The sequence below is a fragment of the Marinagarivorans algicola genome (assembly GCF_001292705.1).
Taxonomy (GTDB): Bacteria; Pseudomonadota; Gammaproteobacteria; order Pseudomonadales; family Cellvibrionaceae; genus Marinagarivorans; species Marinagarivorans algicola.
In genome coordinates this window covers 1-115,343 of sequence record NZ_LGAK01000014.1, presented here as the reverse complement: position 1 = coordinate 115,343, position 115,343 = coordinate 1, and the positions used below count along the sequence as shown (strand labels likewise).

The window sequence follows — 115,343 nt, the reverse complement described above, 5'->3', positions numbered from 1 at the left end:
TGACAAATAAATTGAAATAAGACAGTTGCTGCGGCTTCGAGTTTTTGTGAATGTACGGCATCAATGTGCTGATAGGTTTTTGCGCTTTCGCTAAAAAACCATAACATGCGGGTGGTTAAAATGATGCCTTTATTGGCTTTGGGATTAGCGATACCGTCGTGTGATACTTCGCCAACAAAGGTGTATTTGTCGTCGGTTAAGGTGTGCTCTAACCACCACTGGCTCAGTGTTTTTAAGTGTGCTTCTATTTCTTGTGGGTTAATCAAGCTGTTGGTTGTGGGTGATGATGTTTGTAACATAAATTTTTGGCCCAAAAAAAATGGACTACCGCAAATATAAAGTAGCCCATTGATATTGTTATTAAGATAATATCTCAAAAGATCATTTATTTAAGAATAGGCTGATGCAGTCGCACGGCTTTTGGGGCGTTAACCCATGGCAGCTCATGTAGGCCGGTGGATTTTTTGTAATTAAATAACTGCTTTAGCGAGTCATTATCGTTCCAAAAAAAGTTATCAGGGTCACGCCAGCTCATAAACCACGCCCATTGAGGCTGCTGGTTAAGCATGTCGGTGGTGGGTAACTTGCCAATTTCACCTAAGCCAATAGGGCGGCCTTCGGCTAATGCCACCATTTGATCGTAATTGTTTTTATTGTATTGTCCGCTGTATACATCGGTGGCTAATACATCAACCACATCATGGCCCGGATAAAAAAGTTTGTAATCGGGAACGTTTTCTTTGACTTCGTTAGCATTCCAAACCCAAATAAGGTTATCTAATTGGTGAAAGTTGACCAAGCGATCAAACAGCATACGCCAAAGTTTGGCATAGCCTTCTGGGCCTTGTCGTTTACCCCACCAAAACCAAAAGCCATTCATTTCGTGGTATGGGCGCCATAGGACGGGGACTTTGGCATATTTTAACTGTTTAAGATGCCAAGCAATAACATCGACTTGTGATTTCCAGCGTTCATTCAAATGCGTACCTGGCGTGAGCAGTTCTTGCCATTGTTGATCGGTGAGTTTGGCTTGAACAGAATTTTCAAAGGTTTGTGGCTCATCGTGTATAGGGGCTACGGCATGCCACATTAAAGTAATAATAAAGCCTTGGTCGTGACGGCGGATGGCTTCATCTACAATATTTTGACGAAAGTTAATGCCATCCCAAGAGCCCGGTTCACTAAACCCAAAGTCTTGTCCAAAAATGGCTGGGTACTCGCCAACTTGCTTATGTAAACCCATTAAGCGGTTTGAACCATTCAGTGGCGCATTGTGTTGACCGGTGAGAATCTGTTTGCCAGATATTGTGTATAAGTAGCTTAATAGCGCCTTGGCTTCTTTAGAGGCATTGGGTGTGACGGTTGTAAAGTCACGGGCACTCGCAGACATGCTGAGCGATAGCGTGAAAATCAGCCCAAATAGTAGTTTCATTATTTTTATACTCCATTTTTTAAAAGCCAGCCGATCATAGGGTTGAGCGGCTTCAGCTTTACTGAATGTGTTTACTGATAGTGTATTTAAGTGACTAACAGCACGCTCAGGTTAGCGTATTTGGCTCTATAGGTCTATTTGACTTTTAGGGCTGGCGGGTCAGATAAAACTAAATTTAAAGCCAAGCTAACAAGATCAGTGAAAAGAGTTAGTGTAAAAAGAGGATTTAGCCGATTTGGGTTTAACAGACAGGGACTGAATTGTAGCGGTCAATAAAAGTTGAGGGCTAAGGCAAAAACACGAACGCTTAGCGCGCTCTGCCATGCATCGCCCCTTATTTGGCGGCATTTATGTATTAAGAGATTTTAACGTTTCGCGTAATAGGCGGAATAGTTTACGCGCGCTTGTGGGGGTCTTGTTTTTGGCGCGTTCGGCTTGAGCGTTTTTGCTTAGCTGCCTGATTTGCTGGCGGTCGGCATGTGGGTAGGCGTTAAAAAAGTCGGCGAGCGCCTCTTTATCGTTGCTGTCTAGTAAACGGTCACGCCAGCTCTCGACGATGTGTAATTGACGTGCATCGTTTTGCTGCTCATCGACGATGGCCTGATAAGCTTCACTAATCGCTTCGTGTTCGGCGGCGCGCATTAACTTACCGATAAACTGCATATGACGCTTCTTAGCGCCATTTTTGGTAATGCGACGCGTTTCTAGAATGGTCGATAGGAGTGGCTCTTCAAGAGGAATGCGCGCGAGCAAATCGTCTTTAAGCTCAGTGAGCGCTTCCCCCAGCTCTTGGAGTGCGAGGCATTCTTTTTTAACGGCCGTTTTGCTGATGATCTCTTCTTCGGGTTCGGTATAGCCATGAATAAAAGGCGTTTGTCGCTTATCGTCTTTGATGGGCTTATCTTTTTTAGGGGTTTTGTCGTGACTCATGGGTAAACCTGTTGTGGCCGTAGCCTAGTCTATTCAATATATATTAAAGCAAAAATGTTCTTGGTTTTTTGTCTTGGTGCTGAGTATGGCTAGGCATAAAAAAGAGTAGCCAAACCTAAAAAGGCAAAAAAACCAACAACATCGGTAATGGTTGTTAGGGTGACACCACCGGCGAGTGCGGGGTCTATGCGTAAATTTTTGAGCCCTATGGGTAAAAGGGCGCCGGCAAAGGCTGCGGTGATAAGGTTAATCACCATGGCGGTGGCAATAATAAACGAGATTCGCCAGTCGCTAAACCACAGTCCTGCAATAGCGGCCATAATGAGCGCCCATAGCACGCCATTAAGGAAGCCTACACGCACCTCGCGGCTGAGTAGCCAGCCTAGGTTACTGCGACTAATGTGCCCAAGAGCCATACCGCGAATAACCACAGTGAGTGTTTGTGAGCCTGCAACACCGCCCATGCTCGCAACAATAGGCATCAAGACAGCCAGTGCCACCACTTTATCAATGGTGCCTTGAAATAGGTTAATGACACTTGATGCCAGTAGTGCAGTTAATAGGTTAATACCCAGCCATAGTGCACGCCTTGGGGTGGTTTTGGCGGTGGTGGCAAAGGTGTCTTCCTCTTCATCGAGGCCTGCAGCGCCCATAAATGAGTGATCGGCGGTTTCGCGTATCACGTCAACGACATCATCAATAGTGATGCGGCCAATGAGTTTGCCTTGTTCATTCACCACCGGTGCTGAGACCCAATCGTTTTGCTCAAATAATTTAGCGACTTCGGTATCGGGCATATCCGCTGGAATAGGATCGGCTTCGGTCAGCATCACCTCGCGCACCGTGGTATCGCCCGCTTGCGTGAGTAGCGTTGATAAGGGTAATAAGCCTAAGTACATATCTTTTTTATTCACGACGATTAGGCTATCGGTCGACGGTGGTAATTCATCGTGGCGGCGCAAGTAGCGCAGTACAACATCGAGTGTAAATTTAGGCCTAACGGTAATAGTATCGGTATTGGTTAACCCTCCTGCGGTATTCTCAGGGTAGGCCAGTACTGTGGTGACACGCTCGCGGTCTTGGTCGCTCATGGCTTCTAAAACTTGCTGCGTAATCTGATCTGGCAGGTTTTGCAAAATATCGACGATATCATCTGTTTCAATGACTTCGGTCAATTCAACGAGGTCTGCCGTATTCATTTCGGCCAAGTAGTGAGCTTGGATATCTTCGGGGAGCTCTTCGAGTAGCTCGGCACGTGTTTTTTTGCCAATCAATTCCCACACAATTTTGCGCGTTGGTGGAGGGGATGACTCAATAACACGGGCTAGTTGAACAGGGCTAAGCACACGAATGGATTGCTTGACCTGCTTAAGGGCGCCAGTTTGCAGCAAGTTATGGATGTGCCCGACGTGTTTTTCGGCACTGTGTTGATGATTGGTGGGCATATTACAGCTCTGTAAGGCTATTGTTAGCCGCGATGGCAGTTCATCCTGCTGGGATGTACTCGGTAAATGCGCGGCCACTAAGAGTAAAGGCGAGAGATAGCTTTATTCACTTTCATCAAATCGATTATTAATTAAAGCAACGACAGCTTTTACCGCGTCTTCGGCATCGTTACCTTCTGCGCGAATACTAATGGGTGTGCCTTTGCAAGCGGCTAACAACATCAGTGACATAATACTTTTGGCATCAATACTTTTACCGTTACAACTGACCCACACTTTGCTGCCAAATTGGCTGGCGGTATTGGCAAGTTTACTGGCGGCACGGGCATGAAGGCCGAGCTTATTGCAAATGGTTGTCGTGAGTTCGCTCATACAGGGCCTTAACTGGGCTTGGGTGGATATCTTTGTGACTCGATACAATTCACTACATTGGTGGTGCTAGAGTGGGTGGCTGATACTGTGGGTGTTTCGTATTGTTTGGGTCATGTCATAGGGTTTTTGGGCCTAGGTTTTAAGTTCTAAGTTCTAAATGTTAGATTGTTGTAAATGTTAGATTGACGTATCGCTTTATATTGTGAAGCTGGGGATGGGTCAATCGGGTTTTGAGTCGAGTTAATGTATGGGCTCGGCTTGGCCGGCGAGTTGGCGATGGCGTACTTGTACATTGGAATAGTGGCTTTTGAACAGGCGTGTGAGTTGCTCTGCAATAAAAACCGAGCGGTGCATGCCGCCGGTGCATCCAATAGCTACGGTAAAGTAGCTACGGTTATTGGCCTGAAAAGCCGGTAGCCATTTACTAATAAAAGCAGCGATATCATCGATCATACTCATGACTTCGGGTTGCTCGGTTAAAAAAGCTTGCACTGGCGCTTCGAGCCCGGTGTGGCTGCGCAACTCGGGCTTCCAAAACGGATTGGGCAGGCAGCGAACATCAAAAACAAAATCAGCATCGACAGGCATGCCGTATTTAAACCCAAAGGACTCAAAACTGAGTGCCGCTGTTGTGCGGGTTTCGCCGACAATTTTTTTGCGGATAACGCTACGCAGCTCATGCAGTGTTAGTGTGCTGGTGTCGAGTGTGACGTCGGCGAGATTGGCAACGGGCTCTAAAATACTGCGCTCGTTGTCAATGGCTTGCTTTAGGCCGACGCTGTTGTCAGACAGCGGATGCTTGCGACGGGTTTCGCTAAAGCGTTTGAGCAATACGGTATTACTCGCATCCAAAAAAATGGTAGTAAATTGCGAAGACTCTAAATTGCAGGCTTTAATAATACTGGGGTATCGGCTTAGATCTCCACCGATATTGCGTGCGTCAATTCCAACGGCGAGTTTTAAGTCACCTTTATCGGCGGCTTTCATTTGCCCGATAAGTGCCGGTAATAGGCTCACGGGGAGGTTGTCTATGCAGGTATAGCCGCAGTCTTCTAATAGTTGAAGCGCCGTTGATTTCCCAGAGCCTGAGCGACCGCTGACAACAATAAATTGCACGTTAACCTCCTGATGAGCTTATTGCTCGTGATGATAGATACCTTCAAGTCTGTCTCGTTGATACGAGTGCGTTGTAACATGTTGTCACTTCAGCCAAGCATAGAGCATTTTAGGTGCTTAGTGTTTTGATCTGTAGCGGTTTAAATCCTAGCGTTTTAACGGCTAGTTTACAAAAGGTTTTGTGGCTGCATCAAATAAATCGTGTGATGTTTGTGCTTGCCGCAAGGTATTGGGGTATTGTTTAATTTGTAGAGCCTCGGCGAGTGCGGCTAAATTTTGTAAGTGGTCATTATCGGCATCTTCTGGAACGAGCATGGCAAAAATAACATCGACAGGCTGATTGTCGACGGCTTCGAAATCAATAGCTTGCTCTAGCGTCATGACAGCACAAATTGAGGCTCCGCCGGTAGCAAAGCGGCAATGCGGTATGGCAATGCCTGCACCAATACCGGTAGAGCCTAAGCGTTCACGGTTAATAAGCTGGCTGAATAAGTCTTCAGCGTTAAGGGTGGGCACGCTGCTGGCTATTAACTCAGCCAGTGCTTCTAGCGCCCGCTTTTTACTGGTGCATGGCATGTGGCAGGCAACACGATTAGCTGAGAGCATTTTATCTAAGGGCATAAACAACCTAATGGCAAACTTGCGAGCGTTTAATGTGCTCAAAGGCGGGCATTATACAAGTTGTTTGCGCTCATTTGAGGGGGGAATCTGTAAAGATTCACGATATTTTGCAATCGTACGGCGTGCGACTTTAATTCCTTGCTCTGCCAGCAAGTCTGTGATCTTTGAGTCACTCAGTGGTTTACGGGTATTCTCGGCAGCCACAAGCTTTTTGATAATAGCGCGAATGGCGGTAGATGAGCACTCACCACCAGATTCTGTAGCCACGTGGCTTGAAAAAAAATACTTTAATTCAAAAATGCCTTGCGGTGTATGCATAAATTTTTGTGTGGTCACACGGGATATTGTGGATTCATGCATTTCGACCATTTCAGCTACATCATGAAGTACCATCGGTTTCATAGCTTCGGGGCCGTGATCTAAAAAGCCTTGTTGGCGCTCTACAATACATGTAGCTACTTTTAAGAGTGTTTCGTTGCGGCTTTGCAAGCTTTTTAAAAACCATCGCGCCTCTTGCAGGTTGTCTTTGAGGTAGGTGTTATCGCTGCTGCTATCGGCACGTTTAACCATAGAGGCATAGCCGGAGTTGATTTGCAGTTTGGGGGCGATTTCGGGGTTGAGGCTCACTTGCCAGCGGCCATTACTTTTGCTGACGAAGACATCGGGTACAACGTATTGGGTATCGGAGGGGCTAATAAAATCGCCAGGCTTAGGATTGAGTGTTTGAATGAGTGCGATGGCTTCTTGGAGTTCGGGTTCTTTGACTCTGAGTTTGCGCATTAATTGCTTGAAATCACGGTTGCCCAATAGCGGTAAGTAATCTGCGATTAAAGCTCTAGCGGTTTTAAACCCTGGCGTTTCATGCGGTAATTGTCGCAATTGTAAGTCGAGGCATTCGCTAATATTGCGACACGCCACACCAGCGGGGTCAAATTGTTGTACCCGGTGAAGCACGGCAACTACTTCATCTTCTTCAAGTTCTGGGTAGCTGTTTAGCATGCCTTCGTAAATATCATCGAGGCTTTGGCTGAGCATACCGCTGGGCTCCACAGCATCAATAATGGCTGTTGCAATGTCGTTATCGATTGGGCTCATAGGGGTTAAATTCAGCTGCCACATTAAATGATCTTGGAGGGTTTCGGTGCTGGCATTGCGTGAGTCGTAGTCGAAGTCATCGTTTTCTGGCCGGGATAAGCCAGAGCCTGAACTAGTGGGGTAAATTTCATCCCAGCTGGTATCAACGGCTAAATCGCTGGGAATATTCTCGTTCCAGTCATCGCTTGCGGTTTGCTCGTTGGCATCATTGGTATTTTCGGGCGCGCTTTCGGCGCTATGGGTATTGGAGGCATCGGTATTAAGCGCCTCTTTGGTGGGCTCGGCTTGTGAGTTGGCTTGCTCTGGCGTGTCGAGATTCGCTAAGCTGCTATCTTCTGTGGCTTCGAGCATGGGGTTGTTTTCAAGGGCTTCTTGAATTTCATTTTGTAAGTCTAATGTGGAAAGTTGCAACAGGCGAATAGCTTGTTGCAACTGAGGTGTCATGGTGAGTTGCGTGCCGATTTTAAGTTGCAAAGAGTGCTTCATGAAATACCTGATTTGCCAAGGGTTGGCCCAATAGTGGTTGGCCCAATAGTGCACCGGATAAGCGTATCGCGAGCAATATTATTCAGCGCAATATTTTTTGGACATCTTAGTATGATTGTAGTCATCCTAGGCGTGCTCTGCAATGGTTGGCAAAAGCAAACTTTAGGCCATCTCTAAGAAATGGAGAGGTGACTCACGGAAATAGCATGTTATGGCCCTTGGGTAGACTATCAGTCAGTATGCAAAGCGCAAGGACGCGCAATTGTACGGGCATACGATGATCTATAGGGGCAAAAGTGTAATAGGGGCAGGCGCACATCCTTGTGTGCTTAAAGTGACATGGTTGTTTATCGTATTCAAGGTGCGCTAGTGTATTAGAGTTTAAAGTCTTGGCCTAAATAAACTTCTTTGACTTTTTGGTTTTGCAGCACCGTCTGTGGTGAGCCCGATGCAATAATGTGACCCTCACCCACGATATACGCTTGTTCACAAATATCGAGCGTTTCGCGCACATTATGATCGGTGATGAGTACGCCAATCCCACGATCGCGCAGGTGCGATACAATGTGTTTAATGTCGGAGACCGAGATGGGGTCAACACCAGCAAAAGGTTCATCCAGTAAAATAAATTCAGGGTTTGCCGCGAGTGCACGCGCGATTTCGACACGCCGGCGCTCGCCTCCTGATAACGCCATGCCTAAGCTGTCTTTGATATGAGGAATATGAAACTCCTCGATAAGCTTGTTAGTCTCGCTAATGCGATCTTTACGTTTGAGGTCTTTACGAGTTTCTAGTATGGCTAAGATATTTTCGGTGACGGTGAGTTTGCGAAATACGGAGGCCTCTTGTGGCAGGTAGCCTAGGCCCAAGCGCGCGCGCTCATGCATGGGCTTGCGAGTGACATCTTGCCCATTGATAAAGACCTGTCCTTTGTCGGCGCGCACAATACCCGCAATCATATAAAAACACGTTGTTTTGCCTGCGCCATTGGGGCCGAGCAAGCCGACAATTTGGTGGGTATCTACTTGCATAGATACATCATGCACAATACTGCGCGCGCCATAGCTTTTGGCGAGATTTTTAGCTTCGAGAGTAGCCATTACTGTTCAGACTCTTGGTTTGTGACGCTAAGGCCGGGCTGAGTGTTGGCCTCGGTAGGCTTCAGGCTGGGTTTCATATTAGATGGAATATTGGGCTTAGGTGCAGGAGCGGGTTGTGGCATATTAGGCCTAACTTGCGCACGATCAAGTGGGTCTTTTTCATTAGATTGTAATGCTTTAGGCGGAATCACCATGCGTACGCGTTGATTTTGTTTGGCATCACTACCGGCTTTAACCACCGATCGACGCACATCGTATTCTATGGTGTTGCCTGATAGGCTTGTACCCTCTTGTTGTAGCGAAGCGCCCTCTAATAAGCGCAGTGTTTCTTTGTCAATTTGATACTCTAATATATTGGCGCGAGCGACCACCTTGCCTTCGGTATCGTTAGGCTTTTGCTGATAGGCGGCAGGCTTGCCGCGGGCAATGATTTTTGTGACTTTGTCTTTGGTATTATAAATAACAATTTTATCAGCATTAATGCGCATCGAGCCTTGAGCCATTTCTACATTACCGGCATAAGTGGTGGTGCCTGCGAGCTCATCGCGCTCAGCGGTGTTGGCATCAATGGTAATCGGTTGGTTGCGGTCACTTTGTAAGCTCAGTGCTGGTATGCTGAAACTTAAAGCGCTAAAGCTTAGCGTTGTGGCTAAAAATATACGCGCTTTAGAGCTATTGAATAGGGTCATGTTTGCCTCTGACATTGGCGAGTAGTTTAATGCGTTGGGTTACCATATCGACTTCTAAACCGTCGGCGTCGACGGTGCCGTTGGGCCCCTCAATGTGAACATGAGCGGCGGTTGCAATGCGTTTTTGCATGGGGTATATGTCAATGGTTTGCGTGGTCAGTTCCATAGTGCCGTTGTTATCTATATCGGCTGATTGCCACACCTTGACATCATCCCAAAGTGTCAACTTCTCACCTTGAGCCATCACTTTGCCTTGTTTGGCGGTAAGATGCCAGGGGGTGGAGTCGCCATAAATAGTGAGTTTTGGCGCGGTGATAAGCATGTAGTCTTGCGCTGAAGAGCTTTGCATATCGGCCCTGAAGTGTTTAAGCGTTACCGCATCAAACTCGTAAGTGAGCAGGCCTTCTTCATTAAAGTGGCTGGTGCGGGCATCATGAAGCACCGCATAAGGAAAGCGTTCAAAGGGCGAGGCTTGTTGCTCGGGCAATAAAATGTTGGGGTTGCTTTCCCAGAGTAAAATCATGGCGCCTGTAATCGTGCAGATTAATGCAATATAAAGCCAGTTTTTCACGTGTTGCGACCTGTGCTTGGGCTGGTTGTTGTGCGCGCTGGAGTGTGCGCGGTGTTAGTTTGAGCGGGTACCGTGGCGGTGTAAAAGTCGATAATATCTTGGTATTTTTCTTGGGCGAGTAAAAGGGCATCACAAGCTTCGCGTACAGCACCTTGGCCGCCTTGACGGCTGCTTTGCCAGTGCGCGCGGTTGCGCACTTCGATATGACCATTGGGTACGCTTAAGGCTAGACCTACTTGTGTCATAATTAAAAGATCAGGTAGATCGTCTCCCATATGGGCAATATGCTCCATGGCCGGTGGTGTTGGCAAAGTGGCGAGTAGCTCTTGCAGGGCAGTGTATTTATCTTCGCGGCCTTGAGCCACTAAACTGATGCCCAAGTCGGCACAGCGTTTAGCAACAATAGTGCTTTTGCGACCCGTAATAACAGCAACATGAATACCGGCACGCAATAGCAAGCGAATACCCTGGCCGTCGAGGGTATGAAAACTCTTGAGTTCTTCGCCGCTTTCGCTAAAAGTAATACGGCCATCACTTAAAATACCATCGACATCAAGGACCAATAAGCGGATATTTTTGGCTTTTAATAGAGCAGCATTATTGAAGGTATTACTGGTCATGAAGTGACAACCTGTGAGCAAGTGAATGTGAAGGTGCGCAAGATACTAGTAATTAATGGTTAAGCAAGCAATGGATGAATCAAGCGGTGAATAAATATAAGGATTTACACCAGCCCTGCACGCAGCAAGTCATGTAGGTGTAGAACGCCTTCAATATGATTTTGCCGATCAGCGACAACCAAGGTGGTGATTTTACGGGCCTCCATATTCTCTAGTGCCTCAATGGCGAGGGTATCGGCACTAACTGTTTGTGGTTGATGGGTCATAAACTCCCCGATACAGGCATGGGTAATTGTGGCGCCTTTGTCTAGTACACGGCGCAAGTCTCCATCGGTAAAAACCCCCAGCAGTGTATGTTTGTCATCGATAACGGTGGTCATGCCGAGCCCTTTTTGGCTCATAAGTGCGAGCGTTTTACTTACTGATGTCTCGGGTGTAACCGCAGGTATGTCACCATTACTGCGCATAACATCGCTGACTTTTAAGAGCAAGCGCCTACCGAGTGTACCGCTGGGGTGGGTGCGTGCAAAATCATCGCGTGTAAATTGGCGTGCCTCTAGTAAGGCAATGGCTAAAGCATCACCTATCGCAAGGGCGGCGGTTGTGCTGGCGGTAGGCGATAAATTATGTGGGCACGCTTCTTGATTAACGGTCGCATTGAGTACGACATCGGCGCCTTGTGCGAGCGCCGATTGGGTATTGCCCACCAGTGCAATAATTTTAGTGCCTTGGCGTTTGAGTGCCGGCAGTAATGTAAGAATTTCGCTCGAGTTACCTGAATTAGATAATGTGAGTACAATGTCGTTGGCTGTAATCATGCCAAGATCACCGTGTCCCGCCTCAACGGGGTGCACGAAAAATGCTGGTGTGCCAGTACTGGCTAAAGTGGCGGCAATTTTTTTACCGATATGACCTGATTTTCCGACACCGAGCACAATCGTGTGACCTTTCACAGCCATCATCAAATGACAGGCAGCGGCAAACTGCGCATCGATTTGTTCATGCAGTTGAGTGAGGGCGTCGCGCTCTATGGCGACAGTGCGCTTACCGGCGGCAATCAATGACTGATCGGTCATATGTAATCCTGTTGTTGTGCAACCTTTTAGCAAGGCTTAGTCTGTTAAAAGGCTTAGTCTGTTAAAGCGATGGTCAGTAAAAGACTCTATACGATTTCAAGCGGCCGCAGGTATGTGACCGCTATTGAGGTGATGACTGGACTGTTTAGTGACTTACATGATGCACTTTCAGTGATGTGGGTGAATTACCGCCCCTGTTAGTACTAAGCAATAGCTTTATACAGTAAACCATAATAACCCACATAAAGGGTTAATAGCACAATCCCAAACGGCCATCCAATGCCGGCCTTGTCTTTGTTTTTGTTGAACCAGTAAGTGGCGACCATACCAAAGGCTAGTAGCGCTGTTAAACCTGCCATAGCGACATAGTCACGGGTAAATGCGGCGGGGTCAATGGTTGTGGTTGCAATGAGACCCGGTACCGCCATAACAGCTAAAAGGTTAAATATATTCGACCCAATCACATTGCCTAAAGCAATATCATAGTGTCCTTTAATGGCACTCATTACGGATGCTGCCAGTTCAGGTAGGCTCGTGCCAATAGCAATCACGGTGAGGCCGATAATTAAAGGGCTCACGCCAAAAGCCAAGGCGGTCGTTTCGGCACCGTAAACCAGCAATTCGGCACTCCCGATGAGTACGGCTAAGCCGACTAAAAACCATACTGCCGCTTGGCCCTTAGTCATGTCAGGAATATCCTCTTCTTCGGCGCTTACTTCAGCGGGGGTAATACTGCGTGTTTTCATGCGAATAATAAAAAGCATGACAGGCACCAATAAGCCGGCCAGTATAAATCCGTCTACCGCTGTAAGTTTAGCATCGTAAAGTACAAAGCCTGCCACGGCGGTTACTAGCAATAAAACGGGTAGTTCGCAGGTAAATAGATGTTTTTGGATAGGGAGACGAGCAATTAAAGCCGTCGCGCCTAATACCATACCCATATTGGCCAGATTAGAACCAAGTGCATTGCCCACTGCCAAGTCACCGGCACCTTTTAATGCAGCACTGATCGACACCATGATTTCGGGGGCCGAAGTACCCAGTGATACTATGGTTAAGCCAATCATTAATGGGGCTAGGCCGGCGAGTTTTGCAATAGCGGCGCTGGCTCCTACGAAGCGATCGGCACTCCACACAAGACCGATAAAACCGGCGATAATTGCAAGGGCGGCGGGTAGTAACTCTGGCACAAGGAAATCCTCTAGTCGGTAAATATAGCGCTACAAAAAAGTGGCTATAAAGAATAGGCGCACATGGTACTGATGCATGGCGAGCTTGTCAGTAAACAACTGGTATACGATATGTTCTTATTTTTGGCATTCAAGTCTTTGTGTGCGTTTATTTTGAGCCAATCCTTCTATCAGGCGTCATATGTCTATTTATTGTGCGCAAGATAAAACTTTTAGCGTCTATGGAGTCTATGTGGTATCTATTTGGTTTAAGTTCAGTTTAGTGAGCGTACACTGTACGCTTAATTTTTAATAATGATCAGTCTATTTTAGGAGAAGGGTATGTTAGCTATTTTGGTGCGCGCCGCGTTACTGGGTGGGTTAGTATTCGGAGGCCATGCGGTGAACGCTGCGGAGCAAACCATCGAAAAAACAGAACCCAAAAAAATCGAGGTTAAGCAAGCCGATACGCAAAAAGCGAAACCGGGCACTGCGCATGCCGCTGTAACGCAAGTGACTGAAGACATGATGGCGATTATTCGTCGTAGCACGCAGCTGATGGCCGATGATCCGCAAGCTTATTACACTCAAGTCTCTGATTTATTAGAGCCTGTAGTGGCTTTTTCTTATATTGCGAAGTCGGTAATGGCTCAGCATTACAAAACAGCCACTAAAGCACAGCGCGAAGCTTTTGCTAAAACCTTTCAGTCAACCATGGTAGAAACCTTTGCTAAGGGCTTGGCAAATTACTCTGACTTTAAAATTACCACAGTACCGCCCACCGGCGATGTGAGCGGCCAGCGCAAAGTACAAGTCACCCAAGAGGTTGCCGGTAAAGATGGTACTAACACCGTGGCCTATACTATGGGGCAATCAAAAACAGGTGATTGGTTGCTGATTAATGTTGTGCTTAACGGAATTAACCTAGGCAGTAACTTTCAGCAGCAGTTTGCACAAGCCATGCGCCAGCATAAGAATGATATTGATGCAGTCATTGCCACTTGGGGTGAGTCTTAACTTTAGACGCCCGCTAAGAGGTTGTATACTCGTATAATCTCGTTATTCCACTTTAGATAGATGCATAGCGCGCTAGTTTTGATTAAACTGCGCGCTTTTTTATGTATTGTATAAACTGGGTGGTTATTTAACGTGACTGCCCCGTAAGCCAATACAGACGCTAAAAGGTATAAAGTTATGCAGGTTGAAGACATAAAAGTATTGATTACTCAGGTTGTGTCTGAGTGTGAGTTAGAGGTTGTGATTGAGGGTAATCATGTCCACTTAGTGGTTGTGAGCGAAGCTTTTGAAGGCTTAAATGCCGTTAAGCGTCAGCAGCTAGTTTATGGCGCTTTGCAGTCGGCGATTGCTTCGGGTGACATTCACGCCGTACATATGAAAACCTTTACTCCCGCCGAGCGCCCAGCTCAATAAACTCAGCAAAATAGGGCTAAATAGCTCGGATACCTCATGGATAAACTTTTGATTTCTGGCTGCGGCCCCTTAGATGGCGATATTCGTATATCGGGCTCTAAAAATGCTGCATTGCCAATACTTGCAGCGGCTATTTTGGCCGAAACTCCCGTTAATTTGTCGAATTTGCCACACCTTAAAGATGTGACCACAATGCTTGCATTATTACGCAGCATGGGGGTTGGTATTACGATTGCTGAAAATATGCTGGTCGAAATCGACATCAGTTCGATGAATGAATTTGAAGCACCTTACGATCTAGTGCGCACAATGCGTGCGTCAATATTGGTGCTTGGTCCAATGCTTGCGCGCTTTGGCAAAGCCGATGTCTCTTTTCCTGGCGGTTGTGCCATCGGGAGTCGCCCAGTCGATATTCACCTTAAAGGCCTTGAGTCGATGGGGGCGCATATTGAAGTTGACGGAGGGTATATTCGCGCCACAGCGCCTAACGGCTTAAAAGGCGCACATATATTTATGGACGTCGTCACGGTAGGCGGCACCGAAAATTTGCTGATGGCAGCAACCCTAGCCAAAGGAAAAACCATTCTTGAAAATGCCGCCCGTGAGCCTGAAATTGTCGATTTAGCTAATTTTCTAGTGGCCATGGGCGCTAAAATTGAAGGCATAGGCACCGATCGGTTAACCATTGAGGGTGTTGCGCATTTAAAAGGTTGCCATTACCGTGTTATGCCTGATCGTATCGAAACGGGCACTTATCTTGTGGCAGCAGCGGCGAGCCGTGGTCGCATTACTGTACGTGATACTCATGCGGATATTTTAGAAGCGGTCATTATGAAGCTCGAAGAAGCCGGCGCTAAAATTACGTTAGGTGATGATTGGATAGCGCTGGATATGGAAGGTAAAAGGCCAAAAGCCGTTAACCTGAAAACAGCACCTTATCCAGCATTCCCCACCGATATGCAGTCACAGTTTACTGCCATGAATGCCGTTGCCGAAGGCACCGGAACGGTTGTTGAAACGATTTTTGAAAACCGTTTGATTCAGGTTCATGAGCTCAACCGTATGGGAGCTCAAATTAAACTTGAAGGCAATACATGTATTATTACTGGTGTTGAGCGCTTAAAGGCAGCGCCGGTGATGGCGAGCGATTTACGAGCATCGGCGAGTTTGGTCATTGCGGGGCTGGTAGCGGATGGCGATACGCTGGTTGATCGCATTTATCATATTGACCGCGGTTATGAATGTATTGAAGAGAAGTTTCAAGCGCTCGGGGCAACCATTCGCCGCGTTGCGCAGTAGCGTGCCGGTGTGCCCGCGATTTAGCCAATATCTAAACTATCGCGTAGCCAGTATTTGGCTCGCCAGAGGATTTTATGTCTCAGTTAACGATTGCCCTCACCAAAGGCCGTATTCTAAAAGAAACCTTGCCACTGTTTGCTGCTGCAGGTATCGAGCCCTTAGAAGACATTAGTAAAAGCCGTAAGCTCACCTTTGACACAACGTCGCCGGATGTGCGTTTTTTAATTTTACGTGGCGTTGATGTACCTACTTACGTTGAGTTTGGCGCGGCCGATGTTGGTGTTTCGGGTAAAGATATGCTGATGGAGCACGGTGACAACAGTTTTTATGAACCACTGGATTTAAATATTGCTCGATGCCGTTTAATGACAGCAGGAATGAAAGGCCGTACCTTACCTAAAGGTCGCATAAAGGTAGCGACAAAATTTGTCAACATTGCTAAACGCTATTATGCTGAGCAAGGTCGCCAAGTTGACGTTATCAAACTGTATGGTGGGATGGAGCTTGCGCCAGTATTGGGCTTAGCCGATGAAATCGTCGATATTGTTGATACGGGCAATACTTTAATTGCTAACGGCCTTGAACAGCGCGATTATATTGCAGATGTAAGCTCACGTTTAATTGTAAATAAAGCGAGCATGAAAATGAAGCATCACCAGATTGATGCGCTCATTGATGCAGTTTCTTCGGCGGTAGGCGAGCTAGCATAAGATCGACGGTGCTTTGATCGTATTTTGGTGCGTTTCAGTCGGCTACCTTTATATGTTGGGTGACTTTGACTTTGATGTGGGTGTAACCTTCTCGATTGTGTAGCCTTGCGCTTTGAGGAGGTTTTGCACGCTATCATTACCAGCTAGGTGTGCTGCGCCCACTAAAATAAATTCTTTGTCGGGGGTTTTGATTAGGCGGTCAATCTCTTTAATCCAGTTAAAATTACGCTTCACCAATAGGTTGTTATACATTTGCGGGAAGCGGTCTTTCATCATGGTGGTCATTTTTTCATTAATTGTCGACACGTCGCCTTCTTTCCAAGCGTTAATCAAGTGCTTGAATTCTTGCGCAAGGTTTTCAAAATCGTCGAGCGAGCCATTGATAAAGTCATCTTCGTAGCCTTCTCCCATGCTGGCCATTATCGCGATTTGCTCATCAGGGGTTTCGAGGCTGGACACTGATTTATTGTGCGTTTTGGCAAGGCCCGAAAAATAACTTTCGATACCATTGGTTGCCGTAATACCTAGTTTTTGCAACTCTAGCTGAGTGAGTGTTACCGCTACTAAAGCGGGTTTAAACGATTGCAGCATATCAATCGGGAGACCGCGTTCGGCGGCAAAAGTACTTAGACGTGTATAGGTTTTAGGGCTGAGTATATCCTGTAAGGTTTTACCCGGTGGTAGGCTCATTTGCATCATCATTTGCTGCTGAAAGCCCATATCCATGGCGGCATTTATATCGGTTTCAAACACGAGGGTATCACTATCTTTAAAGGCAATGTCGTATTCTGGCTTAAGTGGGTAATCGCTTGGGCGCAGCATATGAATAGTGCCGCCAAGGTAAAGCTCACCATGCTCATTAGATACTCTCCAAACCATGGCATCAGCCTGTGCTTGGTTGGTCAAAAAGGAGCCGCTAAATAAGGTGCCCGCTGCTAATAAAGAAAGTGCGCGTTTGAACATGGTAAGAGCCTCGTTGCTGGCTGTTGTTTGGGGCCAAGCGATAGAAATTTTAGGGTAAATGTTAATTTATCACTGTTTTTATGGATCACTCCGACCGACTGACAAGCAGAGGGTTCTAAAAACAGGTAAAATCGCGCCTCTTTTTTCACTATGAGTGTTGTAATTGTGATGGCTGACGCGAATTTGCGTATTACTGAAATTTTTTATTCGTTACAAGGGGAAGCCAAAACAATTGGTCTTCCTACGGTATTTGTGCGTTTAACTGGCTGCCCTTTACGTTGTAACTATTGCGATTCTGAATATGCTTTTCATGGTGGCGAGCGCTTGTCGTTATCTCATGTTTTGGCCGAAGTGGCGAAATTCAACCCTCGGTATATTTGCGTCACTGGTGGTGAGCCTTTAGCCCAGCCTAGTTGCTTGCCGTTGTTAAGTTTATTGTGTGATGAGGGTTATGCGGTATCGCTAGAAACGAGCGGCGCTATGGATGTTACCGCGGTAGATCAGCGGGTGAGTATTGTCATGGACCTAAAAACCCCCAGCTGCGGCGAAGTGGGCAAAAATTTGTATAGCAATATTGCGTGCCTTGGCGACAAAGACCAGATCAAATTTGTCTTGGCGACTCGCGATGATTATGAATGGGCTAAATTCAAATTGGATGAGTATCAATTATCGACACGGGTCGGTGAGGTGTTGTTTTCTCCTGTGCATGGGGTGTTGGCCGAGCGTGATTTGGCCGATTGGATTATCGATGACAACCTGCCCGTACGCTTCCAAATTCAGCTGCATAAGCTACTGTGGGGCGATAAACCTGGTGTTTAGTGCGCCTCCAGCTATGCAGTGCTCAATCGCACAATCTCGGTAAACGGTTCAATAGTACTCCGGGCGGTATTTTTGAAGAGTGACAAAATAATAGAGGTGAAAATGTCAAAAAAAGCAGTAGTGCTAGTCTCTGGCGGCCTAGACTCGACGACGGTGTTGGCCATTGCGCAAGCGCAAGGCTATGAGTGTTACACCATTAGCTTTGATTATGGTCAGCGTCACCGTGCTGAATTAGAGGCTGCCGAGCGCATTGCAAAGGCGATGGGTGTTGTACAGCATAAAGTGGTTAAGCTTGATTTACGAGCAATTGGTGGCTCGGCATTAACCGATGAAACCATTGACGTGCCTGAAGATGATCCCGGCGGTATTCCCGTGACTTATGTGCCCGCGCGCAATACTGTATTTTTGTCGATTGCTTTAGGTTGGGCTGAGGTTTTAGGCGCGGAAGCGATGTGTATTGGTGTTAATGCGGTGGATTATTCGGGCTACCCCGATTGCCGCGCCGAGTACATCAAAGCCTTTCAGGCGATGGCAAACTTGGCCACCAAATCGGGTGTAGAAGGGCGGCCGTTACAGATTCAAACGCCGCTCATTGATCTGACTAAAGCTCAAATTATTCATAAAGGCTTGGCGCTTGGGGTGGATTACGGATTAACTGTGTCGTGCTATCAGGCCAACAATGTCGGTGAAGCTTGCGGTCGTTGTGACTCATGCCGTTTACGCAAAAATGGTTTTAATGATGCTAATGTGCCAGATCCTACCATTTATGCTCATTAGCCATGCGTGTAGATGGCGATGATTGATTAAAATTGGTATTTGCGGTTTTTTGGTATTTGGGTAGAATAACCGAGTATTTTAGTCGGGTATAGCCTTTGCCCTTACCTACTAAGTTTTAGGCCAGCTGTTGCTTGGTATATATGAAGAGAGTTGTTATGTCGAATATTGAATCTGCCGCTACTGAAGCGACCAGTACCACTGAGATTACTCAGATTGTTCCCAATGTGAACATTACTGAGTCGGCACAAGAATATTTAGCAGGTTTACTCGAAAAGCAAAACTGCGAAGGCATTGCAATTCGCATGTTTGTATCATCACCGGGTACTCCGCAGGCTGAAACATGCATAGCGTATAGTCGCCCAGGTGAAGAAAAAGACGGCGATGTACGCGTTGAACTTAACGGCTTTGCGGCTTTGTTCGAGGGACGTAGCATTCCTTTTTTGGAGGATGCCAAAGTTGACTACTCGCCAGATCGGATGGGCGGACAACTGACCATACGTGCGCCAAACTCTAAAATGCCTAAAATCAATGATGATAGCCCAATGGAAGACATCATCAACTATGTGTTAATTAATGAGGTGAATCCTGGTTTAGCGGCGCACGGTGGTAATGTTACTTTGGAGCAGCTAACCGATGATCAGTTTGCGATACTGAAATTTGGCGGGGGTTGTCAAGGGTGTAGTGCTGTAGATATGACACTCAAAGATGGTGTAGAAAAAACTCTCATGGAAAAAGTGCCTGGTTTGAAGGGCGTGAAGGATATGACCGATCATACTGACACATCACAAGCCTATTATTCTTAATACAATATACACATCATACGCATGTAACCTTATGTGTTAAGTACCAAAAAACCCAGCGCTAAGCTGGGTTTTTTGGTTTTAATCGCTGCTGACTGATTACAGGCTCGATATGAGTCCACGAGGTTGTTGAATTACTGAAATTCTCTGGAAATTGTGCGTTTAACTAATAATGAACGGGTTAAAGTCCTCTTTTGGTTGGTTGGGCTTATAGGCTTTGCCGACTGCTTTATAAGCCCCCCAAAAGCTTGGCACAATAACATGTTGTGGATTAGGAATTGCGTTAGCGGCGAGCAGTAGCTTGTGTACGCGAGGCAGGCGATAGCAGGGAACGTGTGGATAAGCATGATGCTCTAAGTGGTAATTAGTACCAAAACTTAATGCTGTCATTAAAAGCGACGTGCGGCTATAGGCATTATTTAAATCATCCGCATCCAGCCCTGCATGATCAACATACGATTGGCACGAGGTAATAATGAGTGCAGCTATATGGGGTAGGCCAATAATAAAGAGCCCAGCCAGTGGATTTAAGTACACGACATAACTATAGGCACTAAACACACCGAAGGCTACAATCAGATTAAAGCGTGCAAAAGCTATTTGTGTTTTGAGCGAATAGCTCATGGAATAATCTATTTTAAAGGGTTTGCCAAGCGCCATGACAATGGTGTTCTTAAAATAAATTTTATTGTACAGCGGGCGAGAAAATAGCACTCGCTGCCACCATATTGTTAAATGCGCAGAAGGGTGAATATCGGGGTCATTCATACGATTAGTAAAGCGGTGGTGTGCCCAGTGCCGCATAGCAAAGCCCACCTCAAAATAAGTCAGTACCATCGATGACGCGCCAATGCCTAAAACAGCGCTGATAATTTTATTGGGAATCATGCTGCCATGCATCCCTTCATGCCCGGCTTGCGCTAGCATACTGAGACCAAAACCGGCTAGTAGGGTTGCTGTTAAAATGATGGGTATCTTAATAATAAGGGTTAGCGCACTCGTTGCGACGATAAAGCTCACAGTACCTAAACCTAAATACAGGCTTACAGCATATATTAGGTAGCTTAGGCCCCACGCATACGAAGGGGCGATTAAATCTTTTGCCAGTTTGGGTTTGGCGCGCTTTGCCGAACCCCCAGTTGGGCTGGCCTTAAAAGCAGCGTGATGAGGTGCGGCAATACTTGGAGTTGTTGAAAGGTAATTAGATGCCGATATTAGCGTGTCCATAAGCTCTCCGGTAGAGGTATTAATTGTTAAAATTTTGTTGCTGTGCTCCTGCGTACACCAATAGCGTTTATTTCAAAAATGAGCAAATTGTAAACTCACTCTGAGTGCAAAAAAGGGAGTATTGCTGCCAATAATTAATCCTTTTAAGATAGTGGTTGAAATTTGGCATGTATGTTTGTATTAAGTGGTAGGTCCATTGTCACTATTTAGACAAGCTCAAAGCACCTTTCCGTGCACTGATAATACTGCTTAGTTATTTAATACTGATTGCTGTATGACATCACGTCTTAGTATAAATATCTAAGGGGGCATGTATCGGCATAATTATTTACCATATTTATTATGTGTAAGCCCTCAAAAGGTTGATCAGTGGCCCCTTATTTATTGTAATGAGATTTAGCATTTTTATCGAGCCAATGCGTGTATTGCTAGATTATTTTTGGGGGGCGCAGCCTTCTTTGTCAAGGCTTAACACTTGCTATTTGCCCTTGAGTTTTGCTTTAATGCTGCACGTTTTCAGTGATGCATCTACGTATGCATGCATTATTTTGATGGCTCATATGAGCGACTAAACTTACTTTTTGATAGGCAAAATCATGATTTTTAGTAAAATTAGCCAAATAACGTGCTTATCGAGTGCTGTTTTTTTGAGCGCCTGCTCTGCGCAGGTGCCTCAGGTACTCGATAGCGCGACTACAACTCCAGCTCAGCTCACCAACACATTGATCAATATAGATCGCCAGCGCTTGGATATTTATACTGATTTTACTTTGTATAGTGATTTATCGCATTTGAGTGACAATCAAAAATTAATGATTGCTAAGCTTATTGATGCTTCAAAAATTATGGACGAATTATTTTGGAGGCAAGCCTTCGGTAAAAATAAAGAGGCTTTTTTAGCGGGTATTAGTGACAAGAAAGTACGTAAATTTGCAGACATTAATTATGGCCCTTGGGATCGCTTAAATGGTGACAGCCTCTTTTTAAGTGGTTACGCAGAAAAACCCCTTGGAGCACAGTTTTACCCCGCTAATATCACAAAAGAAGAGCTTTCTCGCGCTCATTTAAAAGATGAAAAGGGCCTTTATTCAATCATTAAGCGCGCCAAAGACGGCAGTCTTTATAGTGTGCCTTATTCGGTTGAGTACGCCCGCGAATTAGCTCAGGCCTCAGCATTACTTCGTGAGGCTAGTAAGTTGGCGGTTGATAAAGAATTTGCTCATTATTTAATGTTGCGTGCTGATGCGTTGCAAAAAGATGATTTTCAAGCGTCTGATTTTGCTTGGATGGACATGAAAAATAACCCAATCGATGTTGTGATTGGGCCGATAGAAACCTACGAAGATCAACTATTTGGTTATCGCTCAGGGTATGAGTCTTACGTATTAATTAAAGATTTAAAGTGGAGTGAGCGGTTGGCAAAATTTGCTGCCTTCTTACCAGAGTTGCAAAAAGGCCTACCCGTCGATAGTCAATATAAGCAAGAGGTACCAGGCTCTGATGCGGATTTAAATGCTTATGATGTTGTGTATTATGCTGGCCACTCTAATGCTGGTAGTAAAACAATTGCAATTAATTTGCCTAACGATGAAGAGGTGCAGCTTAAAAAAGGGACACGTCGATTACAGCTTAAAAACGCCATGCGTGCTAAATTTGACAAAATTTTAGTGCCTATTGCCGAGCAATTGATTGTACCCGAGCAGCGTAAGCACATTACCTTTGATGCCTTTTTTGCCAATACGATGTTCCATGAAGTGGCCCATGGTTTGGGTATTAAAAATACCATCACAGGTAAAGGCACTGTACGCCAGTCACTGCAAGAGCACGCGAGTGCTTTAGAAGAGGGTAAAGCAGACATTCTTGGTTTATATATGGTGGAGCAATTATTGGCAAAAGGTGAAATTACTGAAGGCACACTCGAAGATTACTACACCACTTTTATGGCGGGGATATTTCGCTCTGTGCGCTTTGGTGCCTCGAGTGCGCACGGTAAAGCCAATATGATCCGCTTTAACTTTTTCGCACAAGAAGGGGCGTTTTCTAAAAATAGTCAAGGCTTGTACCATGTGAATATGACCAAGATGAGTCAGGCTATGGCGAAACTGTCGCGTATTATTTTAACGTTACAAGGCGATGGTGATTACCAGAAGGTCGATGCATTAATTAAGCAGCACGGTGACATTAAAGCCGAGCTTGCCAAAGATCTTGAAAAGCTCAGTCGGGCGAATATTCCTGTTGATGTGACTTTTAAACAAGGCAAGCAGGTGCTAGGGCTTAACTAGCTTAATTTTCAATGTTATTGGGAAGTGTATCTGGTCTTGTATGTCAAACACTTCGGCGTAATAATATAGATTATCGATGCGCACACATCGAGATATACGCATCGATAATCGCAATACGCAGAATTTTGGAAGTATTATCGTATCCAAATCGTTTAGCTATTTTTACTGGCTAGCTGGTAGTGATTAAGGACTCAAGTTTATACTGTAAATAATGAATCCATTCACTCTCGCGCCCATAAAATTCTTCATGTTTTAAGGGCTTTACTTGCTTATCCTGAAAGCCTAGTCCCATCGCCGGAAGCCCTTGGCCACCTAAAGCTCGTAGCCGCATGCGTGCCTGCTGTATATGTCTATGTACTTGCTCTAAAGTGATTGCGTAATAAGCCTCACTAAATATAATTTTACTGAATCCCATTTTTTCAACTAGTGTAAATAATACTTGGGGCTCAGCAGCGCATTGACCTTGCTCAAAGTGCGCAATTTGCATAGCTAATAACAGTTCTAAATCATTATGTTTTAACTGCTTGATTGCCATCATTGCTTTAATGGGTACAACTGAGTCCAGTGCCATAGGCTCATTGTTGGCTATCTCCTTGTAATTCTGTTCTGCACTATCAGCCCTATAGGGTGCTATTTTGCGCTTACTTTCATCAACGAATAACCCACTGCCATATAGTTTGACAGTAATATCGAGATGTTTTTTTGCCGACTTTAATAAAGGGGCTGCTCCATAGCTCCAATCGCATAACGGGTCGATAACAGCATGAAGTACTGCTTGAGTTATGCTCTTTTCCGATAGTCTCGAAGGTTGATTGGTACGTTACAATTTGTTCAACAATATAATGTGTCACTCTTTAGGTGTGCCGACATTGTATTTAGATTTTGAAATTATATATTTATGAATCATCGACTAACCTGCTTAAATTGCCTGTGATTTTGTGCTTACGGCAGGCCTCGTTTTGCGTACTTATATAGATCACTTCACTCTTTTTTTGTAAGGCTTGGCTACACATGCGCTGCCGATATTTTGAACGGTGTAATCAGTGAGCTGTATGTGGGCGCCTACAGTAAGGGCTTATATACAGCTACCCATTCTACGTAAATAAGTGCTCATTGATCGAGGCGCGTTATGTGGGTACTTATCATTTACTGAGTGTTTTTTTTATAATATTCATTGCATATTTTTACTAGTTGGCTTTTATTGTGTGGCTACCGCATCCGACTAATTTTTGCTCGCCCCATTTTATATTGAGTATGCCGCCTTCATCTTCGCCAGCCATATTTAAACATTGTGTTTGTGTGTAGGTGATTAGAACTGCTTTGCCGTTATTATCTGATCCTTTTAATGTGATACGAGCGTTAGGTGCCGCAATGAATTCGTTGCTAATTATGATATTGCCAGTTGTCTTTTTTTGTCCCATTTCAGTGGTGAGTGTAAACGAAAAATCCCCCATATTTTTATGGTTAATAGCGATATTCCAAGGTGGTTCAAAATCACTACCTGTTATCTTATCAAGCTGTATCTTTTGTTTTTGAATTGTGGTTTTAGCTGGTGTCTTATTCTGCTGATCACTATCGCTAGCAGTAGTGCTGGATGTGTTGCAGGCGCTTAATGGCAATGAAATGATTAAACTTAGAATAATATTTCGTTTGGATATTTCTTTTGATTTTTTTTTATTTTTTAATAAATGCATAAGGATTACCGTAAATATAAAATTTTTATTTTCATGTTGAGGGCGTAATGGCCTAGGGTGTTGGTATCTTAATGCTTCGCCATCAAAAGGCCAAGCGCATATTGGATGATGCAGATTTTCTTTTGAATATGATGTATTTGTAGGGTATCTGTAGGCTTTATTGCCTGTAATACTTGTTGTTTGTAAAATTGACGTTGTTGTTTGTAAAATGTACTTTGTTGTTTGTAAAATTGACATGCTTATAATGCTGGTGTTTATATTAGTTTGAGTCTTTAGGGGCGATCTTTACCTGTCTATTGCTTACGCAACTAAAGGGCGTTATAGTTTTTAATGAATTCTACAACGAGTATCTATTGTGACTATTCATACCCAGCCAGCCAAAATCCAGCCAGCAGCCTCGCTTGTTAATCACTTTGAAGTATTGAAAAACTTGTTTTATCAATCGCCTTATTTGCCAATTTCTGAGCGCCTTGCGCTATTAAAACAATTGCGTGAGCGCATGGTGGCATTAGAGGGTGAGTTGATTGAGGCTGCCTCTAAAGATTTTGGTTATCGAACCGCTTTCGATACTCTGGTTGGCGATATCGTGCCAACAATGCAAGCATTGGCTCATGCAATAAAAAAATTGCCGCGCTGGTCAAAGCCAAGTCGTCGCTCGGTGGGCCTGAGTCTATGGCCATCTAAGGCGAGTGTTCACTATCAACCTAAAGGCGTTGTGGGTGTCATTGCTCCGTGGAACTATCCTATTCAACTAGCTATTGTGCCGGTTATTACAGCTATTGCCGCAGGTAACCGAGCGATGTTGAAGTTGAGCGAGTTTACCCCGCACACTAATGCCATACTCGAAAAACTCTTTGCAGGTGAACTTAGCCAGCATTGCCAAGTGATACAAGGGGATAGTACGGTTGCGGCTGAATTTTCGGCACTGCCTTTTGCTCATTTATTTTTTACTGGCTCGATTGGTGTGGGCAAGTTGGTGATGGCTGCGGCAAGTCATAATTTAACGCCTGTCACATTAGAGTTAGGTGGTAAGTCGCCAGTGATTATTACCGAGCACGCCGATATTAAAAAAGCAGCGCAAGCACTACTATTTGGCAAAATGTCTAATGCGGGGCAAATTTGCGTTGCGCCTGATTATGTCTTGGTGCCCAAATCACTTGAGCAACCGTTAATTCAACAACTTTGTGAACTTTACCAAACGCATTTTAAACAAGGTGTTGAGGGCGATAATTTAACCTCTATTATTAGCGATGCGCACTACAAGCGTCTTAATGGCTATTTACAGCAGGCGCAAGCTTTGGGTGCGCGCATTATTAAACCTCTTGAGCAGTATCAAGAAGATGCACAAAAGCATCGCATGGGGCTGCATCTTGTAGTGCAGGTCAATGATGACATGCAGCTTATGCAAGAAGAACTGTTTGGCCCAATACTGCCTATTATGAGTTATGACACGCTTGATGAGGCGCTAGATTATATTCGGCAGCATCATCACCCGCTGGCGCTTTATATTTTAGGGCAAGATAAACAAGCTCAGGATTATATTATGGCGCAAACACTCAGTGGAACCGTTGCAGTCAATGATACGCTCGTGCAAGTTACGGCAGATGACGTGCCTTTTGGTGGTGTGGGCTACTCGGGGATGGGGCATTATCATGGTAAAGAAGGTTTTTTAACGTTTAGCCATGCTAAAAATACTTTTGTATCAAGTGGGTTTAACCCACGGGTCGGTTTGCTGCTCAAACAAAATCACTTTTTAATGAAGGCGCTGAAGTGGTTGTATATTAAATAATAGGTCGCTTTTGGCCAGACTGACAAATCTCTTCCGATAGAGGCGGGGGATTGCTTTGAATGGATGATACAATTGTTGCGTGAATGCGTTACTATCGAGCAATAATTGTATAGCTGCGAGAAATAGATGAGCAATACCCCAAGTGTTGATGAACCCCTAGATGAACCCCTAGTAGCGCACGCCGACTTAGATGATGTATCGCATGCGCAGGTGCATCCTAGTCATGGCGCTGTCGATAAATTCCAAGTGCCACCGGAGACTGATGGCGCAAGTGAGTTATCGGTGCTGCGATCGCTTTGGCAATTTATACGCCCTTACAAAAAAACACTAGTCTTTGCAGGCATGATGCTGATAATTACCGCGGCCATCACTTTGTCAATTGGGCAGGGCGTTAGGTTGTTAATTGATGACGGGTTCGTGGCTCGCTCGAGTGCTGCTTTGGCTAATGCTGTAATCATGATTATGAGCTTGTCTTTATTGATGGCTCTCGGCACTTATGCACGCTTTTACTCGGTGTCTTGGTTGGGCGAGCGCGTAGTTGCAGATTTACGCAAAGCGGTCTTTAACCATATTATTACATTGCACCCAAATTATTTCGAGACTAATCGCAGCGGCGAAATTATGTCGCGCTTGACGACCGATACGACACTACTACAAAACATCATTGGCTCATCGTTCTCGATGGCACTGCGCAGCGCACTCATATTTATTGGCGCATTGGGGTTGCTGTTGCTAACGAATTTAAAGTTGAGTTTAATGGTGTTAATTGGCGTACCAATGGTTTTTTTGCCTATCGTACTTTATGGCCGTCGAGTGCAGAAACTTTCAAAGGCCAGTCAAGATTCCATCGCTGGTGTAGGCTCTTATGCTGGTGAAATTATTCAGCATATCAAAACGGTGCAAAGTTATACCCGTGAAGTGCATGAGAGCCAAGCCTTCGGTCGTGAAGTGGAAGGTGCTTTTATTGTGGCTAAGCAAAGAATTCGCCAGCGGGCACTGTTAATTGCCTGCGTTATTTTACTGATGTTTGGTGCGATTAGTGGTTTATTGTGGGTTGGTGGTAATGATATGTTGGCCGGGCGTATGACAGGAGGCGATTTGGCGGCGTTTGTTTTTTATGCGATTATGATGGCCACAGCCGTAGCGACGATTTCTGAGGTTTATGGCGAGCTGCAGCGCGCCAGTGGTGCGACTGAGCGGCTGGTTGATTTGCTCAACGTTAAAACCTTGATTCCCGTCAAGGCACCTGCATTGTTAGGTGCTCAAGCGCCAGCTGCTCACCCTATAAGTGCCCCGCTAGTATCTTTTGAGCACGTGAATTTTTATTACCCATCGCGACCCGATAAGCCCGCTTTATTAGATATTAATTTGAGTATTAAAGCAGGCCAGACTTTAGCGTTAGTGGGGCCTTCTGGTGCGGGTAAATCGACGCTATTTGAATTATTACAGCGCTTTTACGATCCCATAAAAGGTTGCATTACGCTAGCGGGTACGGATATTCGCACTTTAGATACAGCCACTTTGCGTCAGCAAATAGCCGTTGTGCCGCAAGAGCCTGCTTTATTTACTGAAGATGTTTGGTATAACATTCGCTACGGTAAACCTGAAGCCTGCGACGAGGAAGTTATTGCTGCGGCCAAAGCCGCTTATGCCCATGAATTTATTGTGCAATTACAAGATGGTTACAATAGTCATTTGGGGGAGCAAGGCACGCGCTTATCGGGCGGCCAAAAACAGCGCCTAGCCATTGCACGAGCAATCTTAAAAGACCCCAAAATCTTGTTGCTAGATGAGGCAACTAGTGCACTCGATGCCGAAAGTGAGCACCGAGTGCAGCAAGCGCTTGATCGATTAATGCAAAATAGGACCACAATTATTATCGCCCACCGGCTAGCAACGATATTGCATGCCGATTCGATAGCGGTTTTAGATCGGGGGGAACTGGTGGCTCAAGGAACGCACGAGGCATTATTAGAGAGCTCCGAGTTATACAAACACTTGGCTGACTTGCAATTTAAAAATATGCCGTGATGCATAGCAGCTACAAGGTGCTCAGCTGACATATTCGCTATTGATGAATAGTCAGCTTGCTTGCCTTGTGATTGATGAATTATGGGTTAAGTAATCCTTTTTTTAGACTTTTTTGAATGGGTTGGTCGGATAACCAAATGCCAAAAAAAGCCTGTTTAAATGCGAGCCCTTTGAGTGTGGTTTTGAGTGCGCCATTTTTGACAACATGCATACCTGCTCCTGGTTCATAAATAAAATCAAAAACGTCATTTTTTTTAATATCTTCTTTAAAGGTATCAATCAGCGCATCTATAGTATTTTGGATGGGAGCGGTGTTACCTTTTGTGGATTTCTCAAAACCTTCGCGTGTTGCTTTTTTCATTTTATCTGAATTTAATAATCCCGATATAATATGCAGTTTCAACGCCATAACACCATCTTTTTGAATAATCATATGATTGTTACTGGAAGGCGCGGGTAAATATAAAGCAGCAGCATAAATGTCGATAAAAAGTTTTTTTCTAATGCCGGCCCCATTTAAGACTAATGTGCTTTGCTGATGCGTGAGTTGGTCGGGTAGCTCGACGCCTGCTATATCTTTTGCTTGAGCGGCGACACTAAAAAATGTGATGGCAAATAATGTTAATAATTTTTTCATGGTATTTCTCTTGTTATGGATTATGAATTATCGACGGGTTGTTGGGTATGCATGATAAGAACGAATAAAGCGAACAGCACGATGTTGACCGATGTGCGAAGGGCATTTTAAGAATCTTCCTGTGAAGTTCTTTGGGCTGAATATTTTGTGTAGTCAGGGATTTCACGTACACTTTCTAGTGTGAACAACGGGCTAGAAATCATAAGGTCAGCAGTACTGCTGTTGCATGCAACGGGAATATTCCATACCGAGGCTAAACGCAACAAGGCTTTGACATCTGGATCGTGAGGCATAGGCTCAAACGGGTCCCAAAAAAAGATTAAGCAATGAATACCTCCTTCGGCAATTTGGCCGCCAATTTGCTGATCGCCTCCCAGAGGGCCACTTAAAAACTGCCTGACAGGTATATTAATCGCCTGCTCAATTCGCTGGCCTGTTGTCCCTGTTGCGCATAACGCGTGCAAGCTTAAGAGTTGCTTATGTTTGGAAGCCCATTCTATTAGTGCTTTTTTTCGATTATCGTGTGCGACTAATGCAATGGTTTTGTGCTGAGGTAGTGTAGCAAGGGTAAAGTCCATTGTGTCATTCTCTTCAACATGGCATGGTTTTTAGTGGCTAGCATAGCCGGTAATCATAGGATATAACGAATGATCGAAGAAAAACACTTGCTGGCTCTGGCTAATCAAAAAATGCCGTTTGGCAAATATGCGGGGACCATTTTAATGGATATACCCGAAGAGTATTTATTATGGTTGGCGAGTAAAGGCTTGCCAGAGGGGGGCTTAGGGCAGTTATTAGCGCTACTTTTAGATATTAAAACGCATGGGCAAGAGCGGGTACTTGAGCCATTGAGAGGCATGAAAGGTTAGCTTTTGTTTGTTGCTGCCGCATTGTGTGAATCAGTGATGGATAACCGGGTGCTGTATAGGGCAGCAAAAACGGCACTGTATTGGCCGCATGATGTTTAGATACAGCCGCCATGCAGCGACTTTCATTAATAAGCATTACCTACTTTAGAGATAAGTCGCATAGGAGTAGCGATAAGAATTTGAATGTCGAGCAGAGGCGACCAATTAGCAATGTAGGCAAGATCGTATTCAACGCGTCTTGCCATGTCTTTGATGTCTTCGGTTTCGCCTCGACAGCCGTTAATTTGTGCGAGCCCAGTAATACCAGGTTTAATGCGGTGGCGAGCGAGGTAGGCGTTGACCTTATCGGAGTAATATTGATTGTGAGACTCGGCATGCGGGCGCGGGCCTACGAGAGACATACTACCATTGAGTACATTAAAAAGTTGAGGTAGCTCATCGATACTGCTGCGACGCAAAAAACGGCCTACAGGGGTAATGCGGCTATCACTGCGCTTGGCTTGCTCAATAATGCCTTTGGCTTGGTGTTGATACATACTACGAAACTTAAAAACGTAAAACTTCTTACCGTCCCAGCCATCGCGTACTTGCTTGAAAATAATGGGCCCTTTAGAGCTGAGCTTAACGGCCAGTGCAGCAGCAATCAAGAGGGGAGATAAAGCAATAATGGCGCATAAGGCAATGGTTTTATCCATGCAGTCTTTGATAAACGCGGGGCCGCCAGCGCGTAGCGGTGTTTCATTGAGGTTGATCAGTGGTACCCCACCAGCTTCGCGTACACTGTGATTGAGTAAGTGTAACGAAAAAATATCGGGTGCCCAAATAAGGTCAATATTGTATTCGAAGAGGGTGTTTTGAATATCTTGAATACGGTTGCTATCAGCTAGCGGTAGCGCCATGTATACCCGTTTTATGGCGTACTGGTCAATGAGTGCACATATGTCGCTCTCAGTGCCGAGTAGCGGTATATCACTATCGTTCCAGTGCTCTTGTGCTTGCTGGTCACCAATAACTCCAACAATTTTGTCGTTAAGCCAAGTGTTATTGCTGATTGATTGAGCAAGGTGTTTTGCCATGCTACCGGTACCAATAATAATAGCCGGCATACGCGCGCGGTACCGTGTACGGTATACTGCATGTATTGTATGGGTTAAATAAAGGACTGCCACTTGCAGTATATAAGCAATGAAGACCCAATAAACAATCACTTGGCGAGAGTAAGCTTCGGAGGTTTTCGTTAAAAAAGCGAGCCAAGCTAGGATAATAATCACTGTACCCCAAGCGCGTGCCAAATGCTGCATGCCGCCAAAAAGGTTTTCAAATCGTCTAAATACACCAAACCAGTTGTAAATGATTGTCATAATCAACAAAGAAAACCCCAGCATGACGCGGTAGTGGTCGCCCATAGTGCCATCTCGCCACAGCGCTAAGATAATGAGCGTTACGCCCACGACCACAAGATTTAGGCTGTGTTGAATCCATTGAGCAAGGGTGTCGTGATTTTGCAACAGGCGTTTAGAGCGAGTCAAACTGGGCTTTTGTGGGGTCGAATACATGACTTATCATTGCCTATATTGTGTTGCGCCAGTATAGCAGTTGCTGTAAGAGTTGCGCCTTTATCGCTTCGTATGTTGGATCTATATACTTGCTCGGGTTGCCCATCGGCTGATCCATCAAAGCCTGAAAATCCAATCAACTCAGCTATTGATTGACGCTAGTATCGACTAGCCAAAAAAAAGCGCCATAGTGGGCGCCGCTTGAAGTTGCTGTGCATAATCAGTGCTACATTTTGAAGGTCGCTAAAATCAGAATGTTTACCTAAGCGGCTGCCTGAACACTACTTGTCGAGGGTGCCTATTTAAACAATTGTGCTGCTGTTGATAGCTTGTATTGTGATAGCTCGTACTGTGATAGCTTGCTACCGTCATGTCTATGCGTTGGTGTGACCGGCTTACGCTATATCTCTTGGTGCTATATCACCTGGTGCTGTATTAGTTGATGCTATATTGGCCTATGCTATATCGAGGGCTTGTTTTTCATGCCTAGAATCAACAGGCCTAGACCGCAGATACTGAGATACAGCGGTTCGTTAAGGCCGCTACTACCAATAATAGGCAGTACAGTATCGGCAGCGGAGGTTTGTGCAAATACTGCAATAACGAGTGCAGCTTTGCTTAAAAATTTAATATTACCTTTCATAAAGCTCTCCTTTGTCAACCTTAATCGGCTGGAGCGTGTAGTTGTTCAAGCAACTCGCTATGTAGCCAGTTTGCTATTGATATTACCGCACAAGCAGAGAGCGTGCCATGTTTTTTTGTTACCAAAAGTTACGGCATTATTTTTTTTAAACTATTGATTTATATTGTTTTATTGTTTATTTTCAAAATGACTTTTAGGTGTGTTACCAGGCGTTTAGGTTGATGGTTACACTTATGTATAGTTTATCGACACTTGCGGTCTTTAGGCGTTAATCTAAGCATCAATTAGCATTGATATTATATTTTTTCATTAAGTCATAGAGGGTTGGGCGGGTGACGCCGAGCAGTTTTGCCGTTGCAGAAATATTACTCTCGGTCATACCTAAAGCGCGAACAATCGCTGTTTTTTCGGCTTGATAGCGCACTTGTCGCAAGTTTAAGAAGGTATTTTCGTTATTATGCATACCTAAATCATCTGTCGTAATGAGCTTGCCGTCGCACATCACCAGTGCACGCTTAATGCGGTTTTCCATTTCGCGAATATTGCCAGGCCATGAATAGCTGTCAATTGTGTCGACAGCATCAGGTGAAAAGCCTGAAATATGGGTGCCATTTTGTGCGTTATACATGTTTAAAAAATGGCGAGCGAGCAATAATTTGTCGCCATGACGTTCGCGCAAAGGGGGGATGTGAATTTCCATTTCACAAATGCGATAATACAAATCTTCGCGGAAGCTGCCATCTTTGGTCATTTCTAGGAGGTTTTTGTTTGTTGCGCACACTACGCGCACATCAATGGGGATCTCTTCGCGCCCGCCCACGCGTTCAATGACGCGCTCTTGTAAAAAACGCAACAACTTAGCTTGTAACACCAGCGGCATATCACCTATTTCATCTAAGAATAGTGTGCCCTCATGAGCCATTTCAACTTTACCTTGTGTGCGCTTGGCCGCGCCAGTAAAGGCGCCTTTTTCGTAGCCAAAAAGCTCGGCTTCCATTAGGTTTTCAGGTACAGCAGCGCAGTTGATGGCAACTAGGCGCTTTTTGTGACGTGGGCTGAGTTTGTGCAAGGCTTTGGTGAGTACTTCTTTACCTGTACCACTTTCGCCTGTGAGGGTGCATGTTACGTTAGAGGGAGCGAGCTTTTCTATCATGCGACAAACTTTGAGCATAGCTGGATCGCCTGCTATGACATCTTGAAGTGGCGCTTGACGAGCGTCTTCTTCTCTGCGGTGACGCTCTTCGAGTTGATATATATGAAAAGCACGCTGCAAAATCAGGTCAAGCGTTTCGGCGTTTACTGGTTTTTGATAAAAATCATACGCACCCATGGCTACAGCGCGTACGGCGTTTTCGTAATCGGCATTACCGGTCATAACGATAATTTTGGCGTCGGGATGTAGGCTGCTTATCTCGCGAATACAGTGAAACCCTTCTTCAACGCCTTCTTCATCGGGTGGAAGGCCTAAATCTTGAAGAATGACCGCGGGCTCATTCAGTCGAACGGCGGCAATGGCCTCTTCGCGATGACTTGCGACGCTTACATCGTATTGGTCAAAATGCCAGCGCAACTGGCTCTGTAGGCCTTTATCATCTTCAATAATTAGTAGTTTAGGTTTGTCGTTTGTCATTACATGGCCTTATTTGAGCGGGCGTTCTGAGTTGATTAAAATAGTACGTTATTAGGGTGTGGTGAGCAGGGGAAGTGTAATGGTAAAGGTTGTGCCTTCGTTGATTTTACTCTCTACAGTGATGCTGCCGCCTAAATGTTCAAGGTAGTCTTTGGCTTGGTAAACACCGATACCCATGCCTTTGCCGGTTTTGGTTGTTTCAAAGGGTTTAAAGAGCGAGTGCTTGATAAAGTATTCATCCATGCCTTTGCCATTATCATCAATGGCGATAATGACGCTGTTCTCGGTGCGCTTGATATGTATGTCGACAAAGCCACAAGCTTGAGTGGCTTCTTGGGCGTTTTGAATAAGGTGCACAAACACCATGCATAGGGTATCGGGAGCGGCGAGCAATTTGAGGTGATCGGCTTCTAGGCGTAGACTAGGTGTGGGGCGTACGCGACTGCAGCGACTCAGCGCTTCAATGAGCACGGGTTTTAGGTCAATCCGGCGCGCGGCTTCGGGCTCGCTACGCTGTAGTTTTTGCAGCAAAACATTCAGCCGATCAACAGAGCTGCCAATCGTGCTAAAAGCGTCCTCAATAAATGCGGGGTTGCCTTTGTGTTTGGCGGCATTCTCGACCAATAAAGATTGCTGTGCAATCAGATTTTTAAGGTCATGCATGATAAATGCAGAGAGTTTATTAAAGGTTTCAAATTGCTTGGCTTCGCTGAGCGCTTCAGATTTGCGGTGCCCCTCTATATAACTGGCTATTTGACGGCCAGTAATTTTGAGTAGGTCTAAATCTTCCCAGTTTAAACTGGTATATAGCTTAGGCTCGCTCAAAATAATAAAGCCCGTTAGTTTGGTTTCGTAAATTAACGGCATCACTAACCAGACATCATCAATTAAGCGAATCCAATCAGGGAGTGTTTCGTTAAAGCGGTCAAGCTGTGTTTGAGTTGGTGCCAGTCGCGGAAAAAAAACCCATTCAAACTCACGTAATACGCGTGAAAAAGACGAATTTTGAGGCTCTGTGTGTTTATGGGAGTCACTAATGTTGGTGCCCAAAGCGAGGTGAAATTGATCGCCTTTAGGAAGGTATAAAGCGCCACCGGAGCTCTTGAATATTGCCATTACTGCGTTAATTGCAATGCTTAGGGCTTCTGGACCGTTGGCTGGCTTTGATAAGCCGTCGATGAGTTTGAGCCACTCACTACGATAATCGTACTTATGACTAAATAAATGTTTATTTATTAACACGTTAAGAAGGCTGCGAAAGCCAGTAGAGGTAAGTAGCATAACAACTGCGACAATAGATGCGGCTACTACAAATAAATACATGACTTCGCCAATGCCGCCGCCAAAGCGACGAATATACAGGCTAGCCAAAGCAAAAACCGTAATAATAGCAGCACTCAAACTTAGCAAGCAAAGATATAAAATCACCGGACGCGATAGTGACAAACTGGCATGGTGCTCGGTGTTTTCTTTGGGGAGTGTGAGTGCGCCAAAGAGCAGTGCTAGATTGGAGATCAGTGTAATTGTTGCGCGAGTGCTGCTAAGAGCAGGCGCATCATTAAAGCCGCTGAGTTGAATAATGCTGTGATAGCAGGTGTAGCATAAGGTTACCCCAAGGGCGAGACAAATAAGCTTTAGTAACCGTGCGTTACTCGCACTGCAATACAGCCGATGTATAAACAATAAGCCAATCAGGTTAATGATAGCGCTTGGCATAGAAAAGATGATATTCAGGGGAACTTCGCTGGTGCGACTAAGCAGCAGCTGCGCGCTAAAAATAGCCACACTAAGAGGAATAAACCCCCTGCTAATACTGATCGGTAGTGCTTTTTGACAGTATTTTTGCATGGCTTGTATGAGTGCCCAGAGCCAGAAAAATTGCTGTGCTGTATCTAATAGATGTGTGTAATGGAGCCACTCAGCATTAGGGTTGGCTAGGGTATAGCTTGCGCTGAGCAGCCAAGTAGATTGCGCTGCTGCCGCTAGTGCAAATGCCGGGCGCAGCGCGATTGTACGTAATTGAGAGGCGAAAGCAAAAATCAAAATAATCGAGAAAACACTCGCGCCTAAATAGGCAATAAAAGTGGCGCTGTTGTAAGTCATTGCTAATAAATGGGCCTCATAGCGGCGAGTGTAGTGTAGTTGTGGTCATTATGTTGATTATAATGATGAGTGTAATGACGGCGGTTCTGGTTGTACCACCGCCGCACCTGCTTTTAATGTATAGCATGAAAATCAGTGCTATTGAGGTGTTAGGTTAGCAGGTGTTGATGTTAAAAACGGTGCGCTAGTTTCGGTGCGATCAATTTTTGCTGTTTTGGGTATTGTTATTTTGCTATCTGTGAAATCCTGGTTGTTTTTTGCATATTTTTAAGGGTGGGTGTGGCGATGACAGTTGCCTGCCTTGCCTCTCAGGTGTTTTTATGCGAGCCGCGGGTGCTAAAAGATAATCGCGGAATAAATTTTTCGATGACCCTTAATGGTGCGCACGTGGTAATAAGAGGCTTTAATGTGAAGGTGTTGTTTTTTTGCGGTATTTATTTAAACCCAAGAGAGCATAGCTTTATCAAGCATACAATAAATATACCAAGTTATTGAGTGTTATTTTTAGTTAAGTCTTTTTCCGCTATTTTTTTGTTTTTTTGTGATGAGTTCATGAATTTTAGAGGGCGACTTATGTCTTCTTGTTGTATTTAAGCCGTATTAATGGATTGAAGCCGAAGGTTGAAAAGCGCTTATAGTTATGGTGGTTATAAGCGTTTAATAATTCGACACGTGCGAGACGCTTATTTTTGATCGGTTGAAAAAACTGGCTACAAGGGAGGCTGCGGAGTGAGCGGGTCAGTCATGCGGGTGTGTTAGGTGTTGTGGCGGCGCAATAATATAGCGGTGTAATCATAATCGCTGAAGTATACGATAAGAGCCCGCATGGGCGTATTGTTTTGCGGTCGCATTACCTTTTAGTCGTATTTTACCTGCATGCGTACTATGTGCCTGGCAACTGAGCTGGCGCAGCTTTAGTGGCTTTTTTAGGGTTCACTGTTTCATAAACGGTAATTTCGTCTCGGGCCTTTTGGCATAGCGTTAAGCCAAAATGTTGTATTTCGCACTGCTCGGTAATGGCTTTAGCGCCATCAAGGTTGTGCAGCTCAAGCTCTGCGATGATCCAGTTTTGATAGGCGCCGGCTAAATTGTTATGGGTATCTTTAAGGTTGGCGGGTAAATAGGGTTGGGCAAGGTAGTCTTCGAGTGTTGCGGTGGCATCACCCCATAGTTTTTGGTCCCACAATGCTTTTGCCCATTGATTGTAAAACCAATTGAGGCTCTTTACGAAATGAGGGTGTTCACTACTATAAGATTCAAGTGCATTGATGGCATAGAGCCCGCTGTTAAAATCTTGCTCGGCAACAAAGTGCTTCAGTAATGTGTTTAACGCGCTTAAGCTTTTATTTTGTGCGCGCTCTAAGCGTTCACTATTAAAAGCGAGATTCATACTTTGTTGAATATAACTGAGCGTTGGTGCCAGCTGCTGTGTTTGGGCGTAAGCATCAATGGCCAATAGATTGAGCCAAAAAAAGCTATTTTGTAGTGGTTCGTTGTGGTTAAAGCGTTCAGTATCTATTGTGAGGTTTTCCATAACGTGACTAAAAAAGCGGGCGAGTGACGGCCACTGTTGGTGTTTGGCCATGTTTGAGGCTTCGGTGGTGTAATAATGCATGCGGTTGATTTGAGCCGCTTCATAGCTTGGGTCGAGAAAGGCGCTGATTTCGGCCAGGCGACCACGATTGACATCATTCATGCGTCCAGGGTGTGTGTGTTGGTGCAGCATGTTGCGCGTACCGAGTTGCCAAAAAGAAATCAGCTCGCGATCGAGGTAATCGTTGTAGCTTGAAGGGGCTAAGCCGCGTGGATTAAACCAACTATCGGCTGCGCGCTGATAAAACTCTGCATCGTGATGTTGGTCGTAACCGAGTGGGCTGGTAGTTTCGACTTCGGCGGTTTTACCATTTTCGAAATTTAACTGAATAAACGCATGGGATGGCAGCATAACACCCAAGCCCTCTAGGCCTAGGTGGCGGGCCAATACGGCATAAAGCAGGCTAGAGCTGATGCAGTTAAAAAGGTTGTTTTGGAATATACCGGTCAGTTGCGATTGATCGAGGTTGTAGTTGCTTGGTGGTTTGCTTTGGCTGTCTTCATCATCTTTGGGTTCGGGGCTTCTAAAAAAGCTGTGATGCATGGTGCGGTTTAAGATTTCCCCTTGTTGCCAGGGGTCAAGTACACCGTCGGTATGGTCTTTAAGGGTTTTTACATAGTGGTCAATCTGTTGCTTAATGCGCTTATAGTCATCGAGAGAATGGCGACCAGAAGCCATAATATATAGTGCTAGAAGGGCATCAGGGTCACCAGTTTCTGCGGCGTGCCGCTCGCCAATGGTTTGCCGCTCAAAAAAAGAGAGAGGGCTCCAAATGGGGTAGGCATTGCGACCAAAGTCAGCTCGGCTGCTGTGAGTGCTGCTTAGAGCCGGCGCTGCTGAAGCGCTTACCACCCAGAGCACTAACGATAAAGTGAGTGCTAGGGCAGGTCGTTTTAGATTTAGGTGCAGTAAGTCGGTCATGTGGAGCGCTCTGACTTAATATAAGGGTGTCCGGCTGGATTGGACATTAATTTGACCAATAAGTTTGGTGAGCTTTAAGGCCTGCTAGGTGGTTTCCTCGGGTAAACCTCGTTCTTATATCTGTTATTTCGGCGCTGTACCCGCTACAATGCCGCCGTTTTCACCTTTTGTCACAATTTTCTACCTTTGGAGCCCCTATGTCGTCGGTAAATAAAGTTGTTCTGGCTTATTCGGGTGGTCTTGATACCTCCGTGATTGTCCGTTGGTTACAAGAAACCTATAGCTGTGAAGTCGTTACCTTCACCGCTGATATTGGTCAGGGCGAAGAAGTTGAGCCCGCCCGCGCGAAAGCAGAGGCTCTAGGCGTTAAAGAAATTTATATTGATGATTTGCGTGAAGAATTTGCACGTGATTATGTTTATCCTATGTTTCGTGCGAATGCTATTTACGAAGGTGAATACTTACTCGGCACCTCGATTGCTCGCCCGCTTATTGCTAAGCGATTGATTGAAATCGCCAATGAAACCGGCGCAGATGCAATTTCGCATGGTGCAACGGGCAAGGGTAATGATCAAGTCCGCTTTGAATTAGGTGCTTATGCCCTGAAGCCTGGTGTACAAGTGATTGCACCTTGGCGTGAGTGGGATTTAAGTAGTCGCGAGAGTTTAATGGCTTACTGCGAAAAGCATGACATCCCCGTTGATTTTAATAAAAAGAAAAAGTCTCCGTATTCGATGGATGCCAATTTATTGCATATTTCATATGAAGGCGACATTTTAGAAGATCCTTGGGCAGAAGCTGAAGACGATATGTGGCGTTGGAGCGTATCACCCGAGCAAGCGCCCGATAAGCCAGAGTATCTTGAGGTGTCGTTTGAATCAGGCGATATCGTTGCTATCAATGGCGAAACTATGAGCCCTGCAACGGTTATGGAAACGTTAAATACCTTGGGCGGCAAACACGGTATTGGTCGTCTAGATATTGTTGAAAATCGCTATGTTGGTATGAAGTCTCGTGGTTGCTACGAAACCCCAGCAGGCACCATTATGCTAAAAGCGCATCGCGCTATTGAATCTATTACTCTAGATCGTGAAGTGGCTCACCTTAAAGATTCCTTGATGCCCAAGTATGCTGAGCTGGTTTACAACGGCTATTGGTGGAGCCCAGAGCGTATTATGTTGCAAAAAGCGATCGATGAATCGCAAACGCCTGTGAATGGCGATGTGCGTCTGAAGCTCTATAAAGGTAGCGTGAGTGCTGTAGGTCGCCGCTCTGAAAATAGTTTGTTTGACGAGAAGATCGCTACTTTTGAAGATGATGATGGCGCGTATAACCAAAAAGATGCGGAAGGCTTTATTAAGCTTAATTCTTTGCGTATGCGTATTGCAGCGCAAAAAGGTCGCACATTATTTTAATACCGTTATTTCAATATTAGGAGATACCATGAAAAAGTTACTCAGTGCGCTTATGGCCAGTTCTTTGTTGGTAGCTGGTAGTCAAGTGGTTGTTGCACAAACCTATGAAAAGAAGCCCGCTAAAAAAGTGCGCCCAACCTATACTTATGCTGGTGTTAAGTACACCACCCAAAGCCTTGATGATTATGAAGGCAACGGCAGTAATAAAGAGTGTACCCAAGACGGCCTCAATATTAATGGCTCGTACGATTTTGGTAACCAATTTTTTGCTCGTGGCAGCTTTACCGACGTATCGGGCGATGAGGCATGCGGTTCTTCATCTTTGAACGTGAGCGGTGGTTATAAGGTGGCTTGGGGAGCCACTTCACATGTGTATGGTTTATTAGGTTTTCAAAATGTATCGCCAGATAATGGCTCCGGTGATTCAGGTTTAGTGCTCGGTGGTGGTATTCGCGGTTACGTAGTACAGGGTATTGAGGCGTATTTTGAAGTTGAGCACTCAACCGTTTTTGATGGTGAGACCAGTGCCAATTTTGGTGGCGCTTACTGGTTTAATAAAAACTTTTCAGTAACGGGTGATATCGGCATTGGTGCCGAACAGCGTTCACTGGCTATTGGCGGACGCATGAGCTTTTAAACGTTATCGCACAGTCTTTTGATATTTATCAAGAGCTTTAGCGATAAGTCCAGTACCCTTCTTATTGTGAGTAATAGGTACTCTATTATGGGGTATGCCTTCATCACCGTAGGTAATCACTGTGAGTTGGCTAAGACAATATATCTGCTGTGCGTATAAATCAAAAAGTGCTATTAGCCTGTGTATGCAAGGCGTGTACTAGCCCAAGTGACTCAGGTTAACCAAACCCTGATGAGAGCTTGGGCTTTAGCCTTTTTATCGTATTAGCTGTTAGCACGAAAACCTGCAAAAGTTAAAAATTACACTATCTTAAGTGATAGGTTTTGCAGGCTTTATGGTTGTTCTATTTTTGTTCTATTTTGCTTTTAATTTAAAACTTGGGAAAAACATATGAGTAGTCACTCGGCGCAAACATCCGAAGCGCCTACTTACAACTACGATGTAGTACGGTCATTTGCACTAGCGACCATTCTATGGGGTATTGTAGGTATGGGTATGGGTGTTCTAATTGCTGCACAGTTAGTGTGGCCAGAACTAAACGACTTTTTTCAACCCTACAGTCATTTTGGCCGTTTACGTCCTCTGCATACTAACATTGTTATTTTTGCATTTGGTGGTTGTGCCCTGTTTGCGACTTCTTACTTTATTGTGCAGCGGACGTGTCAATCGGCACTGTTTGGTGGACCTTTAATTTCCTTTACTTTTTGGGGATGGCAGTTGGTGATTGTGGCTGCAGCCATTACTTTGCCACAAGGCTATACCTCAACTAAAGAGTATGCCGAGCTCGAGTGGCCTATCGATATTTTGATTACCTTGGTGTGGGTAGCTTATGGCATAGTGTTCTTCGGCACTATTGTTAAGCGTAAAACATCGCATATTTATGTGGCTAACTGGTTCTTTGGTGCCTTTATTATCACTGTCGCTTTGTTGCACGTGGTCAATAGCATGGCAGTACCGGTCTCGTTTATGAAATCATACTCAGCGTACAGCGGCGCCATGGATGCCATGATTCAGTGGTGGTATGGCCATAACGCTGTAGGCTTCTTTTTGACCGCAGGCTTTTTGGGCATGATGTATTACTTTGTACCCAAGCGTGCAGGTCGCCCTGTGTATTCTTATCAGCTCTCTATCGTTCACTTTTGGGCGTTGATTTCGTTATACGTTTGGGCTGGTTCGCATCACTTACACTACTCCGCTTTACCCGATTGGACCCAAAGCTTAGGCATGGTGATGTCTTTAATTTTGTTAGCACCTTCATGGGGCGGCATGATTAACGGCATGATGACACTCTCAGGCGCGTGGCATAAATTAAAAACCGATCCTGTGTTGCGCTTTTTAGTGGTGTCTTTGTCGTTCTATGGCATGAGCACTTTCGAAGGCCCGATGATGGCGATTAAAACAGTTAACGCGCTCTCACATAATACCGACTGGACTATTGGTCATGTACATTCGGGTGCTTTAGGTTGGGTTGCGATGATTACGATTGGTGCTATCTATCATTTATTGCCTATTTTGGCAGGCCGCAAAGAGATGCACAGCGTAAAACTTATTAATGTACATTTTTGGTTAGCGACTGTTGGTACCGTGTTGTATGTAGCAGCTATGTGGGTCAATGGTATTGGTCAAGGCCAGATGTGGCGTCAATTTAATGCTGATGGCACCCTAACCTATAGTTTCATTCAAGCCGTAGAGTTTAGCCGTCCAGGTTACTTTGTACGCTTTTTAGGGGGGGCGCTATTTTTAAGTGGTATGTTTATTATGGCTTACAATGCTATTCGCACGATGAAATTTGAAGTGCAGCCCGAAGAATCTAAAGCTACGCCTCAAGCGGCATAAGGAGTGCGAGTATGAAAAATCATGATATCGTCGAAAAAAACATTGGTTTGATGAGTGTATTAGTGGTTGTCGCCATTAGCTTTGGTGCCTTGGTAGAAATCGTACCACAATTCTTTTTACCTGAAACCACCGAGCCGATTGCCGGCCTAAAGCCTTTACCAGCTTTAGAGTTGGAAGGTCGCGATATTTATATTCGCGAGGGTTGTCATGTCTGCCATACCCAAATGATTCGCCCGTTGCGTGCAGAAGTTGAACGCTACGGTCATTACTCTGTCGCTGGAGAAAGTGTGTATGAGCATCCATTTTTATGGGGCTCTAAGCGTACCGGTCCAGATTTGGCACGTGTTGGTTTACGCTATAGCGATGAGTGGCACAAAGCGCACTTGTACAACCCTCGTAGTGTCGTGCCTTTATCCAATATGCCAGCATTCCCTTGGTTGTTTGAAAATAAGCTATCGGGTGAATACACAGCCAAAAAAATGAAAGCCTTGCGCTCTGTTGGTGTGCCTTATACCGATGAAGATATTGCAGGCGCTAAACAAGCAGTAGAAGGTAAGGCTGAAATCGATGCGCTTGTCGTTTATTTGCAGCAGCTGGGCACTTTGCTCACGCATAAGCGGTAACCAGTATGGATATCAATACTTTACGTAGTGCCGCTACCGTATTGGTAGCGATTGCATTCATTGCGGTGTGTTGGTGGGCTTTTTCCCCTTCACGTCGTAAACAGTTTGAAGAGGCGGCTCAGCTTCCCTTTGCGGATGAGCCAAACGAAGCGTCTGCAACAACAGACTCTGCCGACGAAACAAAGAATTAGGGCTAACGACAATGAGTACATTTTGGAGTTTGTGGGTTATCGTTTTAACCCTCACCTGCATTGGTTTATGCACTTGGATACTTTTTGCTAATCGCAAAGTGGCTAAGCGCGATGATGAAGATCCAGCCAATCAAACAACCGGCCATGTTTATGATGGCATTGAAGAATACGATAACCCGTTACCTAAATGGTGGTTTCAATTATTTATAGGTACGATTATTTTTACAGCTATTTATCTAGTGCTTTATCCTGGTTTAGGAACTTTTAAAGGCGTTTTAGGCTGGACATCGGTTAACCAATTAGAGTCACGTCAAGAAAAGGCACAAGAGCAATACAAAGATAGCTATGAAAAATATAACCAAATGAGCGTTGAAGAGCTGAGTCAGAATGCCGAAGCCATGAAAATGGGTGTGCGTTTGTTTGCCAATAACTGTGCAGTATGCCACGGTGCTGACGGTGGCGGTAACTACGGATTCCCTAACCTAACCGATAACGACTGGCTACACGGCGGTAGCGTTGACAAAATTCGCGAAAGTATCGTTAAAGGTCGCAATGCCAACATGCCAGCTTGGGGCCCTACCATTGGTGAAGAGGGCGTAGCGGCGGTGACTGAATATGTGCTGAGCTTATCTGATTTAGATCACGACGCTACGCAACTGGCCAAAGGGAAAGAGGTTTTTGGGGCTGTGTGTAGTGCTTGTCACGGGGCTGACGCAAAAGGCCAAATTGTGATGGGTGCGCCTAATTTAACCGATGATATTTGGTTGTATGATAGTGAGCGCGACACAATCGCTAATACGGTACGCAATGGCCGTGTTAATCGCATGCCCGCACAAGAAGATTTACTACGTGAGGATAAGATTCATTTGCTGACCGCTTATGTTTACAGCCTATCGCATTAAATCGTCGGGTGTTGCTAAAAAAAGCGCGCATTGCGCGCTTTTTTTAGTTTATTTACATTAAATCGTAACGATTCAGAGGTGCCGAAATTGGATACTGATGAATCATTGTCTGGGCCGCTCAAGCCATTTATGGGCGCCATATAAGCGCTCCCAGCATTTAAATGTCCAGAACATAATCCGTCACACCCTATCAGGTGATTTTTTCAGCTTGGCTGAATAGTGACATTAAATATGCCCCTCTCGCGCCTTTTATTCGGTGCCTCTCGTATCTAGGTGTTTTTATGAGCGAATCCCAGTCTTCTGAGCAATCTCACAGTGAGGGTGAAGAGCCCATTCGCTACATTAACTTATATGAATCTGATAGTAAGGTGTATACCCGAAAAGTAAAAGGGTATTTTCAGCGCCTTAGGCGTTACACAGGCATTCCTTTATTGCTGGGTTTTTTATTGCTACCTTGGCTGGTGATTGATGATCGACCGGCGGTACTCTTTGATTTAACTGAGCATAAATTTCATGTGCTATTTGTGACCTTTTGGCCGCAAGACTTTATATTGCTGGCTTGGACATTAATTATTGCCGCTTTTTTACTGTTTGCTGTGACCGTGACGGTGGGGCGTGTGTGGTGTGGGTTTACTTGCCCGCAAACCGTGTGGACCTTAATGTATATTTGGGTTGAAGATATATGCGAGGGTGACAGAAATAAGCGTATAAAACTCGATAAACAGCCCTGGAACCTCGAAAAGCTAATGCGCAAAGGTGCCAAGCATGCCTTGTGGTTATTGATTGCTTTTATTACTGGCGCTACGTTTATCGGCTATTTTATGCCTATTCGCGATTTGCTCGGGGGCTTCTTCCCATCAATCAGCGCAAGTGGTATTGAATGGCATACACCTGCGGTGGCGATATTTTGGACATTCTTATTTACCGCTTTTACTTATTTAAATGCAGGCTGGCTACGTGAGCAAGTGTGTAAATACATGTGCCCTTATGCACGCTTTCAAGCGGTAATGTACGATAAAGACACACTGTATGTACAGTATGATGAGGCGCGTGGCGAGACGCGTGGGCCGCGTAAAGCCAGTGAAGATTACAAGGCGAAAGGCTTAGGTGATTGTGTGGATTGCTCGTGGTGTGTGCAAGTATGCCCGGTCGATATTGATATTCGCGATGGCGCTCAATACGAGTGTATTAACTGTGGTTTGTGTGTTGATGCATGCGATTCCATTATGGAAAAAATGGAATATCCCAAAGGGTTAATTCGCTTTACCTCAGAAGATCAGCTAGAAAACGGTCATACTCAATTTATTCGCCCAAGGCTTGTGGGTTATTTTTCCCTTGTTATTGTAATGATCGGTTTACTCGCTTACACCATTTATAACCGCAGCCCTTTGGGCGTTGACGTATTGCGCGATCGCAGTGCGAGTATGTATCGCGTGCAAGGCAAAGAGGTGCAAAATGTGTATACCATTAAAATTAATAATATGGATAGAAAAACACATATTTACCGTATAGAACTTCATGGCGAGCTACCGTTTGAATTAAAAAACTATAAGCCGGTACCTATTGCCGAAGGAGAGGTGTTTACTCTGCCTATTCGCGTTGCGGTGCCTAAAAAATTCATTACTTCGGAGTCTCATGCCTTAACGATTCATATTATTGCACAAGATAATACCGAAATAGCGGCCAAAGAAAAGACCGTTTTTATGGCCCCTAAGCCGCGTAAATAATAGCGCTTATACACTTTTTTGAGATAAATGAGGTGCACCATGCACACCGAAGAGATTGCAAAGCCTTGGTACCGAGAAGTATGGTTTTGGCTGTTAGTTTCGCCGATGCTAACTTTGATTGTGACGGTGCCTATTATGATTACCACGGCCTTTAACGGCGCCGACGACCGTGTCTTAGATAATTACTACAAAGAAGGCCGTATGATTAATCACCGCTTTGAAGAGCAAGCCTTAGCCGTGAAGTTAAAAATCGGTGGCGTTATTACGTTTGACTGGCAGACGGGTGAACTGTGGTTTAATGCAAATCAAGCCATTTCAAGAACACAGCTAGTGGTTGCTTTTTCGCATCCGGCGGATGCTGCATTAGATTTTAGCTTGCCATTAAAGCAAGTGGATACACAGCGCTTTAGAGCTGATTTAACATCAATGCAAAAGGGTCGATGGTATTTTGCATTGCAAGGCACGTTAGAAGAAGCGCTCGCGCCACAGCCACTAAAAGCGATACCAGCGCCGGCGGGCATTCATAAGGCCTATGAGCAAAAAGCCTCGTTAAATATATGGCGTATTCCTGGCGAGGTGAATTTGGCTGATGCCACCGACGGTGTCTCACGTGTTGAATTAAAGGCTGTTGCTCATTAATGCCAATAACCGCATCAAAAAAAGTGTTAAACAACGTATCGGCGTCATCTGTTATTAGCGCTCAGCCGTCAATCGCTCAAGGGTCGCAAAGACACCCATCAGTGACATTCACTGAGCGCTCTTCGGCAAGCACACCGCCGTGCTTTCACTGTGCTCTACCGAGTGTAGCGGGTTTTTCGGCGCTTATTGATGGGCAAGAGCAGCCTTTTTGTTGCGCCGGCTGCCAAGCAATTGCGATGGCGATTGTTGATGGTGGATTGCAAAATTATTATCAATATCGTGAGCAGCAAGGTGTAAAGCCCGAGGCCACTCAAGTGCAGCGTGCAGCCTTTGAAGCTTACGACTTGCTAGAAGTCCAAGAAGATTTTGTGGTAACCGACTTACAGCAACCAGCTTTATTGCAGGCGGCTATTACGGTCGAGGGGATCACCTGCACTGCCTGTGTATGGCTGATTGAACAGCATATAAAAAAGCTCACTGGGGTAGCTTCTGTCAGTGTCAACTCAGGTAGTCATCAAGGGGTGATTCGCTTTGACCCAAAGCATATTAAACTGAGTAAAATTTTTGCCGAATTTGCGCGTATTGGTTTTCAGCTTAACCCCAATACAGCCCGCAACTATCAAAATGATTGGCAGCAGCGCCAGCGCAAAGCTATTTTGCGTTTGGGTGTTGCTGGCTTAGGTATGATGCAAGCAGGCATGGTGGCCATTGCCTTGCATGCAGGTACTATTCAGGGTATTGAAGCTCATTTACAAAGCTTGTTGCGTTGGGCGAGCTTAATTATGGCAACGCCGGTGTTGCTGTATAGTGGCTATCCCTTTTTTATAGCCGCTTGGCGCGCCTTAAAAATGCGTCATCTTATTATGGATGTCCCTGTCGCATTAGCGCTTATACTCGCTTATGTTGCCAGTGCTATTGCCACGGTCAATCAAACCGGCGATGTGTATTTTGACTCGATTGCAATGTTTACCTTTTTTTTGTTGCTGGGGCGCTTTTTAGAGCAGCGGGTGCGGTTTAATAATTTTTTACGCACCGGTAATTTACAGCAATTAGTACCTTTAACCGCACTTAAAAAAGACAGTGGTTATGCGCAAAACGATACCTGCGAGCCGCAAAGAGTGCCGGTTAAAAGTTTAAAAGAAGGCGATCATATTTGGATCGGCTCGGGCGAAACCTTTCCTTGCGATGGCCGTGTTGAGCAAGGCCATAGCAGCGCTGATGAAGCCCTATTAACGGGTGAGGCCGAGCCACAGCATAAAGTTGTAGGTAGCTATGTGGTTGCCGGCAGTCAAAATATTGAGTCAGGGTTGTGGGTAAGTGTTGAGGCTATTGGTCGGCAGACGCGGTTAGCGCATATTGAGCGCTTAGTCGACCAAGCGGCTGCCGAGCGGCCAAAGCAAGTGGCTATTGCTGATTATATTGCGGGTTATTTTGTTGCAGCGGTATTAATCGTATCGATATGTGTGGCGGGTTTTTGGTTTACCCAAGAGCCGGCCAAAGCGCTCTGGATTACGCTGTCGGTATTAGTAGTAACGTGCCCTTGCGCACTATCGCTTGCGACACCGACTGCACTGACTAGCGCGTTAAGCGCGGTCCGTAAAAAAGGGGTGTTAATGACATCGGGTGTTGCGATGGAGCAATTTGGCCATATTACGGATGTTATTTTTGATAAAACCGGGACGTTAACATGTGGGCAATTACACATTGCCGAAGTTAAGCTACTCGATGATGCCGGCCCTAGCGGCGCTTTAATGCAAGCCGATGTGCTCGCAATTGCAGCGGCCTTACAGCAAGTTAGTAGTCATCCTATCGCCAAGGCCTTTCGTCATATCGCCACCCCGTACACAGTAATCTGCGCAAAAAACATCACTGCCCAAGGTGTGCAAGGTGTGATTGATGGCAATACTTATCGTTTAGGTCGATTGAGTTTTGTTTGTGAGCATACTACACAGACATACCCAGGGCCTGGCCAATGGCTTGCTTTGGCTAAAAACACGCAGTTAATCGCTTGGATTTGTTTGAAAGATCAGGTGCGCGATACGAGTGCAAGTGCCGTACAGCAGTTGCTAAACAGAGGTCTACAGGTGCATCTGTTAAGTGGTGATAGGGCGCCCAATGTCACGCAGCTACAACACAGCCTCGGCATTAAAATAGCATTAAGTGAGCAAACGCCGGCGAATAAGTTGGCGTATGTACAGTCGTTACAAGCGGCTGGCAGAAAAGTGTTTATGGTAGGCGATGGGATTAATGATGTTCCGGTATTAGCCGCGGCCGATGTCTCGTGTGCTATGGGCGAGGCAAGTGAGTTAGCGCGTTTACAGGCTGACTCTATTTTACTCAATAATGACTTAAACCAATTAGTCAGTTTAATACCCCATTCTCAGCGCGTTACACGCATCATTAAACAGAATTTAGCGTGGGCGTTAGGCTACAATTTAGTGGCGTTACCGTTGGCGGCAGCAGGTTTTGTGCCGCCTTGGATGGCCGCTATTGGTATGTCGGCGAGTTCTTTAATTGTGGTGTTGAATGCGCTGCGTTTAGCACGCGATTAGCTGTACCCATACACACGGATTTTAGCGGCGTTTTTGAGCTAGGTTTTACAGCCTAGTTCATGCATTGAAGCGTTAGCGCTATGTGCACAGTGATGACTGAAAGTTATAGCGCGTTCCTAGTTATTACTTCGTTAACACTACCTCGTTAATCATTGCCGTAACACCCTTGGCGTCGACTAAGCTGCGCGTAACTTTAATAACATTGCCGCTTTTATCAAGCAGAACTAAATCAGCTGCACGCACCGTGTATTTTTCCATAAAAGTTTTCGCATCAGGTCGGCCTATTTTGGCCATTAAAAAGTGCATGCTATTTTTTGTTTTTGCATCTAGGGCATCGCGTACTTGGTTAATAATAGCGGCTTGCTGCGAGCTGACTCCTAAATTGGCATCATAAATAAAAACAAGCGCAGGCTTGCCCTGGCCCACTTGTTTCAAGTCTAAGTCAAAACCCTTAGGGGCAAAAGCAAACAGGGCGGCAACCACAAGGCCTATACCTGCCAAAATCAGCAACAGCTTTAGGGCTTTTTGGGCAGGGGTTTTGGTGTGTGTCTCAGTCATAGTTAAGCCTACTTTTAGGGGGTATTGATTGTGAGTATTGTTTGGCAAAATATAGTGCCACTCATGACGATTGGGGATGATCTAAATGTTTATGCGGGTACCAGTGGCTTAAAAATAACCCGCTTAATGCAAAAATAAAAACGATGGCGTAGTACTTGATCTTGCTGTTCTCAACCGGGATTAGCCATAGGGTAGTCATGACCTCAATGGTGACTAGTATAATCACAAAAACAAACAATAACCTTTGTGATATATATTTACACACGAGTGCCCCGATGGGAGCGCCAATAATAACGACCGGTACGGCGGCATACCACAGTTGGGCGGTGAGTGCTGGGGCGTTATCGAGCCACCAAAATTGTACGGCAACGCCTACCAGCGAATTGGCTGTCATCATGAGTACGCTTACCTGGGTCGCAATGCGAATCGATAATCTAAAATAAATAGCCAGCGCGCAAAAGGCGAGTAAGTCGGCCCCCGAGCCCATCAGTCCAGAGCTTAAACCACCCACTAGGCCAAAGGTAATAATGACACTCTGGCTTTTGTAAGTGTGAGTATTAATATGACTGCGCACAAATACCGCGTGCCTATTGGCTAAAATAAATACAATCAAAAAGCCTAAGCAAAATAGAGTAAAAATAATACGGATATCATTGGCGGCTATTTGCTGGTCTAGCCACAGTAATGCAACCAACAAACCTGCGAGGCTCCCTTTTAAGTACAATGCCATAAAGCGCCAGGGCAACTGTTTGACGGCGGTTAAAATAAATAGCGATGCTGAAGTCATGCCTGCTGATTGTATCGCTAGTGAAAACGATTTAGCAGTAAAAGGGTCGATGCCCATCATTTTGGTTAATGCTGGGAAGGCGACGGCACCGCCGCCGAGGCATGTGGCTCCGGCCACAAAAGAGCCCAACCCCATCACGGCGGCAACAATGTTGGTTTTTTGCTGCAAGGCTTGCCAAATACTGTCCCACGCAAATACGGCCATCAGTGCCCATACAATAATGGCATACAGTAGTATTAGGTAAAAGTCGCGTGCAAGGGTATGACGTGATGGCATGGGCTACTTAGCGCTTAAACAAAGGCATGGGATGAGCAAGGGGGCAAGCGCATAATGGTGATGCGTTATGCCTGCTGTCAGGCAATCACGCGGAACGACAGATCAACCGCTTTAACATGCTTAGTCAGCGCCCCTACCGATACGCGATAAGGCTGACAGCTTGCCATGGGGGTAAAGTTATTAAGCTCAACGTTTCCTGATACCTCAAAGACACTATCAGGTGCTGGTGTATTTAAGATGACTTGCGTGTCCTCGCGGCTAAAGTTATCGAGCATAATAATATCGGCTTTGGCGGCTAAGGCTTCGCTGAGCTCTTGCTGGGTTTCTACTTCTACCTGTACAGGCTTGCCAGGTTTTAGTGTGCGAGCTTGAGCGATAGCACGGCTAATGCCTCCGCAAGCGGCAATATGGTTTTCTTTAATTAAAAAGGCATCCCACAGGCCGAGGCGATGGTTATGGCAGCCGCCCACAGCCACTGCATACTTTTGTGCAATGCGCAGGCCCGGTAGGGTTTTGCGGGTATCGAGTAAGGTAATGGCATGGCCTTGGGTAAGCTGGGCGTAACGCTTGGCGGTGTGTGCTGTAGCACACAGCGTTTGCAGTAAATTCAATGCTGCGCGCTCGCCGGTTAGTAGTGTTCGGGCATGACCGGTAATATCAAACAGTGCACTGCCAGCTGCGGCGCTATCGCCGTCATTGAGGTGCCACGTGATTTTGGCTTGGCTTTGGTTTTGCGCGGCCAATAAAGCATAGACCTTATCGACCCATGCGCTGCCACACAGTGTGGTTTGTTCGCGGGTAATCACGCGCGCTGTAATCCGTGTGTCTTGTGGGATGAGCTCGGCGGTGATATCACCGCTTTGAATATCCTCATCTAGCGCGGCTTGGGCGTTAAGATTTATGGCGGTTTGCAATTGTTCGGGCGAAACCGTAAGGCCTACAAAGTGCTGACTCACGGTTAAGACTCGCGGTTGTGTGCACGCATGGCACGTTGCTTTTGTTGGCTCCAGTCACGCTCTTTCTCGGTATTGCGCTTGTCGTGCAGTTGCTTACCCTTGGCCAGCGCAATGCCACACTTTACCATGTGCTGCTTCCAGTACAGGTTGGTGGCCACTACGGTGTAACCTTTTTGGTTAACTGCTTCTTGCAGGCGGTCAATTTCGCGGCGATTAAGCAATAGCTTGCGGTAGCGCACAGGATCTGTCACATAATGAGTGCAGGCTGTACCCAGTGGCTGAATTTGAACACCCATTAACCACGCTTCGTTATTTTGAAAATACACGTAGCTATCGGTGAGCTGCGCTTTGCCTTCGCGTAAGCTTTTGACTTCCCAGCCAACAAGTGACAAACCGGCTTCAATGCGGTCTTCTAAGAAGTAGTCGTGCCTTGCGCGGCGGTTGGTGGCAATGGTGTTATTGGTTGGCTGTTTTTTCTTTTTGGCGCCCATGGTCTTCGGTATCGCAGTTTTTAGGATTGGCTAGCCTAAAGCATGTGTTTAAGTGTGTAAATACAGTGTGCGTCCTAATACGTCCCTAAGCGCTATTAAGCTTTTTTAATTTGAGCGTAATTTGAGTTATGCCTAAAATTTACGCGTCATTGCAGGTTAAGCGGCCGCTTTAGTATTTTGTTGGTGCGCCACTGATTGGTCTATGCGCACGTTATCGGTGGCCTATGCGCACATTATTTATCTATGCGTCACTGTGATACGTTGGCATATTCAGATAAAGATTGGCGCATAATGATATAAAATTGCTTAATCTTGATTTTTCCTTATACGCTTTAGCAATCTTGTGCGGCATTTTTTCGTATGTTGGAATTTACTTGCTAAAAGGGAGGGGGTCGTGCTTGAACTTTAGGGGCGCAGCTGTAAAAATGCTGTATTCGCCGATGGTAGGTAAAAGCTGGCCAACCTCAGTATGTTTTACCCCAGAGCGCTCACGGTGCGTTCTAACCATTTAAAGTGCGGGAACCTGCCACCCCCTAGGTTCCGCTGGGTAAGTGTGGGCTATAAGCCTATGCTGACTTTGTATTGGCGCGACTTCTTCCATGACTGCGCAAACGAAGCGTCTATTATTGAATAGACTGTAGAGATGTAGTGATGAATATTATTTGATGATTAACCGTATTACCAGCGCGCTGCTAATTTGGACGGCGATGCTGACAACAGAGGAATATCAAGGTGGAACAACTATCTGGTGGCGATATGCTATTGCGCGCTTTGGCCGATGAAGGCGTTGAGTGCATTTTTGGTTACCCAGGCGGCGCAGCGCTACACATTTACGATGCGATTTTTAGGCAAGATCGCGTGCACCATGTTTTAGTGCGTCATGAACAAGCAGCAACGCACGCAGCGGACGCTTACTCGCGCTCTACCGGCCGCACAGGCACTTGCTTAGTGACCTCGGGTCCAGGCGCAACTAATGCCATTACAGGCATTGCAACGGCCTACCTAGACTCCATTCCTATGGTGGTAATTTCCGGTCAGGTGGTAAGCGATCGTATTGGGGAGGATGCTTTTCAAGAAACTGATATGGTCGGTATCTCGCGCCCGATTGTTAAACATAGCTATTTAGTCAAAGATCCCGCACAAATCCCAGCGATTATTAAAAAGGCCTACTATTTGGCGGCCAGTGGTCGCCCGGGACCTGTGGTGGTTGATATCCCTAAAGATATGACCGCTCCTGATGTGCTGTTTGATTATCATTACCCTGAAACAGTGCGGCTGCGCTCATACAATCCCGCGATTCGTGGCCATGCAGGGCAAATCAAAAAAGCCATGCAGCTTATGCTAGCAGCCAAACGTCCCATTATTTATGCTGGTGGCGGTGTGATACAAGGCAATGCGAGTGCGCCATTGACCGCATTAGCGAAAAAGCTCAATGTCCCAGTGACTAATACACTAATGGGATTGGGTGCTTACCCAGGTGATGACAAGCAGTTTTTAGGTATGCTAGGTATGCATGGCATGGTGGAGGCCAATTTTGCCATGCATAATGCCGATGTTATTTTTGCCATAGGCGCACGCTTTGATGATCGAGTGACTAACGCGACCGATAAATTTTGCCCAGATGCTAAAATCGTTCATGTCGATATAGACCCCGCTTCGATTTCTAAAACTGTCCGTGCTGATGTACCCATTGTGGGGCCCGTCGACAGCGTACTTAATGATATGCTGCAAATATTCGACGAGCTTAAGCAAACCATGGATACCGAAGCGCTCAGTCAGTGGTGGGCACAAATTAACGAATGGCGCGCTAAGCACGGCATCCTTGTTAAGCCGCGTTACGAAACCACCAGTGAAGCGCTTAAACCTCAAGAGGTTATTAGTACCCTCTATGAAGTTACCAAAGGTGAAGCCTACATTACCAGTGATGTAGGCCAGCATCAGATGTTTGCGGCGCAGTACTACCCGTTTAAATACCCGCGGCGCTGGATCAACTCGGGTGGGCTCGGCACGATGGGCTTTGGCTTACCTGCAGCCATGGGCGTACAGTATGCACACCGCGACGCTGTGGTCGCTTGCGTCACCGGCGAGGGCAGTATCCAAATGTGTATTCAAGAGCTGAGCACCTGCACGCAATATCATTTGCCCGTCAAAATCATTTGTTTAAATAATCAAGCCCTAGGCATGGTAAAGCAATGGCAAGATATGAACTACGGTGGTCGTCATTCCGAAAGCCTTTATGAGGAGTCACTGCCAGATTTTATAAAATTGGCAGAGTCTTACGGCCATGTGGGCGTGCGTATTAGCAAACGCGAAGAGCTCAAAGAAAAATTAACCGAAGTGTTCGCTATGAAAGATCGTGTTGTTTTTGTGGATATCCAAGTCGACCCTCAAGAGCATGTTTACCCTATGTTGATTCCGCCCAATGACCCTTCAGGGGCCAATGGTTCTATGCGTGATATGTTCTTAAGTAAAACGGAGCGTACCTAATGAAGCATATTATTTCTGTCTTAGTCGAGAATGAGCCTGGTGCTTTATCACGTGTTGTGGGTTTGTTTTCGCAGCGCGGTTACAACATTGAAACACTAACCGTCGCTCCTACCGAAGATGCAACACTGTCGCGCCTGACAATTACGACTGCTGGTAGTGATCATGTTATTGAGCAAATTACCAAACATCTTAATAAAATTGTTGATGTTGTAAAATTGGTTGACCTAACCGAAGGTGCCCATATTGAGCGTGAATTAATGCTCATTAAAGTACGTGCGACTGGCTCGCAACGCGCCGAGGTTAAGCGTTGTGTTGATATTTTTCGCGGCCAAATAGTGGATGTTACAGCGTCTGTGTATACTATTCAGCTGGTTGGCCATAGTGATAAACTCGATGCTTTTTTTCAGGCAGTTGGCGAAGCCTCTATTTTAGAAGTGGTGCGCTCGGGTGTCACCGGCATTGCTCGTGGCGAAAAAGTCTTGAGTTTGTAGCGTGTCATATCACTTAACAGTAATAGTCAAAGGCCTGCTTTTAAGCAGGCCTTTTTTATATTATTTAGGGAAAAAATAAATCACAATATCAATCATAATCAGCACAATAATAATCCACTCCAAAAACGATGAATGCTTATGGTGTTGCTCGCTAGCGAGCATATCGAGCAACGCGTGAATCGTGGCTAATTTATGGTTGAGTATCTCGATGCGCGGAGTTAAATCTAAATATTTAGCTAGCTGTTGATAGTCGGACTCGAGCTCTGGGTAGTCCCAAAAAAATTCGGGTGTGTCCAATAAATTAAAGTGTAGTGAAATATCACTACTGGTATCAAAAAGCACGCCACGCAATTTAGCCAATTTATTGCGGCTGAGCGGGATTTTACCAGTTGCGGCTAGTTTTTTAGAAATGTAGCTATTTTGTTGAATAACCTGTTGTGCGGTATCTTCAAAAAAGCTTAGTTTAGCTGACTGCGCAAAGGCATGACTTAAAGCAAGGCGACATAAAGGATTGTTGTTAGGTAGCGACAAAAAATCATTATGAATAGTGAGGGTGTTGGTGCTTTTTATGGGCGTATTATCGCTTTGACTGTGTTCATTATTTTGCGTGATGTGATAATGAAATTGCTCAGTCTCGTAGCCGTCTAAATGCTCAGTCATTAGGGTTGATAGTTCACGGCATAAGATTTTGCGCGCTGTTTCTTCAATATTCCAGCATACAACAACGCCATAGTTAAATACCCAAGCTTCACCTTGCGCTAAGTTAATCTGATAGGCATCGCGGTAGCGTACAGCGCCTTTTTGTTTAACAAGTAGATCGTTGGCTTCCTCGAGTTTAAATTGTCGCCCCATTAATACAGTATGAATACGGTGCGGGCCAGTACTTTTAGGTAAAATAGTTGTTGGCATAAAAGCTTTACTCAATAACAAAAAATATTAAATAATAGGGCTTAGGTTTAGGCAAATGATTAGGGCTGCTTTTTAATCGCAATCGCTGTACGTAATTTTCCGCTGCCAAAAGCCGACATTTTTTCAAAATCTAAACGTGCAATGGGCAAGTGCTGGCAATCTATAGCCAATTGGTGGGCTTCATCTAAATCGGGATCGTGAACATAAAGGCAGCGCTCGTCAATATTGGTTAAAGTCACCCAGTGCGGTATTTTTTTACCATCTAGCCTATAAGTGCTAATTAAAATAATGACAGCGTAGCCCTCATCTAGCCAAGTTTGCAGTTGGTCTTGTGTTAGCTCGTTATAGTCTAGAGTCACCGCGTTGTACTGCGCCTGCGCGACAAACTGGTTGTGTACGACAGTCATAATATTTTTTTTATCGTCGTTGCGTACCCCATCAATAAATAAAGGCTGCTGAGTATTTAAACTAACAACCGCATCAAAACCCCGTTTTTTAGCAGCTAAGGCCAATCCTATAGGGTGACAACCTCCATGCCCCGAGGTCATAAAAATAGTGGTTGCCTCACGCCACAGGTCAAGTTCGTGATATTGTTCAAGGGCAATGTTGGAGTCTTGACTGGCCATAGCCATTAATAACGACGCAGGACCACAGCTAAAATCGGTGGTTTGTTGATACCAGGGTATTGCATTTAACGGCTCACAGCCTTGCACCGCTTTAATGCTTTTTTGCATACGTAGCGCGTCGGTATGATCTTCGTAATAATCACAGTACTCGCCAAAAATGCGATAGCCCAATTTTTGATACAAAGCGATAGCAGCGGCATTATTTTTAGCCACTTCCAAGCGCAAATGTAAATAGTCTAAGCTAAAGCAAACTTGCTCTAGCTGGTGCATAAGCTGCTGGGCAATACCTTGCCCAGCAGCGCTGGGTAATACCGCCAGCGAGTAAATACTAGCAAGGCGTGTGCCTTTATGGCACCACGCTAAAGCATAACCAACCAGCGACTGGTGCTCGTTTGCCAATACAGCGTCTGGGCTTTGAAGGCTTTGGGCAACCCATAAAATACCATGTGCCGCTTTAAGCCAATGTTTAAAGCTGCGCTCACTTAAGCGACTGTTATTAAAACAGGTGTATTCAATATGCAATAAAGCTTTAAGGTCACTCACAGTGGCCAAGCGGTAGCTTATATTATTGACTACCGTGTTATTAATAACGATGCTGTTAATGGCGTTGTTGTTAATGGCGTTGTTGTTAGTCGTATTGTTGTCAGTGTTGTTGTTAATGATGTGGCTATTGATTATGGCGTTAGTCATAAGGTGTTGCTCATAGTATTAGCGTCCACGCGCTTCTAAGCGGCGTTGAAACTCGGCCATTATTTGCATATAAAGTTCATCGCCTAAGTAGACGTCTTCTATTTTGTGATCGATGTTGGGGTTGTCGTTTACCTCTAGCACATAGGCTTTGTCGCCCACTTGTTTTACATCTACGCCATACAGGCTGTTGCCAATAGTTTTGGCAGCCTTTAAGGCGGCATCGAGCACTACTTTGGGAACTTCAAAGGTAGGCAGTGTTTCAAAACCGCCCGCGCTAAAGCGCTTAGAGCTATGATTGTAAATTTGCCAGTGGTTGCGCGCCATTAAATAGCGACTAGCATACAGCGCCCGCCCGCCTAAAATACCAATGCGCCAATCATAATCGGTATATAAATATTCCTGTGCCAGTACCAGCGCACTATCGGCGAGTAATTGCGCTAGCTTTTCTTTGAGTTCTTGCTGGGTTTTGACTTTAAATACGCCGCGCGAAAAAGAGCCTTCTGGCATTTTTAAAATCATCGGGTAGTCAAATTTTGACTCTAAAAATAGCAGTGTTTTATCACTGTTATCACTAATAATCTCAGTTTTTAAACTGGGTACTTTTTGATAACTAAAAGCATCGTGCAAAAATACTTTATTGCAGCAGCGCAAAATCGATACCGGGTCATCGAGTACTACTAAGCCCTCTTTTTCAGCATTACAGGCTAAGCGATAGGTGTGGTGATCTATCGCAGTTGTTTCGCGAATAAACAGTGCATCATAGCGATTAATATTGTCGAGCTGCTCGGCGGTGACTGTTTGTGCGGTAATACCGTGTTTGGCGGCTGCTTTAATAAAGCGCTTAATTGCGCCGCTATCGCTTGGTGGGTTTTCTTCTTGCGGGTTAACCAAAATGGCTAAGTCCCAGCGATTTTGTTTTTTGCCTTGATAGGTACGCCAAACAGTTTGCGTAAAACGATCAACCTGCTCAAGTGCCCGTGTTTGATCTTCTGGGTTGAGTTCGGTAAAGGCTTCTTGTGTGATTTTTAATTGTATTTCATTATCTTGTTTAAAAAATGTAATGCCTAAAATCGGGGCGCTAAATTGCTTAAAGGCTTTTTGGCATAAAGCCTGAAAGCGCACATCGCGGCATTGACCAAAAAAAGCCAATACGGTTTGCGGGGTATGAGTGACCACTACATTTTTAGGGAAATAAGGAATCAGTGAAAAAGCTTGATTGTCTTTTTCATCGCGTAAGCGGTTAATGGTTTTAACGCTAGGTAGTGCAACATGCTTGCGGGCTTCGGCTAACAAAGAGCAATAATACCCTTTGCTGAGATACTGTTGTGTATTGCATAGGTTAATAATTCGCGTTTTAGGCTCATTGAGTTTGGGGTAGTCGCTCAGGTATTGCTCAAAGCTAATAAAGGCGGCATTGAGCTGTGCGTAGTGGCTATTATCGTCTACGACAATCAGTGTTTTAAACATAAAAATCCTACTAAATGGGTGGCTAACCAAGGGTTATCGATACTGACTATAGGGAGCGTTAAGTCTGACTCATGCGTTGAATAACGGCTAAAAAAGCATTTACAGCTGCAATGGGGGCGGTTTCGCTCATAGTGTGATAACCCGAGGTGGGAATTTGTAGTGTTGTTCCATCAACCAAACCATGAGAGGCCGAAATAATACGCCCAAGTTCTGTCGACCCCAATGATGTAGGCTGTTCACCTTTCGCGATTAAGGTTTTGTTGTGCGCTTCTACATAGGCATCTTTGTATTGCACTTGAAAGTTTAAGTCTGCACAGGTGCGGGCTAATTTTTGTGTTAGTGCAGTATTAAAGTGGGCATTGGCATCTTTGTTGCGCAACACCAAATGCTGATCGTTAGCGGCTTCAAAGGTAGGATAGGGGCTGGTATCTACAACAATAAGTTGGTTAGTTGAGCCACCAAAGCGCCTAAACCACTCTAATAAATAGCGCCAGCTTTTGCCGGCTTCTTCTTGCGCGGTAAAAAACGCGGTGCCTTCAAAGCCTTGCTCAAACCTATACACCAAAGCGGCTGCGGTGAGCACATTGTCGAGTTGGCCCGCCAGTGTATGCTCGGTCATTTTAAGGGTGTCTGTAAATGCTACAGGCGTGCCTGCGACTAAATGCTCTAACCCTTCTAATTCAAAAATTAAATTATTACGGTATTCACAAATAGAGGCATTAGTAACCTTGCCCTTGCCCCGGTAAGCACCCGACCAAGGCTCATAAGCAAAGACGTGCTCTTGGCCAAAACGATGAACAATTTTTTGCATTAATTGCTCATCGACTGAATTGCCTAATAGATCGGAGCGTGCGCCGGCCACAAAAGCGGCATATTGGAACTCGTTAGGTCCAGTACACACCAAACCATGGCGATCAATATGCGCCGAAAAAAACACGCTATTGGGCCTTTTACCTTGGGCGACCAATAGGCCTTCGTACCAAGTAACATTGGCACCGCGCTCTTCTAGCTCACGCTGAAGTACTCTAAAAAAAGAATGCTCAGCGCCAACCACGCTAGGGCTGCGTACCAGTGAGGTTAAAATATTGATAAATGCTTGCGGTAAGGCTGAGGCGCTACTTGGGGGAGGTTGTAGGGTTGTTGTCATTAAAGGTGTCGTCTAAATCGCTACTAAGCGAAGTAAAAATAAAGCGTTAGTGTGGGCGCTGCTTGCTTCATCAAAAGACGGTGCATTGGGTGCTGAGCTAACGTAAGTTAGGTAAAGCAAAGATGATGTTTGTAAGTATGCTATTTATACCTATTTTTTTGTTTTGGCAATTTATTTCTTCATTTTTTGATACTTTTTTATCGGCAGTCAGTGATAAAAGCTGGTGTGACTTAGAGGTCGTGGCGACAGTCAAGACGTTCATGTAAGAACTCTGGGGATCGTGCGACTGAAAAGCTGAATATTGTACTTAGGCAATAACGAGTGCGGCGAATGAACTTTTTAGTAAGTCAGTGGTTTAAAGAGCGCTAAGCTCATAGGCTGTTAAGCGGTGACTTATGTTTTCGCTTATTGCGCGGGCTCAATAGTGATAAAAATGTGAACTATTTGGTGAGGCTTATGTTGTAGCATTGGGTTTTCAGTAGTGTAGTGCGACAGCAGTCGTACTACAGTGTCGTAATATTTTATAATAATGCAATCAAGTGTTGCATGTGGAGCTAGGTAAATGAAAGTAGTTGAGTGTTATCGTGGTGTACAAAGCAGTGCTTATCAAGCCGTGCGTAAAGTTATGGGGTTAAAAGTGGTGGCGGCGATGAGCTGCGCGCTATTGCTAGGAGCTGCAAGTGTAGTGAGTGCTGACGGCTATAAAGCCGGTGCACCGGCTCAAAATGCTGATGAAATCCGCCCGATTCTTATCGGCCAAGAGATGCCCAAAATCACTTTAACAACGCCCGAGGGCAAGCCTTTTGACTTAAATAAAGCAATGGCGCAAAAGCCTACGCTATTGGTTTTTTACCGTGGGGGTTGGTGCCCTTACTGTAATTTACACTTAGCCGCTTTACGCAAAGTAGAAAAGCCTTTAAAAGAGCTAGGCTTTCAAATAATTGCGGTTAGCCCCGATAAGCCCGAAGAGCTTACAAAAACCGATGAAAAGCATTCACTCGGCTATACTTTGCTGTCTGATAGTCATGCTACCGCGATTAAAGCGTTAGGCTTAGCCTTTGAAGTCGATGCTGTGACACGCGTAAAATATAAAACCTATGGAATTGACTTAGAGAAGAGCTCTGGCCAAGATCATCATTTATTACCAGCACCTGCGGCGCTGCTAGTTAACAAAGATGGACTGGTGACCTTTAGCTTTATCTCGCCTAATTATAAAGTGCGTGTTGATAACGAGCTAATTATGGCAGCAGCCAAAGCACTAAAATAGACCTGATAGGATGCTGATTTATTAGCGCCCAATTTTAGTGCCGCTGAATAATGACAGTAAGGTAAAAAACAGAGGACCGAGATAGGCCTCTGTTTTTTTCGCTTAAAGCTTGCGTTGCTGTCAATGTTCAGCGACTGATGATGGGTTGTCATGTTTAGCATTCGTGAACCGTCGATAAATCAGCGGCGCAGCAATCAGTAAGCCTACTCCAGCAATCGTTGCATTAAATACGTTATAAAAAACAGACTGTAAGGCATCGGGGTGCAAGACAAAAAACACGAACGGAATAAATATTAAGACCGCCGCACAGGCTGTGCGCAATAGCGTAGGTACATAAGCTTGATGTTGCTGCCAAATACATAGTCCGGTCACCCATGCCCAGCTCATAAAAAAGCATGCCAACACCGGCAGCATGAATAAACTCCCCAACGCCGATAAAGCCAAGCTCAGAGGCAAGCCCCATACTGCGGCTACCCACAAGGGGTTTATAATATCGTGCTTTTTGCGCCTAGCCAGCCAAATATTAATACCTGTAGCAGTCACCAACGTAGAGGCCAACCCTAGTAATACGTAGCCAATGAGCACCCAGTTCCCCCCGTACTGACCAAAATGTAAACGATATGTTGAGTACAAAATTTGGCGTGGTAGGGGACCATTCGTTAACCCCTGTGCATTGAGGTAATCGCCCTGAGTATTAAATCTGAATATCTCGGAATAACTTAGTCGGCCTTGCATAGTAGCGGCTATTTCAATAAATTGCTGTGGTGTTTTAGGTTGCTGAATAACGATATATAAAGGCGTAGCCTGTGGGTATTTTTGGCGAATGTAGGTGAGCGCTTTATTGATATTAGCCTCTTGAACTGGGGCGTTGATTGTAGGGTCTGCACCGTAAATTTCGGCGGTAAGCTCAGCTGGAGTACCATCATAGAGTGTAGATGTGGCTACCAATACCAATATACTCACCAAACCAAAGAAAGCCCCAGTCACTGAAATCATTACATGAAACGGTAGTGCCCATACCGATAGGCGGTTGTGTAAATCGGCTTGGGCTAGCCGTTGGTGGGCGTTCCAGCGCAAACGAAAAGCATCAACAAAAATACGTGGGTGTGCAACGATACCCGATACACACAACCCCAGCATCAGCGCACCGAGTAGGCCTACTATGATGCCCCCTACCGTATGAGGTAGTAATAAATAGTAGTGCATATCGCGCACAGTGCTTATCCAGCCTTCTTTAACGGCTTCATCGAGCGTACCATCTTCTTTGACAAAAAATTCGTGCTGGCCACCGGCTACATGAATTCTAGGCAGGGACTCAGTGGGTAACACGACATAGAGTGATTCAGGTGTACTTTGGGTTTGTGTATAAAAAGCGTCAATAGCCGTATTAACGGTTGCGTAAGAATAGTTAGAATACTCGGCTACAGCAGGTTGTTGCCAACGCTCAAAATAATGGGCCGCCACTAGAATAGTACCGGTAAGGCAAATAATATAAAGTAGAATGCCAGTCGTTACGCCAATCAGGGAATGCGACGATAGTGATGCTTTAACAGTGCTTGATGAAAAGGCCATATATTACTCAAATTAATAACATTATAAATAAAGATAAGCGCCGGTCATAACCGAGAGCGCCAGCAAAATCATTGCATGCTTAAAGGGTTGGGCTTGAGCGCATAAGAAGTAGACTGTGAGGGCATAAAGACAGGGAAACAAAAAAGCTGCACTGGCCATTTGGGTGTCAAGTTGTGCAGGCATCAAACTCACCATTAATAGCGTTACCAAGCAAGTAGCCAATAAGGCTAATGGCCCTGTTATTATCAATAATGCGGCGCGATGCTTTAAAATAAGGGGCGTTAACGCGCTGTTATGGCTAGTAGCCTTATGAGTCGCGGTACGCTTTGCGGGTTTATGTGTGCTTTGATAATCACCATTAATAAGTACAAGGGCAAACCCTGCAATACTCACAGCCATGAAACCAAAGGCCATCCCAAACTCTGGGCCTACAGTAGTTGACAATAAAACTAACGCTCCAATCACCAACGTCCAAATGCACACTTTAGTGATGAGAAAAGCGCGGCCTTTTTTTCGCCATGTTAAGCGTAATAGCGTCATGCTTAGCGCAATAAGCAAAAGTGAAGTTATTGTCATGCCGGTACCTCATATAAATATAGTGAAAGGGAGGTTAAAAAATGTATTGCTCTTCAAATATTCGGTAATCTTGTGAGGCGCGAATACTTGTCGGTGCTCAAAAAATATTCATGTTACGCTAAGATCGGTGTCAATGTGACTCGTTACTCAGTGATTAAAAGATATTAAGCCGTTTTACCTATATAGGGTTGATGGATTATTTTCTGGACACTTAAGTGTTGGGCTTTGCAGGGAAAGCAAGGGTCGACAGTGTTGAAGCACAACATCGAGTGGCGCAAAGTCACAGGTGACTTGAGCGCCCAATTTCGGTATCGCTTTATAATCATAAATGCATAATTATGATTTAAAAAGTATAACCAATACGACCAACGGCCATACGTTCTTTACCGGTAAAGCAATCTCCTCGTGCTAAACATGTAGAGTAATATTGCTTATTACTGGCGTTTTTGATGTTAAGGCTAAAATCCCATTGTGAGTAGCTGTAGCCCAGCATTAAATCGGTGAGAGTATAAGCGGGTGTGCGATGATTGTCTGCGCCATCAAAGCTTTGGCCTACATAACGCACGCCTACACCTGCTTTAAAGCCAGCTGCTTGGCGATAGCCTAACCATGTAGAGGCCTGTTTGTGCGCAACACTCGCAAACGTATTGCCATTAGTATCGACGGTATTTAGCTTTGTGAGGTTGAGCTCCCAATTAAAATCGCCAAAAAGCATTAAGCTTTCTAGCTCGATACCATCGATTTTAGCCATGCCACTTTGTTGCTGGATTGCACCGGCGAGCGCTTGTGGATCGTTAAGATTGCTTTGTTCAATATCAAAGTAAGCTAGTGTGACATAGGCTTGCCGCCCCGACGGTTGGTATTTAACGCCAATTTCTGTTTGCTCGCCTTCTTGTGGGTTTAAAGGCGCTGGGTTTTGAGTATTGCCGTTGCCGCCAATAACCGGCTCAAACGATTCGGCCCAGTTAATGTAAGGCCGCAATCCAATGGCTGTCTCGTAAAGCACGCCCACACTGGTGCTCACGGCATGATCATCTTGCGTGCTAGTACCTTCATTGGCGCTAATGCTGTCATAGCGTACCCCTGCATTAAGATTCCACGGCCCCCAAGTGATGTGATCGCTAATATACAGGCCGGCATCTTTATATTGATGCTCCGGTGCATCAACCCAATAAGTTTGCAGTGTGGCTTCGTTAGGAATATTGCCATACACCGGCGCAAACGGGTTAAGCCAATAGGTGCGGTCCGAAAGTGTGGGGTTGGCGCTATTAAAGCCAAGCGCCCAGGCGTAAGCTGAGTCATCTTCGGTGCGGACATTTTGGTATTGCCCGCCGATGAGTAAGCTGTGCTCAATGCTCCCCGTTGTTAATTGGCCACTTAGGCGAAGGTCGCCGGCGAATTGTTTTGAAGAGGCTTCGCTGCGATAAAAAGAGCGTGGTATAAGGTCATCGGGAAATTGTGCATAGTTATAACGCTCTCCACCTAAAAAGGCGTGCCAAGCTTGCTGGTAGTCTACCGATGCATCAGTCGCGCGTGCTGTAAAACTCAAGCCCCACGTCTCGTTAATTGAGTGCTCGGCAATAAGGGTGAGTGAGTGGGTATTAGTATCGTATTGATTAAAGTCAGGCTCGCCTAAATACACATCGCTGGCAATGCTTTGGCCATTCGAGGTGGGCAATAAGGTGCCGTAAAGCGGCAAAAATTGCGCAGCGGTATCGCTGCGTGTTTTGGTATAGTTGGCCAATAGGCTAATGCGGGTTTCGTCATTAGGTTGCCACGTTAGCGATGGTGCAATGACGACGGTATTGTCATCAACAAAGTCAACTTGGGTGTCGCTATCGCGGTAAACACCTACAGCACGATACAGTAATGTGCCTGTTTTGTTGATAGCGCCGGTCGAGTCAACGGCTACTTGTTTATGGTTAAAGCTGCCGGCTTCGGCAATCATTTCGTGTTGCGTTTCGGTTTGTGGCCGCTTGCTTACAATGTTGACAATTCCACCCGGCGAGCCTTTACCATAAAGTACAGAGGCAGGCCCTTTGAGTATTTCGACCTGCTCTAAGGTGTATACTTCGGCGCGGGCATTATTGTAGTTACCAAATAACGACTGCAAGCTATCTTGGTATTGCGGTACATTTAGCCCTCTAACGCGTACCCAATCGCCGCGCGTTGCCAATCCAAATGTCTCACCCAATACCCCCGCCGAATAGGTGTAGGCTTCATCCAATCGCATCACGCCTTTGTCGCGCAGTTGTTCACGGGTTTCAATAGAGATAGAGCGTGAGGTTTCCATAATAGGAGTGTTTGATTTAGTCGCCGAATAAAGCCCCAACTCACCCACAACTAACACTTCCTCTATTGTTTGAGCATTTATTGTTTGAGCATTGGCTTTAATGGTTGCTTGTGCCTCTGCAGCTGTAGTGTGAGCTGAACCAATAAGCGCGCTAATAACAAGGCCGAGGAAATATGAATTCTTCACGGGATACTCCTAAAAATAAATCTAAATAATAATAATTCGTATTTGCATTATTGCATTGAATGTAGTGGCGCGCAAGTGATCAATATATGGCGTTTTTATTTGTGTTTATGAGGGTGTGAGCGGTATGCGGAGGCGCCACCTGTGCTACCCATTCAGGGGGCGCGCAAGTATTTGCCTGTAGCGCTAGTGGGTACCTTGCCTTCTAACTAAGACCCCGAATGAATGGCCCAGATATTTTTTGGGTTTTCTGAATTTAAGAGCTAGCAGATAGCTCGCGAATCAATTACTCAAGTCCTGCAGTCACCTACTTAGGCAGGCACCTTTAAAAAAAGATGAGATTAAAATTTATCGACTTTTGTGTCGGCACGCCAAAGTAATTTATATTAGCTGGTTAATTAAATGGGCTTGGTGCCATAGTTGTTGCGCTAGAGTGAGGTCTTATACGGGGAGGTAGATCTTTTTGAGCCATGGTGATTATGGTTACACAAAAGATCTTTATTATTGAGTGTCTAATAATTTATCGAGGCGGTGATAATGTCATATGATAATCTCGCTAATACCATTGCTTTTGTTTTTTTGTTTGTTTCTTGATCGTTTTGAGTGCGCCTTATTGGATTTACGGCAATAAATACCATGTTATTTAGTATCATGACTTTAGAGATTGCCACCTTTTGGGGCGGGGTATTACATTTTTATTAAAGTTTTATTGAGTGATTTATGTCGGTGTCCGTCTACTAATGATCAGCAACCTACTAACTTTCGATGATTTATTGTCTTTTTGAAAGTTTTGGCAAATGATTTTTTTGCTATCGCTATATTCTATGAAGGAGAATTTTTATTAATGCTCCTGTGATGGGTATGTTAAAAAGCGGGCAGGACGATGCAGTTTACTCAATGAATCACATCGGATGTGCTTTTTTGATAAGTCAGGTTAAAGCCGGCTCTGTATAGCGGTTGTAACCCATGTGATATCAATTAATGCAATGTAAGAGGTAAATAAACCCATGACGCGTATCAATAAAACTATACTGCCGCTAGTTAGCGCATGCTTGGTGGGCTTCAGCGCTCATTCAGATGCTCAGCGTTATTCCGATTTATTCGTCGATGAACAAGCCTATCGCGATAGCGATCCGCTATTTTTTATGCAGTGGCATTTACAAAATACAGGTCAAGCCGCTGAAGCGAAAAATACTGGTGATGTAGGCAATGATATTAATACAACGCAAGCGCATGTTAAACGCCGTATCCTGGGTGAATCGGTGAATGTTGCAGTTGTTGACTCGGGCCTTGCCATTGTACATGAAGATCTCATTGATAATGTGTTACCTGGTCGCTCGCGCAATTATATCGTGGGTGCCGCAGATCCTACAGACCCTACACCACCTCGCACTGAAAGTGGCGGTGACCACGGAACTTCAGTGGCAGGCTTGATCGCTGCGCGTGGGTTTAATGGCCTTGGTGGCCGTGGTGTTGCGCCTTTAGCAAGATTAATGGGCTTTAACTGGCTCGAAAACCAAAGTTATGAGTCTTGGTTAGAAACGCACGGTGGTGTTGGTGTAACCGATGATGCCCGTATTATTAATCAAAGCTATGGCTTTTCTCCTATCTGGCCGGTCCCTTTCGATAGTGCCGATAATCTTCAAGAAGAGGCGCACCTTGCTAATGTCACTCGTCGTAACAATAACGGTCGAGGTATTGTTTTTGTAAAGTCAGCAGGTAATTCATTTTCTCGCCTTAGTAACCCTGCCAGTGCGTTTACTTTTGTGAGAGAAGGTACTGCGACAGGCCCTCTACCGTGGTGGTGTGATTTTATACCTAACGATCCACGATGTCAGGGTTCAACCACCTACACGCCCGATATTATTTTTTCTGCTGATGCCCGTGATGCAACGAAAACACAGGCGCAAAGTTTACCTGCACAGGTAGCTGCGAGTGAGCCTTCAAATGCTAGCTTTTACCACACGACTATTTCTGCACTAAGCGCAGGAGAAAATAGCGTTGAAGGTCAAGGTGATGGGGATTTACTCTCGTCTTACTCAACCGTGGGTGCTTCTGTGTGGGTATCAGCGCACGGTGGCGAGTACGGTGAAGACAACCCTGCTATGGTCACGACTGATATTGAAGGCTGTAATGCCGGTTATGCAAAAACTGCAGCAACAGCTGCTTTTAATGACGGCACTCATCCGCTAAATACTGACTGTAATTATACGTCGACCTTTAATGGTACATCGTCTGCTGCGCCTGTAGCTTCTGGTGTGTTTGCTTTAGTATTTGATGCCAACCCTAATTTAAGCTGGCGTGATGCAAAAGACATTCTCGCTAAAACTGCGACTAAAATTGGCAGTAACTTTAAGCCAATTATTGTTGATACTGGGCTTGGTGATTTTGTCGCAGAGCCCGGCTGGCTTCGCAACGCCGCGGGTTATAATTTCCATAACTGGTATGGCTTTGGTCGTATCGATGCAAGTGCTGCAGTGGCAATGGCGTTATCTCCTAATTACCGCCCATTACCCGCAGTACAGGTTACTGACTTTATCCCCGCCCAAGCCGGTGCCGCAAGTCAAATTCCTGAGGGTCCTAATGGTGTAGCCCAAGCAATAGTTGTGCGCGATGCACTAACTGTTGAAGCCGTACAGGTGAAACTAAGTATTCGTCACGGCCGTGACGCTGACTTGGCTGTAGAGCTTGTTTCCCCCTCTGGTACAACCAGTATGGTGCTCACACCACGTAGTATGTATATTCTTGATCAGGGTGAGCCGGTAGAGCGTGAGCTCCAAGAAGCGCTAGGCACGCAAACTGACTTTAACGATACAGTATTTTTGAGTAATGCCTTTTACGGTGAAAACTCACGTGGTACGTGGACCTTAAGAGTTACCGATACCAACTCGGGTGAATTTACATTCTTTGGGTTTGAGCGTGAAACTCGCGAATTTACAGAGATTACGACCAGCAATAATAGTCGTTTAGGTTCAATCACTGCGGCATCATTACGTATTTACGGCCACTAAAAACACGAGGTACAAAAATGAAAAATATTATTTGTTTAATGAGTGTCATAGTTTCTTTGTCGGCGTTTGCGGATACTCAGGCTGAGCGAGATGAGAAACTTATTCGTGATTTGGAGCTACAAGGTGAGCTTACCGTTGAACCGGCTAAAACTAAAAAACTTACCATCAATCATTCATCGGCTAATCGTATTGATGCGGTTGTAACCGATGAAGTGGTAACAGACGAAGTCACTGAAAAAAGCGCTACAGATAAATTTACGCCAACGCGTATTGTTAAAGTCGTGCTTGAGAAGCAGCAATCGGCCGAATCTATTGCGAATGAGCTAGGCCTAGAGTTGGTGTCAGGTCATGATGGTCAAGTTGCCGCATTTAAAGTAAGTGAAAATCAAAATATACTCGATGCTGTTGCGACTTTAAAGGCGCATGCTGGCGTTATTGCTGTTAAACGTGAGCAGGTCATGCGTTTAAATCGCCCGCAATAAATGAAACGAGTATGATGTTAGTATTATTCAAGGCGGCTTTTTAAGCCGCCTTTTTTATATCTATCGACCTTGTTGTATGGTTGAGTATTGTCGATTGATTTTAGTCGGTAATTTTAAATGAATCATTTCTATAAAGTAGTCAGTGCATAATAAGCTGTATGATTACCATACTACCTTACTGTTTGATCGGTTAACTTTTAATTTGTTCAGCTTTTATTCATAAGGCGATCGCTACCCTTTCGCCACCTACGAATTATTCGTATTAATATCATTAAAAGGATGCCTTATGAAAAAAATACTATTAACTGCGTTGATTTCGACTGTTACTTGCTCAGCGGCTTTGGCCGATAATTATCAAATAGAATTAGAAGGAGGATATAGCAATCAAGAAGATAGCCTTGATATAGGTGATCGAGAGATTACTTCGGACCGAAAGGGACCCAGTTTAAGAGGGCGCTATTATTTTTCACCTATCGACACCCGTAATGCACCACTGACCGAAGCGGCCTTCCTAAATAAAGCATCATATATTGATGCTGGATATGCAGATCTTGAAACTACTTATAATTTTAATGGTTTTGGCTTGCCTGAAGAAGGTACGCATAGTCTCTTAAAATTATCGGGTCAGGCCGTTTTTAATGACTCATGGCTTGTTAAGCTAGGTGCCCACCGCCTTGAACAAGATAGTGAATCAGAAACCTTTAAAACTATCGGTTTTGGAGGGTATATTAATGACAATACAACTGTTGTTTTTAGTTATACTGATCTCGATGGGGGCAATGCATATGATCTTGCAATGCACAAAGTGATGAACCTTAATAATGATACCTATTTGAGTTTTGATGCAGGCCTAGGGCGCATAGAAGGTGATAATGATAGCAGCGAATCAGGATTTTTTATTGGTGCAAAGTACCATCCACTCGCGCGTCTTTCATTAGGTTTAGAATATCAGCATAGAAAATTCAATGAAGATTTATTTTTTGGGAAAGGGCTTAAAGCTAACGCGACTTATTTTGTGACGAGTAAATTCTCATTGTCGGCAGAGTACTTTACAGGCGAATACGTGTTCGGCTCAGATGTTTCTCGTTTTGATGTTAAGGCCGCTGTTAGGTTTTAAAAGTAGCTACCTTAATTCTGATGTCAGATAAATATTAATGTAACTCAAACCTGCATGCTATTCATATAGATGTGCAGGTTTGTGTGCATTTTTGTTCTCGTTGCCAATTTTAATGATATCTATGCTAGATCTGTTTTTAGTATGCAATCTATCCCATTAATACACGCCAGTCGTAAGCAAGATAACCTCCAAAGTGAATATTATAAGGCTCGAGCAGGCTTGCATTACGAGAGGGGCTTTTATATTGTGATAACCAACCCCGTTCGAGTTTATTGCTGCTTTAATGTGTATGCGAGCCCCATGAGTCGTTAATCTTAATGCTTTAGTATTAAATTGGGCCGCTATTTTCCAAAAAATTACTCTTTGTATGGCGTTGCCAATACTTATTTACCCTTAAAATGCCAATACATGGCCATTTTAAGCGCCCACCGGCTACCCATCAAAACTTACGTTCAGCGCTAAAGTCTAAGCGAGTGTATTGTTAGTCTTCTCTTTGAAGCCTTAGGGTTAACACTAGCGACAAATTCATATACGATTTAGAATGTAGCTCTGTCATTTGCCGGATAAGGCGAATATGGCGATTTACAGTGGTTGAAGCTGAGTCAGCTATCACCTGTAAAGTGCGTGTTTATGGAGTGGGTTTTATTGCGAATCTAACCGTAGTCATCAACAGGTTTTAGTGAGTATATTTATACAGCTAGTGGTGCTCGGGTAATCGATTGCCCCTTATTTACCCCTAAGGCTTGCGGAGTACCGATAAACCTGTACTGTCTTTCAATCAAATTTTGGTAAGTAAACAAAATTCTTCGGCTCGCAAAACCTATTGCAGCTTAATATTTTTATGGAGTTATTATGCGTAAAACACTAATTGCCACCGCAATTGCTAGCGCCCTAGCACTGTCTGCCTGCTCATCACATGAGACGCAAAACATGGTAAAAAAAGGCGCTACACACGTACAAAATCTTAATACTAAAAATGTATTGTTTAAGCCAAGCCCGTTAGAATATATGGCGCCTGAGTTTGATAAATTTGGTACTCAAGATTATGAAGCTGTATTTGATGCGGGTATTGCTCAGAATAAGGCCGAAATACAAGCGATTGCTAACAACCCAGCACCAGCGACTTTTGAAAACACGCTGGTTAAAATGGAGCTGTCGGGTGAGTTATTAAACCGTGTGGCCACCGCTTTTTATAACTTGTCTGGTTTGATCTCAGATGATGAATATCAGCGTATTGATGAAAAGATGGCACCGATATTTTCGGCTCACTCAGACGATATCTATTTAAATAGTGCATTATTTAAGCGCGTACAAACTATTTATGATAATCAAGACACATTAAACGCCGAAGATCAGCGTCTTGTAGATTTTTACTATAAGCAGTTTGTGGCTGCCGGTGCAAAATTAAGCGATAGCGAAAAAGCTAAAATGCGTAAAATAAACGCAGAGTTGGCCAAATTATCCACGGCATTTTCGCAAAATATTTTAAAGTCATTTAAAGAAGATGTGATTGTTGTTACCGATAAAAAACAATTGGCTGGTCTTTCTGAGGGTGAAATTGCAGGCCTAGCTGCTGCAGCAAAAAAAGCCGGCAAAACGGGTTATATGATTACGTTGGTTAATACAACACAACAGCCTATTTTAAGTAGTCTCGAAAATCGTGAGTTGCGTAAACAAATTTTTAATGCATCAGCAAATCGTGCCGCTAAAACAAATGGCCCAATTATTATTAAAGTTACTAACTTGCGGGCGCAAAAGGCTGAGCTATTAGGCTACAAAGATTGGGCATCTTATGTGATGACTTCTCGCATGGCGCAAAATACAGACAACGTTTACGGCATTTTAGATGACCTTGCCCCAAAAGCTGTTGAAAAAGCCAAAATAGAAGCCGCAGCGATTCAACAAGTGATTAATGAATCAGGCGAAACATTCGAGCTTAAGCCATGGGATTGGGCCTTTTATGCCGAAAAAGTCCGTGCAGCAAAGTACAATTTAGATCCAGCTTTGGTTAAGCCTTATTTTGAAATGAAATCGGTTATTCACGATGGTTTATTTTTTGCGATGAATAAGCTATATGGCATTACCTTTAAAGAGCGTAAAGATCTTCCGGTTTACCATGAAGATGTTACTGTTTATGAGGTATTTAATGCCGATAGTAGTGCTATTGGTCTATTTTACATGGATCCTTACGCACGTGAAGGTAAGCGCGGTGGTGCATGGATGAGTGCTTATGTGGGTCAAAGTGGTTTACAGGGTACTAAGCCTGTTATTTATAACGCGCAAAATATACCAAAGCCTGCCGCTGGTGAGCCTACATTAATGACATTTGATGAAGTATCTACCATGTTCCACGAATTTGGTCATGCAGCTCATGGTTTATTTTCGGATGTAAAATACCCAAGCCTAGCAGGTACGGCAACGGCACGCGATTTTGTCGAGTTTCCTTCGCAAGCACATGAAGATTGGATGATTGAGCCTAGCGTACTTGCTAACTATGCTAAGCACTACAAAACGGGCGAGCCTATCCCCAAGGCATTGCTTGATAAAGTGCTCGAGTCGCAAAAATTTAACCAAGGCTTTGGAACCACAGAATATCTTGCTGCAGCGTTGCTCGATATGGAGTGGCATTCGTTTGGCTCAGATAAAAAAATTGCCGACGTGCAACAGTTTGAAAACGAAGCACTCAAAAACCACGGCATTGCTTACTACCCTGTGCCACCGCGTTATAAGTCAAACTTTTTTAGCCACACCTTTGCCGGTGGTTACTCGGCGGGCTATTACGCGTACCTTTGGACCGAAGTATTTGCTGCTGACGCGTTTGCGCACATGGAAAACAACGGTGGTTTAACGCGTGAAAACGGTGATAAATTCCGTAAAGAGATTCTATCTAAGGGGAATAGCCGCGATTTAATGCAAAGCTATATTGAATTTAGAGGTCAAAAACCTACTACCGATGCATTACTTAAGCGTCGTGGTTTAGTCGAGTAATATCTTTATTTAGCGTACTCATTGCTATAGTGTAAAAGCCCGCTTGCGGGCTTTTTTTATATGCGGCTGTTGGTGTAATGTCATGTCTATCATTAATTTAGTGCATTAGGTGCTAATAAATGGATTCTGACTGACATGTAGCGAGCGGGTCAATCTTTATTTTAGCTTTAACTACGCGCATAGTGAGCTTAAGCTCAATAAACTCGTGGCAACATGCTCGGTGAATAATATTGGCTCATATAAATTACTCGAAAAAATAGGATTTAATCGCGAGGGCTGTTTACGGCAGAATTCCATCATCAGTAATCAATATATTGATGATTATGTTTACGGGCTATGCTTGGGGGATGTGCCTACGGGTCTTGTAAGCTGAGCAGCTTTCGAGGCGCTATTAATCTAGTCTGAATAATATGGACTGCAATATCAGCGATAAAACGAATAAATCAACGGTGCCCTAAACGCTTTTATTTTTAATATTTATATCGGTTTTTCCAAAGCGTACGCTGTTTTTTAGATTACCCTAAAAATAGCTGTTTTTATCGTAACTATTTAGCCAAGCTGAAGATTTTCACCTGATAGTGTCTAATGGATTATTTTCTGGGCACTTAAGCGCTGAGAGCGCTTATATAGCGCCTAATTTTGGTACCTCTGCATGGTTAGTTTTTATCAAGAGTTATTTAGTTGTGGATGTCGTCAAGATCGACTGTCTATATAGTGCCTAATATTGTATTTTGAGTCATTATTCATTAAATGCTTGCTCGTTACGTTTGTAACAAATATTTAAAAGTTACGCCTTAACAAATTCTTGCTGGTAATTAAACCATCGGCCCACTAGCGCCTTTACAACATCGGGTTGGCTTATAAGTAATGTTTTTGCCACTGAATGAATACGTTCAATCATAGCGCTATCGCGCTGTAAATTGGCCAGCCTAAAATGCATGTCGCCTGTTTGTTGGGTGCCGAGGAGCTCGCCTGGGCCACGTAGCTCTAAGTCTTTTTCGGCAATTACAAACCCATCGTTAGAGTGGCGTAATACTTCTAAGCGTGAGCGGCCCTGTTTAGACAGTGGATGGCCATACAATAATACGCAGTGACTCGCACGGCTACCACGGCCAACACGGCCGCGAATTTGATGCAGTTGGGCTAAGCCTAAACGCTCGGGATTTTCGATAATCATTAAGCTGGAATTAGGCACGTCAACGCCAACTTCTATTACGGTGGTGGCGACTAATAAATGTAAGTCGCCGGCTTTAAATTGCTGCATAACGGCTTCTTTTTCGCGGCTTTTTAGGCGGCCGTGAACGAGACCTATTTTTAGTTCAGGAGCTTCGGCTTGCAGCAGTTCCCAGGTTTTTTCGGCGGCAACTGCTGCCAAGCTTTCTGAATCTTCTACGAGTGTACACACCCAATAAGCCTGTTGGCCGCCGGCACAAGCGGCGCGCACGCGTTCAATAATTTGTGAGCGTTTGTTTTGGTTGATCATAACCGTGTTAATGGGTGTGCGCCCAGGCGGTAGTTCGTCGATGACTGACAGCTCTAAGTCGGCATAGGCTGTCATCGCTAAAGTGCGGGGTATCGGTGTGGCTGTCATGACTAATTGGTGAGGGCAGTGTGCACCGCCTTTTTTGCGCAGTGCTAAACGTTGTTGCACACCAAAGCGATGTTGCTCATCAATAATCACAAGCCCTAGATTTTTAAAAATCACATTGTCTTCAAATAAAGCATGTGTGCCCACGGCCATATTTGCTTCGCCACTTTGTAGTTGCTCGAGTGCTTTACGCTTTTGACTAGCGGTCACTTTGCCGGCTAACCAGGCTACTTTAAATCCTAATGCGCCTAACCATGTGCCAAAATTATTACGGTGCTGTTCGGCGAGAATTTCGGTTGGGGCGACGATGGCAGCTTGGTAGTTGTTGCCTAACGCGCACAGTGCGCTGAGCGCTGCGACTAATGTTTTACCTGAGCCTACATCGCCCTGCACTAAGCGATGCATAGGGACGTGCGTATTGAGATCTTGTTCTATTTCGTGAAGTACACGGGTTTGTGCCCCAGTTAACTTAAAAGGGAGTGTTTTAAGCAGTGCTTGCTTGAGTGTGTCATCGGCTGGCAGTGCTGGTGCTGGGTCTTGATGCTCGGTAAGGCGAGTTTGTTGCACCGCTAAATTGTGAGCTAATAACTCTTCAAAAGCGAGCCGCTGCAGGCATAAATGGGTGCCCATCATGAGGCTGTTAATGTCGGCGTCGGCCGGTGGATTATGGGCAAGGTGCAGTGCTTGGCTTAAAGTGCAGTGATTAAAGTGTGCGCTGATTTCAGCGGGGAGTAGCTCGGTGGGTGGGCTGCTATCTAGGCAATTAAGCGCTTGGTGCATTAATAAGCTAATGCGCTTTTGGGTTAAGCCCTCGGTGAGTGGGTATACAGGCGTTAATGTATCTTGCAGACCGTGAATATCGTCAAGCGATGTGACGCTCTGATATTCTGGGTGGTACATTTCTAGCCCTAGTGCGCCAGGGCGAGGTTCGCCGTAACAGCGCAAACAATTACCTACGGCCAATTGCTTTTGCTGGGCGGCTGTAAAAAAATAAAAGCGCAAAACCACTTGGCCAGTGTTGTCGGCAAGATTCACCACCAAGCTACGTTTTTTACCAAGCACTATTTGGCTACGGGTAATAGCGCCTTGTATCACTGCCGGTTGTAGTGCTTGCAGCTCACTCATGTCGGCAATACGCGTGCGATCGGCATAGCGCGCAGGCAGATGGAAGAGCAAGTCTTGTACGGTATTTAAATGTAGTTTGGCTAAAGTGGCGCCAAGTTTTGCACCTACGCCCTTGAGCGCGCTGACGGGGATGTTGTGTAGGGCAATATTGTTGGCGCTAGGTTGGGTAGGTTCACCGCTCACGTGATGGCCTCTTTGGCTATTGAGTTGAATTATCTGGGGTTGCTAGATTATGGGGCTACTGGATTATGGGTTCATAAGGTTGTTGGCTTATAGCATTGTGAGTGATTCGGTTACTTGTAGCTGTCAACAATGGCTTGCCTTAAAACATCGATCGCTTTATGCCTTGGAAAGCTAGCGCGCCATGCCATGCCTACGGCGCGTGTTGGTGTTATATCGGCAAAGGGCCGCGTGGTGAGTAATGGATTGTTTTTATCCGTGGCCGATTGCGGCAAAATCGTAATACCATAGCCCGACGCTACCATGTGCTTAAGGGTTTCGAGTGAGCTGCCTTCGGCGGCGGTGCGAATGAGGCCATGAGGGTCTGCGGCTTGTTCGCGTAAATCGGGTAAAGCCTCTAAAACTTGATCTCTAAAACAGTGGCCCTCGCCGAGTAATAAGACATTTTGGTCGTTAAGTTGTGCCGATGTAATGCTAGTGCTTTGGGCCAGCGGGTGATCGCACGCTAAAAGTACTACAAAGGGTTCTTCGTAGAGTTGCTGGGTCAGCACATCGGGCTCGGTAAAAGGCAGTGCGACAATAATGGCGTCTAGCTCACCTTGGCGAATGCGTTTGCGCAAAGTGGCGGTATAGGTTTCATCTACGTATAGCGGCATTTTGGGGGCGGCTTTGCGAATGGCTGGAATAATTCGTGGAATTAAATAAGGCCCAATGGTAAAAATAGCCCCAAGACGTAGTGGCTCACTTAAGTGGTCTTGGCTACTGCTAGCAATATCTTTTATGGTATTAACTTGTTCTAATACCCTTTGTGCCTGTCGTACAATTTGCTCACCCACTGGCGTTGGGTATACGCTTGATTTGGAGCGCTCAAAAATGGCGGTATGCAACTCTTCTTCTAAGCGCTTAACAGCAACGCTGAGCGTGGGTTGGGCAACGTGACAGCGCTCGGCGGCACGGCCAAAATGTTGCTCTTGTGCAAGAGTTACAATATAGCGCAGTTCGGTGAGTGTCATAAATATGTCCCGGCTGAATGAGTAATTTTAATATTGCTGTTGCTATTAATTATTGCATCTTAATAGGTTTTGATGGGTTTTTGAAATGACAAATTTAAGCACTACTTCACAAAATACGGCTTCACAGCCTACGGTGTCAAAAAGTACCACCGCAAAAAATACGACTCGGCACAGCTGCGATGTGCCCGTGGTTGTGTTTGCCGGTGCAGGCGATTTAGCTCAGCGCGCGATTGCCGACTTGCAAACGCTCTCGCAAGCTGCCGCCATCACAGCTATTGCTCGTAGTGCCAAGGTGATTGCTGGTGCTCAGTTTATACAAGGCGATTTGTTGGCCGCGCGTACACAAGAGGCAATTGCAGCGCTACAACCGAGTGTTATTGTGGTGACATTAGTGCCTAATGGCGGCGGCGAGTCTGGTTATCAGCAGGGCTATATCGCGCCGCTGCAAGCATTATTGGCGCGTTTAACGCACGGTGCGCAAGGCGCTAGTAGCGGGCCATCTAGCCCCTTTATTATATTTGCCTCTAGCACAGGGGTTTACCATCAAACCGACGGCAGCTGGGTGGATGAGCATAGTGCCACAAGCCCTGCTCACTTTAGTGGGCAGTGTATGCTGCAAGCCGAGCAACTCTTAGAGCAAAGCGGTTTACCGTATTGCAGTGTACGTTTTGGTGGGATTTATGGCCCTGGCCGTGATTTTTTAATTAAACAGGTGCAAGCCGGTCATGGCGGCGGGCCAGAATTTACTAACCGTATTCATCAACACGATGCAGGCCGCTGTTTAAGTTTTTTGGTGCAACAGGTATTGCAAGGCCGTGTTATCCCTAAAGTGTTGCTTGGCTGCGATAGCGCACCGGTTAGCTCACAAACGGTGAGGCAATTTATTGCCCAGCAATTAGGGTTGGCTAGCCATGCGTTAACGCCCTCGGCAAGCGGGCGTGGTGGTAATAAGCGCTGTAGTAATAAAGCGCTATTAGCATTAGGCTTTGAATTGCATTACCCCAGTTTTGAGCAGGGGTATTTGATGGAGTAGGTTTGGATGAACTCACGGTTAGGTCAGTTGAAATTTGAATAGGCTCAGTATTTTACCCGACACTGCGGTGGTTATTACTGAGCTTGCGGCTTTATGTATAGTCCTTTTATGCAGGTGATTAGGCTATTACTGTAATGAAATAGCGAGTGCCTCAAAGACCTCGGCGTTAGGAAATCCATCGGCGACTAAGTTATTTTTAAGTTGATATTGCTGCATAGCTTTGCGTGTTTTAGGCCCCCAAATACCGTCGGGCTTACCTATTTTATAGTCTTGCTCTAAGAGCTTTTGTTGCAGGGCTTTAAGGTGTTTATTGGTGAAAGGGTGCGGCTTGGCATTGTAATGATCTAGCCCATGGTTAATACCTGCGAGCTGGTCGGCGAGCAAGCCTACGGCGAGTGCGTAATTTTGTGAGTAATTCCATTTTAAAATGATCGAAAAGTTAGCGTACACCAAAAAAGCAGGGCCTAAATGCCCAGAGGGTAAAATGAGCTTAGCTTGCGTATCATAATTAGACAGTGGACGCTTGTAGGTTTTAGTGATGCCGAGTTTTTTAAAATGGCTGAGTGGGTACTTATCGCCTACAACCACTTGAGCAAAATCAAAGTTTTTAGGTAGCTCAACGGTGCGGCCCCAAATTTCTTCTTTATTCCAGCCAATTTTGTTTAAATAGTTAGCCGCGGATGTGAGTGCATCGGGTAGGCTACCCCACACGTTGAGCTTGCCATCGCCATCGCCATCAACACCGTAAGTGATCAGTGTGGTTGGCATAAATTGCATGTGCCCCATGGCTCCCGCCCAAGAACCCAGTAACTGATCGGGCTGAATGCGACCGTCATCTAATAGGGTAAAGATATTAAAAAGCTCTTGGGTGAAGTATTGACTGCGGCGCGGATCACAGGCGAGGGTGGCGAGTGCATTTAAGGTTTTTATCTTGCCTTTATAGCCGCCGTAGTTGGTTTCTAGCCCCCAAAAAGCCACAATGTAACGTGCAGGTACGCCGTATTGGCGTGCGAGTTTATCTAATAAAACTGCATGCTCAGCCAGCATGCGCTTGCCTGTTTTAATGCGGTATTCACTCATACGTTTGGTCGCATAGCCAATAAAACTTTCGGTAAACTCTGGCTGGCTGCGGTCGAGCTTTATCACGCGCTCAAGGGGCTCTAATGTGTTAATAATGTCATTAGTAATTAATGTAGAAAACCCTTTGCTAACTGCCTTTTTTCGCAGAGTCGATCGGCACTGCTCGAAGGCTTCATCCACTGTGGGGGGCTCCTGAGATAAAACCTTTGGGCTTGTGACAAGTAGCGCAGCGCTAAGGATGCTCAGTGAAAATGAAAGTCGTAGAGGCGAAAATATCATGGCTAGGCACAAAAAGTGGAATTGAAAAATGATAGTAGCGTAATCTGGCTGTCGGTAGAAGTCTTCGCTGTAGGTTTGGCCTAAAACATTGATTAACCGCCACAGCCAGCCGAAATTAAGATCACTATCCAAATATTACACGGGAATGACTACAGACTTGGACGAGTAGATCACAAGCCTAATCGCTTAGCTTGCGATTAATTAATGACAGACAATAACTTAGGGTTGATGACTAAGTTACGTACACCATGAGCATGATCTTCATTAAACACGTTGTCATTACACCACTGCCCGACTGAATTGATATCTACCACAGCGACTTTAGGTCTTACACTCCAGCTGACTTGCAATGGAGAGGCTTTTTCGTTGTATGAAGGCCCAGTTGTCGAGCCTAAATATTCAACGGGTACACCCATGTTGTTGGGTATATTTGGCGCTTGATGATAACCATTTACTCTATTGACTTTTGTTAATTTTTTAAAGTCAAGTGCGTTGTTATCATTAGCTAGTACCATTACTTGTCCTTCTACTCTAAGGTCTGGGTTCATGGTGCTATCAGCCAAGCAAGCGCCTAGGGTTGGCCCTGGAGTAATCTGAGCAGAGGAATACACGTAGTGTACTTCTATCGTATCGCCTGGTTGTAATGGGTGGCCCTTAGCTGCGCAGATTTTGTTTTGCACAGGTTTCATTTGAGCATCGGTCAATTTGCCATCGTAGACAAAGCCAGTATTTGAGCCTTTACCATCACCATTGCCAGCGTAAGTGGTGAACTCTCCCCCTGCGTGCTCTGCGTTTTTGTGGAAGTGGATATTACATAAATTAAGCTGGCTACGGTTTGGTGCCATTGAAAAACTGCGTAAGTTTAAGCCATAACCCTGATCAATATCACGAGGGGATTGTGGTCCAAACCCTTTGCCATCAGTACTGGCTTCTAGGGTGGCTCTTTGTTTGGCCACAACACTATCGCTGACTGTTTTAGCGCTTGCCGACGCGCTAAATATAAATGCACTTGATACGGCTAAAGCCAGTAAGTTATTTTTGCTCAACAGTTTTATTGTGTTCATTCTTATACCTTGTTAAATAAAAGATCTGGTATTGTCAATGTTACCTTCGAATACCGGTGCCAGCCATTAAAATTGTAACTATTCAGAGGTATTGAAATTGGACGCTCATTAATCATTGACTGAGCTACTCAAGCCATTCATGGTCGCTATACAAGCGCTATCGACAGTTTCCTGTACTGTCTAACCCTTCTTTCCCTGCAAGGCTCGACGCTTAAATGCCCAGAAAATAATCCATCAGCACCCTATCAGGTGATGTTTGTCAGTTGAGCTGAATAGTTACGAATAGCAATTCTAAAGAGGTAAAAGGGTGGATGGCGGTGAGGTTTTTTTGGGGGGAAAGTACTTAAATAGTGACTGAAAAATAAGTGAGATATTGGTGGTTTATCACAATAAGAGGCAAGAAAAATAAACGTAATAGCAGGAGCTAAAGAAGTCTCGCTAGCTTAAAATTTTATCACAGCTTAGGGGCGCATGCCGGGGCATGTAACGCTTTGAGCAACGCAGCAGAGGAAGCAGAAAACAAGTATTATTGGATAATGTATTTTTTCCTCGTCCCTTATATCAAGATAGGCGTCATTGCAGTGCTTTACCAAAAGCGCTGTACGATTTAGAGCTGTATTTCAAAAATTAGAATCTTGCCTTTACTCCGAAATCAATACTTTGCAATACTTTGGGGCACCCTAAAGCGACATGATTTGGGGCTTGAATTGCCCCTGTATCGTACAGTATGAAGATGTGAGCGTAGCGTTACGCCTAGTTGATGGGCTAAAAATGCACCGGCAGTATGCGCCTTGTAAGCTGTTTGCTGTCGTCATTTGCGCGGTAATTTTTTGGTGATAAGTGTAAAGTCATGGCATTTATAAAAATATATCACGTTGAAGTACTGATGTATTAGCGCATGCGTTGCTCGATGAGTGGTCAAAGGTAATTAAAAAAAGTGTGATTGAGTCTTATTTTTTGAAAATTAAAATAGCCCTTGTGATTTAGGTTGGCGCTCGCGAGTGCGGAATGAGTTAGTATCTGTATGACTATAATAAGTGTCAATATAACTATAATAAGTATCAATATAACTATAAGTATCAATATAACTATAAGTATCAATATAACTATAAGTATCAATATAACTATAATAAGCCCAGATGCCTCAGTGCGACACTTTTAAACGACACTGCGTTAATAAAGCTGCATGCAAAAAGCGACATCAACGCTGCGTTAACCCACTGAGTCTAACTTGTCGATATATGTGCATATAACGGGCTGACAGATCTTACTCAGGTGGAATGAATGAAGCAATCTTTTGGCCTTGCGCCACAAAAACTCTTATCGGTAATGCTTTTTGGTAGTACTTTAGCGGCCTGCGGCGGTGGTAGTACCACCCCTACGCCACCTACAGCCTCTAGCCAAGTTTCAGTATCTTCGGCGGCACCTACTAGCTCATCGGTGCCACCTGCGGTCTCCTCTGTTATTTCAAGCAGCTCTGTTGTTTCAAGTATCTCTGTTGTTTCAAGTACCTCTGTTGCTTCAAGCACTCCTGTTGTGTCAAGCAGTGTTGCTCCGAGTTCGTCTAGTCAGCCGCCGGTTGTTGTGAGTAGTATTGCCTCTAGCTCGTCGGTTTCTAGCGTGTCAAATTCAAGCATGGCAGCTTCTAGCGCAGGCAGTGCGGGTGTTGGGACTTTACTCGATAGTGATGGTACGTTTGCCAATGGGCAAGCGCTGTTTACTGGGAATATCGATGCTTCACTTAATGCTTCCTTTACATGGGATGGCGAAGTCAATGTCACTATCCCGACTACCTCTACAGAGACTTGGCATGCACAGTTGATCCATGCCATAGGGCTAACACAAGATGAGCAATACACTATTTGCTTTCGTATAAAAGCGAGTGCTGAGCGCACTATGGGCTTTAATATTGACCAAGGTGGTAGCCCTGGTTACGCCTCTTTACTCAGTACTGATGCTCAAGAGCTTGACCTTACAACTAGCTATCAAAATGTTAAGCACACCTTTACAGCGGTAATGACGGACACTTCAGCGCGTTTAACCATGAGTTTTGGTGTATTAGCGGGTAATGCTGTTGCCAACGTTCAAGTCGATGATATTGGTGTATACGCCGGTGCTGTATGTGGCGACCCAAGCCAAACCCCTGCCGTCGCCGTGGGTAGTGGTAGCGATAACATTGTGGGTGTACCCGCGATCACAACCGAAGGAAACCAAGTATTATTTGGTGGTCAAACGGGCAGTATTGCAGGCATGAGCTTGTTTTGGTCAAGCCATGGTGATGGCAGTAAGTTTTATAACCAAAATGTGGTTGAAAAATTATCTGGCGATTGGAATGCAAGACTTATTCGTGCGGCTATGGGTATTAATGAAGGTGATGGTTACTTAAATAACCCCGGTGCCAATAAAGCTCGCGTTGAAGATATTGTGCAGCAGGCTATTGCTAACGATATGTACGTGATTATTGATTGGCATACTCATGATGCCGAAGAGCATCCTGCTAACTTGGCTCCCGAGTTTTTTGCCGAAATGGCAACGACTTACGGCGCTAATAATCACGTGATTTACGAAATATACAACGAGCCTGATTGCTCTAACGGTCTTTCTGGTGCCAATTGCGGCTGGGATGAAAAAACGACGTGGGCAGAAATTAAAGCGTATGCGTTACCGGTGATCAGGGCTATTCGCGCTATTGACCCCGACAACTTAATTATTGTGGGTACGCCTTATTATTCACAATTTGTTGATGAGGCATCAGAAGATCCTATTGTAGCTGCCGACTTCCCTGATAATGCTGCGTATGCTGATAATATCGCTTATACCTTGCATTTTTATGCGGGCTCACATAAACAGCAAGAGCGTAACCGCGCGATTACTGCACTCAAAAATGGTATTCCATTATTTGTAACCGAGTGGGGTTCTGTCGGTGCCAGTGGTGATGGTGCGTTTGATAAAGCCGAGTCTGATACTTGGATGGAATTTCTTTACGACAATAATATCAGTCATGCTAACTGGTCTATTAGTGATAAAGCCGAAGGAGCCTCAATCTTAAAGCCTGGCTCTAATGGTGCTAATGGTTGGAATGAAAGTGACTTGACTGAAACAGGGCTATACGTAAAGGATAAAATTAAAAATTGGTAAGCTATTCATTATGATTAACTCAAAAGGGTCGCTAAGCAATTAGCGGCCTTTTTTGTTGTGATTAATTCTACTACAGCGCTACGTAAGAGAGTATTAAGCAAGCGAATATCAGGGTTGCTCAAAGTTAGCTTTAAAGTCATTAAGCGGTGTTGAGCCTGTCATATAGTGATGTTATTTTTATGCTATTGGGCGCATTGCCTGTGTAATAAAAGCTGTTTTTTCTTTAGCGCTTTAATACTTGCCTGCTAAAAAAAAGGAGCCTTAAGGCTCCTTTTTACATGACTTAAACTTACGCATTGTAAGTCGAAGAAGAAGTGTCGCCGCCACGGCCTGTCCAATTGGTGTGAAAGAACTCGCCGCGCGGTTTGTCGATGCGCTCATACGTGTGAGCGCCGAAATAGTCGCGTTGCGCTTGCAGTAAATTAGCGGGTAAGCGTGCGGTGCGGTAACCATCAAAGTAGTTGAGCGCCGCCATTAAACACGGTGTTGGCACGCCGTTGGTAATGGTGGCTACCGCTACGTTACGCCAGCCTTGCTGTGCTTTGGTGATAATGTCGTTAAAGTAATCATCGAGTAGTAAATTGCTAAGTTCAGGGTTTTTATCAAAAGCGTTTTTGATGTCGCCCAAGAAAGCTGAGCGAATGATGCAGCCGCCGCGCCACATCATTGCAATACCACCGTAATTTAAGTTCCAGCCAAACTCTTTAGCCGCTTCGCGCATTAAGGTGTAACCCTGTGCGTAAGAAACAATTTTAGAGGCTAAGACAGCTTGACGAAGGTCTTCGATAAATGCTGTTTTGTCGCCTGTAAAAGATTTTGTTGGGCCGGTCAATACTTTGGAGGCTGCAACGCGCTCGTCTTTTAATGCCGAAATACAGCGCGCAAATACCGATTCAGCAATTAAAGTTAAAGGTACACCCAAATCAAGGGCGATAACGCCAGTCCATTTACCCGTCCCTTTTTGGCCGGCAGTATCTAAAATCTTTTCAACTAATGGCTCGTCGTTTTCATCTTTATACGCCATGATATTGCGAGTAATTTCAACCAAGTAAGAATCAAGCTCAGTCTTATTCCAGTCGGCAAATACACCGTGAATTTCATCGGCACTCATACCAACGACTTCTTTCATGACTTGGTAAGCTTCACACAATAACTGCATGTCTCCATACTCAATGCCGTTATGAACCATTTTGACAAAATGACCAGCACCGTTTTCACCAACATAGTCACAGCAGGGAGAGCCGTCTTCGACCTTAGCTGAAATATTTTGGAAAATAGGCTTGATAGCTTCCCACGCTTCTAATGAGCCACCAGGCATAATTGATGGGCCTGTTAATGCACCTTCTTCACCACCAGAAACCCCTGCACCTACAAAATGAATACCTTTTTCGCTTAAGTATTTTTCGCGACGGATAGTGTCAGGATAATGCGTGTTGCCGCCATCAATAATGATGTCGCCTTCGTCTAGTAATGGAATTAACGACTCAATCGTTGCGTCAACAGGGGCGCCTGCTTTTACCATAATCATAATTTTGCGTGGTTTGGCCAAAGATTGAACCAACTCTTCGATAGAATAAGCCCCGCGAATGCTTTGACCGGCTGCACGGCCTTCGACAAAGTTCTTCACTTTTTCGGTAGAGCGGTTGTAAGCCGTAACGGTGAAGCCCTTGCTGGCCATGTTCAACACGAGGTTTTCGCCCATAACGGCAAGGCCGATGAGGCCGATATCTGATAATTCTTTCATAATGGTCCGAAGGTGCCTTTGAGGAGGGTGGATTGTTGTGGTGCAAATGAGTGCACGCGCTGTGTTACTAGGAGTAAACGCGAGTAGCGACTACCCAAGAAGCCGGTGCTCACGGCCTACCCGACGGGCAAAGAAGATACCACTTTTTGACACACGAGGGAATTCCAGCACTCTGTAAAAGGGGGTTTTTCACTGTATTTTAGGCTTTAGTCTGCACTTTTTAATGAACATGGTGCTGTTAAGTTTGTATCGGTGGTCCTATCTTGTCGCTTTGCGTGACTTCTCGTTATCATCAAAATACGCCTCGACATCATCAAACTACACCTCGACAAAATATGCCCTGATAAAATGTGTAGTTATTTAATGAACGATAGATCTAAAGTAGCGAGGCGATGTTTGGATCGCTGCCTTGTTATTTCATCATTTAATGATCACAGGCTAAGGCGAGTGGCGCGTGTAAATGTTAAGCTGCTCGCTTTTTAAGGTAGGTAATAGCAGCCGTTCACATTGCTATATCGCCGTCTCCATTATGAGTACATTATGAATTTACAACAGGCCCTACAAGATTTAACCAACCGTCTCGATAAAGCGCGTCGCAAGCATGCTGCCGCCACGTTGCGCGAAGATATCCCTATGATTCGGCAATTTGAGCGCGATATTAAAAAATATGAATCAGAATTGGCAGCTCACAAGGCGCTAAAGGCACGCGAAACCGGCTCAAAAGCACAAAGTATTAAGGCAATGCCTTTTAACCGTGCACTCACCAAACAAGAGCAAGCCGACATGGGCAAGCTCAAAAAGCAAGTGCGAGGCATTGTGGTGGTGCATCCACTCACAGCGGTAGGCCGAGAGGTGGGCGTGAGTGTTGTAACTGGCTTTGCGCCTAAAGCCTTTTAATGAGTGAATGTATCAGCTATTGGCGTTGACTCTCATTAAAGCCGACTCGGTATGAGTCGGCGAGAGTATTGCTTGGCCGGACCCTTAGTTTTTAGTCAAGCTGAAAAATTTCACCTGATAGCGTGCTGAAGGATTCTTTTCTGGGCATTTAAGCGCTGGGAGTACTCATGTAGCGCTTCTGTAGTGCCTATGGGTGGCTTGAGCGGCCCAGGCAATGATTCAGAGCGCCCAATCTGTGCGTCTCTATATAGTTACGGTTGAATAGCTACGATTTTTTTGAGAGAAATTTGCCTGATAATTGCGCCATTCGTCGCCTAATAGTCAAATTGCACTTAAGTTTTTTGCTCTAAGCACGATTAGGCCATTGCCGCGCATATTCGCATCCTTTAAAGTAGCGTCGTTATTCATGGGTGTGTCAGGTTTGCGCCTATATTCATCGCCAGCCTCGCATCAAACACGCTAAGCTGTGTTTGTTCTTGGTGGCTTGCCTTAGGGCTTTCTTCTTTCTTAATTTATACTTTGAGTATAAAGCTACGGAGCTATTTATGAAGTTTGGTCATTTTGATGACGCTGCTCGCGAGTATGTGATCACTAACCCACGTACACCTTATCCTTGGATTAACTACTTGGGTAACGAAGATTATTTCTCCTTGGTATCGAATACCGGCGGTGGTTATACTTTTTATAAAGATGCTAAATTCCGTCGCTTAACCCGCTACCGTTACAATAACGTACCGGTTGATAATGGCGGTAAGTACTTTTACATTAATGACGGCGGCGATGTTTGGAACCCCGGTTGGAAGCCCACCAAAACTGAGTTAGATAACTACAGCTGCCGCCACGGCATGAGTTATACTAAAATCGCTGGTGAGCGCAATGGTATTGCCGCAGAAGTCACTCAGTTTATTCCGTTAAAAAGCTGGTGCGAAGTTCAACGTGTTAAGCTTAAAAACACTACCACTGAGACGAAAAAATTCAAATTCTTCTCATTTATTGAGTGGTGCTTATGGAACGCAGAAGATGACATGCAAAATTTGCAGCGTAATCTCTCAACCGGTGAAGTCGAAGTAAAAGGCTCCACCATTTACCACAAAACCGAATTTAAAGAGCGCCGTAACCATTACGCTTTTTACAACGTTAATGCCCCCATTGATGGCTTTGATACAGACCGCGACATTTGGAAAGGCACTTACAACGATTTCGATCGCCCTGATGCTGTATTTGAAGGTAAGCCACGTAACTCTGTAGCACACGGCTGGTCACCTTGTGGTTCACATTATATCGAAGTTGAGCTAGCCCCAGGCGAAGAAAAAAGCTTTGTCTTTACTTTAGGTTACATCGAAGTCGAGCCAGAAGATAAGTGGGAAAGCAAAAATATCATCAACAAAGCTCCAGCCGAAGCCTTAATGGCGCGCTTTGATACCGATGAAAAAGTGGATGCTGAGTTACAAAAATTAGCACAATACTGGGAGGGTTTGTTGAGTACTATTCAAGTGGATACTGGCGATGATCGCATTGATCGCTCGGTTAACATCTGGAATCAGTACCAGTGCATGGTAACCTTTAACATGAGCCGTTCTGCTTCGTTCTTCGAAACAGGCATTGGCCGTGGCATGGGCTTCCGTGACTCTAACCAAGATTTGATTGGCTTTGTGCATCAAGCACCTGAACGTGCGCGTGAGCGCATTATCGATATTGCTTCTACTCAATTTGAAGATGGCTCGGCTTATCACCAGTATCAGCCACTCACCAAGCGTGGTAATGCTAACGTAGGTGGCGACTTTAACGATGATCCGTTGTGGTTAATTCTTTCAACCACTGATTACATTAAAGAGTCTGGCGATTACAGTATCCTTGATGAAATGGTACCCTACGATAACGACGACACTAAAGCGACCACGCACTTCGAGCATTTGAAGCGTTCGTTTATGCATACTGTTAACAATTTGGGCCCGCACAACTTGCCGTTAATTGGCCGTGCCGATTGGAACGACTGTTTAAACCTTAACTGTTTTAGTGAAAATCCTAACGATTCATTCCAAACCACCGGTAACAAAAAAGGCTTTACTGCAGAGTCGCTAATGATTGCTGGTCAATTTGTACTTTACGGTAAAGAGTTTATTAAGCTCTGCCAAGATATTGGTAAAACAGACGAAGCCGCCGCTGCACAAGTGCATGTGGACAACATGATTGCAGCTGTTAAGAAAGACGGTTGGGATGGCCAGTGGTACTTGCGTGCCTATGATTACTACGGCAAAAAAATCGGTAGTGAAGAAAACGAAGAAGGTAAAATCTTCATCGAGTCACAAGGTTTTTGTGGTATGGCCGGTATTGGTCTTGAAGATGGCATGGTTCATAAGTCTATGGATGCGGTGAAAGAGCACTTGGATACTGATTACGGTATCGTATTGCAGCAACCTGCGTTCACTAAGTACTACATTGAATACGGTGAAATCTCGACCTATCCACCAGGTTACAAAGAAAACGCCGGTATTTTTTGTCACAATAACCCATGGATTATGATTGCAGAAACCTTAATTGGCAACGGCGATCGCGCATTTGATTACTGGGCCAAAATCACGCCGGCCTTTTTAGAAGATATCAGTGATTTACATAAAGTAGAGCCTTACGTTTACGCACAAATGATCGCCGGTAAAGATGCCTTTACACCGGGCGAAGCCAAAAACTCTTGGTTAACCGGTACAGCAGCATGGAACTTTGCGGCCATCACTCAGTACATTCTAGGCGTTAAACCCGATTATACCGGTCTTGGTGTAAACCCTTGTGTGCCTAAAGAATGGGATGGCTTTAGCTTTACTCGTAAGTTCCGTGGTGCAACGTACAACATTGTTGTCACCAACCCCGATCACGTGAGTAAAGGCGTCAAGTCTTTAATCGTCAACGGTACCGCGGTAGAAGGCTGTGTAGTGCCTACTCAGCCCGAAGGCACTACGGTTGATGTGCAGGTTGTCATGGGTTGATTATTTAACGCATTTTAGAGAGTATTTAAAACCCGCTTCGGCGGGTTTTTTTATGGGTGGTATTTTAATATTATTTTATCATGATGATCATTTAGTCATAATTAATTTGTAAATAATTAGTTATGCGCATTTTGCATACGTATTCATCTGGCTTTGATTTAAATAAATATGCTCTGCTGTGCAATATCCGTAATTAAAAATAAAGTGAATAGTTTTAATTATTTGATACGTTATTTTTACATTTCGGTAGAGTTAATAGCCGCTTATATTGTGGTTGCTAAGCTTTTTACTGAATATTGTACGGCCGAGTATCATGAACTTGTCATATTGCAGTTGTAGTTTTTAAATGCCGATAAGCTGAAGTTCTGAAGCGAAATTTATTTTAAAGAGAAGACTATGAAAATCATTAATAGAGCTAAAAAAATAGCCTTTTTAGCTATTGTAACGAGCATAGCGGGTTGCTCTGATGATACTAAAACAGAATATGTAGAAGTGATTAAAGAAGTTGAGGTCGAGGCCGATACAGTCGCAGGTGAATCTATTGTCAGTAGTATTGATTTGGGCCCATTTAAATGCTCTGCGCAAGAGTTGTCCGAGAATTCGGAAAAGGATTGCCGGCTATACATTAAAGGTTCAATGAATAGCTGGTCATCACGGCCAGAAGCGCAATTGCATTATCAAGGTGACGGTAAGTATATTGCTTTATTTAGTATGCAGCCTGGATCTTATGCTTTTAAAATTGCCGACTCGGATTGGAGTCCCGAGCGCGATTTGGCCATTGGTAAAGAGGTATCAAGCGAGGTGCAATTTGATACGGCCATGGAGCTACAGCGAAAATATGATGACTTTGAAAATCAGAATATGGATATCACAGTGACAGGTGATGAAGATCAAGTTTACCGTTTTACCTTGGATGCCTCGCAGGGCATTAATACGCCGAGTTTATTGATCGAAAATATTAGTGCTACCGATGCCGATAACCTGTCTCAACCCTTGTATTTAGTAGGCACTTTTAACAACTGGAGTCACTCTAAAGACACTGAATTTGTCTATAAGGGTGCGGGCACGTATGAGGCTGTCGTTAATTTTTTAGAGGCTAGGACTATTGCGTTTAATGTGCATCAAGGTGATGAGACGCCTCTGGTTTATGGTTCGCTAGATAATAAACACATTAATTTACAGGAATCGATATCGGCTTTGACGGCGTTTCCTGGGGGAAAAATGTCGGCTAAGGTAACAGCGGGTAGCTATGTGTTTAGTGTGTCGGTGTTGGGTGAGCGGCAGCAAGCCATACCGCTATCGATGAAGAAAATAAGAGCGGTAGCTGGCCATGACACTATTACTGGGGTCAATGTGGCGACAAGCCTCACGGCTGATGGTAGTTATGCTGCTGAGACTTATCATTGGGTTGCCCAAGGTGATATGAATGTGACACTGACTAATGATGCCACTCAAGCGCCTGCCACTAAGCGCCAACTGGCGAGTGCTGAGGGCGTGGGCCGTTACAGCGTAACGCTGACGACCAATCAAGAGACTCCGTTAGCGGCAAGTGCGGGACACGATGTAGATGTTATTGCGCTTGAAAAAGCGAATAATATTATTTTGATGATTGGCGACGGTATGGGGTACCCACAAATAGCGGTAACCAGTGCGTATAAGGGTGAGGCGTTATTTTTAGAGTCTGGCAAGCACCGCGGTGATATTAAAACCGCTAGCGCAGATACTTTAGGCCATGAAGATTTACCTGAGATCGGTGCGCATTATTATACCGATTCTGCAGCAGCGGCATCGGCCATGGCCACGGGCCGTAAAACTAATTCGGGGACTATTGCGCAAGCGCAGCCAGGCGACGGATCTAATTTAGAGACAATTTTAGAGTATGCTCAAAGCCTAGGTAAATCGGTGGGGATTGTTGCCACATCGCACTGCGTGCATGCTACGCCAGCAAGCTTTGCCGCTCACGGCCCTAGCCGAAATGATTTTGCGGCTTTATCGGCCAGTATGTATGGTGAGGTTAAGCCGAACGTGACCCTATGCGGCAGTAAATTAGTTGATCAGGTTGATGTAATTAGTACCGAAGCAGAAAAAGCAAATTATACCCTTGTTAAAAACAAAACAGACTTGGCAACGGCTTTAACGGCGCTGCCTGCAACAGACCCAAAAGCTGAAATATTGTTCGCAGGCATATTTGGCGAAAATGAAATACCCTATGTTCTGGCCAATGAAAATCAAAAAAGCTATGAAGCGCAAGATATTCCGCAACTGAATGAAATGGCCGCCGCAGCGATTAATATTCTATCCAAAAACCCTAATGGTTTTGTATTGATGATCGAGGGCTCGCAAATTGATTTTGCTGGTCATATTAATGATACGCAGCGTGTTATTTATGAAACGCTAGCGTTTGATAAAGCAGTTAAAGAAGTCGTTACTTGGGCTGAGCAACGTACCGACACGATGGTATTAGTGACAGCAGATCATGAAACTGGTGGCTTACAACTGAGTAAAAGTAATGGGGCTGGTAAAGTACCTGAGGTGACTTGGCTATGGGGCAGTCATACCAATGTTGATGTGCCTATTGCCTCGTGGGGTCATATTAATACGCATGCTTTTGTTGGGCGCACGGTAGAAAACACGGCTATTTATAACGTGATGCGTGGCGCCTTAGATGCGCAATAAATAAAGGACAATTTATATCGCTTGGGCTTAGTGCTACAAAGCATTAAGCCCTTTTTGTTCTACTTTATGAATTTTGATTTTACGATAATAATATAGCTCTTCAGTATTCTTATGTATAAAAAATATCAGCATGTAATCACCATACATTTAATTATTAAATATATGGTGATTTGCTAAGCATACTTATTGCGGTAGTAGATCAAAAATTTTATACGCTACACAATATACCTAATACTATTTTTTAAAAATTAATGATCGTAGAGGTGATTTCTTGCGTTTCGGTTTGTAGTGATAGCTTAATTGTGCCGTTAGTCCAGTCAATATCAATTTGCCCGTAATTACTCCCTGATTTATTAATAATATGACGATCTGCTGTAGATACACGGCTTAAATTATTTGGTACCTTACCCACTTGTCCTGTTGGGGTAATTGCCCCCTCGGGGGCGCAATTACCCCACGCGCCTGCAACGCCTTCACCACGGTTATTGACTTGGGTATAGCACCAAGGTGTATTTTGACCTTGAGTAATACAGCTATCATAGGTTCTACCTGAAGCTTTAAAAGGTAGCTTACAGGTTTTACGATAATCACCGTCACCTTTATCATCAGCCCAAATACGTAAGCGGTTAGGGTTGGGAATATCATAGGGCCAGTTTTGACCAAAGCCCGATGCTGTGATTTCGTATACTGTGGCTTGGGGGCCATAAGTGGTGCTGGCAGGAATTGATTTTTCTAATAACTCTCCCCAATGTTGATCACCACTGACAAAAATAATGTGTTTTGCCTTACCACTATTAATCGCCTTTTGAGCTAGTCGTAATAGCTTTTCTCGTTGTTGTGGTATTTCTGCCCATGATTCATAGCGTGTACCCGAATCATTGCTTTCATTTAAGCTATTAATAGCGGCATTAAATCTTTGACCATTACCATAAGCGCAATAACTATTTAAATTGCGCTTGCGATGTAGCGGCGGTAATACCTGAATGCCTGAAGCGATTATTTTTATTTGTGAGGGTTTTTCTAATTCCTGCTCTAACCATGCCCATTGCGCATCACCCAGTACAGTAGAGTTGTCGCCTTGGCAGGTGCCATAATTTCTAAAAGTAGGTGATCGAAAATAGCGTGCGTCAAGCATAATGGAATGTACCTGTTTGCCGCTAGGTCCTTGCATTACAGCGCTATAAATACCTTCTTGCTGGCTATAGCGAATATCAGAGGTGGGAATATCAAAATGGCGCAAAAATTGTTGCTGGCTTTCTTTGCGCTTGCTGTAGTTATTGCCGGCATTGTTAGCACCAAAATCATGATCATCCCATGTGGCTAATACTGGAATCTTAGCGTTTAAAAATTTCTGATAATCGCGGTTTTTCTTTTTGTTGTCATATTTATCTTGCATTACATTCATATTGGTGGTGTCTGCATAGATGTTATCACCTAACCACATAAATAAATCGGGCTTAGATGCTATGATGCGGCTCATGGCTTGACTCATGGTGCCTTGGGTTTTAAAGCATGACCCTACAGCAACTCGTTGTATTAATTCGCTTTCTTGCGGTTGAATATGCGATAAAAAATCTGTGATTTGATCATCCATTCGACAGTTTTCTCGATTGCTGCCATTACTGTCGGTGTAGCACCAAAAATCACCGTAAGCTTGGGTGCTGCACCCGTGAAAAACTTCGGAACCGTATTGGCTTGTCGCCGAGCATTGATTGCCCGATATGGTTATTTGCCGAGGAATGGTTTCTTCGCGTACATTACCCCAGTTGCTACCATTGACAGGGCTTTTTAAGTAACACCATTGTGTGTTGCCGTTATCTTTATTGGTTGTCCCCTTATATTGATTGCCTCTATAGCTAAAAGTTTGTTTACACTGTTCGTAATGAACTTCGGGTGCGGCTAAAGTTGGTAGGCTAAATAGGGTTGCTATAAAAACGAATAAATGTGTGAGTGACTTTATGGGTTTGATGTTTTGACGCGAAAAATATCTTAATGTCATGAAGGTGCCCTTTTTTAGTTAATAAAAATGAATGCACACGATAGCGATCATATATGACTAATTTCTTAAAGTTATAAAATTTAATCATAAAATTAATTAATAATAATCTCTATGTAATATATTTTTTGAGTAGTGCTAGGGCGCTGCTAAAAAATAATGGATTGCATCAAGCAGGGGTGTAGAGCTTGGGGTGGCAGTTAGAATTTTATGAGCTGTAGCGCTCTAAAATTTTATCTTTCATTCGATGGCTAAATAATTTTTTATTAAAAACTAACGGTTGCAAAAGGCAATGATTTTTTATGATAAAGAAAATGTAACTATTCAGCAGTGCTGGAATTGAGTACTAATGAATCATTGTCTGGGCCGCTCAAGCCATCTACGACTTTATGATCCTGCACTGCCTAACCCTTGCTTTCCTGCAAGGCTCGGCGCTTAAATACCCAGAGAATAAACCATCAGTAACCTATCAGATTAATTTTTCAGCTTGGTTGAATAGCCACAAGAAAATTAGTTAAATAAATTGCTATAGGCAGTAAAAATAACAATGGTAAAAAACTGGGCGGTATCTTCTTTCTGAGCTGCAAAGCATGCTTGTGGAGTGTGACGAAAAAAAATGGATAACCTAGTGTTCAATTTTATCAAGCGCAGTGATGAAGTATGAGTTTGATTTTGATAAAAATATAGTTGGCACTGAAGGTTATGAGGGTTTTATTGAGGGCTTATCGAAACAGCTCTCGCCGGAGGCTTTTCAGTAATTATTTCAGTTTTAAATGTTTAGGCTATATCGCAGTTGATTGAGTTGAAATATGTCAAAGTGGATGGTTGCGCTCACGCGGTATTACCTATTTTTTACCTGACACTCTTAGAAGACTCTTTGTGTTAGTGGGTGAGAGTATTTTACGTTTTAACACACCGGCAAAGTCTTGGGTTTTATTTGGCCTTACCGCATGTGCGAGGCATGCCTCGCCTCAATAGGCCTTTTAGGTGGTACCTTCATCATGCACTGCTGGGCAGCAATGCTTCGGACTTGAATCCGCCGGAAATAAAAAGTGGCTATTATTGTAGCGATTAACGCCATTCACCAACGCGCACTACAATTTTATTACTCAGTTAGCCTTAAATATGGTTTAATTCGCAGTACTCTAAAATTATAAAGATGTGTAGGTGTATGGCACAAGTGCGTGATGGGTTTCAAAGCCGACTTGGTTTTGTGTTAGCCGCTGCTGGCGCAGCAGTGGGTTTGGGTAATATTTGGGGGTTCCCTACGCAAGCGGCCAATCATGGCGGCGGCGCATTTTTGCTCGTTTATTTTATTGTCATCTTTTTATTGGCGCTACCTGCGCTATATACCGAGCTTTATTTAGGTCACAAGGCGCAAGCTAACCCTGTAACAGCACTCGGCGATGCATGGCAAAGCACAAACCGCAAAGTCGGCGCAGCCGCAGGTTATATTGGCCTGGCGGGTGCTGTGGTTATGCTGAGCTTTTATTCAATCGTCGCAGGTTGGATGCTTTCATATACTATCGAACCTGTCGCTATGTTTATGGGACTTCAAGGTGTTAGCGAATTTTTACATAGTGATTCGGTTATGCGTAATTTTGTGTTTACACCGCTTATGCTTATTTTAACTGCCAGTATTATTTTGAAAGGGGTTAAGTCCGGCATTGAGAAGTGGTCACGTCGGTTAATGCCGCTATTACTGATATTGCTAATGAGTTTGATTGCGTACATTGCTACCCTTGAAGGGGCTAGCGAAGGCTTTGCGGCTTATTTAGTGCCTGATTTTAGTCAAATACTTGATCCTCATTTAATTATTGCGGCAATGGGGCAGGCGTTTTTTTCGCTCTCATTAGGTGTAGGTTGCATGATGATTTATGGCTCTTACTTACAGCCTAATGCTAATTTACCCAAACTGACAGCAAGCGTAGCCTTGCTGGATACTAGTGTGGCTTTTTTGGCGGGTTTATTAATTATTCCGGCAATTTACGTGGCACAGCACAACGGTGTTGAGGTATTTAGTCATGGTAAGTTAATCGGTGAGGGGCAGCTTATTTTTGCTATTTTACCTGCACTATTTAATACTATGGGCGATATTGGCTTAGTGGTTGGTTTATTTTTTTTTGTATTAATGTCGATAGCATCGGTGACTTCAACGATTTCGACCACCGAAATTCCCGTTGCCTTTTTAGTTGAGAGCCATAAAGTAAACCGTACAGCAGCGACATGGACGGTTAGCTTAGTGGTGCTAATATGCGCAAGTACCATTATATTGAATTTTGATTGGTTATTTGGCTTGGTGATTATGTTGTTTACTCAATACCAATTACCGCTTATGGGGTTGTTTTACTTTATTACTGTGGGTTGGATGTGGCAGCGCGGTAACAAATTACATCAAGCTAGCGCGGGTGCGCATTATTGGTTTGCCCAGTATATTCGCTTTGTATGCCCAGTATTAATGACTTTAGTGTTTGCCAGCGTGGCATTTGGCTAATTGATGTAATACCTAAGCCCTAATAATGCCTAAGCCCTAATAATACCTAAGCCCTAATAATACTTAAGACATAAAATAGGCGACTATTAGATACTGGTGGCGGCGCACTATATAAGCGCTCTTGACTGCTAGTCTTTTGTTGCCTAGCCCTTTTGCGCTTAAATACCCCAACAATAATGCCACTTCTCATCTGCTAAGTCTGTACACATATTTCATGATAGAGACAAGCTATGTTCACACCAAAAATGTCTAGGCTGTTCAGTCACAGGGTCAATAAATTTGAGGCTTTTTGCGAGTAATTGCAAAGGAGTTGCATAATTATCGGCCGATTGCGGCTGCAGTTTTGGGTAGTATTTATCATTGAGTATGGGCCAGCCTAGTGTTTGCATGTGCAGGCGTAATTGATGTGTTTTGCCGGTGATAGGGCTAAGCTCAAATAATGCCTTTTGCGTTTTAGTGCATTGCTGTAGGCATCGAATGATTGAGTGGCTATTGGCAGGCCCCTCGGTAATGCCCATGCGAAATTTGGGTGAGGCCTGCGCGATATGGTTTTTAATCTCCCATTGTTGGCCTGTTAACCCCTCGGTAGTCCTTACGTTTGCTATTGCCTGATAAGTTTTGTGAATGTTACGTGCCTCAAATAAATGGTGATATAGGTGGCGTGTGGCAGGGTTAACCGAAAACATCACTAACCCAGCGGTCACTCGGTCTAAGCGATGCAAAGCTTGTAAGTCGGCAATACCTGTGCTGCATCGCAACCGGTTTTGCAGGCATTCATTTATATAAGCACCGCCTGGCGTTACGGCTAAAAAATGGGGCTTATAGGCAACTAAAAGATGTTGATCTTGAAATATAACCGCCTCTTTAAAAGGAATAATCGGTTCGTTCTCGACCTCTCTGTAATAGTAAATTCGCTGTTGCGCCTTAAACGGAGATTGCGCTGTTATGGCTGTGCCATCGTGGTAATGCACCTTGCCCTCGGCAATACGCTGCTGCCAAATACTCGCATCAATATAAGGAAATTTAAGAATCAAATATTCCAATACCGTCGCCACACCGGGGTTGGTTTGCGGTAAACTCAGCTTTGAAGATTGCGCGGAAATGGCCATTTAACGGTCCAAATTTTAGCACTATAGCATGCGCTTAAAGGCGGTAGGTTTCATCTCAAAAAGTGCGTCAGTAAAACCTAGCATTAATATGAAAGCAGTAGCGTAATATAAAAGTAGTAGGGGAGAAATGAAAACAGAGCGTATTACGGTGAGCCTTGCTCAAATTACTGTATTTAAAGGCGATGTGCAAAAAAACTTAACGATGCATCTTGAGTTGATTGCTCAGTCTGCACGGCATAATGCAGATGTTATTGTTTTCCCTGAATTGTCGCTTATAGGGTATGAGTTAGAGCTTATGAAAACTCGGGTGCTGCAACCTAATAGTGCCGTTATCAGTGAATTATCAAACGCGGCAGTGATGCACAATATGGTTGTTATTGTTGGATGTCCGCTACCTAATAAGCGCCCTAATGATCGGCTATCTGAGCATAGTGATAAACCTAGTATTGGCGCTATTATTGTATTTCCCTCAGGTGATGTGGAGTTTTATAACAAACAATATTTACATGAGGGTGAAGAGGTTTTTTGCTCTGCTGGTAGTCAAAATTATTCATTGAGTATCAAGGGTTTTAAATTGGGTTTGGCTATATGCGCTGATTTTGTCAACCCACAGCATGCCGCTGATATGGCTAAACTGAATGTTGATGTTTACCTAGTAAGTGCACTTATATCGACTTCGGGGTTTGATATAGATGCAGGTGTTTTATCGAATATCGCCGCGCAGTATAAAACCCCCGTACTACTGGCTAACTATGCGAGTGAAACCGGTGGTTATCTTGCCTGTGGTAAAAGTAGCGCGTGGGATACGAACGGGCAGTTAATCACTCTGGCAACAAGTACTGAAGTGGGTATTTTTGTGTGTCATGTTAGCCAGTGCGGCAAAGTGGCTAGCATGGCAATACCTGAGTGATTGACGGTGTGCCCTTAATGATCGGCTAACCCTGCAATGGCATTATCAAACACGCTGTTATCTTGAGAGGCGATACTGATCATCATGGCGCCTTCTAACAATGAAATAGTTTGAATAGCTGATTGCTTGGCTTGCCGCTTATTGGTGGGTTCGCGGTATAAATAGGCTTGCTCTAACCAGTCAAGGTTTTTAGTAAAAAAGCGCTTTATTTCAGTGCGCACCGGCTGGGGTAGAATATCGGCCTCAGCACCTAATAGACCACAGAGGCACATTTTTTTATCGTGATGTAAGGCATGTTTAAACTGAGTGATAAAAACTGCAATAGGGTTATGGCCAGCATTATGTAGGGTTTTAACATCACCGAGTGCGAGTATAAAATTGTTGGTGTATTGCTTAGCAAGCTCGGCACCTAAATCGGCTTTGGTGGGAAAGTGATAATGTACGCTGGCACTTTTTATGCCCACCTCTTTGGCTAGCTCTCTAAAGCTAAAATTATTGTAACCGCCTTCGCGTACTTTATTTTGTGCTGCTTGTAGTAGCTCTTCTTTTTTTGTCATAACGTCCTCGCTAATGATGTACATCATTATTGGTATGAATAATGGTTGACAAGGGCCATTATACACGCCAATACTGCCTATCAGTAGATAGTTTAATGACTGATTCAGGAGACTCATGCAAACGTCAAATATCATCATCGGGGGCGGCCTTGCCGGCCTATTAACTGCCTGGCATTTAGAAAAAAAAGGCTTACCTTATTTATTGTTAGAGGCAAAGCGGCAACTAGGGGGGAGAGTTTTAGGAGCTAAAAGCGACACCTCGGCACACTATCATGACCTAGGGCCGACCTGGGTTTTCCCGCATCAGCAGGGTATTCAGCGCTTACTCGATGAGCTGGGCCTGCCATATGATGAGCAGTACACCCAAGGTGATGCTTTGTTTCAAAAGCCGGGCACTCAAGGGACTACACGCACAGCGGGTGCTGGCGTGATGAGTATGTACCGTGTGCGTGGCGGTATGACGCGTCTTATTGATGCGCTTTATAGTCGGCTTAATCGTCAGAATATCAAAACCAGTCACCCCGTTATTCATACCACTCGAGGTGATGGCTGTTGGGTTGTGACGGCCCAAAATGATGATGAAAGGCTAACTTTTGAGGCTCACCACCTTATTTTAGCGTTGCCGCCGCGCATGATTACCCAGCACTTAACACCTAAGCATTGGGCATCATCAGGACTCATCAATGATTTAGATCAAGTGCCGACCTGGATGGCCGCTCAAGCTAAGTTTGTGAGCACTTATGCATCGCCTTTTTGGCGTGAAAATGGCTTGTCGGGGCAGGCGTTTAGTCAGCAAGGGCCCATGCAAGAAATGCATGATGCTTGCGGGTTTGGCGTTTGTACTGTTACTGATAATGTTGATGTTGATGTAGCCACCAGTGCATTATTTGGCTTTGTTGGTGTGCCTGCGAGTTATCGCGCGCAATTTACTGAGGCACACATTAAACAAGCCTGCTTGGCGCAAATTGAGCAGTTATACGGTGTGCAGGCGGCTCCGGCTACAGCGGTGTTTTATAAAGATTGGGCCGCCGATAAATACGTGGCTGCTAAGCGCGATATTAGCGAGTCGCCAGCGCACCCGTATTTTGCCTTAAGTCGCCATCAACAAGAGCTAGCGCAAAAAAACCTTTATTTAGTTGGTAGTGAATTTGCCGATACCGATGCTGGTTATTTGGAGGGCGCAGTATGCGCTGTTAACGCATTTATCGATAGCGTGTAAAGAGCCTTTGTAGGTGCTGGTACAAGGTGCTAGTACATAAAACAGGTTGACAGGATACGTATACTCTCTTAATCTACCTATCAGTAGGTATATATTCCATTGAATACTTTAAATCACTCAGAGAAATAATCATGAAAATTTATGATGTTGAAAACTTCCCTAACCCGCTACGTGTTCGTATTGCTCTAGCTGAAAAAAACGCGACTGAGCAAGCGACTTTTATTCCTGTTGATTTAATGAATGGTCAGCATCGTACATCTGAGTTTTTAGCCAAAAACCCTGCAGGTGGCGTTCCTATTTTAGAGTTGGATGACGGCACGTTTATTTCTGAGTGTTCAGCGATTATTGAATACATTGATCATGCGTTTGCTGGCCCATCATTAACCGGCGATACACCTAAAAGCCGTGCTGTGATTAGCATGATGCAGCGCCGCGCTGAGTCAATGGTATTAGATGCGGTGGCAACTTACTTTCACCATGCCACCGATGGTTTAGGCCCAGAGCTGGAGCTTTATCAAAATAACGAATGGGGTCAAAAGCAAAAAGAGAAAGCCTTGGCGGGTTTAGCTTATTTTGATTCTATTTTGGCCAATAGTACGTATATCGCCGGCCCAGAGTTTACCGTAGCCGATATTACACTGCACGCCGGTTTGGTCTTTGCCGGTTTTGCACAAATTGCAGTGCCTAGCGAGTTAACGCATTTAATCGCTTGGCAGGCTCGTATTGCGAGCCGCCCCAGTATTGCCGCGTAATTTTTTTTATTAAAATGCAGTAAAAAAAGTACAATAAAAAATGCGATATAAAATATGCGTAAAGACACTGCGTATTATTCGTTATCTATAATGTTAGGAGACCAGCATGAAAATAGCCGCCGATTTTAGCCAGCGTGAAATCGTTCATAGCCAAACTTTACCTTGGGTGCCTTCGCCCATGGCGGGGGTTGATCGGCGTGCCCTTGATCGTGTGGGCGATGAAGTTGCGCGAGCCACTACGGTTGTGCGTTATGCGCCGGGTAGTCAATTTTCACCGCATGTTCATGCCGGCGGTGAAGAATTTATTGTACTCGAAGGGGTGTTTCAGGATGAGCATGGTGATTTTCCTGTGGGCTCTTATATTCGTAACCCACCAACCTCTAGCCATACGCCCGGCTCTAAAGAGGGTTGTGTGATTATGGTCAAGTTGTGGCAATTTCAACCCGAAGACAGAACACATGTGCGCTTGCAAATGAATGCAATGGGTAAAGTTGCCCTACCTCATACGCCCGGCGTAGAGGTGACACCTTTGTATAAAGATGCGATTGAAGAGGTGGCTTTATATCACTTTGGGCCTAATGCATCGCTTCATTTTATTGCGCTCGACGGGGCAGAACTTTTTGTGCTTGAAGGTGATATAACAGAGCAACAAGACCCGCTCGGTCGTCATAGCTGGGCGCGTTTACCGATGCACCATGCAGTGGCTATAACGGCGGGTGTAAAGGGGGCGAAAGTGTGGGTAAAAACGGGTCATTTAAAAGATGTCGACAATCAAATTGAGCGCGTTAGCGGTGCGTAAGGTAATGCTGAGCTTGTAGCGGGTTATGCAGTCAGTGCCATCGAAAGCGTGGTGGCCAATAGACCGATGTAAACAAAAGAAAAAGCCTTACGCACTTGGGTGCGTAAGTCTTTTTTGTTGGCTTGGCGTAGGGCTTTGTGACTTTTTTGGTGTGGGCCGCCTTTGTGGAGCAGGGGGTTTAGCGCTACGGTATTGCGTATGGGGGTTAAGGTAACGACGGGCTTTTTGCTCTTTTTACCTCGTTTAGTTTTTCTTGAATTCAGATTTTCACTCATGGTTATCCTTTAATACAAATGACCTGTTTGAGTGTGTGATGTATTTTGACAAGGTCATTTTGGTTATTCATGACTTCGTCAATATCTTTATAAGCGGCTGGTATTTCATCAATAACACGGCTGTCTTATCGGCATTCTACGCCTTGAGTTTGGGCGATAAGGTCGTTGCGGGTAAATTGTTGGCGTGCTGCACTACGGCTCATTTTACGCCCTGCGCCATGGCTACATGAGCAAAAACTTTGGGCGTTGCCCAAGCCGCTCACAATAAAAGACTTAGCCCCCATGCTACCGGGAATAATACCCAGCTCGCCTTGTTGTGCACTAATGGCACCTTTGCGGGTAATGTACAGGGTTTCGCCAAAGTGACGTTCAGTACTCACGTAGTTATGATGGCAATTAATGGCCTCTTGCTGCAAGGTGAATTCGGGCAAAAAAGGGGCAATGGCACGCAGCGTTAATTTCATCATTTCCATGCGGTTAACGCGTGCGTATTGTTGAGCCCAGTTAGCAGCCGTTAAATAATCGGTAAAATCAGTTTGACCACTGTCAAACCATGCTAAGTTTTTATCGACTAGTTGACGTTCACGGTTTTTGATTTGTTTGCGTGCGCGGTCAGTAAAATAACTGCCAATGGCGTTACCAATACCTCGGCTACCCGAGTGCAGCATGAGCCATACAAAACCTGCTTCATCAATACATACTTCAATAAAGTGATTGCCACTGCCGAGAGTCGCCATTTGCGTTACCCAAAGCGTGTCAGGTTTTTTGAGGTGTTTTTTAAGCTCTGGCCTAGCGGCAAAAATAGATTCAATGCCGGCGCCAGTCTTTTACACGCAGCTTCACGAGCACTAATACATTTATGTGCGCCTAAACCTACAGGTATTGCGCGCTCTATGGCGCTGCGCATTGGCGCTAAATTATCGGGTAGTTGTGTTGCCCTTAGTGATAATTGTACGGCATTCATACCGCAGCCAATATCCACGCCTACCGAAGTAGGAATAATGGCATTGCGAGTCGGTATTACCGAGCCTACTGTCGCACCAATACCCACATGTACGTCGGGCATTGCAGCAATGTGTGGTCCTATAACGGGTAAGCTTGCGGTGTTTTTTAGTTGGGTAATTGCTTTGGGGTGTATGTCGTGGGTATACACCTTAATGGGCACGTCACTGTTTTTATTGTTTTCATTAAATTCTACATAAACAGGCATGTTGTATCCTTCGCATTCGCGAATAGTATGAGATGCCTTTAGGTGGAATATATTTGCTTTGTCATGCAGGCTAAAAATAAAAGCACAGCACTAAAAACAAAAAAAGCCCCGGGGTTGCCGGGGCTTTTTATTTATTGCATACGGTTGTATAGAATAAATTCATTAACCGGCCTAAAAGCGTTGCGTCTTTTAGGCCTAGAAGCATAAAAGACTAAGTGTTTGTTCTCGCGTTTAAATAAGTCATTTTTACTCCTCTATTGATGGGTTCCATTGGGGGCTTGTGGCTTTGGTAATCAGTGCTTTGATTATCGGGTGCTATTGCTAGTCGGTTGCTATTAATAATATTTACATTGACGATAACGCAATAAAAAACCACTAATGCGCACATTGGTTGTTGTATGTGTAAAGAGCTGCTAAGTCACAAAGCGCTACTCGCCAAATTATGGTGCGGTACTCTAACGACTTTTAATACGATGTCAATATTCGGTGAGTAAACATGCCTATAGAATAGGTTATTTTTATTTAATGTTGATCTGCGCGCCAAATGCTTCAATGTGCTTTTTGTGTTCTACTGTAAGTCAGTTTTTAAATGCTTTATATGCCTGCCCGGTTAACGTTTAATGCGGGTGTTGTAAAAAGCTAAAAATATAACACGGGCTTTATTTTTACTCGCACAGCTGTGCATAGTGTGTAACTATTACTGTGTGTCTTATATGTGATTAATCAGTGTATAGAGATACTGTATTGATGCAGGCTATAAACCTTAACGTAGTAAGGTTGCGCTTTGCGCACTACTTAACAATATACAAATAACGATGTGTAGATATATTGCGTGGTACGCTTGCCCTCACTAATTAAATAAAGTTTAATTGGTTATTGAGTGAGATGCATGGCGCGTTCTTATTTTATGCATGCTATTACCTTTGGGTGTCGTGAATATGCGAGACTCTGCGAAGAATAAAAATAATGAATATATTGACGAGGTGTTCCATGTTGAGTTTTTTAAAGCTGGCCAAACCCGCGCTAGGCTTAGGCAGCGCTGTAATGGTGGCGTTGGCCATGGGTTGCGGCAGCAGCGCGGTTGAGCAAAGCAAAATTGATAATACGCATACCGAGTATGAAGTAGAGCAAAGGCCCATTGGCATTATTGCTGATAAAGGTGTCGAGGTACCACTGGGCCAAACGGTTATGTTAACGGGGCGTATTGTGGGCTCGCCTATTGGTGATCGTACAGTGCGTTGGGTGCAAACGGCAGGCCCAGATATTACGCTAGATGATGGCTATACATGGAATATGGAAACCCTAGTATTTACCACTCCTACAACGGCCGAAAACGGCATTATTACTTATCGCTTTGAAATACAAGGCCTAGATGCCAGTGGTAATATTGATGTCGGTAGTGATGGCCAAGAGCTACGCGCGAGCGCAACGGTTGTGGCTTTCAACCCCAGCCGCGTATTATCCTTCGAAGTTGAAGATGACAAGGTAGCGACATTAACCGGTGGCGCTACTTTGGTTGGCTCAGGTGATGAGCATTATATCGAAGGTGCCTCGGGCCAAATGACGGCTGACCTTACCCCAGGCCAGGGTGTTGACTTTACATTTACCATTGATGCTGATGATGCGGGCTTCTATGCCTTAAGTGTACGCTACGGTATTGGTTTGGGTTATGGCGGTAAAAATGCATTAGTCACTGTCGATAATGTACCTAATACCGTCGAGTTTTCCGTAGAGGGGCAAATCACTGAGCACAAAGTAGGTACTTTTAAATTTGATGCTGGCGCGCATACTGTACGCGTTGCTGATGGTTGGAACTACTACCGTATCGATAGTTTATTGCTGGCGCCTGCGGCAGAGCCACCGGTGCCTTTAGCGGTATCGCCAGAGCCCGTTAATGCGGCAGCAACCCAAGAGGCTATCGATTTAAAAACATATCTTAAAGAGCAATACACGCAAGGCATTTTAAGTGGTCAGCAACAAGCGATTTATGATGGCACTAATGTAGCGCAAGAACACGATAAAATTGTAGAGACCGCCGGTAAAAAACCTGCTATTTACAGTTTTGATTATATGGATTACAGCGCAACACGTGCCGCTAATGGCAGCTTAAATACAGGCCTTACCGAAGATATGTTAGCACTGCGTGCGACAGGGACTATTTTATCGGCTATGTGGCACTGGAATGCGCCCATGGACTTACGCGATACGACCGATCAGCCTTGGTATAAAGGCTTTTATACCGAAGCGACCACCTTTGATTTAGCCAAAGCTATTAGCGATGAAAATAGTGTAGAGCGCATGGCATTAATGGGTGATTTAGAAACTATTGCCGATGAACTTGAAAAATTACAAGCCGCAGGCGTGCCTGTTTTATGGCGCCCGTTGCATGAAGCCGAAGGCGGTTGGTTTTGGTGGGGCGCCCATGGTGCCGACAACTTCAAAGCCTTGTGGCAATTAATGTACAACCACTTTACCAACGATCGACAATTAAATAATTTGCTCTGGGTATATTCGGCGGCCGAAGACGCCAAAGCCCAATGGTACCCCGGTGATGAGTATGTCGATATTGTCGGATACGACGGTTATGACAATAGCGCTAACGGCGAAGACAATATTTTTAAAGCACAATGGGACAGCCTACTAGCGCAACATAACGGCCGTAAAATGATTGCCTTGACTGAAACAGGCTATGTGCCCAATACCCAAACTATGGCCGATGCTGATGCGTGGTGGAGCTTTTTTGTGACGTGGAATAGCAGCGATACTTGGGGCCCCGATGGCAGTACCTATATAGAGGAGCGCTACAATGCTGATGTCGTCATTAATGCTGGCGACTTACCGGGTAAAATTTCGGGTGGCGAAAGCCCCACAACGCCAGGCATGTTCGATAATTTTGATCGTACGGGTATTTTTGGTGTTCAGGTTAACTGGTCGAGCGACCCTATTGCTGGGCTAGCGGCTAAAGGCACTTGGGCAGGTGCAGGCTTTTCTGCACTTGAAGCAAAAGTCGATCTGGTTGCTGCATCGGCCACGCTTGGCGAGGCGGCGAATAGCGTTATTGTACAAACCTGGACTGCGCAAGATGGCAGCAATGCTACACGTTTAACATTAATGGCCAATGCGCAAGATGCCGGCGATAGTGTGACAGCCAAGCTTTGGGCTAAAGACGTTGACGGTAATTGGTTTGATGGTGGCTCTGTTGCGGTAATTGCTGGTGGTGTAGCGCTGGCATTAGATGTGAGCGATCCGGCCTTTGATACTATTTCGAGCTTTGGTGTGTTGTTTGAAGGTATAGATGCCAGTAAAACTGAAGCTAAATTTTATATTGATGAAGCGCTACTGGTTGCCGCTGATAATACCGAGATAGCGATTGATCGCTTTGAGGTGATTGGTGATTTCCATGCACAAATGGATTGGACAACCACATCCGGTGCTGGCACGACTTTGCGTTGGGCAGCTAATGGCGCACGCTCTATGGGCTTTAAAGCTGACCTTAGCGCCAAAACTGACTGGGGCGATTACCCTGGTGTTGTTATTCAGAGTTACCCTGAGGGCGGTATTGATGTTAGTGCGGTGAGTACGCTCAGCCTTCATGCTGCCGCATTAAATGCCGGCGCCGGTGTGACAGGTAAATTATATGTCAAAGATGAAGGTGGCGTTTGGATAGATGGTGGCGCTATTGATCTGGCTAGCGGCGTTATGCTTTCGTTAGATGTTAGCGGGTTAAATACTCTGAGTGGTTTGGGTGTGCAATTTGAAGGGCTCGACCTTTCGGCGACTGATGCTGAATTTTATATCGATGCGATTGCACTAGATGGTGTGATGTATGAAGATTTTGAAGGGCTAGGTTTGTGGCACGGCCAAGCTGATTGGGTCACGGTAGATGCGACCACAATTTCTGAGAGTGAAGGCGTCAATGAAACCAACGCGATACAGCTGAGTATGGACCTTGGGGCCAAAACCGATTGGAGCGATACCCCCAGTGTTGTACTGCAAACGTACCCCAGCATTAATGTGAGTGGTGTTAATCAGTTGCGCCTTATGGCAAAAGTCAGTAATGCAGGCTCTGCGGTAACCGGTAAGCTTTTTGTCAAACACGGTGCCGAGCAAACATGGGTTGATGCTGGGCCTGTTGTGCTTGCCGCGGGGGGTACAATACTTGAAGTTGATGTGTCGCCTTATGATGTTATTGCCGGTTGGGGCGTGCAATTTGAGGGGCTCGATATAACAGCCACCGAGGCTAAATTCTTTATCGACAATGTCGAGTTTACGGCACTGCCTGCAGCCCTATCTACAGCACCCTACTAGATGAAGTTTTTCAGTTTGGCTGAAAAGTGATTAATCTTCATTATTGTCAATAATAAAAAATGAGCAGCGTGGCCTTTTATGAAAATATTTTAATCATAAAATATTTTAAAAAGACTCGCGCTGACCTACGTTATTTGTCGAGGTAAACGCAATGACCCACAAAAATTCTTATTTTACAGCACAGCACAAAGCGCCAATTAAATCCCTTTTTAGTCATAAATTAATGGCTGTCAGTATTGCGGCAGCCATGCTGCCGGTTAGTACGTTACAAGCCCAAGAGGTACAAGATGGTGTGTCGGGGCCTATAGAGGAGGTGGTGGTATTGGGTGTGCGTGCTTCTATTGCTCGCAGCCTAGATATTAAACGCGAAAGCGCCAGTATTGTCGATGCTATTACATCAACCGATATCGGCAAGCTACCAGATGCCACCATTACCGATTCGTTGCAGCGGGTAGCGGGTGTACAAATTGTACGTTCTGGTGGTGAGGGAGCCTCCTTAACGATTCGTGGTAATAGCAATGTGATGACCACACTCAATGGCGAACATATGATTTCGGCCAGCACATTAACCAGCGTGCAACCTAATTTTGCTGAAATCCCCTCGACGATGGTCAGCGGTATGACAGTGGTTAAATCGCCTACCGCCTCGACCATGGTTGGGGGGTTAACCGGGAGTGTTGATCTACAAACGTATCGTCCGCTCACCTTAGATGAAGGGCTTACATTTACGGCTAAGGCCGAAGCCGGCCGAGGGACACTCACCCAAAAAACAGACCCTAGCATTGCCGCGTTTACCGCGTTTAATTTTGATAATCGCTTTGCGGCGAGTTTAAATGTAAGTTATTCCGATAACAATTTAGCCGATGATGTTGTGGGCTCAACGGGTGAAGATTGGGGTTTTGCTGCAACCGAAAGCAGTAATTTTGCTTTGGGTGATGCCGGTGTTGATGCTAACCGCGATGATTTATCGGCCATACTTAACCCAGCAACCGGCTTGTATGCTAAAGGCGGTAAAGTCGATGATATGTATTATGCTTTTCAAGGCCATGAGGCAACTAATCGCTGGTTAAATCGAGAGCGCTTAGGGGGGAACGGCAGTTTTCAGTGGGTGATTAATGATGCTTTTGAATTAACCACTGATGTTTTTTATACCCATATGGACGAGCATCAATACGAGGCGAGCTTTGTAGCCAGCCAAGCTTGGCAAGGCGTGACGGGCTGGTTTGATCCAGTGCCTAACGGCCTAACAAACCACCCATTAAGGTTTGATAACGACCAGGATACTAGCGATGCGTCTTTAATTACGGTGCAAGATGCGCTGTGGCAAAGCCGCCGCAATATGGCTCACAGCGAAACAAACTGGCTCGAAAAAGAAGCGCTCAATACCAATATTCAAATAGATTACGATAATGGCGGCGCTTTTACCGCGACGTTGCGTTATGTGCACGGTGAAGGTAAAGAAGACAGTGAACTGAGTGTGACAGACGCTTACATGAATAATGGCTCGCAAGGTGATGCGTTTGTTAAAGGTGTGGGCGGTGAAAATTTAGGACCGGTCAACCCCTGGGGTTACAGTGGTGTGCCTGGCTCTGCGCATCAATCAATCGTTGATGAAAATACGGGTGAACAATCATGGGTTCGCCAAGAAGCTGACTTTTTGGTTGTGCCTGTAGGTATTGGTTATACAAGATCAGCGCAAAACTGGAATTTACCTTTGTTTAGTGCTGCAGGCGCACCTATTTTAAATGAGAGTGGCCAAGTGGTATTGCGCAATAATACCCCCGATGCCTTGTTTACACGTGATGCCGACGGCAACTTAGCGGCTTATACCGGCGGCACTGAAGTCATGGGCGAAAACGTTAACCGCTACAGCTTAACCTCGGCTAATTTAACTGGTTATTACCGCCATGCCGAAATGGATGCGATACGTCTTGATGGGAGCTTAGAGTTGAGCGCTGGGCATCTTGTATCGTTGGATATGGGGCTGCGTTTTGGCGAGCGTGAGGTAAAGCAAGATAATTGGGTGGGAGTGGGCATGCACACCAATAATTACGGTGATCGTTTTGTGGCACGCTGGAAAGACCCGAATACACAGGCGCCATTAACCGGTGAAAGCTATACGCCGACTATCGCCTTTGCCGATATCGCTGACAGTGTGCGCAGTTTTAATGCACCGAGCAACGTGACAGGTATTAATCAGTATTGGGCGATTGACCCTGAAGCGATGGGCAAGCCTTCGGAGTTTCATCAGCGTATGTACGGCAATCAAACACAATTAGCTGACCCTGCATTAACGTATACCTTTAAAGAAAGTACCACAAATGCTTATTTACAGGCTAACTTTGAAGGTGATGTTTTTAGCATCCCTTATAGTGCTAATGCTGGTCTACGCATATCGCGTATTGAAATGGACATTAACCAAACCGAAGTCGCTAGTGCAAAAACATTTACCATTGGCGGGCAGGCATTTTTAGCCGGCCCGGGGGCGCCGAGTGTGGCGGCGGGGCAGCTGACTACGCAGCGCAATGATACCGAGCTGCTACCGGCTTTAAATATTGCCTTTGATATTACACAAACCCAAAAAATACGTTTAGCGTATTCATCGAATATCAGTAACCATAATGCAGATATGCTGGCCGGTGGTGTTTCGGTTAATCGTATATTAGGTTGCGGTTTAAAAACTGATACTGGCGAAGTGATTTTTTGTGCAACAGCGGCTAATGCCGTAGGCAACCCCAACCTTGAGCCGTGGCGCACCACCAATATGGATGTGAGCTGGGAATGGTACTTTAGTGATCTAGCGATGCTCAGTGCAGCGGCCTTTACCTATGATTACGACTCTCTTATTAAGCGAGATACGTGGGAGGATCCTAATATTGCAGATTCAGACGGCGTAGTGCGCGGTTGGGATACAGCGAGTAATCAGCTTAAGGGTACAGTCACCACAAGTGGTTTTGTGAACGGTGCCGGCGGTGGTCGTACTCAGGGCATTGAGTTGGGTTATCAGCAAGAGCTCGATGATATTATTGAAAATACATCGCTCTCGGGTTTGGGTTGGCAATTAAATTATACGTGGTCGCCTTCGAAGTCGGGTATTCTCGATTACTACGATAGGGCGTTACCGGTTTCGGAAAACTCTGAGCATGTATTTAACCTTGTAGGTTTTTATGAAAACCATGGCTGGGAGGCTCGTATTGCTTATAATTATCGTTCAGAGCGCTATATCAGTCCGCAAGTTGTTGCACCGCTCGCACCGCTTGCTCGCACCGCTAAAGCGCAAGGCTTTTTAGATATGTCGGTGCGTTATAGCCCGATAGATAACCTGACTTTATCGTTGCAGGCTACTAATGTGCTCGAAGAGCATGAAGAGCAATATTTGCAATGGGAAGATCTAGTCGATAAGCGTATATACAGCGAGCGCCGCATTACCTTTGGCGTGCAGTATCGGCTTTAATACCGACTGATAGTTTTTATGTTATGAGTTGACTCTATTGTTGCCCAGGCTTGCCTGGGCTTTTTATGGTCTGTACTTTTTAAAGATACTGTTTTGAGTATTTATTGTCTTAATATCACAGTCATTGTGATAATTTTGTGTGTTTTATTTGATAAGATATTATGATTAAAAATTAATGTTGTTTATAGTTACTAAGTGGAGCTATTTTAAGGTCTTTCATTAAAGGCTGTCATGTTACATGATGTATCTGTATGCCTGTTGTGTTTTTATGGTGTAAAACAACATTGTCATTACCCTTGATTAATTGTGACTATATCAACGGTGCCGAAATCGGGCATGAATTATTGTCTGGGCCGCTCAAGCTACCTGCGACTTTGTCTCTTGCACTGTCTAACCCTTGCTCCCCTTGCAAGGCTCGGCGCTTAAATGCCTAGAAAATAATACATCAGCATCTTATAGATTGATGTTTTTCAGCTTGGCTGAATAGTTGCTGTTAATTTTTAATACTCCTAAAGCAAAGGTAAATGGTATGCGTAAAAAACAAAGTAGAGTGATGAATAAAGACCTTGATGGTTTCACCTTAAGTAGTCAGGTCAGCGAGAACGTACAAGGTGTATTGCCTAAATTCAAACATAAAACCTTGTGGCTAGCGACGGCGGCAATATTGGCTGCATCGACGCATACAGTAGCTATTGCGCAGCCCGGCGCCGATGTCGAAGAGGTGATTGTTGTAGGCTCACGCAGCGCAAAACCTCGCACTGTCTCTGATTCACCAGTACCTGTGGATGTATTTAGCAGTGAAGATTTATCCCGTGTTGGCGGTGGCGCCGATATAACTGACAGTTTAAATGCACTAGTGCCTTCGTATTTGGCCTCACCTGCAACGGGTGATGGCAGCGCTTTTGTGCGCCCCACATCATTGCGCGGTTTGGCTTCTGATCAAACATTGGTATTGGTCAATGGGAGTCGCAGGCATCGCTCATCATTAGTGCAGCTTTTTGCGCCGGCGGCTAATAATGGTTCGCACGGTACTGATATTGCCATGATCCCAGGCATAGCGTTAAAAAATATTGAAGTGTTACGCGATGGCGCTGCTGCGCAATATGGCTCGGATGCGATTGCCGGTGTGATTAATTTTCAATTAAAAGATGCCGCCGAAGGTGGCAGCGTAGAGGCTACCTATGGCAATCATTTTGAAGGCGAAAGCAGCTGGAAGTTGGCAGCCAATGCCGGTTTAGCTCTAGGTAACGAGGGTTTTATTAATTTATCGCTCGAAACCAATGATAACGAAGCGTTATCGCGTGGCCGCCAAAACCCCGGTGCACAAACGCTGATTGATAATGGCGCCGAGGGTGTTGGTGGTGATGCGGTATTTGGTGATGCGCCTTTGGTGCAAACATGGGGCCGACCCGAAACGAGCGGCACGCGCTTTGTTTTTAATGCTGGTTACGACCTAAGCGATACGATGTCGTTGTTTAGTTTTGGTAATTATGCCAAAACAGATGGACGTTATCGCTTTTTTTATCGTGATCCAAGCAATAGTGACTTAGTGGAATCACTAGAAAAAGGCGCAACCAACCTCGAGCGCGAAACAACGGCAGGTTACACGCCTTATTTAGATGGCGAACAAACCGATTACAGCCTTGTATTAGGCTTAAAAGGGAAGTTTCAAAATGAAACAACATATAGCGCTAGCTTAAGTAACGGTGCTAACACGTTAGATTACACGCTCAATAATAGTTTAAACGGTGATGCTGATTTAGTCGGAACAGATGCTGTGCGCGTTTTTAATACCGGCGATTACGAGCAAGAAGAGTTTAATATCAATATTGATTTTGGCACGCAATTAAATAGCGATTTATTTTTAGCTTATGGGGCTGAATACCGCGACGAAACCTTCACGCAAAAAAGCGGGGATCAAGCAGCGTATGTCGGTGGTGGCGTGAGTGGTTTGGCGGGGACTCGCCCTGAAGATGCCGGTCAATATAGCCGTGACAACTACGCGGTATACGTAGACTTAGAGCAAGAGGCAACCGACGCGTTATTAATGCAATATGCGGTGCGCTATGAAGACTTTTCGGATTTTGGTGGCACCACTAACTGGAAAATTGCGAGTCGTTATCGTGTGAGCGATACGTTTGCCTTGCGCGGCGCTATTTCGACAGGCTTTCATGCACCGACACCTGGGCAGGCAAATTTGCGCAGTACAACCACAACAATTAACGGTAGTAATCAAGTAGTTGATGTTGGCCTGTTACCAGCCGATAGTCCTGAAGTGGCTAGTCTAGGCGGCAAGGCGCTGACCGAAGAAGTAGCGACTAACTATAGTTTTGGTTTTACTGCTGATCTCTTTGACTCTACGACATTGGCGATCGATGCTTATCGTATTGAAGTTGATGGTCGTATTTATCGCGCCGAAATCGATTCTGTTTCTTTTTATACCAATGCGTTAGATATTTTGCATCAAGGCGTTGATGTTGTATTAACCTCTGGTGTGGAGTGGGGTAATGATTACAGTACAGATTTAGTCTTTGCTTATACGTATGGCTCTGTCGAGGTAGAAGGTAATAATCTTGTTAATGGTGCGCAAGTGGTGAGCGATGATTTTGTAGAAGATATCGAAAACAACTACCCCAATAATAAGTTCACCTTTTCGGCAACTACTGCCTTTAGTGATAGTATTAGTGTGTTAGCCCGTATTCGCTACATTGGTGATCACTATGATGAGCGTGGCACCATTGCTGGTACGCCGTCACCACAAGGTCCTTTAAATGTTTCTCAGCAAGTTGATGCCGTTATGTATACCGACTTGGAGGTGAGTTATTCACCGAATATGAGTTGGACAGTGACGCTAGGCGGCTCTAATATTTTTGATGAATACCCCGATGAAATAGAAGACGAGCCCGGCGTTGCCAATCGTATTAGTGTAGGCTTACCGTATCCGCGCCGCAGTGTGGCTAACTACGAAGGAGGTTACTGGTACGGTAAAGTTTCGTATCAGTTTTGATTGCCGTTTATCAGTGGCTGATAGCTATCAATATCATAGCCATCAATGTTATAGCCATATAGATTGTTACTGAAAGGTTTAAATCATAAGTGTATCAATAAAAAAGGCCATTTAATCTGCAGATTAAATGGCCTTTTTTATGATTAATTCAGGGGCGAGGCAATAATAATTTTCCCAATTAGGCGTAGGGTTCTGCTTTCTCGGTAAGGCGCTCGAAGGGGCGCATGCCGGGGCATGTAACGCTTCGAGCAACGCAGCAGAGAAAGTAGAAAACAAGTATTATTGGATAATGTATTTTTTTCTCGCCCCTCAGTGTGTTAAAGCTTTGGTAGCTATGACTGAATATTTTGAAACACACGGTTTCCCATAAAGATGATTTATACTCGACGGAGGTCATTTTCAATGTCAGACACTTTACGGCGAGCTAATGCAATATTGGCTTTGCTTTTATCGAGTACTAAATAGATAAATAGCCCCCTATTGGTAATGCTTGGACGAATAATATGGAGTTGATCTACAAAGGATAATTAAAATATCGTAACTATTCAGTCCTACATTACGACAATGTAATACCTCAAATAAAACTCAAATAATAATAACGCTATATAGATTTTCAGTAAAAACATTAGTAAGCCACCCTCAATAGAGATAACCGCTAAAAAAGCCCCGTGAGCGTAGCACTAAAAAACTGAGTGGCCGAAAAGGTCATGTAGGTAAAACACTTATACAGTATGACGACTCCGATCACACTCATGTGATTAAATTGGATAAAAAATACTACCCAAAGGCCAATACACCTTAGTAGGTTTTTAGCGATGCCGGTGGGCGAGATATTTGTATGACTAAGGTACAATAAAAAATATCAGGTTGCTTCAGGCCAATAGAAGGCACGGTCAATGTCTGCCGAATCGGCAGCTATCTATCAGCGTGTAAGAAACAAAACGTCACCGCTATCTACGCATTAGCGACGCTATTCTCTGGACAAAGACCTAGTATTTTTGTAAATACTGCCGAATAGTTACGTAAAATTTTTATATGAGTACACGTGCCTTTAAAGTATCC

87 protein-coding genes and 2 pseudogenes (1 of these 89 running past the window's edge) are annotated in these 115,343 nt (G+C 44.8%); 42 read left to right on the top strand and 47 right to left on the bottom strand.

Annotated elements, in window-relative coordinates; all coding sequences use genetic code 11:
- The 14 genes from AC438_RS06400 to AC438_RS06335 all read right to left on the bottom strand — a co-directional run.
- Positions 1–299, bottom strand: the 5' end (the start) of a protein-coding gene (locus AC438_RS06400) for an AGE family epimerase/isomerase (RefSeq protein ID WP_053980412.1). The gene continues 943 nt to the left of window position 1, outside the view; 299 of the gene's 1,242 nt are visible here — the first part of the coding sequence; it begins with the start codon at positions 297–299; the stop codon falls past the left edge of the window.
- 86 nt (positions 300–385) lie between these two features.
- Positions 386–1,432 carry a glycoside hydrolase family 26 protein gene (locus AC438_RS06395; RefSeq protein WP_202904717.1) on the bottom strand — a complete coding sequence of 349 codons (1,047 nt, stop codon included), beginning with the start codon at positions 1,430–1,432 and terminating at the stop codon, positions 386–388.
- 348 nt (positions 1,433–1,780) lie between these two features.
- On the bottom strand, positions 1,781–2,362 hold the full coding sequence (gene yjgA, locus AC438_RS06390) for a ribosome biogenesis factor YjgA (RefSeq protein WP_082354006.1): 582 nt from the start codon (positions 2,360–2,362) through the stop codon (positions 1,781–1,783).
- Between the two features lie 89 nt (positions 2,363–2,451).
- Positions 2,452–3,807, bottom strand: a complete 1,356-nt coding sequence (gene mgtE / locus AC438_RS06385) for a magnesium transporter (RefSeq protein WP_053980411.1) — start codon at positions 3,805–3,807, stop codon at positions 2,452–2,454.
- A gap of 102 nt (positions 3,808–3,909) precedes the next feature.
- Positions 3,910–4,179, bottom strand: a complete 270-nt coding sequence (locus tag AC438_RS06380; protein ID WP_053980410.1) for an HPr family phosphocarrier protein — start codon at positions 4,177–4,179, stop codon at positions 3,910–3,912.
- Between the two features lie 240 nt (positions 4,180–4,419).
- Positions 4,420–5,295: an RNase adapter RapZ gene (gene rapZ / locus AC438_RS06375; protein ID WP_053980409.1), complete on the bottom strand. Its 876-nt coding sequence runs from the start codon at positions 5,293–5,295 to the stop codon at positions 4,420–4,422.
- A gap of 162 nt (positions 5,296–5,457) precedes the next feature.
- The gene (locus AC438_RS06370) at positions 5,458–5,916 is read right to left on the bottom strand and encodes a PTS sugar transporter subunit IIA (RefSeq protein ID WP_053980408.1); all 459 of its coding nucleotides are present in this window, start codon (positions 5,914–5,916) and stop codon (positions 5,458–5,460) included.
- A gap of 51 nt (positions 5,917–5,967) precedes the next feature.
- Positions 5,968–7,497, bottom strand: coding sequence for an RNA polymerase factor sigma-54 (locus tag AC438_RS06365; protein WP_053980407.1), 1,530 nt, complete (start codon positions 7,495–7,497; stop codon positions 5,968–5,970).
- Between the two features lie 374 nt (positions 7,498–7,871).
- Positions 7,872–8,597, bottom strand: coding sequence for an LPS export ABC transporter ATP-binding protein (gene lptB, locus AC438_RS06360; protein ID WP_053980406.1), 726 nt, complete (start codon positions 8,595–8,597; stop codon positions 7,872–7,874).
- Positions 8,597–9,286: a lipopolysaccharide transport periplasmic protein LptA gene (lptA, locus tag AC438_RS06355; RefSeq protein WP_082354005.1), complete on the bottom strand. Its 690-nt coding sequence runs from the start codon at positions 9,284–9,286 to the stop codon at positions 8,597–8,599. The genes lptB and lptA overlap by 1 nt, the downstream gene beginning before the upstream one ends.
- Positions 9,270–9,857 (bottom strand): LPS export ABC transporter periplasmic protein LptC, encoded by a 588-nt coding sequence (lptC, locus tag AC438_RS06350; RefSeq protein WP_053980405.1) that lies wholly within the window; start codon positions 9,855–9,857, stop codon positions 9,270–9,272. Before lptC ends, lptA begins: the two co-directional genes overlap by 17 nt.
- Positions 9,854–10,477, bottom strand: coding sequence for a hypothetical protein (locus AC438_RS06345; protein WP_082354004.1), 624 nt, complete (start codon positions 10,475–10,477; stop codon positions 9,854–9,856). Before AC438_RS06345 ends, lptC begins: the two co-directional genes overlap by 4 nt.
- 104 nt (positions 10,478–10,581) lie before the next feature.
- Positions 10,582–11,553, bottom strand: a complete 972-nt coding sequence (locus tag AC438_RS06340; protein WP_053980404.1) for a KpsF/GutQ family sugar-phosphate isomerase — start codon at positions 11,551–11,553, stop codon at positions 10,582–10,584.
- A gap of 203 nt (positions 11,554–11,756) precedes the next feature.
- Complete coding sequence (locus AC438_RS06335; protein WP_082354003.1) at positions 11,757–12,743, bottom strand: calcium/sodium antiporter; 987 nt, start codon at positions 12,741–12,743, stop codon at positions 11,757–11,759.
- 321 nt (positions 12,744–13,064) lie between these two features.
- Between AC438_RS06335 and AC438_RS06330 the strand changes: the two genes are divergently transcribed.
- From AC438_RS06330 to hisG, 4 genes are all read left to right on the top strand, one after another.
- A complete protein-coding gene (locus tag AC438_RS06330) occupies positions 13,065–13,739 on the top strand; it encodes an MlaC/ttg2D family ABC transporter substrate-binding protein (RefSeq protein ID WP_053980402.1) in 675 nt (224 codons plus the stop codon).
- 177 nt (positions 13,740–13,916) lie between these two features.
- Entirely contained in the window at positions 13,917–14,153 is a 237-nt protein-coding gene (locus AC438_RS06325) for a BolA family protein (protein WP_053980401.1), read from the top strand.
- Between the two features lie 36 nt (positions 14,154–14,189).
- Positions 14,190–15,452, top strand: coding sequence for a UDP-N-acetylglucosamine 1-carboxyvinyltransferase (gene murA, locus AC438_RS06320; protein ID WP_053980400.1), 1,263 nt, complete (start codon positions 14,190–14,192; stop codon positions 15,450–15,452).
- A 74-nt stretch (positions 15,453–15,526) separates the two neighbouring features.
- Positions 15,527–16,162: an ATP phosphoribosyltransferase gene (hisG, locus tag AC438_RS06315; RefSeq protein ID WP_053980399.1), complete on the top strand. Its 636-nt coding sequence runs from the start codon at positions 15,527–15,529 to the stop codon at positions 16,160–16,162.
- A gap of 48 nt (positions 16,163–16,210) precedes the next feature.
- Here the strand turns inward: hisG and AC438_RS06310 are convergent, their stop codons facing one another.
- Positions 16,211–17,125 carry a TraB/GumN family protein gene (locus tag AC438_RS06310; RefSeq protein WP_053980398.1) on the bottom strand — a complete coding sequence of 305 codons (915 nt, stop codon included), beginning with the start codon at positions 17,123–17,125 and terminating at the stop codon, positions 16,211–16,213.
- Positions 17,126–17,275: 150 nt separating this feature from the next.
- Between AC438_RS06310 and queE the strand changes: the two genes are divergently transcribed.
- From queE to nfuA, 3 genes are all read left to right on the top strand, one after another.
- Positions 17,276–17,944: a 7-carboxy-7-deazaguanine synthase QueE gene (gene queE / locus AC438_RS06305; RefSeq protein WP_238376332.1), complete on the top strand. Its 669-nt coding sequence runs from the start codon at positions 17,276–17,278 to the stop codon at positions 17,942–17,944.
- Positions 17,945–18,046: 102 nt separating this feature from the next.
- Entirely contained in the window at positions 18,047–18,721 is a 675-nt protein-coding gene (queC, locus tag AC438_RS06300) for a 7-cyano-7-deazaguanine synthase QueC (protein ID WP_053980397.1), read from the top strand.
- A 155-nt stretch (positions 18,722–18,876) separates the two neighbouring features.
- Positions 18,877–19,524: a Fe-S biogenesis protein NfuA gene (gene nfuA, locus AC438_RS06295; protein WP_053980396.1), complete on the top strand. Its 648-nt coding sequence runs from the start codon at positions 18,877–18,879 to the stop codon at positions 19,522–19,524.
- A 159-nt stretch (positions 19,525–19,683) separates the two neighbouring features.
- Here nfuA and AC438_RS06290 read toward each other — a convergent pair whose 3' ends face one another.
- Complete coding sequence (locus AC438_RS06290; protein ID WP_053980395.1) at positions 19,684–20,748, bottom strand: fatty acid desaturase family protein; 1,065 nt, start codon at positions 20,746–20,748, stop codon at positions 19,684–19,686.
- A 596-nt stretch (positions 20,749–21,344) separates the two neighbouring features.
- Here AC438_RS06290 and AC438_RS06280 point away from each other — a divergent pair.
- Positions 21,345–23,030, top strand: a complete 1,686-nt coding sequence (locus AC438_RS06280) for a dipeptidyl-peptidase 3 family protein (protein WP_053980393.1) — start codon at positions 21,345–21,347, stop codon at positions 23,028–23,030.
- A 169-nt stretch (positions 23,031–23,199) separates the two neighbouring features.
- On the opposite strand, the gene AC438_RS06275 is transcribed toward AC438_RS06280, so the two are convergent.
- On the bottom strand, positions 23,200–23,601 hold the full coding sequence (locus tag AC438_RS06275; RefSeq protein ID WP_053980392.1) for a hypothetical protein: 402 nt from the start codon (positions 23,599–23,601) through the stop codon (positions 23,200–23,202).
- 616 nt (positions 23,602–24,217) lie between these two features.
- Entirely contained in the window at positions 24,218–24,961 is a 744-nt protein-coding gene (locus AC438_RS06270; RefSeq protein WP_053980391.1) for a hypothetical protein, read from the bottom strand.
- 118 nt (positions 24,962–25,079) lie between these two features.
- Here AC438_RS06270 and AC438_RS06265 point away from each other — a divergent pair, with 118 nt between their 5' ends.
- Both AC438_RS06265 and AC438_RS06260 read left to right on the top strand, forming a co-directional pair.
- The gene (locus AC438_RS06265) at positions 25,080–26,513 is read left to right on the top strand and encodes a coniferyl aldehyde dehydrogenase (RefSeq protein WP_202904716.1); all 1,434 of its coding nucleotides are present in this window, start codon (positions 25,080–25,082) and stop codon (positions 26,511–26,513) included.
- A 246-nt stretch (positions 26,514–26,759) separates the two neighbouring features.
- Positions 26,760–28,544: an ABC transporter transmembrane domain-containing protein gene (locus AC438_RS06260; RefSeq protein WP_053980430.1), complete on the top strand. Its 1,785-nt coding sequence runs from the start codon at positions 26,760–26,762 to the stop codon at positions 28,542–28,544.
- 79 nt (positions 28,545–28,623) lie between these two features.
- Here the strand turns inward: AC438_RS06260 and AC438_RS06255 are convergent, their stop codons facing one another.
- Positions 28,624–29,181 carry a chalcone isomerase family protein gene (locus AC438_RS06255; protein WP_053980390.1) on the bottom strand — a complete coding sequence of 186 codons (558 nt, stop codon included), beginning with the start codon at positions 29,179–29,181 and terminating at the stop codon, positions 28,624–28,626.
- 107 nt (positions 29,182–29,288) lie between these two features.
- Entirely contained in the window at positions 29,289–29,759 is a 471-nt protein-coding gene (locus tag AC438_RS06250; protein WP_053980389.1) for a methylglyoxal synthase, read from the bottom strand.
- Between the two features lie 69 nt (positions 29,760–29,828).
- On the opposite strand from AC438_RS06250, the gene AC438_RS06245 reads away from it, so the two are divergent.
- Positions 29,829–30,050, top strand: coding sequence for a putative quorum-sensing-regulated virulence factor (locus tag AC438_RS06245; RefSeq protein ID WP_053980388.1), 222 nt, complete (start codon positions 29,829–29,831; stop codon positions 30,048–30,050).
- 125 nt (positions 30,051–30,175) lie between these two features.
- On the opposite strand, the gene AC438_RS06240 is transcribed toward AC438_RS06245, so the two are convergent.
- From AC438_RS06240 to AC438_RS06215, 5 genes are all read right to left on the bottom strand, one after another.
- Entirely contained in the window at positions 30,176–31,606 is a 1,431-nt protein-coding gene (locus tag AC438_RS06240) for an undecaprenyl-phosphate glucose phosphotransferase (RefSeq protein ID WP_053980387.1), read from the bottom strand.
- Between the two features lie 460 nt (positions 31,607–32,066).
- Complete coding sequence (locus AC438_RS06235) at positions 32,067–32,249, bottom strand: hypothetical protein (RefSeq protein WP_053980386.1); 183 nt, start codon at positions 32,247–32,249, stop codon at positions 32,067–32,069.
- 280 nt (positions 32,250–32,529) lie between these two features.
- The gene (prsR, locus tag AC438_RS06230) at positions 32,530–33,879 is read right to left on the bottom strand and encodes a PEP-CTERM-box response regulator transcription factor (RefSeq protein ID WP_053980385.1); all 1,350 of its coding nucleotides are present in this window, start codon (positions 33,877–33,879) and stop codon (positions 32,530–32,532) included.
- A 51-nt stretch (positions 33,880–33,930) separates the two neighbouring features.
- Positions 33,931–35,982 carry an XrtA/PEP-CTERM system histidine kinase PrsK gene (gene prsK / locus AC438_RS06225; RefSeq protein WP_053980384.1) on the bottom strand — a complete coding sequence of 684 codons (2,052 nt, stop codon included), beginning with the start codon at positions 35,980–35,982 and terminating at the stop codon, positions 33,931–33,933.
- 883 nt (positions 35,983–36,865) lie between these two features.
- A complete protein-coding gene (locus tag AC438_RS06215; RefSeq protein ID WP_053980382.1) occupies positions 36,866–38,497 on the bottom strand; it encodes a transglutaminase-like domain-containing protein in 1,632 nt (543 codons plus the stop codon).
- Positions 38,498–38,694: 197 nt separating this feature from the next.
- Between AC438_RS06215 and AC438_RS06210 the strand changes: the two genes are divergently transcribed.
- The 9 genes from AC438_RS06210 to AC438_RS06170 all read left to right on the top strand — a co-directional run bounded on the left by AC438_RS06210 (position 38,695) and on the right by AC438_RS06170 (position 49,019).
- Positions 38,695–39,912 carry an argininosuccinate synthase gene (locus tag AC438_RS06210; RefSeq protein ID WP_053980381.1) on the top strand — a complete coding sequence of 406 codons (1,218 nt, stop codon included), beginning with the start codon at positions 38,695–38,697 and terminating at the stop codon, positions 39,910–39,912.
- Positions 39,913–39,940: 28 nt separating this feature from the next.
- On the top strand, positions 39,941–40,549 hold the full coding sequence (locus tag AC438_RS06205) for a hypothetical protein (RefSeq protein WP_053980380.1): 609 nt from the start codon (positions 39,941–39,943) through the stop codon (positions 40,547–40,549).
- A 390-nt stretch (positions 40,550–40,939) separates the two neighbouring features.
- The gene (ccoN, locus tag AC438_RS06200; protein ID WP_053980379.1) at positions 40,940–42,385 is read left to right on the top strand and encodes a cytochrome-c oxidase, cbb3-type subunit I; all 1,446 of its coding nucleotides are present in this window, start codon (positions 40,940–40,942) and stop codon (positions 42,383–42,385) included.
- 11 nt (positions 42,386–42,396) lie between these two features.
- Complete coding sequence (ccoO, locus tag AC438_RS06195; protein ID WP_053980378.1) at positions 42,397–43,008, top strand: cytochrome-c oxidase, cbb3-type subunit II; 612 nt, start codon at positions 42,397–42,399, stop codon at positions 43,006–43,008.
- Between the two features lie 5 nt (positions 43,009–43,013).
- The gene (locus AC438_RS06190; protein WP_053980377.1) at positions 43,014–43,199 is read left to right on the top strand and encodes a CcoQ/FixQ family Cbb3-type cytochrome c oxidase assembly chaperone; all 186 of its coding nucleotides are present in this window, start codon (positions 43,014–43,016) and stop codon (positions 43,197–43,199) included.
- An 11-nt stretch (positions 43,200–43,210) separates the two neighbouring features.
- Positions 43,211–44,101 carry a cytochrome-c oxidase, cbb3-type subunit III gene (gene ccoP / locus AC438_RS06185; RefSeq protein ID WP_172676758.1) on the top strand — a complete coding sequence of 297 codons (891 nt, stop codon included), beginning with the start codon at positions 43,211–43,213 and terminating at the stop codon, positions 44,099–44,101.
- Between the two features lie 281 nt (positions 44,102–44,382).
- Positions 44,383–45,828, top strand: a complete 1,446-nt coding sequence (gene ccoG, locus AC438_RS06180) for a cytochrome c oxidase accessory protein CcoG (RefSeq protein ID WP_053980376.1) — start codon at positions 44,383–44,385, stop codon at positions 45,826–45,828.
- 39 nt (positions 45,829–45,867) lie between these two features.
- A complete protein-coding gene (locus AC438_RS06175) occupies positions 45,868–46,467 on the top strand; it encodes a FixH family protein (protein ID WP_053980375.1) in 600 nt (199 codons plus the stop codon).
- Positions 46,467–49,019 carry a heavy metal translocating P-type ATPase gene (locus tag AC438_RS06170; RefSeq protein ID WP_082354000.1) on the top strand — a complete coding sequence of 851 codons (2,553 nt, stop codon included), beginning with the start codon at positions 46,467–46,469 and terminating at the stop codon, positions 49,017–49,019. The genes AC438_RS06175 and AC438_RS06170 overlap by 1 nt, the downstream gene beginning before the upstream one ends.
- Before the next feature lie 123 nt (positions 49,020–49,142).
- Here AC438_RS06170 and AC438_RS06165 read toward each other — a convergent pair whose 3' ends face one another.
- The 4 genes from AC438_RS06165 to smpB all read right to left on the bottom strand — a co-directional run bounded on the left by AC438_RS06165 (position 49,143) and on the right by smpB (position 52,087).
- Positions 49,143–49,577 carry a hypothetical protein gene (locus AC438_RS06165; RefSeq protein WP_053980374.1) on the bottom strand — a complete coding sequence of 145 codons (435 nt, stop codon included), beginning with the start codon at positions 49,575–49,577 and terminating at the stop codon, positions 49,143–49,145.
- Between the two features lie 61 nt (positions 49,578–49,638).
- Positions 49,639–50,640 carry a sulfite exporter TauE/SafE family protein gene (locus tag AC438_RS06160; RefSeq protein ID WP_053980373.1) on the bottom strand — a complete coding sequence of 334 codons (1,002 nt, stop codon included), beginning with the start codon at positions 50,638–50,640 and terminating at the stop codon, positions 49,639–49,641.
- Between the two features lie 77 nt (positions 50,641–50,717).
- Positions 50,718–51,596 (bottom strand): carboxylating nicotinate-nucleotide diphosphorylase, encoded by an 879-nt coding sequence (gene nadC / locus AC438_RS06155; protein WP_082353999.1) that lies wholly within the window; start codon positions 51,594–51,596, stop codon positions 50,718–50,720.
- 2 nt (positions 51,597–51,598) lie between these two features.
- A complete protein-coding gene (smpB, locus tag AC438_RS06150; RefSeq protein WP_053980372.1) occupies positions 51,599–52,087 on the bottom strand; it encodes an SsrA-binding protein SmpB in 489 nt (162 codons plus the stop codon).
- A 732-nt stretch (positions 52,088–52,819) separates the two neighbouring features.
- On the opposite strand from smpB, the gene AC438_RS06145 reads away from it, so the two are divergent.
- Positions 52,820–54,574, top strand: a complete 1,755-nt coding sequence (locus AC438_RS06145; protein WP_053980371.1) for an acetolactate synthase 3 large subunit — start codon at positions 52,820–52,822, stop codon at positions 54,572–54,574.
- Positions 54,574–55,065 carry an acetolactate synthase small subunit gene (gene ilvN / locus AC438_RS06140; RefSeq protein WP_053980370.1) on the top strand — a complete coding sequence of 164 codons (492 nt, stop codon included), beginning with the start codon at positions 54,574–54,576 and terminating at the stop codon, positions 55,063–55,065. The genes AC438_RS06145 and ilvN overlap by 1 nt, the downstream gene beginning before the upstream one ends.
- 60 nt (positions 55,066–55,125) lie before the next feature.
- On the opposite strand, the gene AC438_RS06135 is transcribed toward ilvN, so the two are convergent.
- From AC438_RS06135 to AC438_RS06120, 4 genes are read right to left on the bottom strand one after another with little or no spacing between them, the layout of a single operon-like run.
- Positions 55,126–55,974 (bottom strand): RMD1 family protein, encoded by an 849-nt coding sequence (locus AC438_RS06135; RefSeq protein WP_053980369.1) that lies wholly within the window; start codon positions 55,972–55,974, stop codon positions 55,126–55,128.
- A gap of 59 nt (positions 55,975–56,033) precedes the next feature.
- Positions 56,034–57,290 (bottom strand): GNAT family N-acetyltransferase/peptidase C39 family protein, encoded by a 1,257-nt coding sequence (locus tag AC438_RS06130; RefSeq protein ID WP_082353998.1) that lies wholly within the window; start codon positions 57,288–57,290, stop codon positions 56,034–56,036.
- A gap of 18 nt (positions 57,291–57,308) precedes the next feature.
- The gene (locus AC438_RS06125; RefSeq protein WP_053980368.1) at positions 57,309–58,757 is read right to left on the bottom strand and encodes a RimK family protein; all 1,449 of its coding nucleotides are present in this window, start codon (positions 58,755–58,757) and stop codon (positions 57,309–57,311) included.
- A 58-nt stretch (positions 58,758–58,815) separates the two neighbouring features.
- Complete coding sequence (locus tag AC438_RS06120) at positions 58,816–59,904, bottom strand: peptidase M42 (RefSeq protein ID WP_053980367.1); 1,089 nt, start codon at positions 59,902–59,904, stop codon at positions 58,816–58,818.
- 562 nt (positions 59,905–60,466) lie between these two features.
- On the opposite strand from AC438_RS06120, the gene AC438_RS06115 reads away from it, so the two are divergent.
- A complete protein-coding gene (locus AC438_RS06115; RefSeq protein WP_053980366.1) occupies positions 60,467–61,171 on the top strand; it encodes a peroxiredoxin-like family protein in 705 nt (234 codons plus the stop codon).
- 120 nt (positions 61,172–61,291) lie between these two features.
- Here the strand turns inward: AC438_RS06115 and AC438_RS06110 are convergent, their stop codons facing one another.
- From AC438_RS06110 to AC438_RS06100, 3 genes are all read right to left on the bottom strand, one after another.
- Positions 61,292–62,743 carry a PepSY-associated TM helix domain-containing protein gene (locus AC438_RS06110; protein ID WP_053980365.1) on the bottom strand — a complete coding sequence of 484 codons (1,452 nt, stop codon included), beginning with the start codon at positions 62,741–62,743 and terminating at the stop codon, positions 61,292–61,294.
- A 21-nt stretch (positions 62,744–62,764) separates the two neighbouring features.
- The gene (locus tag AC438_RS06105) at positions 62,765–63,319 is read right to left on the bottom strand and encodes a hypothetical protein (protein ID WP_053980364.1); all 555 of its coding nucleotides are present in this window, start codon (positions 63,317–63,319) and stop codon (positions 62,765–62,767) included.
- A gap of 343 nt (positions 63,320–63,662) precedes the next feature.
- Positions 63,663–65,798, bottom strand: a complete 2,136-nt coding sequence (locus AC438_RS06100; RefSeq protein ID WP_053980363.1) for a TonB-dependent siderophore receptor — start codon at positions 65,796–65,798, stop codon at positions 63,663–63,665.
- 1,004 nt (positions 65,799–66,802) lie between these two features.
- Between AC438_RS06100 and AC438_RS06095 the strand changes: the two genes are divergently transcribed.
- The 5 genes from AC438_RS06095 to AC438_RS17410 all read left to right on the top strand — a co-directional run bounded on the left by AC438_RS06095 (position 66,803) and on the right by AC438_RS17410 (position 73,766).
- Positions 66,803–68,806: a S8 family serine peptidase gene (locus tag AC438_RS06095; RefSeq protein WP_053980362.1), complete on the top strand. Its 2,004-nt coding sequence runs from the start codon at positions 66,803–66,805 to the stop codon at positions 68,804–68,806.
- 17 nt (positions 68,807–68,823) lie between these two features.
- On the top strand, positions 68,824–69,288 hold the full coding sequence (locus AC438_RS06090) for a hypothetical protein (RefSeq protein WP_053980361.1): 465 nt from the start codon (positions 68,824–68,826) through the stop codon (positions 69,286–69,288).
- Between the two features lie 286 nt (positions 69,289–69,574).
- A complete protein-coding gene (locus tag AC438_RS06085; protein WP_053980360.1) occupies positions 69,575–70,405 on the top strand; it encodes a putative porin in 831 nt (276 codons plus the stop codon).
- An 852-nt stretch (positions 70,406–71,257) separates the two neighbouring features.
- Entirely contained in the window at positions 71,258–73,393 is a 2,136-nt protein-coding gene (locus AC438_RS06080) for a M3 family metallopeptidase (RefSeq protein WP_053980359.1), read from the top strand.
- A gap of 130 nt (positions 73,394–73,523) precedes the next feature.
- A complete protein-coding gene (locus AC438_RS17410; RefSeq protein ID WP_394202469.1) occupies positions 73,524–73,766 on the top strand; it encodes a GNAT family N-acetyltransferase in 243 nt (80 codons plus the stop codon).
- 414 nt (positions 73,767–74,180) lie between these two features.
- Here the strand turns inward: AC438_RS17410 and recG are convergent, their stop codons facing one another.
- Positions 74,181–76,289: an ATP-dependent DNA helicase RecG gene (gene recG / locus AC438_RS06075; protein WP_238376331.1), complete on the bottom strand. Its 2,109-nt coding sequence runs from the start codon at positions 76,287–76,289 to the stop codon at positions 74,181–74,183.
- 110 nt (positions 76,290–76,399) lie between these two features.
- Positions 76,400–77,299 (bottom strand): hydrogen peroxide-inducible genes activator, encoded by a 900-nt coding sequence (locus AC438_RS06070; RefSeq protein ID WP_053980358.1) that lies wholly within the window; start codon positions 77,297–77,299, stop codon positions 76,400–76,402.
- 85 nt (positions 77,300–77,384) lie between these two features.
- Here AC438_RS06070 and AC438_RS06065 point away from each other — a divergent pair, with 85 nt between their 5' ends.
- Complete coding sequence (locus tag AC438_RS06065) at positions 77,385–78,332, top strand: Rossmann-fold NAD(P)-binding domain-containing protein (RefSeq protein ID WP_053980357.1); 948 nt, start codon at positions 77,385–77,387, stop codon at positions 78,330–78,332.
- 126 nt (positions 78,333–78,458) lie between these two features.
- Here AC438_RS06065 and AC438_RS06060 read toward each other — a convergent pair whose 3' ends face one another.
- Complete coding sequence (locus AC438_RS06060) at positions 78,459–79,592, bottom strand: lytic murein transglycosylase (protein ID WP_053980356.1); 1,134 nt, start codon at positions 79,590–79,592, stop codon at positions 78,459–78,461.
- 296 nt (positions 79,593–79,888) lie between these two features.
- The gene (locus AC438_RS06055; protein ID WP_053980355.1) at positions 79,889–80,755 is read right to left on the bottom strand and encodes a delta-class carbonic anhydrase; all 867 of its coding nucleotides are present in this window, start codon (positions 80,753–80,755) and stop codon (positions 79,889–79,891) included.
- 1,284 nt (positions 80,756–82,039) lie between these two features.
- Between AC438_RS06055 and AC438_RS06050 the strand changes: the two genes are divergently transcribed.
- Positions 82,040–83,893 (top strand): glycoside hydrolase family 5 protein, encoded by a 1,854-nt coding sequence (locus AC438_RS06050; RefSeq protein WP_053980354.1) that lies wholly within the window; start codon positions 82,040–82,042, stop codon positions 83,891–83,893.
- A gap of 289 nt (positions 83,894–84,182) precedes the next feature.
- Here the strand turns inward: AC438_RS06050 and gnd are convergent, their stop codons facing one another.
- Positions 84,183–85,637: a decarboxylating NADP(+)-dependent phosphogluconate dehydrogenase gene (gene gnd, locus AC438_RS06045; protein ID WP_053980353.1), complete on the bottom strand. Its 1,455-nt coding sequence runs from the start codon at positions 85,635–85,637 to the stop codon at positions 84,183–84,185.
- A 540-nt stretch (positions 85,638–86,177) separates the two neighbouring features.
- Between gnd and AC438_RS06040 the strand changes: the two genes are divergently transcribed.
- The 3 genes from AC438_RS06040 to AC438_RS06030 all read left to right on the top strand — a co-directional run bounded on the left by AC438_RS06040 (position 86,178) and on the right by AC438_RS06030 (position 92,191).
- Positions 86,178–86,534, top strand: a complete 357-nt coding sequence (locus tag AC438_RS06040) for a YibL family ribosome-associated protein (protein ID WP_053980352.1) — start codon at positions 86,178–86,180, stop codon at positions 86,532–86,534.
- A gap of 545 nt (positions 86,535–87,079) precedes the next feature.
- Positions 87,080–89,515 carry a glycoside hydrolase family 94 protein gene (locus AC438_RS06035; protein WP_053980351.1) on the top strand — a complete coding sequence of 812 codons (2,436 nt, stop codon included), beginning with the start codon at positions 87,080–87,082 and terminating at the stop codon, positions 89,513–89,515.
- 396 nt (positions 89,516–89,911) lie between these two features.
- Complete coding sequence (locus tag AC438_RS06030; RefSeq protein ID WP_053980350.1) at positions 89,912–92,191, top strand: alkaline phosphatase; 2,280 nt, start codon at positions 89,912–89,914, stop codon at positions 92,189–92,191.
- A gap of 241 nt (positions 92,192–92,432) precedes the next feature.
- On the opposite strand, the gene AC438_RS06025 is transcribed toward AC438_RS06030, so the two are convergent.
- Entirely contained in the window at positions 92,433–94,190 is a 1,758-nt protein-coding gene (locus AC438_RS06025; protein WP_156317008.1) for an alkaline phosphatase D family protein, read from the bottom strand.
- 1,168 nt (positions 94,191–95,358) lie between these two features.
- On the opposite strand from AC438_RS06025, the gene AC438_RS06020 reads away from it, so the two are divergent.
- The gene (locus tag AC438_RS06020; protein WP_053980349.1) at positions 95,359–96,681 is read left to right on the top strand and encodes a sodium-dependent transporter; all 1,323 of its coding nucleotides are present in this window, start codon (positions 95,359–95,361) and stop codon (positions 96,679–96,681) included.
- 212 nt (positions 96,682–96,893) lie between these two features.
- On the opposite strand, the gene AC438_RS06015 is transcribed toward AC438_RS06020, so the two are convergent.
- The gene (locus tag AC438_RS06015) at positions 96,894–97,790 is read right to left on the bottom strand and encodes a pseudouridine synthase (RefSeq protein WP_053980348.1); all 897 of its coding nucleotides are present in this window, start codon (positions 97,788–97,790) and stop codon (positions 96,894–96,896) included.
- Positions 97,791–97,917: 127 nt separating this feature from the next.
- On the opposite strand from AC438_RS06015, the gene AC438_RS06010 reads away from it, so the two are divergent.
- The gene (locus AC438_RS06010; protein WP_053980347.1) at positions 97,918–98,700 is read left to right on the top strand and encodes a carbon-nitrogen hydrolase family protein; all 783 of its coding nucleotides are present in this window, start codon (positions 97,918–97,920) and stop codon (positions 98,698–98,700) included.
- A 14-nt stretch (positions 98,701–98,714) separates the two neighbouring features.
- Here the strand turns inward: AC438_RS06010 and AC438_RS06005 are convergent, their stop codons facing one another.
- Positions 98,715–99,257 carry a TetR/AcrR family transcriptional regulator gene (locus tag AC438_RS06005; RefSeq protein ID WP_053980346.1) on the bottom strand — a complete coding sequence of 181 codons (543 nt, stop codon included), beginning with the start codon at positions 99,255–99,257 and terminating at the stop codon, positions 98,715–98,717.
- A 115-nt stretch (positions 99,258–99,372) separates the two neighbouring features.
- Between AC438_RS06005 and AC438_RS06000 the strand changes: the two genes are divergently transcribed.
- The 3 genes from AC438_RS06000 (at position 99,373) to AC438_RS05990 (ending at position 102,027) form a co-directional block, all read left to right on the top strand.
- Complete coding sequence (locus AC438_RS06000; protein WP_053980345.1) at positions 99,373–100,476, top strand: flavin monoamine oxidase family protein; 1,104 nt, start codon at positions 99,373–99,375, stop codon at positions 100,474–100,476.
- Between the two features lie 131 nt (positions 100,477–100,607).
- Entirely contained in the window at positions 100,608–101,228 is a 621-nt protein-coding gene (locus AC438_RS05995; protein ID WP_053980344.1) for a glutathione S-transferase family protein, read from the top strand.
- A 106-nt stretch (positions 101,229–101,334) separates the two neighbouring features.
- Positions 101,335–102,027: a cupin domain-containing protein gene (locus AC438_RS05990; protein ID WP_053980343.1), complete on the top strand. Its 693-nt coding sequence runs from the start codon at positions 101,335–101,337 to the stop codon at positions 102,025–102,027.
- Positions 102,028–102,050: 23 nt separating this feature from the next.
- Here the strand turns inward: AC438_RS05990 and AC438_RS05985 are convergent, their stop codons facing one another.
- The 3 genes and pseudogenes from AC438_RS05985 to AC438_RS17325 form a co-directional block, all read right to left on the bottom strand.
- Positions 102,051–102,302, bottom strand: coding sequence for a hypothetical protein (locus AC438_RS05985; protein WP_053980342.1), 252 nt, complete (start codon positions 102,300–102,302; stop codon positions 102,051–102,053).
- 2 nt (positions 102,303–102,304) lie between these two features.
- Positions 102,305–103,039: pseudogene (locus tag AC438_RS17095) on the bottom strand (RtcB family protein).
- Positions 103,040–103,044: 5 nt separating this feature from the next.
- Complete coding sequence (locus AC438_RS17325) at positions 103,045–103,512, bottom strand: RtcB family protein (RefSeq protein WP_202904715.1); 468 nt, start codon at positions 103,510–103,512, stop codon at positions 103,045–103,047.
- 990 nt (positions 103,513–104,502) lie between these two features.
- Between AC438_RS17325 and AC438_RS05975 the strand changes: the two genes are divergently transcribed.
- From AC438_RS05975 to AC438_RS17145, 4 genes and pseudogenes are all read left to right on the top strand, one after another.
- Positions 104,503–107,820 carry a glycosyl hydrolase gene (locus AC438_RS05975; protein WP_053980341.1) on the top strand — a complete coding sequence of 1,106 codons (3,318 nt, stop codon included), beginning with the start codon at positions 104,503–104,505 and terminating at the stop codon, positions 107,818–107,820.
- Positions 107,821–107,971: 151 nt separating this feature from the next.
- Entirely contained in the window at positions 107,972–111,274 is a 3,303-nt protein-coding gene (locus AC438_RS05970; RefSeq protein ID WP_053980340.1) for a TonB-dependent receptor, read from the top strand.
- 529 nt (positions 111,275–111,803) lie between these two features.
- Positions 111,804–114,281, top strand: a complete 2,478-nt coding sequence (locus tag AC438_RS05960; protein ID WP_053980338.1) for a TonB-dependent receptor plug domain-containing protein — start codon at positions 111,804–111,806, stop codon at positions 114,279–114,281.
- Positions 114,282–115,110: 829 nt separating this feature from the next.
- Positions 115,111–115,299, top strand: a pseudogene (locus AC438_RS17145) (IS66 family transposase); the annotation flags it as partial.
- Positions 115,300–115,343: the final 44 nt, after the last annotated feature.

Bases quoted from the DNA above. Each gene is read 5' to 3' on its own strand.
- AC438_RS06000 (WP_053980345.1), top strand. From the start codon at position 99,373: ATGCAAACGTCAAATATCATCATCGGGGGCGGCCTTGCCGGCCTATTA.
- AC438_RS06280 (WP_053980393.1), top strand. From the start codon at position 21,345: ATGATTTTTAGTAAAATTAGCCAAATAACGTGCTTATCGAGTGCTGTT.
- AC438_RS06090 (WP_053980361.1), top strand. From the start codon at position 68,824: ATGAAAAATATTATTTGTTTAATGAGTGTCATAGTTTCTTTGTCGGCG.
- queE (WP_238376332.1), top strand. From the start codon at position 17,276: ATGAGTGTTGTAATTGTGATGGCTGACGCGAATTTGCGTATTACTGAA.
- nfuA (WP_053980396.1), top strand. From the start codon at position 18,877: ATGTCGAATATTGAATCTGCCGCTACTGAAGCGACCAGTACCACTGAG.
- AC438_RS06005 (WP_053980346.1), bottom strand. From the start codon at position 99,257: ATGACAAAAAAAGAAGAGCTACTACAAGCAGCACAAAATAAAGTACGC.
- AC438_RS06290 (WP_053980395.1), bottom strand. From the start codon at position 20,748: ATGGACACGCTAATATCGGCATCTAATTACCTTTCAACAACTCCAAGT.
- AC438_RS06055 (WP_053980355.1), bottom strand. From the start codon at position 80,755: ATGAACACAATAAAACTGTTGAGCAAAAATAACTTACTGGCTTTAGCC.
- AC438_RS06215 (WP_053980382.1), bottom strand. From the start codon at position 38,497: ATGACCGACTTACTGCACCTAAATCTAAAACGACCTGCCCTAGCACTC.
- queC (WP_053980397.1), top strand. From the start codon at position 18,047: ATGTCAAAAAAAGCAGTAGTGCTAGTCTCTGGCGGCCTAGACTCGACG.
- AC438_RS05990 (WP_053980343.1), top strand. From the start codon at position 101,335: ATGAAAATAGCCGCCGATTTTAGCCAGCGTGAAATCGTTCATAGCCAA.
- AC438_RS06240 (WP_053980387.1), bottom strand. From the start codon at position 31,606: ATGTATTCGACCCCACAAAAGCCCAGTTTGACTCGCTCTAAACGCCTG.
- AC438_RS05960 (WP_053980338.1), top strand. From the start codon at position 111,804: ATGCGTAAAAAACAAAGTAGAGTGATGAATAAAGACCTTGATGGTTTC.
- AC438_RS06040 (WP_053980352.1), top strand. From the start codon at position 86,178: ATGAATTTACAACAGGCCCTACAAGATTTAACCAACCGTCTCGATAAA.
- AC438_RS06395 (WP_202904717.1), bottom strand. From the start codon at position 1,432: ATGAAACTACTATTTGGGCTGATTTTCACGCTATCGCTCAGCATGTCT.
- AC438_RS06050 (WP_053980354.1), top strand. From the start codon at position 82,040: ATGAAGCAATCTTTTGGCCTTGCGCCACAAAAACTCTTATCGGTAATG.
- prsR (WP_053980385.1), bottom strand. From the start codon at position 33,879: ATGACAAACGACAAACCTAAACTACTAATTATTGAAGATGATAAAGGC.
- yjgA (WP_082354006.1), bottom strand. From the start codon at position 2,362: ATGAGTCACGACAAAACCCCTAAAAAAGATAAGCCCATCAAAGACGAT.
- AC438_RS06025 (WP_156317008.1), bottom strand. From the start codon at position 94,190: ATGACATTAAGATATTTTTCGCGTCAAAACATCAAACCCATAAAGTCA.
- AC438_RS06160 (WP_053980373.1), bottom strand. From the start codon at position 50,640: ATGCCATCACGTCATACCCTTGCACGCGACTTTTACCTAATACTACTG.
- AC438_RS06365 (WP_053980407.1), bottom strand. From the start codon at position 7,497: ATGAAGCACTCTTTGCAACTTAAAATCGGCACGCAACTCACCATGACA.
- AC438_RS06255 (WP_053980390.1), bottom strand. From the start codon at position 29,181: ATGAAAAAATTATTAACATTATTTGCCATCACATTTTTTAGTGTCGCC.
- AC438_RS06205 (WP_053980380.1), top strand. From the start codon at position 39,941: ATGAAAAAGTTACTCAGTGCGCTTATGGCCAGTTCTTTGTTGGTAGCT.
- AC438_RS06030 (WP_053980350.1), top strand. From the start codon at position 89,912: ATGAAAATCATTAATAGAGCTAAAAAAATAGCCTTTTTAGCTATTGTA.
- AC438_RS06015 (WP_053980348.1), bottom strand. From the start codon at position 97,790: ATGGCCATTTCCGCGCAATCTTCAAAGCTGAGTTTACCGCAAACCAAC.
- AC438_RS06110 (WP_053980365.1), bottom strand. From the start codon at position 62,743: ATGGCCTTTTCATCAAGCACTGTTAAAGCATCACTATCGTCGCATTCC.
- AC438_RS06210 (WP_053980381.1), top strand. From the start codon at position 38,695: ATGTCGTCGGTAAATAAAGTTGTTCTGGCTTATTCGGGTGGTCTTGAT.
- AC438_RS06035 (WP_053980351.1), top strand. From the start codon at position 87,080: ATGAAGTTTGGTCATTTTGATGACGCTGCTCGCGAGTATGTGATCACT.
- AC438_RS06115 (WP_053980366.1), top strand. From the start codon at position 60,467: ATGAAAGTAGTTGAGTGTTATCGTGGTGTACAAAGCAGTGCTTATCAA.
- AC438_RS06010 (WP_053980347.1), top strand. From the start codon at position 97,918: ATGAAAACAGAGCGTATTACGGTGAGCCTTGCTCAAATTACTGTATTT.
- AC438_RS06275 (WP_053980392.1), bottom strand. From the start codon at position 23,601: ATGGCACTGGACTCAGTTGTACCCATTAAAGCAATGATGGCAATCAAG.
- AC438_RS06345 (WP_082354004.1), bottom strand. From the start codon at position 10,477: ATGACCAGTAATACCTTCAATAATGCTGCTCTATTAAAAGCCAAAAAT.
- ccoG (WP_053980376.1), top strand. From the start codon at position 44,383: ATGAGCGAATCCCAGTCTTCTGAGCAATCTCACAGTGAGGGTGAAGAG.
- AC438_RS06340 (WP_053980404.1), bottom strand. From the start codon at position 11,553: ATGACCGATCAGTCATTGATTGCCGCCGGTAAGCGCACTGTCGCCATA.
- AC438_RS05995 (WP_053980344.1), top strand. From the start codon at position 100,608: ATGAAAATTTATGATGTTGAAAACTTCCCTAACCCGCTACGTGTTCGT.
- prsK (WP_053980384.1), bottom strand. From the start codon at position 35,982: ATGACTTACAACAGCGCCACTTTTATTGCCTATTTAGGCGCGAGTGTT.
- hisG (WP_053980399.1), top strand. From the start codon at position 15,527: ATGTCTCAGTTAACGATTGCCCTCACCAAAGGCCGTATTCTAAAAGAA.
- AC438_RS06370 (WP_053980408.1), bottom strand. From the start codon at position 5,916: ATGCCCTTAGATAAAATGCTCTCAGCTAATCGTGTTGCCTGCCACATG.
- AC438_RS06125 (WP_053980368.1), bottom strand. From the start codon at position 58,757: ATGTTTAAAACACTGATTGTCGTAGACGATAATAGCCACTACGCACAG.
- AC438_RS06380 (WP_053980410.1), bottom strand. From the start codon at position 4,179: ATGAGCGAACTCACGACAACCATTTGCAATAAGCTCGGCCTTCATGCC.
- AC438_RS06080 (WP_053980359.1), top strand. From the start codon at position 71,258: ATGCGTAAAACACTAATTGCCACCGCAATTGCTAGCGCCCTAGCACTG.
- AC438_RS06070 (WP_053980358.1), bottom strand. From the start codon at position 77,299: ATGACACTCACCGAACTGCGCTATATTGTAACTCTTGCACAAGAGCAA.
- AC438_RS05985 (WP_053980342.1), bottom strand. From the start codon at position 102,302: ATGAGTGAAAATCTGAATTCAAGAAAAACTAAACGAGGTAAAAAGAGC.
- AC438_RS06105 (WP_053980364.1), bottom strand. From the start codon at position 63,319: ATGACAATAACTTCACTTTTGCTTATTGCGCTAAGCATGACGCTATTA.
- smpB (WP_053980372.1), bottom strand. From the start codon at position 52,087: ATGGGCGCCAAAAAGAAAAAACAGCCAACCAATAACACCATTGCCACC.
- AC438_RS06085 (WP_053980360.1), top strand. From the start codon at position 69,575: ATGAAAAAAATACTATTAACTGCGTTGATTTCGACTGTTACTTGCTCA.
- AC438_RS06170 (WP_082354000.1), top strand. From the start codon at position 46,467: ATGCCAATAACCGCATCAAAAAAAGTGTTAAACAACGTATCGGCGTCA.
- AC438_RS06235 (WP_053980386.1), bottom strand. From the start codon at position 32,249: ATGAAAGGTAATATTAAATTTTTAAGCAAAGCTGCACTCGTTATTGCA.
- AC438_RS06190 (WP_053980377.1), top strand. From the start codon at position 43,014: ATGGATATCAATACTTTACGTAGTGCCGCTACCGTATTGGTAGCGATT.
- AC438_RS06325 (WP_053980401.1), top strand. From the start codon at position 13,917: ATGCAGGTTGAAGACATAAAAGTATTGATTACTCAGGTTGTGTCTGAG.
- AC438_RS17325 (WP_202904715.1), bottom strand. From the start codon at position 103,512: ATGCCTGTTTATGTAGAATTTAATGAAAACAATAAAAACAGTGACGTG.
- AC438_RS05970 (WP_053980340.1), top strand. From the start codon at position 107,972: ATGACCCACAAAAATTCTTATTTTACAGCACAGCACAAAGCGCCAATT.
- AC438_RS06310 (WP_053980398.1), bottom strand. From the start codon at position 17,125: ATGTTCAAACGCGCACTTTCTTTATTAGCAGCGGGCACCTTATTTAGC.
- AC438_RS06250 (WP_053980389.1), bottom strand. From the start codon at position 29,759: ATGGACTTTACCCTTGCTACACTACCTCAGCACAAAACCATTGCATTA.
- AC438_RS06330 (WP_053980402.1), top strand. From the start codon at position 13,065: ATGTTAGCTATTTTGGTGCGCGCCGCGTTACTGGGTGGGTTAGTATTC.
- AC438_RS06020 (WP_053980349.1), top strand. From the start codon at position 95,359: ATGGCACAAGTGCGTGATGGGTTTCAAAGCCGACTTGGTTTTGTGTTA.
- AC438_RS06095 (WP_053980362.1), top strand. From the start codon at position 66,803: ATGACGCGTATCAATAAAACTATACTGCCGCTAGTTAGCGCATGCTTG.
- AC438_RS05975 (WP_053980341.1), top strand. From the start codon at position 104,503: ATGTTGAGTTTTTTAAAGCTGGCCAAACCCGCGCTAGGCTTAGGCAGC.
- murA (WP_053980400.1), top strand. From the start codon at position 14,190: ATGGATAAACTTTTGATTTCTGGCTGCGGCCCCTTAGATGGCGATATT.
- AC438_RS06175 (WP_053980375.1), top strand. From the start codon at position 45,868: ATGCACACCGAAGAGATTGCAAAGCCTTGGTACCGAGAAGTATGGTTT.
- AC438_RS06245 (WP_053980388.1), top strand. From the start codon at position 29,829: ATGATCGAAGAAAAACACTTGCTGGCTCTGGCTAATCAAAAAATGCCG.
- lptA (WP_082354005.1), bottom strand. From the start codon at position 9,286: ATGACCCTATTCAATAGCTCTAAAGCGCGTATATTTTTAGCCACAACG.
- AC438_RS06135 (WP_053980369.1), bottom strand. From the start codon at position 55,974: ATGCCAACAACTATTTTACCTAAAAGTACTGGCCCGCACCGTATTCAT.
- ilvN (WP_053980370.1), top strand. From the start codon at position 54,574: ATGAAGCATATTATTTCTGTCTTAGTCGAGAATGAGCCTGGTGCTTTA.
- gnd (WP_053980353.1), bottom strand. From the start codon at position 85,637: ATGAAAGAATTATCAGATATCGGCCTCATCGGCCTTGCCGTTATGGGC.
- AC438_RS06065 (WP_053980357.1), top strand. From the start codon at position 77,385: ATGACAAATTTAAGCACTACTTCACAAAATACGGCTTCACAGCCTACG.
- lptB (WP_053980406.1), bottom strand. From the start codon at position 8,597: ATGGCTACTCTCGAAGCTAAAAATCTCGCCAAAAGCTATGGCGCGCGC.
- AC438_RS06165 (WP_053980374.1), bottom strand. From the start codon at position 49,577: ATGACTGAGACACACACCAAAACCCCTGCCCAAAAAGCCCTAAAGCTG.
- mgtE (WP_053980411.1), bottom strand. From the start codon at position 3,807: ATGCCCACCAATCATCAACACAGTGCCGAAAAACACGTCGGGCACATC.
- AC438_RS06120 (WP_053980367.1), bottom strand. From the start codon at position 59,904: ATGACAACAACCCTACAACCTCCCCCAAGTAGCGCCTCAGCCTTACCG.
- ccoN (WP_053980379.1), top strand. From the start codon at position 40,940: ATGAGTAGTCACTCGGCGCAAACATCCGAAGCGCCTACTTACAACTAC.
- ccoO (WP_053980378.1), top strand. From the start codon at position 42,397: ATGAAAAATCATGATATCGTCGAAAAAAACATTGGTTTGATGAGTGTA.
- AC438_RS06270 (WP_053980391.1), bottom strand. From the start codon at position 24,961: ATGTCAATTTTACAAACAACAAAGTACATTTTACAAACAACAACGTCA.
- AC438_RS06130 (WP_082353998.1), bottom strand. From the start codon at position 57,290: ATGACTAACGCCATAATCAATAGCCACATCATTAACAACAACACTGAC.
- ccoP (WP_172676758.1), top strand. From the start codon at position 43,211: ATGAGTACATTTTGGAGTTTGTGGGTTATCGTTTTAACCCTCACCTGC.